Below are 95,696 nucleotides of genomic sequence, written 5' to 3'. Positions count from 1 at the left end.
CGCAACGCAAAGCAGGTCGAACGGGATGCCCGTCAGTTCGCGATCGGCGATTCGGTTGAGGATTCCGTCGCGGACGATGTGATCGGTGATCAGGATGTCCTTGTTGCAGCCGTGGTTCTCGACCTGAATGATGAGCTGCGTCGGTTCGGACGCGAGCGCGAGCAGCCGGTAGCTGCAGACGGCGATGCCGCCGTTGGCGGAGTAGACGAGATCCGTGTAGCGCGATACGTAGTCCATATTGAATGCTCCAATAGCGAAAAGCCAGCGAACTTGCTGGCTTTTTCAGGCTATCGAGGGGGAGATGAAGTCAAGTCTGGAGTGCCGTTTGAGGCTGGGTCGGGATCGTTGCCCGAATGCGGATCACAGTGCGCTGGCTCGTCAGGCCCAAGAGGTGCATGACGTCATTGTTGCTTCTGCCGGCGAGCAGCAGGCGCCTGGCGAACGTGTTCCGCAGCGTGCGCGGACTCATATCGGGGAGCCGAACGCCGATCGCGAGGAGTTCGTCTCGAACGATGCGGCCGAGCATCTCGTCGGTCATCGGTCCACCAGCACGGGGTGACGGGAACAGCAGTGAGCTGTCGGCGGCCGCAGACAGGTTGCGCCATCGCGTGAGCGCCGGTACCGCGAATTCGGCTACGTGGACCCGGCGTGCTTCGCGCGGGCCACGCTTCGAGATTTGGAGGTGTGGCCGCGCAGCCGACAGGTCGAGGTCGACGGCGGCCGCCTGTCGGATTTCCTGCGCGGTAATGCCGGTTGAGAGCAATAGTCCAACGATGGCGCGGTTCCGCAGCGCGCGATCGTCGAGTTCGTCGATTGCTCGGATCGATGCCTGCAGTCGATGATCATCGGCCTCGAGCAAGTACACCGGGACCGGTTCGTCCTCCGGCCACTTCTGCGTCAACGCATAGGCGGCCGCTGGATTGGTCTTGCGCACGCCGACGTCGACCAGGTGTCGGCCAAGCCTGTCGAGAAGCTTCTCGTAGCGCAGGCGCGTCGTGGTGCCGGGTTTGCACCGGCGATCGAGATCAGCGAAGAACGATTCGAGGTGGTCGGGCCCGAAGGTGGCCAGCGACCGATGAGCGGCGGCGAGGTGGCGCATGAAGCGTTCAAACATCGCTTCGTGCTGGACGATCGACCTCGGCGAGAACGCACGCCGATCAGCGCCGGCGGCTTCCGTGCGCTGCCACTGCTGATAGGCCTCGGTCGGTGCCGACAGCCAGAGAGTCGGTTCGTCCATTCGATCTTATATACTGATTATTGGATACCCCAAGCATAACGCGAATCTGCGATTCGCGTCCCTCGTCTCCAAGGGGAGGGGGGCGTCCGGCAGCAGTGCTGACCCGGCCGCCGGCGCGTCGTGAGAGCATTGCGGACGCATCGCCGGTGGCTCTGCGCCATGGCTACGGTCACGAGACCCGTGGCGGGCCATACCGATCTGTTGGGGCAACGTTCGCCTCACACTTCGTCGTCGCGTTGTGCCGCCGGACGCGCGGTCAACAGGTAGTCCCGGACACATTCGTAAGCGATCGGCAGCCACCGTGCGGACAGGCGCCAGTCGATCAGCCCGTTCAGATCGATGCCCGGCAGCGTAGTAGGCCCGATCCGGGGAAGCGCGGCGACGACTGCGGCTTCGTTGCGGCTTTGGAATGCAAGGTCCGAAAAGGCTTCCTCTTCAATCTCGAGCAGCGCAGGCCAGGTGATCGAGGGCACCAAACCTGAATTGAAATGGCGCTCCGTTATCGACATCACGATTCGGCGCAAGTCTTCCGTGACTCGTTCAAGCGCGTGTTCGAACAGCACCGGGTCCGTTTCCAGATCCATGATTGCGGGATTATCGGAGGGTTTCATGGGGAGTCGTTGAATGGTACGCGGCGGGCTGGATTGCGTATCCCCGCCGCGAGCGAGATAGGTTGAATGTATCGAGTGTCGCCGCGCTGTTCAAGCGTGCGTGGCCGGCGCCTCGATCCGGTACTGCGAGCGGTCCTTGCCGTCAATCCACTTCGGCGGCCGGCCGCGACCGCTCCACGTCGCGCCAGTCGCGGGATCGCGATACCGAGGCTGAACGGTCTGGCGCTTCCGAATCTTGCTCGTGCCGAAAATCTCCCGCGTCGAGAAGTCGAACTCGTCCACGAGTCGTTTGACTTCCTTCAGCGCATTCGAGCGCTCTCCTGCCTTGGCGGTCTGAATTTCCGTTTCAAGGGCAGCTCGCCGTGCGAGCAGTTCTTGGAAGGTCGACATCATTTCTCCAGTCGTGGTTAGGAAATCGATATCGACCAGCATACGGAGCGATCTGGTAAGTCAAGTTTCACAATTCACTCCGCTGGGCGGCCCATACGGCTCCGGCCAATTAAAATCAGCGAAACTCCCTCGCCGTCGTGGGCAGTGCCCCGAGAAGTTCGGTCCGGTCGACGAGCTTGCTCGCGATCAGATGCCGAACTTTACCTTCAGCCTGCCACACGCCGTACACGGCGAGCAGCGCGGCGCCGAGCGCTTCCTTCCGAAACTGCTCCAGCAGGCCGGGCCAGAGGATCACGTTGACCTGGCCCGTCTCGTCCTCCAGCGTCATGAACAGCACGCCGTTGGCCGTGCCCGGCCGCTGCCGCACCGTGACCAATCCGCACGCGCGCGCGAGCTGGCCGCTGCGCAACGTTGCCAGCTGCTCGGCCGACTGCAGGCGATCGAGCGCGAGGCGCTCACGCAGCAGCGCCAGCGGATGACGGCCGAGCGTAAAGCCCATCGCGCGATAGTCCGTCACGATCTCGTGGCCCTCCGATGCTTGAGGCAACGCCGGCACCGCGTCGTCGCGCTCGGTACCGCGCAGCAAATCGCGATCAGGGACTGCGGCGGCCGCCAACCAAAGCGCCGCGCGTCGATTGCCGCCGGCCAGTGAGCGAAGAGCGTTCGCACGCGCGAGCACCTGCAGGTCGTGCCGATCGAGCCGCGCGCGGCGCGCGAGATCCGCGACGTCGACGAATGGTCGCGCTGCGCGTGCGAGCTCGATGCGGCCGGCGACATCTTCGCGCATGCCGCGCAACAGCGAGAAGCCAAGCCGCACGGGCGCCGACGTCGTCGGCCCTTCGAGCGCTGAATCCCATGTGCTCACGTTGACGTCGACGGGCAGCACCTCAACGCCGCGGCGTCGCGCGTCCTGCAGTAGCTGCGACGGCGTATAGAAGCCCATCGGCTGGCTGTTGAGCAGCGCGGCCAGAAACACGGCCGGTTCGTGGCGACGCAACCATGCGCTCGAGTAGACGAGTAGCGCGAAGCTGGCCGCGTGGCTTTCCGGGAAGCCGTAGTCGCCGAAACCCTTGATCTGCGCGAAGATCGCCTCGGCGAACTCGTGATCGTAGCCGCGCGCGAGCATGCCGCTGACCAGGCGCTCGTGATACGGCTCCAAGCCGCCCTTGCGTTTCCAGGCCGCCATCGCGCGCCGGAGCTGGTCAGCCTCACCGGCGGAGAAGCCGGCCGCGAGCATCGCGACCTGCATGACTTGCTCCTGGAAGATCGGCACGCCGAGCGTGCGCTTCAGCGCCTTCTCGACGTCGGGCGAAGGATAGGTGACCGGTTCGAGCCCCTGACGCCGGCGCAGAAACGGATGGACCATGCCGCCCTGAACCGGGCCCGGCCGGACGATCGCCACTTCGATCACCAGGTCGTAGAAGCATTGCGGTCGCAGGCGCGGCAGCATCGACATCTGCGCGCGCGATTCCACCTGGAACACGCCCATGCTGTCGCCGTCGCACAGCATGTCGTAGGTCGGTTTGTCCTCTGCCGGGATGTCCTGCAACTCGAAAGTCTCGCCGCGCTTTTCCGAGATCATGTCGAGCGCGCGTCGCACCATCGACAGCATGCCGAGCGCCAGGACGTCGATCTTCAGGATGCCGAGCGCCTCGATGTCGTCCTTGTCCCACTGGATGATCGAGCGATCGTCCATCGCTGCGTTCTCGACCGGCACGAGCCGGGTGAGCTTGCTGCGGCTGATCACGAAGCCGCCCGAGTGCTGCGACAGGTGACGTGGATAGCCGAGCAACTGAGCGGCAAACGCGGCCCACTGCTGATTCAGCGGCGCTTCGGGATCGAGACCGGCCTCTGCAAACCGCTGCAGCAGATCGGCGCGCGAGTCGAACCAGTGATGCTGCTTCGCCACGCGTTCGACGATCGCCGGATCCACGCCGAGTGCTTTGCCGGCTTCGCGCAACGCGCTGCGCGGCCGGTATGTCGTGACGGCGGCCGTCAGCGCTGCGCGATCGCGGCCGTACTTGCCGTAGATGTACTGCATGACGATTTCCCTACGGTCATGTTCGAAGTCCACGTCGATATCTGGGGGGTCGGCCCTATTTGTTGAGACAAAACGCTCAAACAGCATGTTGGAGCGGGACGGGTCCACCTCGGTCACGCCAAGGCAATAGCACACCGCCGAATTCGCCGCCGATCCGCGCCCTTGGCACAAGATTCCCTGTCCCCGTGCGAATTGCACAATGTCGTAGACGGTCAGGAAGTACGGCTCATAGTGCAGCTCCGCTATCAGTTGCAGCTCGTGCTCGATCTGCGCCTGGACGTCAACCGGGATGCCGGCAGGGAAGCGCCGGCGTGCGCCGATGTAGGTCTGCTCGCGCAGGTACGTCGCCGGGTCGGTGCCGGCCGGTACCAGTTCATCCGGATACTCGTACTTCAGGTCGTCGAGCGAGAACGTGCAGCGTCGCGCGACACGCACGGTTTCCTCGAGCGCGCCGGCGGGATAGAGGTTGGCGAGCCGCAGGCGCGATCGCAGGTGACGCTCCGCATTCGGCGCGAGCTCGTACCCGCACTCCGTTACCGGTCGGCCGACGCGAATTCCCGTCAGCACGTCCTGCAGCGGCTTGCGCGACCGCACGTGCATCAGCGGCCAGCTGGTGGCCACCACCGGCACGCCGTGGCGCGCTGCGACGCGCTCGACCACGCCGCGGTGGATGTCGTCCATCGCGCGTGCGTGCAGCGTCAGCGCGACCCATGCGCGATCGCCGAACACGCGTGCGAACCATTCGACCTGCGCGTCGAGGCGCTGCTCGTTTGCCGGGAAGTCCGGCGACAGGATCGCGATGCAGTCGGGCAGGCTGCGGAGGTGGGTGTACGGCGCTTCCGGATGCTCTAGATCAAGCGGCGCTAGGCGGTACGTGCCTTTCTTGCTGCGCATCCGACCGAGCGAAATGAATTCGCAGAGGTTGCCGTAACCGTCGCGATTCATCGCGAGTGCGGTGAACGCGATCGCCAGCGCGCCGTCGGCGGCCGTCAGCCGGAAGTGCGAGCCGATGATCAGCGGCATGTTCGCCGCCTTCGCTTCGACGTGCGCGCGCACGACGCCGGCCAGCGAGCATTCGTCGGTGATCGCGATCGCGCTGTAGCCGAGCTGCGCCGCGCGGCCGACGTATTCCTCCGCGCGCGACGCGCCGTGCAGGAATGAAAAATCGGAGGCGACCTGCAGTTCCGCGTAGGCGGGCAGGGCGCCGAAACTGCCGGCGTCCATGAAGGATCAGCCGAACAGGCCGTGCAGGAAGAAGCGCGCTTCGCTCTCGTCGCTGGCTGTCGGCCGCTCCTTGTAGATCCAGTAGCAGACGCCGTGGTCGTCCTCGGCAACGAAGTAGTCGCGCGTCACGGTCTGCCCGTCCTGCCAGCCGCCTTCGATGCGCTCGCCGGGCGATACCATGCGCAGCGGTGTGCCGTAGAACGGTCGATGCTGGCGCGTGAGCAGCGGCACCGGCTTGGCAAGCAGCCAAGCCGGGCGTGGCAGATCCGCCGGCAGCGGCGCCGGCTTCGGCGCGTCGCGCATCGGCACCCATCGGGCGGCCGGCGCGGGACGGTAGTCGGCCATGGGAGCCGGGACGAGCACGTTCTCGGCGCCGAGCCGCGCAGTCAGCAGTTCGAGCAACCGCGCGTGATCCTGCGGCGTGCCGCCTGGCTCCGGGAACAGCGAGTCGCTCGGTGCGGCCGCTTCCTGCACGCGACGGGCGACGAGCCGCACGGCGATCACAGGGCCGGCGAGCTCGACATGGCCGAGTCGCTCTTTGACGAGCCGCGTGAGGTGTTCCTCGAAGCGGGTAGGGGCGCCCAACGCGATCTCGATCTCGGTCGGCGCGATCGCGTCCCGCCCGCGCTCGTGCTCGAGCAGCAGCGCGAACGCGGCGACGTCCAGCTGCTTCGCGGTGAGCCAGCCGGTCAGCTGCAGGATCAGCCGGCGCGCGACGAACAGCAGCGCCTCGGCGTGCTCGACGCGGTCCATCAGTTCGACGCGCGTGTCGAACGATGGCGGCATTTCGAGCCAGTCGTAGGCGGCCGGCGCGGTGCCGGCGACCTGGTCGAGCCAGTCGAGCAGTTGCGTGCCGCATCGCTTCTTCAATCCGGCGCGCGGCAGGCGCTGCAGGTCGGCCAGCGTTTCGCAGCCGAGATCCTCAAACCAGTTCGCGTAGCGCCGGGCGTCCGGCGCCACGACGAGCGGCACGCGCGCGAGAGCGCGGCGCAGCGACCGCGCGGACAGCGCGAGGCCACCGCGCAGGCCGCGAGCGACCATCCAGGCAGCCGGACCAGACGACCCGACGGATATCGCTGCGGTGACGCCGAACGACGCGACGACGGCACGCACGCGCTGGCGCAGCGCGCGGATGCCATGGAAGAGGCGCAGGCTCGCCGTCACGTCGAGCACCACCACGGCTTCTTCGGCGTCGACGACGCTCGGCGTGAACTGCAGGAGCGCATAGGCAACGCCGAGCACGAGCTCGCGCTCGCGCGCGGCGTCGCGCTCGCGGATCTGCGCGTCCGGCGCGAGCGACAGCACGCCACCGCGGCGCATGCCGGCGACCACACCAAGCGCACGTGCGGCGCGATCGAGCGCCACGACGCGGCCGCCCTCGAGCACGACGAACCCGCGCGCATCGTCAGGCGATGGCGCCGGCGATCGTGGCCGGAACACTTCGAGGTTGAGGTGCGGCAAATGCACGCCGATCCAGAGTTGCATGGCGGTTCAACAAAATCGGCGAGGGAGACAAGGGGACGAACAGCGGCGTGTCGCGCGCCGGCCCGCGGCGCTTCACGAACGTGACGTCGATGCCGTCACGCTTCGGCGCCAGCGCGAGCCGCAAGGGTGCTGGTGACGCGTCGCGCGCGGCGGCCGCCGGCCGGAAGAGATAGAACAGCGCCTGACCGCTCTGCGCGGCCAGGTTGAGCCGCCGTAACGCGTCCGCACGGACGTGCGACTGCCAGATCAGCACGGCAGCACACGTGCCGGCGCGCAGCGCCTGTTCGGCGGCCCACAGTGCGTCGGCCGTGCGCGGCGCCGGCAGCGTCACGAAGCCGAACGGGTCGATGCCCCAATACGCGAGCGCCAGCGGTTGCAGCGCGTGCGGCGGCTGGATCAGCATCACCGGCTTGCCGGCCGCGCGCGCGAGCACTGGCGCCAGCAGCCGAAGCTCGCCGATTCCAGGCTGCGGCGCAAGCAGTTCGATCAGCGCGCCGGCCGGCCAGCCGTCGCCGGGCAGCTCGGCGGTCAACGCCGGATGGCCAGTGTCGATACCACGCGTGCCCGAGCGGGGCAGTTGCGATGCCTTCCATAGACTCGGATGTATCGCTTCCGGATGGGCGAGGGCGGGATTCATGGGGGCGCTCACAAAATACTGTATGAATGTACAGTGCTAGTGTAGCGCGGATTTTGGGATATGCAGAAGTGCAATGACGATCATGGCTGCCGCGCCGGCGTCGTTCCGACCGACGAGCGTGGCGGAGGCCCGCGTGCGGCGTATGATCAATAGACGACTGGAAAAACGGGGCTCGAATGTGTACGAACTATGTTGCGACGCAGCGCAGCCGGTACGCGGCTCACTTCGCGATCGATCCTCCGGCAGCTGATTGGCCGCCGGAGATCTACCGCGACTACGCGGCTCCGTTCATCCGGCGCTCGGCCGACGGTGGCCGGGAATCGTTGATGGGCACGTTCGGAATCCGACCTCGCTCGAAGATCAAGGGCCACGATTTCGACACGATGAACGCCCGCAGCGAGACGGTTGGCGAGAAGGTGAATTTCAAGGATTCGTGGCTGAACTGCCGCTTGGCGCTCTTGCCGGCCGACGTCGTCTTCGAACCGCGCTATCCGACCTTGCCAGATCTCGACGTGCCAAACCGGCCGGACGTGATCAACGCCATCCTGAAACAAAAGTCGGAGCGGTGGGGCATTCGCGTGGCGTCCGGCGAGCCGTTCGCGGTCGCCGGCTTTTGGCGCCGCTGGCCAGAGCCGGATGAAGGTGAAACGTTCGGACTGTCCATGCTCACGGTCAACGCTGACGATCATCCCGTGCTACGCCAGTTTCACCGGCACCTGAACGACGACGGCACGTTCAAAGAAAAGCGCGGCGTCGTAATCCTGCGGCCGGATCAATACGACGACTGGCTGAACTGCGAGGATCCGGAGGTCGCGCGCACCTTTCTCACGCTGCTGCGCCCCGAGAGCTACACGGTAGCCTCAGCACCCAAAACCGTGAAAGCGAAAATGGCAAAGGAGAATGCTCCGCCGACCAGTGGCACGCTGTTTTGAGGGGGCACAGATAAAGAATATCTCATCGCTCGACTGAAAACCTTGTCGGCACGACACTCAACAAACCGCACGAGCGCACTCGTCGTGCCAATGAATCGCGCACCGTTACCGCCAGCTCCAGCTGTCACACCGAATACGTGACCGAACTACCTGGCGTCATCCTTCCTTTTCTGGCCACCAGGGCTTCGGCGCCCGATCGACCAGATAGTCATCGAGATTCTTGCCTTCGAGCCATTTCGGACGAGGCCCGAACCCTGACCATTCCTTACCCGATGACGGGTCGTAGTACTTCGCAGCTGCACGGCGCTTGCGCGGTTTCCGGAATCCTGCCGCCGTCAAAAGCTCGTCCTCCGAGATCCCGTGGAGCGCGACCTGCTCGCGGATCGCATCCAATGCGACGCGCTTTTCGTCTCTCTTTGCGTCGGCAAGCCGATCGTTCAATTCACGCAACTGCGTCTGAAGGGTTTCGATTTCGGTAGCCACTGTTGTCCGGAACTCCGTTGAAAAATGCGCAGGATATTAGCTCACAAAGCCAGCACGCTGAAGCACGCGTCGAAGTGACGGCCCGACCGAATGCGGCGCAAGACGCGATGATCGATGCCAACCCGCCTACCCGAGCCTCTCAAGTTGCAGTTGGGAATGCCGATACAAGAGCTGATGGGCAATCCGGTCCCTTGAGTTCGGCAAGAGCGCTCCGTCGCCACTACGAGAAGCAGGTTTTCGTTATCCCCGAAAGACAGCCGTTTTCATGCAGCTTTTGGGGAAGTTGACGCGCGTGAATGCACTACCATACCGCCAATCCAATCCGATTCCACACGCAGAGAGATCGCAAATGTCCGCCAGTTCCACAATGATCGGTAGAGTTCGCGAGTCCATGAACAGTGCTCGGGTCGGGGGCGCAACGCGTTTGATGGCACTCGGACTTCCGATCTCGACAATGATTCTGATGTTCTCGATCGGCTCCGGGCTGGGGCACCCGGTGCCGAAGAACGGTATCGCAGCCTTTCTGACGCTTACTGTAGCCTACCTCGTCGCGACGGTGTTCGTCGTAACCGTCTCGAACGAAAACGGTTCACTGAAGGAAGGCGATCGGTTCGTCTTGAAAGCCGGCGCGACCATCAGCGTGGCGCTCGGCCTCCTGGCCGCCGCCTACTTCTGGATCATCTAAGTTTTACCTCGATCCCATACCGACGTGGATGTCATCCAAGGAAGACGAAGGAAGGAGTAAATAATGGCAGAAGAGGCGCAGCCGTATATGTTCATCACTCACACGAGCGAAGTGAGCCATACCCTCGTGATTGGTCAAACAGGCAGCGGTAAGACTGTATACGCTGAATTCGAGAAGCTCAGGCAAGCCGAACATCCGGCCGGAAGTAGCGCGATCGCCCCGACCGACGACATCGAAGGCGAATGATTGGGCGGTCCGGAGAGCACCATTGAAGACGATGCGATGGATCCTCACAACCTATTTGCCGATGCCGTCAGAATTGGCAAAGGCGATCGAAAGCGGCTCGGTACGTACCTCCCCCAATGAGGACTGGGGTACCGTATATTTTATAGCGCCCGGCGTCGCGGAAAGGCACTCGATTCGCCGCGCCATTGCTCAACGGAAGCTGTGGGAACTGCTCGCGGTGAGTACTTTCGGCCTCGCCGTTGGAATGGCCCTCGCAGGTATCGTCGAATATCTCTCGATGTGACTAACAACCGTGACGATATGCGCGGCTATCACTAATCGTTCTCCAGATGCCCCTTCGCCGTTACTCGATGGCTCCGTCATACGAGACTCAATGTTGCACAATGCCGAAAGCGCGTTGCAGATCAGGTATGGGAATGATTCAGGCAGGCAAAGCAGGGATGCAAAATCTTCGCGCATGGGCGGCGAGAAAGAGCGACGATTTTCGGAACCACTTTTGGTTTATCTGCTTTCTCTTTGGACGCGAGAGTGCCTACAGCTTACACCTGCGCATCAAGCGTGAAGGCTACGATGCGTACATGCTGGGCGCCGCATTGGGCGAGAACCCATACCCGAACGAACGGGAGATTGATGTCCTTCCTCATGGATCGTGGAGAGAGGGGTGGCACGAAGGCGACGCTATACTCGCACAAGCGAGACAGCTCCACGCTCCGCAAGGTGAGATCACTCATTCCGCAAGTGTATAAGGTTGGACTAGACCAAGCAGACAGCGTCAGATCGTCTGACTCAGTTCGGCCATGATGCGTCGCTCGCCTTGGGCAGGATTTCGACATTTGGGTGTCGGCTGATGACTAGCTACCGGTCGTCCGTACCTGGATGGCACATCTAGCATCGTCGGCGATGGCAGTATTATTTGGTGGTACGTCTACAACAGGCCGCCCTCTGAAGTTCTTGCGACATGTCATGCGGGTGTGAGAACGGCATAAACAACGCCGACCGAGAGATTAAATGCTCATAGACCTAGACGAATTGGTATCGGAGTGCCCAGATCCTCGTTCGAGGAAATATATCCGCGAGGCGGTGCAATGCTATAAGGCGGGGGCCTATCGATCAGCAGTGGTTTCGTGCTGGATAGCCGTCGCCTTCGACCTAGTAGACAAGATTCGCGAGCTGGCTGCGTCCGGCGATGCGATGGCTCAAGAGGCGATATCGAAATTCGACCGTGCTCGACAGGATGGGGATGTAAGGGCAGCGCTTACTTTTGAGAAGGACCTATTGACGGTCGCCCGTGACAAGTTTGAATTCATTTCCCCCATCGAATATATCGACCTAGAGCGCCTCGTCGATGACCGCAACAGATGTGCGCACCCGTCACATGTCTCCGATATGGAAGTCTTCGCAGCCTCTCCCGAACTCGCCCGATTGCATATTGTCAACGCCACCCGTTACGTGCTTTCCCAACCTGCGGCGCAGGGAAAGCAGGCACTGGATCGTCTCCAGACGGAACTGGATTCGAATTTTTTTCCAGCCAAGCGCAAAGACATGGTCGTGTTTCTGCGTGCTGGACCACTGGCAAAACCGAGAGAGTCGCTGATTCGAAACTATCTGAGCATTTTGCTAAAACGCCTACTGAAAGAGGTTGACGCCAACTTTGAACGCCGATTACGGGCGACAAACGCACTTTTCGCGGTCGCGGAATTACATCCTGAGCCGTGGAAGCGTCTAGTACGCGAGCTATTGGGCAACGTGATAGCTACGCTTCAGGACAATGCACGACTCGCTAAGACAGTGAGCTTTCTTGGAGCAAAACGCGGTGCCGAGCTTTGGGCGTACGTCGGCGTGGCCGATCGCCTTCGTCTGATGACGTTCGTGGAAAATCTACCCACTAATTTTCTTGACGATATAGATGACCTCCTCAAGGAAGAGACGTTACCGCTATACGCTTCAGCATTGTCACGGGTGCGGCATGCGACGGCCGAGGAACTGTTAAACCAGATGTGGTTCGATACGCCGGCACCAGTGATCGATCGCTTAATCGTTCTTTATCGAACGGTCAATAGTTTTGCGGAAGCAAATGAATTCGCGAAGAGGATGAGGTATCCGCTTATGGACTCCGCGCAACCCGAAAAACATTTGAGCCAGATGATACAAGTTGCGGTCAAAAACAATCAGGTGAGACACAGCAATCAATATCCAGTCTTGCTGCAAGAGTTTGCCGATAATAAGTCCATAGAGCGTGAACGCGTTAAGCAGCTACTCCGCGACGCGGGGATCGAGGACATTGTTGACAGCTTTGAGCTGCGATAACACGCGCTTAAAGTCCGGATGCATGGCGGCAATCCCATCCTTCGAACCGTCACAAATGAAAGCTTGGCAAAGCGGCGGCGTCCATGCATGCTCTACGTCGGGCAATCGTAGCCAAGAACTGTTGCTGTACATTTGCCTCGCACGGACGACGCCCCGCATGTTAAATGTGCTGTGGCGCCGCCTACTTCCGTCTAGACTCGGCACACACGAATTGCTTTCGCAGCGTCCTCGACGGTTTCAGCGATCCCAATGGCGGATAAAAGCAATTGCGCTATCAATGCGAGGCCATCGGAAAGAAACCACGCTGTAAGCTGAGCAGCCATTTTCGCGCACGTCTTTACCCATTGAAACGGGTTCAGGTGCATTTCGCCTGCAATTTTCGTCACCAGAGTTTTGGCTCCGATAGCGTTATTAATCTGGGCCATGAAACCGACAACTTCCTTGACTCGATCGTAGAGTTTTTCTGCATTCGCAATGTCGTTGAGTTTCGACATTAATCCATTGAGGTTGCCTGCGTTCATTTCCTGTAGTAGTTTGCGGGTCGCGTTCTTCGAAACCGTTGTGCTGACCCCAAGAAGACCAAACACCAGCCCAACAACGTCACCGATGGTCGCGTAGACTGCCATCGCACACGGGCTTGTGGCTCCTTTGACTAGCTTCTGGAAATCGATGGTGATATCGGACGCTTCGTCACTAGCGAAGAGGGTTGAGGCAATTTCAGAGCCGTACACGTCAATTGGTGCATAGTTTTGTTCATTAATTTCAACTTGAATTTCTTTGATCACCTCATTGTAGTTGATCTTGGCGGCCTCGGCTGGGTCGATTTCGGCCAAAAATTCGTCATAAAACGGCTTAACGAATTCTGCGAGCGATTCCTCGGGTATGCCAGCGAGAATGTTGAAGTTGGTTCGCGTTGCGCACATTGCAATAATCTCCATTATTGGATGAAATGGTGTGGGATACGATATTAAAAATATCACGGAATTCTATGGAAGTCATCTCCGTATAAGAGCCGCTAACACAACCTAAACATGAGGCTGCGAACGTCATATCGTTGCGGCATGGCAAGACGCAAAATCAGTAACGAGTTATGGGTGGCGCTAGAACCGGTGATTCCGGAGTTCACGCCCTCGCCCAAGGGTGGACGGCGGCGCACGGTCGATGACCGAGCGGCACTGAACGGCATCTTGTATGTACTGCAAACCGGTATTCCGTGGTAAGACCTCCCCCAGGAGTTGGGCTTCGGCAGTGGCATGACGTGCTGGCGACGTCTACGAGACTGGCAGGACGCCGGCGTATGGGAGCGGCTGCACCTGGCGATGCTTCGTCGGCTGCGTGAGCACGACCAGATCGATTGGGAGCGGGCAAGCCTCGATGGAGCCAGTGTCTCCAGCCCCCGGGGGGCCAGGAAACCGGCCCGAACCTGACAGATCGAGGAAAGCTCGGATCGAAACGACACATCGTCGTAGACGCACGCGGCATCCCTCTGGCTGTCACGGTCACGGGTGCCAACCGGCACGATTCGATGGCGTTCGAGCCCACGCTTGATGCCATTCCGGCGGTACCGGGCCTGAATGGCCAGCCCGCGCAAACGTCCGGGCAAACTGCACGCGGACAAGGGATATGACTTTGCTCGTTGCCGGCGTTATCTGAGTCAGCGCGGCATCAAGGCCCGTATTGCCCGGCGCGGCGTGGAAAGCAGCGAGGGGCGCCTTTGATTTCCATGCGTTTTTCCGGTTAGGCGCCTTTAGGCCTGGCAAGGCCTTGCCTTGCGGCCCTAAATATTTATTCCGACAAAACAATGGGTTAGTGTCTACCCTTTGCTAACGAAGCAGAGGGCATCTCCAGACGTGATCGCATTGACGATGAGCGGTCCCTTGACCGGCGGTACCAGTACACCCCGTCGTTAGGCGCTCCGACTGGTTGACGAAATGGGGTTGTCGGCCGCGATGCTCGGCAAAATCCGCTTTGCATACAGCGACACGGGAAAATTGAAGGTTCCGCGCAAGTTGATGCCCTCGATATGAGTTGGGGCGATTCGCCGGAGTTGCTCGGTCGCGATCGGCTGCCCCCGGCTAGCTTCGATGTTCTCCAGGGCTCGTTGCATATGGGTGGTGTTCCAGGCCATCAAGATGTTCGAGAGCAGGGTCAACGCCGATGACACTGCCGCGAGCGATTCCTGGCGCCGAGCTAGCTCCACCGGAATGCGACCGATGTGAATTGCGCGTTGCACGGTATGCACCGCTTCTCCCCGATTTAGGGCATGTTGCAACTCCGACCGGAAAGAGGCATTGGTGAAGTAGTCGATCAAAAAAATGCTTCTGAATAAGCGGCCGATGTGAACGCCGCCATCGTACACAGCCTGCCCGCGAGCAGCAGATCCGAATCTCGCAATCGCTTCGACAGCCGTGCATTGGCCAGAGCGAATCGATGCGGCGATCCTCACGAATTCGTCCCACACGTCAACGATGAGGCCGAGTCGGACGTCCCGATCCGTGACCCCTGCGAGCCGCGCCGGCACAACCTGACTGCGAGGCACGTGAAGACGTCGGTCACGAAGGTGTGACAGGCGAGGGCATAAATCAAAGCCAAGTGCCCGGGACACGCTCATCGCGAAATCGGTGTAACCGTGGGTATCGACGGCGAGTTGAGCTATGTCCTTGGTGGCGCTTTGCCGGACGACGCCCTCGATTGCTGCGCCTGCTTGTCGCTCATTCAGGATGATTGGCTGGTCGTAGAAAATGCCCCAACGATCCAGCACATGCGTGTACATCCCGATGGATGCAGTCCGGCGACGTGGATCCGCACGCGCTCGCCAAATCGTCCGGGTTGTCTCCAGCGACATCATGTCGGACGATGCTAGATCGGCTCGCCCCCAGTGGGCGGCGATCGGGTGTTCGTGCATGAATTCAAGGACGGCGTCGGCCGCTGTACGCAGCATTCGTTCGTCCGCGAGACGCTTCATCATTTGACGAATCGCCTCAGTTGACACTTCCGGGACCATCCGAGAAATATCAGCAGCCGTCAGCGATGTGCCGTGAGCCAGGATCGCCGAATACACCATCAGTAACTCGGTGCGCGACCGCGGCTCGCGTCCAAGCAGGGTCCAACTGAAGCGTGTCGCACTATCGATCTCGAGGATGATCTCGGGAAATTGGCCTGGCGGATGAGCTTCGAAGATCTGACGGCGAAGTTGATCGGCTTGTGGGTCTGGATCCTGCGCAGCCATCGGGTCGAGGTGGACAGCAGTATCAACTCGGATCGAACCATTGACCACGGCATCATCGAGTAGTGCGAGGCGCTGTTCGAGCTGTTCAAGGATTGGTCCGAGAAATTCGTTCGGGTCTTGGGGCAGGCCGAGGTGTCCATAGTGATTGTTCCGCTTCGCCTTCCACTGCTCGGCCGAGATCAGCATATGCGACTGACTTCTGAACGAGAAGCTGTGGTCGATGAAAACCGAGCCGTTGCGCAGGGCGACACGGAGCGCAAAGAGGGTGGCCCACTCGAAAGCAACCATGGCCCGCAGCCGATCGTAACCATCGATCGCCTCGCGCCACGCGCGCCCAAGCCTGATATTGACCCCGTCGGGCAGGAGATAAGCGCGACGTCGATATAGCGCACGTAGTAACGAGAGAGCATCGACTACAGGATGAGCGCCCTCGGCCTCGAACGGCAGCTGCACGATCCGATTCAAAAGGTTACGGGCGTAGTACCGCTTTCGGACCAAGCACTGCCGTATCTGGCTCCGACGGCTGGTGGGATGCGGTTGCAAAACATCGTCTGCAAGCAGACAAAGCTTCTCCCCGAGCTGTTCGCGCGAGAGGGTTTCATCATTGGCAAGTGCTTTGACGGCAAGCGCGAACTCGCGGAGTTGATCCGCGGCCTTCATCCGCATCGCATCCACTTCACGTGACGTGTCGTTGACAACCTTCAGTGCCCATCGCCGGAGCATCTCGAGTACCTGATCAGTCGCAACACAGAGGGAATACCGCATGAAGCAGGCGGCTTCGATTCGTCGGCTTTGGGGTTCGATTCGCTTGCTGATCGATGGCGGGCGACTTGCACAACGGCGGGCGTAGTGGCGCACCATGGCATCGTTGCATTCAACCGGAAAACGCGTTGCCACCTCGTGCATCGTGAGCAAATTGACTTTGTCGAGGATCTCGCTCATCTGATGGGTCGAGTTGCGCAGCGGGACGGCCCACAGCCATCGCTGGAGACTTGAATGTTCTCCATGGGGCTGAGCCAGTACTCTCGCCCAACTCTCGAGTTTTTCCATACCGACGGCATGCTCGAGCGCGCCATGCAGTTGTCCCTCAATGTCGCGTACGGCCTGGACGACAAACTGCCTGAGCATGCGCTCCGGTGGTATCACGATGCGATGGTCGTAGAACCAACGTTTGAGATCGTTCGTCAACTGGCCGCGTTCGGGGCGGCCGGTGAGTTGTTCTTTGAGCCAACGGATGACATACCGACGTTGATGTTCCGCGACGGCTCGAAAATTGATGGCATCCCGAGCAAAGCGCTGGTGGTCGGATAAGGTCTTGAGGTTGCGATCGTAAAGGGAACGTAACGTGCCAAGGTCTGGCGGCTTCACATTCAGCTGTCGTCCAAGATGTCGCCAGAGAACCGTGGGAATCTGCTTGTACGAGCCGAGCGGCCGACCGGTCATGCGAAGAAAACCGATGTGCAATGCGACCGCGAGTCGAAAGAGATCGGTGCGTCTTGAATCAATGGCAACACGCTCCCGCTTGGAGAACGTGAAGAATGTGGCGAGCTCGAACTCGCTCAGCTCGCGCGGCACCTGCCGGATCCCGAGATAAGCCAATCGCCAGTGGTCCATCAGCGACTCCGCATCAATGACGAGAGCGGCCAAGCGTAGCGAGGCAAAAAATGAGGTGCTACGGGGAAAGTCGGGATGGCGGCTGCAGGTGTCGGTCGCCTAAGAATGGTGTCGGAACGAAAACGAGCCGCGGCGCTCACGTTGCGGTATTTCCTTGCGACCCCAAAAGATCGCTAGATATACTTATGTCAAATAAAGGATTGCAGCCTGCAAGATGCCTAGCCATGAATTTCACCATGGTCGCGCCCACCCGAGGTCTGCATAGATCGGCTCCGTTCGCCTGTTCGACGTGTTCTATCGCTCCGGCGCGCTCGTCTCGCAGAACCATTACTGATAATGCGCCAGGCTAGGCCATGCGGTCGAATTCGTCCGCCAGAAAGTCGACGCAAACCCGCACCTTCGCCGACGAAGCCAGCCGTGCCGGATACACCGCCCACACGTTCGCGTGCTGCACGACGCCGGGCAGCACCTGCACGAGTGCGCCGCTGTCGAGCAGTGCGCGCACGTCCCAAATCGAACGCAGCACGATGCCGCGCCCCGCCACGGCCCATTGCACCGCCACTTCGCCGTGATTGGTCGATAGCGGCCCGGTTACTTTCAAGGTCACGGTCTCGCCGCGCTCCGTCAGACGCCAGATGCCGAACGGGTGATCGCGTTCCTTGATCGCAAGGCATTGATGCATGCCCAGGTCCGCAAGCTGACGCGGAATGCCGTACGCCTTCAGGTAGGCGGGCGCTGCACACAACACACGGTGGTTCGACGCAAGACGCTTTGCGATCAGATGCGGCGCGATTTCATCGCCGATGCGGATGTCGAGATCGAAACCCTCGCCCGCCACATCAACGATGCGATCGAACAGGTCGAGCCGCGCGCTCAACTGCGGATGGCGCTCCGTCAGCCGTGCAAGCGCGGGCGCCACCACGTGCCGACCGAAACCGAAGCTGCTCGATACGCGCAACGTGCCACGCGGCACACGCCGGGTGGTCGACACGTCCTCGACGAGACGATCGACGTCGTCGAGAATCTTTTCCGCCCATGCATAGACGCGCTCGCCCGCTTCCGTGATCGCGACGCGGCGCGTCGAGCGATGGAAGAGGCGTGTATCCAGGTCGGCTTCGAGCACATTTACGCGCTTGCTCACATAGGCCGCCGATACCGAAAGTGTGTCGGCCGCTGCGCTGAAGCTGGCCTTGCGTGCAACAGTGCAGAACACGCGCAGATCATCGAGGTTCGGGAATTTATTCACAGTTCGTGCATAGTGGCTTAACCGTATTCAGGATTCCATGACGGTCAAGCGGGAATAGACTGGTGGCTATGCAGGACCGTCACGAACGGTCCTTTCCGAACCAACGCGACACTTTCCCGACGAGGACACGTAAATGGCCCGCACCTATCGCATCGCAACGATTCCTGGCGACGGCATTGGCAAGGAAGTGATGCCCGAGGCGATTCGCGTGCTCGACGTCGTCAAAAAGCGATATGGCATCGGCCTCGACTATCAGCATGTCGCGTGGGGGAGCTGCGACTACTACGCGCAGCACGGCAAGATGATGCCGGACGACTGGAAGGCGCAACTGTCGGGCATGGACGCGATCCTGTTCGGCGCGGTCGGCTGGCCCGCGACGGTGCCCGATCACATTTCGCTGTGGGGCTCGCTGCTGAAATTCCGCCGAGAGTTCGACCAGTACATCAACCTGCGGCCCGCACGCCTGTTCGACGGCGTGCCGTCGCCGCTCGCCGGCCGCCGCGCAGGCGACATCGACTTCATGATCGTGCGCGAGAACACCGAGGGCGAGTATTCGTCGGTCGGCGGCACGATGTTCGAAGGCACCGATCGCGAGATCGTGATGCAGCAGTCGATCTTTACGCGTCACGGCACCGAGCGCGTACTGAAATTCGCATTCGAACTCGCGCAGGGCCGCGCGAAGCGTCTCACCGTCGCGACGAAGAGCAACGGCATCGCGATCAGCATGCCGTGGTGGGACGCGTGCACGGTCGAGATGGCCGAACGCTATCCCGACATCGCCGTCGACAAGCAGCACATCGACATCCTGTGTGCGCGCTTCGTGCTGCAGCCGGACCGCTTCGACGTCGTGGTCGCGTCCAACCTGTTCGGCGACATCCTGTCGGATCTCGGGCCGGCCTGTACGGGCACGATCGGCATCGCGCCGTCGGCGAACCTGAACCCCGACCGCACGCTTCCGTCGCTGTTCGAACCCGTGCACGGCTCCGCGCCCGACATCGCAGGCAAGGGCATAGCCAATCCCATCGCAATGATCTGGTCCGCGGCGATGATGCTCGACTTTCTGGGCAACGGCCAGGGCGAGGAGCGGGAAGCACATGACGCGATCCTTTCCGCCATCGAAGCCGTGCTCGAGGACGGTCCGCGCACCGGCGACCTGGGCGGCACCGCGACCACGGCGGAAATGGGCGCCGCCATTGCGGATCGTCTCGCATGATTCGCGAACTGCCGACGCGTGTTCCGGTTTCATCAGGCAAGCGTTAACGGGGCACGACGAAGCGCGCAAGGCGATCGAATCGGCTGTTCGACGAGACGACGCCCGCGCCCCGATGCTCGTGGCGCATACATCGCACCTGCGAGCGCTGGTAACCGGCTACAGGCACGCGTTCACGACGATTGCCCGAAGTAATGCTGCGCCAGGGCGACCCAATACCTGACACCGGCCGGGATGATTTCGTCGTTGAAATCGTATTTCGGGTGATGCAGGGACGGTGCGGCCGCGCCCGGCGTAGCGTTACCGATCAGCACGTAAGCGCCGGGCCGCTCCTCCAGCATGAAGCCGAAATCCTCCGACGTCATGTTCGGCGGCACGTCGCGGTACAGGCGTTCATCACCGAACGTATCGCGAATCACCGCTTCGCACAACGCCGTCTCGGCCGGCGTGTTGACCGTCGCTGGGTAGTACTGAAAAAACTCGACGTCGACCTGCGCGCCATACGCGCGCGCTAGCCCCTCGCACGTAAGTTGCACGTCTGTCTGCAGTTTCTGCTGCAACGCGGACGACAGGGTGCGGATCGTCCCGCGCAGCTCGACGCTGTCCGGAATGACGTTGTCCGTCGTGCCCGCATGGATCATGCAGACGGAAATGACTGCGGGGTCCACGGGATCCTTGTGCCGCGCGGCGATGGTCTGAAACTGCAGCACCATCGAACACGCGAGCGGCACGGGATCGACACCCAGATGCGGCTGCGCCGCGTGCGCGCCCTTGCCGGTCACCTTGATCCTGAAGCGCGAGCCCGCGGCCATGATCGGGCCGGTACGCAATCCGAAATGCCCGGCAGGCAAGCCGGGCCAGTTGTGCATGCCGAACACCGCTTCGGTCGGGTATTGCTCGAACAACCCGTCGTCGATCATCTTGCGCGCGCCCGCGCCGCCCTCTTCGCCCGGTTGAAACACGAAATGAACGGCACCCGGCAATGGCGGCAGTTCCTTCAGGATGCGCGCGGCGCCGAGCAACATGACGGTATGGCCGTCATGCCCGCATGCGTGCATGATCCCGTGCGTGCCCGATGCGTGCGCGAAGTCGTTGGCTTCCTGGATCGGCAACGCATCCAGATCCGCCCGCAGCACGATGCCGCGCGCCGGGTCCGCACCGGGCAGGCTCGCGACGACACCCGTGCCGCCCAGCCCACGCGATACCGCATAGCCGAGCGCGTCAAGCTCGCGGGCGACGACGTCGGCGGTCCGGTGTTCTTCGAATCGCAGCTCGGGATGCGCATGCAGATCGCGCCGCAGCCTTGCCCAGTGCGCGTGATGCGCTTGCAGCGACGTGTCGGGAATGACTGGTTTTTCCAATTTCGGCACCTTCGAAAAGTATGCGGCTTCCAGTCCGTGCAGCCGCCGCGTTCGCACCCCGCGGCTGCGTCAGTCGTAAAAGCCGACGATCGACTTGATTTCCATGTACTCCTCCATCCCTTCGACCCCGTACTCGCGACCGTTACCCGACTGCTTGTAGCCGCCGAACGGCGCCTCTTGGAGGGGAACTTTTAACATCCTTTCCGGACAAGCTTACTCAGCCAGTTTGTATACGTCGGCAAGGTCGGACAAATCCCAGTTTCCGCCACTCAAAACCGCGCACACTTTTTCATCCGGCTTGACTTTGATGGAACCAGCCAGCAAAGCACCAATACCAATCGAGGCGGCTGGTTCAGCGATCAATTTCGCATCCCTGGCGAGTGCACGCATGCCCGCGATGATATGTTCGTCTTCAACGAGAACAATCTCATCCACATACTTTTCGATAATGGGATACGGGTTTTGGCCCGGAACACTGATTCGCACCCCATCCGCAATGGTATTTTTCAATGGAAGCGATGTGCGTTCCTTATTGATCCGGCTGTAATAATACTTCGGGGTCAAGGCGGGCTCTGCGCCGATAACACGCACCGACGGCTTCGTTTCCTTGATGGCGGTAGCGATGCCTGAAATCAGGCCGCCGCCGCCCAGGGGAACGATGATGGTGTCGACATCCTCCAGATCCGCCAGGATTTCGCACCCGATGGTTCCCTGGCCGGCCATGACCAGCGGGTCCTCGAAGCCGTGGATCGCCGCGTACTTGTTCTCTTCGGCGATCTCGCACACCTTTTTCCATCGGGCGGCCGTGTCGCCATCGAAAAGAACCACTTCCGCTCCCATGGCTTTGGTGTTCTCGATCTTGATTTTGGGTGTAGTCACCGGAACGACCAGGATCGCCTTGACCCCCAGCATCCTGGCGGCATAGGCGATCCCCTGGGCATGATTGCCCGAAGAAGTCGCAATGAGGCCGTTGGCGATTTCATCTCTCGTGAGTGACAGTGCCTTGTTCAGAGCGCCTCGAATCTTGAAGGCGCCCGTGATTTGCAGGGTTTCAGGTTTGAGATAGAGCTGGCAACCAACGGCGTCCTCGATTTTTTCCGCGCGCAATAACGGCGTATGCTTGATGTGGGGCTTCAGCCGTTCCTGGGCTTCGCGAATGTCCTGGATGGTAGGGTAGTTGCGCATTTGAAAAGTCCTTATTCAAAAAACTCGAAGAATGTTCCGACCTTGCTTTCAATGGCGTTCCGGTAGATTTTCGTCGACGTCGTGTTGTCCTGGATGGCCATCCCGGTGGAGTCGAAGATCGTGATTTCCTCATCACTCTCTCTACCAGGCTTTTTGCCCAGCAAGACCTCGCCGATCTCTGCATGGATGCTGTCTTTGGTAATGATGTTCTTGTTCAACGGATGCTGGATTTCTCCTTTTTCGCTGCACTGCATGATCGAGTCGACGACCACTTTGGCTTTCCTGAAGATTTCCGGATCGAACTCCTGCTTCCCATTTGCATCGGTTCCGATCGCAACGATGTGTGTCCCGGGCTTTACCCAGTCGGCTTCCACCAGGGATCCTTTCCCACGTGTCGTCGTAATCAGGATATCCGCCTGCTCAACTGCTTCTTTCTTGGAATTCGCGCTCACAACGGGAATCTCAAACTCACGTTCGATATCCACTTTGAACTTTGCCGCAGACTCCGCAGTGTGGTCCCATGCATGGATCTCTTCGATCTGCATGACCTCCTTGATTGCACGGATCTGCATCCGGGCCTGATTCCCGGTTCCGATCGATGTGATCTTTTTCGCGTTCTTCCTTGCCAGTGCTTTGACCGACACGGCTCCGCATGCCCCGGTTCTGAGGCCTGTGATCAAACTGCCATCCATCACGCAGATCAGCGCACAGGTCATGGCATCAAACAGGAGAATCGTCCCCATGCCGCTTGGCACGCCGTACTCTGTCGGGTTATTGGGGAAGCCGCCGGAAGACGCTTTCATGGAGATGATTTCGTTGCCCTTGTAGTAACCAAGCTTGAAATCGATATCCCCACGCGGCGGATGGAGATCTATCCCAATATAGTCGGGCTGCACCACCTGGTCACTGTTGAAGGCTTTGTATGCTTCCTCCACCGTACCGATGACTTCCTTCATGGATATCAGTTGGCTTACTTCCTTTTTTTTGAGCAACAATGTTTTCATTTGCATCACCTATCTATTTTTTGAGCATTGCTGGCGGTGAACCAGGCTCCAATGTTGATCAGCGTCCCATCGCAATCGAAGGGATGTAATTTCGGCCTTGAGCCGGTCGTCAATTTCCAAGCATCTCGGTCGATGGTCCAACCGCACGGTAGTCATGGTTCTGGCGATATTCCAGACGAAAAGTCCAGTTTCCTTTGTCATCGCGCTACAGAGCCGCGCAATGGGCGATGTCGTGATCGACCGTCCGATCTCAGTGTCCGGTGTACCGGCGGCTCAGCTTACGAAGCGGCGAATGTCGATTGACTCAGTCAGGGTTCTTGTGTTTCCCGTATAGATCAGCTCACTGCGCTCGTACTAGCGCGCACCGTTCTCCGTCGCGCGCCAAAATCCAGCAGTTCCGGCAGCCTCTCATCAAAGAGAAGCCCACGCGACTTTCTCCACCGAACTCCTACAGGCTCAACTGGCTCACGCTTGACTTACGCCGGCCCCTCCATCACGTTTCCTCCCGCTATGCGATATGGGAACAGGTTGAAGCGCTGGAACTCCATACCGACCTTGTAGGGAAGCCGATTAATATGGCGCGAGCGCTGCTCAACAACCTGATGCAGAAGTTTAATCTCGCCCGAATCGTAGGCCTCGAACGCATTGATGCACCGAAGCAGCGTCGACTTGCCGGAGCCCGACGCCGGACTCAAGCACACTGCCTCGCACTCGTTTACCTTCAACGTGATACCCCTAAGCACCGGCACGTCGCCGAAGCTTTTGTGCAGGTCGGTCATTTCGATCATTTGCAACCTCACTTCACCTTGTCTGCAGAGTCGCCGTTGAGGGCGGAACGCTCACGACGCACTACTGTTTCATTGAGCGTACTATTCCAAACGGTGCTGTTCCGCAGCCGAGTGGAACCGAAGACGTGAGTTGGTCTCACTGCGCGTTTGTCGAGTCAGCCCTTCCGGCGCCCGCGGTGTACCCACCTTGTTTGCCACGTTCCAAACCAGTTCAAATCTCGGCTGCCGCATCTCACGCATGGCCTCGTCAATCGTAGTAGCCCAGGACCGACTTGACCTCCATATACTCCTCCATCCCTTCGATCCCGTATTCGCGACCGTTGCCCGACTGCTTGTATCCGCCGAACGGCGCCTGAGGGTCCCATGCGGGGTAGTTCAGATGCACCTGGCCCGAGCGGATGCGGGCGGCCGCCGCGCGTACGCGCTCCATGTCGGTGCCCTGCACGTGTGCGCCGAGCCCATAGACCGTGTCGTTCGCGATGGCGACCGCTTCTTCCTCGGTGTCGTAAGGCAGGATCGCGAGCACCGGGCCGAAGATCTCCTGCTGCGCGATCGCCATGTCGGTGCGCACGTCGGAGAAAATCGTCGGCCGCGCATAGAAGCCCTTGTCGAGCCCCGCGGGCCGGCCGGGGCCGCCCGCGATCAGCTTCGCGCGTTCGTTGATGCCCACGTCGATCATCTGCGCGACCCGCCCGAACTGCGCGCGATTGGCCAGCGGCCCGTGCGTCGTGGCCTCGTCGAACGGATCGCCGACCACCAGTTTCTGCGCGGCCGCGAGAGCCAGCGCCTCGACCGTGCCGAGCAGGTTGCGCGGCACGATCATGCGGGTCGGCGCGCTGCACGACTGACCCATGTTCCGGAACGCGGCGGCCACGCCGGGCGCAATGGCCCGCTGCAGGTCCGCATCCGGCAAGACGATGTTCGGCGACTTGCCGCCCAGCTCCTGCGCGACGCGCTTGACGGTCGGCGCCGCCGCCTGCGCCACCAGCACGCCGGCACGCGTCGAGCCGGTGATCGACACCATGTCGACTTCCGGGTGCGAAGACAGCGCGGCGCCCACCACCGCGCCGTCGCCGCTCACCAGGTTGAATACGCCCGCGGGCACGCCCGCATCGGCGATCACTTCCGCGAACAGCAGCGCGCTGAGCGGCGACAGCTCGCTGGGTTTCAGCACGACCGTACAGCCGGCCGCGAGCGCCGGGCCGACCTTCGCCGTGATCTGGTAGATCGGCCAGTTCCACGGCGTGATCAGCGCGCACACGCCGATCGGCTCGCGCACGATCGCGGTCGTTCCGCGCCGCGAGACGAACGGATAACGCGCGAGATTGTCGCGCGCGACGCGGATATGCTCGGCCGCGAGCGGCACGTGCGCGGCGCGCGCATAGCTGATCGGCGCGCCCATTTCCGTGGCCAGCGCCGCGGCGAACAGCTCCGCGCGCTCCAGCATCAACGCATGCACGCGATCGAGCAGCGCGGCGCGCGCCTGCGGCGACGTGGCCGCCCACGGTTCGAAGGCCCTGCGCGCGGCGCTGACGGCCCGGTCGGCGTCGCGCGCGTTGCCGAGCGGGATCTCGCACAGTCCGTCTTCAGTGGACGGGCTAACGACCACGAACCGGTCGCCGCCGTCGGGCACGACCCAGTCGCCGTCGATGAAGAGGCGATCGAGCCTTCCGTTTTGCATCAGGTGAACAACAGGTGAATTCATTGCAGCGTGTCCTTGAGTCGATACCAGGCACCGACGAACGGCAGGAACCAGGGTTTGCCGAAGTGCCCGGGAATGGCCGGCCAGTCGAAGTCTTTCCAGGGGTTGAGATCCGCGCGCCCGTCCATGATCTCCGCCATCAGCGTGCCCATCAGCGTGGCCATGTGCGTGCCGTGGCCGCTATAGCCCATCGCGTAGTACACGCCGTCGCGCTCGCCCGCGCGCGGTAGTCGGTTGGCGGTCATGTCGACCATCCCGCCCCAACAGTAGTCGATGCGTACGCCGGCCAGTTCGGGAAACACGGCGGCCAGCTGCCGCCGCAGGATCGCCCCGCTCTTTTCGTCCGAACGCGGGTTCGACGCGGCGAACCGCGCGCGGCCGCCGAACAGCATCCGGTTGTCGGGCGTGACGCGAAAGAAATTGACGAATTTCTTCGTGTCGGTGACCATCCGGCGCGTCGGCAACAGCCGGTCGAGCAGGTCGTCCGGCAACGGCTCGGTGACGATGATGAACGCACCGACCGGCACGATCCTGCGGCGAATCCAGCCGAACGGGCCGACCTGCGAAATGCCGCTCGCGAGCAGCACCTGGCGCGCACGGATCTCGCCGAGCGGCGTACGCGCCGCGTAAGCGCCGCCCGCTTGCCGCTTCAGCCCGAGCACCGGCGCATGCTCGAGGACGTGCGCGCCGCGCGCTTGCGCGGCGCGTGCCAGGCCGCGCACGTAACGGCCGACGTGCATCCCGGCACTCTTGCCGAACAGCAGCCCGCCGTGATAACGGTCCGAGCCGATCTCGTCACGCAGCTCGGCTTTCGTCACCATGCGCGTGTCGGGGTCCACGCTCGCCGCGAGCAGTGCCTGACTTCGCGCGAGCTTGTCGTAATGCTCAGGTTTCGCCGCGAGCTTGAGCTTGCCGCGGCGCACGAAATCGCAATCGATCGACTCCTCCCTGACCAGCCGCTCGACCGTGTCGACGCCTGCGTCGAACGCGCGATAGAGCCGATTGGCCAGTTCCGTGCCGATGCGCTGCGACAGCGCCGCGTAATCCTGCGCGAAGCCGTTGTTGCACATACCGCCGTTGCGTCCCGATGCCGCCTGCCCGACGGTGCCCGCCTCGCAGACGATCACGCGCGCCCCTTTCCTGGCCAGCGCCAGTGCGGCCGCCGAGCCGGTGATCCCGCCGCCCACCACCAGCACGTCGCAACTGCCGTCGCGCAACGCCGGCGAGTTGCTCGCAAATGGCTCCGACGTATCGAGCCAGTAGGAACCGAAACGCATCCGTCACTCCCAGGTGGCCGCGCCGGACGGTCAGGCCGGCGAAGGTTCGCCGCGCCGGTCCGGCCGCTCGCGTGCGAGCGTCGCGGCCTTGCATCAGAAATCGGCGACCTTGCCCCATGCGGAATCGCTGAACCGGGCCGGCTGGTACGGCACCGGATCGACCAGCGGCGGCGCGCCCGTCGCAAGATCCGCGATCAGGTGCCCGGCGCCCGGCCCGATCCCGAAGCCGTGGCCGGAAAAGCCCGCCGCGAGGATCAGCCCCGGCACGCCCGGCACTTCGCCGATGCCCGGCACGCCGTCCGGCGTGCTGTCGACGAACCCGGCCCACGCGTGCGTGATCTTCGCGTCGCGAAGTTCGGGCATCAGTTCGACGGCGCGGCGATAGGTTTCGTGGACCGTCGACATGTCCGGCTTCGGATCCAGGATGCGGACCGCCTCCATCGGCGTCGGCGCATCGAGGCGCCAGCGCTTCAGCGTTTCATGGCCGCCGCGCAGCCCTTCGAGCCCGCCCGGCAGCAGATTGCGCCAGCGCTTCGCGAACATCGGCACGAATTGCGGCGCGAATCGCAGGAACTGCGGCGTCAGGTCCACCCGAGCGCGGCCGCTGATCGCCAGCGCGTAGCGTCCGTCGCTGCGGCGCGTCACGGACACGCCGGACGTGTACATCGCATCCGGCAGCGGATGCTCGACCGGCGACACGCTCAGGATCGACTGACGGATCGACGCCTGCGGAAAACGGATGCCGAGCTGGCGGCAGAACGACGACGCCCAGGCGCCGCCCGCGAGCACGACGGTCTTGGTCTTGATCACGCCGGACTCCGTGACGACGGCGCTCACGCGTCCGCCCTCGCGTTCGATGCCGCGCGCCGCGCAGTACTGGTGGACACTGCCGCCGAGCTTCATCAGCGCGGCGGCGACGGCCGGCGCGGCCTTTTCCGGGTCGGCCGTGCCGTCGGTCGGCGAAAACACGCCGCCTTTCCACGGCCGCCCGGTCGCGTGCCCGCGCTCGGTGGCCTGCTTGCCGTCGAGCATGTACGTCGCCACGCCCGCCGTCTTCGCGAACTCGCCCCAGCTGGCCCAACGGGCCAGCTCGGCCTCGTCATTGCTCAGGTACAACAGGCCGCAGCGATGAAAACCCGTGTCCTCGCCCGATTCGATCGCGAATCGTTCCCACAGGTCGATGCTCTTGCTTGCCATCGGCAACTCGCGCGCATCGCGGTTCTGCTGCCGGCACCAGCCCCAGTTGCGGCTCGACTGCTCTGCGCCGATGCGCCCCTTCTCGACGAGCGCGACCGATACGCCGCGCCGGGCCAGATAGTAGGCGGTGAAGACGCCGATGATGCCGCCGCCGATCACGACGACATCGGCCGAAGCCGGCAGCGTGGCCGGGGTTTCGATATGGCGTAGCGGAGGAGTCATGCTCAGGCTCGCTCGGTGGATGCGTTGACGTTCTGCACGACGTAGAACTTTGCCACGCGTTCGCTGCTTTCCCACCCGATCGGCGTGCCCTGCGGCACGAACAGCGCATCGCCGGCGCCGAGCGACAGCACGCTGCCGTCCGGCGCGGCGAACCGTACGTCGCCGTCCAGCAGGAACATGAATTCGTTCTCGCGATGCGGCCGGACGATCCGGTGATAGGGCGTCGAATCCCATGTGCCCGCGCAGTACGCGGCGCCGTCGTCGACGAACACGTTGTCGCTGCGGCACTGCGGCGCCGGGCCGAGCAGCACCTCCGCCGGCAGCGTGGCCGACGGCTTGAAGTCGGCATCGGCTCGCAGCGCGAACACGCCGCACCGGGTCGGTGCCGCGCACGCGGCGGCGCAGAACGTGAACAGCACGCGCGATGCCGCGGTCACGCGCAGCGCCGTGCCGCCGCCGATCACGGCCCCGTCTCCCGGGCCCAGCACCAGCGGCGCGGCGCCGGCCGCTTCGAGCGTCAGCTCGCCCTCGATGATCGCGATGGTTTCGATGTGCGGAAAGCTCGCCACGTCGAGTTCGCCGGTGAGCGCGACACGTCCGGCGGCCATCGCGTCGGGACCTTCCCACGCGATCTCCCGGGCTTGCGCGAAAGGATCGTTCGCGCCGAACGCCTGCTGGCGAAATACGGTTGACGAAGGCGCGCCATCGGCGCGGTGCAACACGAAAACTGCGGTCATATCTGCTCCTGTGCGGCGCGCGGCGGTGCGGTTGAACGCCGCCGCGCGATATCGGAAATCGTCGTTCGCCGGCTCTGCTGCCGGACCTCCCCGGCATGCGAACCGTGCGTGTGTGCGCCTACGCCGCGTGACACGACGCTTCGCGGCGCTCGGCATGCCTGCGCGTCGAAGACGTGCGCGCCGTCGCACCGCCTGCCCGCGCGACCACGTAATCGCGCGGCGTGATCCCGAGCACCCGCCGGAAATGCCGGCACAGATGGCTCTGATCGAAGAAACCGACGTCGGTCGCGACGACCGACGGCGCGAGACCGGCGCGCAACAGGTCCTGCGCACGGCGTACCCGCACCAGGCACAGATACCGGTGCGGCGACAAGCCGGTTTCGCTGCGAAAGCGCGCGGTGAAACGCGACACGCTCAATCCGGCCACCGCCGCGAGCGTGTCGAGGTTCAGCGGCTGCGCGAACGATGCATCGATCGCGCGCAGCACGTCGCCGATCGCCGGCGAGACGGGCCGCGCGACACGAGACGAGCCAACGAGTTGCACTGTCATGTCGTATCCTCCCGGGCGCTCGCTTCAGTGCAGGAAATCCTGCATCCGGTAATACGCGCCGACGAGCGGCAGGAACCACGCGTGCCCGAAATGACCCGGTATCGCCGGCCATTCGAGCTCGCGCCACGGGTTCGACGCGGCTGCGCCATACAGCACGTCGGCCATCACGCGGCCCATGTGCACCGACATCTGCACGCCGTGGCCGCTGTAGCCCATCGAGTAATAGAGCCCGTCGTGCTGGCCCGCGCGCGGCAGCCGGTCGGCGGTGATGTCGACGAGGCCGCCCCAGCAGTAGTCGAGCCGCACGTCGGCCAGTTCCGGAAAGTAGCCGGCCATGCCGGCGCGCAGGACGTCGCCGCTTTTCGTATCCGAGCGCGGGCTCGACATCGCGAAACGCGCGCGGCCGCCGAACAGCAGCCGGTTGTCGGGCGTCACGCGGAAGTAGTTGCCGATCTGGCGCGACGTCACGTACGCGCGGCGATGCGGGAACAGCCGGTTCAGTTGCGCGTCGGCCAGCGGCTCGGTGACGACGATGAAGCTGCCGACCGGCGCGATGCGCCGCCGGAACCACGCGAACGGGCCGTGCTGCGATGCGCCGGTCGCGACCAGCACGCGATCGGCGACGATCGTGCCGCGGGTGCTGGTGATCGAGTGACGCTCGCCGTCGAGCCGGTCGAGCTGCGTGACGGCTGCCTGCTCGTACACGCGTGCGCCGGCACGCACGGCCGCTTGCGCGAGGCCGACGCCGAACTTGCCCATGTGCATCTGCGCGCCGTTGCGCTGCAGGAGCCCGCCGTAGAAACCGTCGGATGCGATTTCATCGCGGATCCGCGACGGCTCGATCAGCTCGATATCCGGATCGACGTCGCGGCGCAACGCATCGAAGGTCTTTTCGAGCCCGGCGAAGTGCTGCGGCTTCGCGGCGAGCTTCAGCTTGCCCGCGCGCCGGAAATCGCAATCGATCGCCTGTTCGGTCACGATCGTCTCGACGCTCTTCACCGCGCTTTCGTACGCGAGATAAAACTGCTTCGCCTGCGTGGCGCCAATGCGCGCGGCCAGCGACGCGTAGTCCTGCGCGACGCCCGTATTGCACTGGCCGCCGTTGCGGCCGGACGCCTCGCCGGCCACATGCGCGGCTTCGAGCACGACCACCGACACGCCGCGCTGCGCGAGCGCGAGCGCCGCCGACAAGCCGGTGAAACCGCCGCCGATCACGACGACGTCGGCCCGCCCTTCGACGGGACCAACGCTTCCGGCGCGAAACGCGGGGCGGGTATCCAGCCAGTACGATTCCAGTTTCATTGGATCCTTCTTGTGCATGCCGGCAATGTCGATCGGCGAACGTTCAATGAGAATCATTTAAGCACCGTCAAAAACCGCAGTTGCCGCGTATTCGCGCGCGGCACGCGTGCAAATTGCCGTTTTGCGCGACCGCCGCAGCAGACTATGCGGCGGGCCGTCCACCGCACCGCGCGATGAACGGTTCGCGCGCCTCGCACTACAGCTGTACCGGCGCGACGCCAGCGGAAATCGGCTCCGCCTGGAAGCGTGCGAGATCTTCCTCGCTGCGATGGCACAGCACCTGCGCGCCGTTCCCGAGCGTGCGCAGCGACGGGGCCGTGCGGTTGCACACGCCGTCCACACGCATCGCGCAGCGCGACAGGAACGGACACAGCTCGGCCTCGTTCTCGCGCTCGCCGATCGGCACCAGCGGCCGGTGGCAACGCTCGGCCGCATCGTCGAGCCAGCCCGCGCGCAGCTCCGGCGCAGACGACACGAGCAGGTGCGAATACGGGTGGTAAGGCGGTGCGCACAGCGCGTCGCGGCTGCCGGTTTCGACGCGGCGGCCCGCGTACAGCACGACGATGTCGTCGCTGATCGCGCGCACTTTCGCGATGTCGTGCGTGATGAATATGTACGACACGCCGAGCTTCGCCTGCAGGTCGCGCAGCAGATCCATGATCGCGGCGCCGACCACCGTATCGAGCGCCGACGTGACTTCGTCGCACAGGATCAGGTCGGGCTCGGCCGCGAGCGCGCGCGCGAGGTTCACGCGCTGCTTCTGCCCGCCGGACAGCTCGCCGGTCCGCCGCCCGGCCACCGCCGGCGGCAACCGCACGAGTTCGAGCAGCTCCGCGACGCGCTGCCGTGCACGGGCACCCTTGATCCCGTGGTAGAACGCCAGCGGCCGCGCGAGCGTGCGCTCGACGGTATGCACCGGATTGAGCGCGGTATCGGCGTTCTGGAACACGATCTGCACGCGGCGGTGCTGCTCCTTGGTGCGCTTGCCGATATCGCGCGCGAGCGGCTCGCCGTCGAGCAGGATCTCGCCGCCCGTCGCCGGCACGAGGCCCGCGATCACCTTCGCGAGCGTCGTCTTGCCGGAGCCCGATTCGCCGATCACGCCGACCGTCTGCCCGCGCCCGATGCGCAGGTCCACTTCGTGCAGGATCACTTTCGCGGGCCAGCCGTTCGCCGCGCGGCCGCCGTAGCCGGCGATCGCGCCGCGCACGTCGAGCAGCGGCGCCGGTGCGGCAGGTTCCGGCTTCGCGTCGCGCTGGGCGTCGCTCGGCGTGACCGCCGCGATCAGGCTCTGCGTGTACGGATGTGCCGGCGCATGCAGGATCTGTTCGGTATCGCCCGCCTCGCGGATCACGCCGTCGCTCAGCACGACGATCCGGTCGGCCATCTGCGCGACCACCGCCAGATCGTGCGACACGTACACCGCGCTCATCCCGCACCGCCGGATCACGCTCTTGAAGGCCTGCAGCACGTCGATCTGCGTGGTGACGTCGAGCGCGGTGGTCGGCTCGTCGAGAATCACGAGCTCCGGATCGGTGATCAGCGCCATCGCGGCCATCAGGCGCTGCAACTGCCCGCCCGACACCTGGTGCGGATAGCGCTTGCCGATCGTCTCCGGCTCCGGCAGCGCGAGCGCGCGGAACAACTCGACGGCCTTCGCCTGCGCGTCGCGCTTCGTCATCGTCTTGTGGATCAGCGCGCTCTCGATCACCTGGTCGAGAATCGTGCGCGACGGGTTGAACGCGGCGGCGGCGCTCTGCGCGATATACGCGACCTTGCGGCCGCGCAGCGCGGTCAACGCGGGCGCGGACAGCGTGCAGACGTCGGTGCCGCCGAGCTTCACCGAGCCGCCGGCGATCCGACAACCGGCGCGCGCATGCCCCATCAGCGACAGCGCGATCGTCGTCTTGCCGGAGCCGGACTCGCCGATCAGCGCGAGCACTTCGCCGCGCCGGATATCGAAGTCGACGCCGTGGACGATCGTCGTTTCCTCGCCGCCCGGCCGGCCGCCGACCACGCGCAGCCCGCGCACCTCGACGAGCGGGTTCGATTCGTGTTGCATCAGTGTCCTCCGGCGGCGCCGGCGGCGCCCTTGCGGCGGCCGCGATGCGGCAGACCGTCGATCATCAGGTTGACGCCCACCGTCAGGATCGCGATGGCGACCGCGGGCATGATCGCGACGGCCGAGCCGTCGCCGAGGCTCGCGATGTTCTCGCGCACGAGCGAGCCGAGGTCCGCGTAAGGCGGCTGCACGCCCAGCCCGAGAAAGCTAAGGCCGCTCAGCAGCAGCACGACGAACGTGAACCGCAGGCCGGTATCCGCGAGCATCGGATGGATCATGTTCGGCAACATCTCGACGCACGCGATGTACAGCGCGCCTTCGCCGCGCGCCTTCGCTACCTGCACGAATTCGAGCGTGCTGATGTTGACCGCCAATGCGCGCGCGATCCGGTACGAGCCCGGCATGTAGCTGACCGCGGCGGTCAGGATCAGCAGCGGCAGCGACGAACCGAACGCGGCGACGAACATCAGCGCGAACATCTTCGACGGAATCGACGTGAGCGCGTCGAGCAGCCGGCTCATCGTCTCGTCGACCGCACGGCCCGACACGGTCGCGAGCAACCCGAGCGTCGTGCCGGTCAGCGCGGCGAGCAGCACCGCCGCGAGCGCGAGCAGCACGGTGAGCCGCGTGCCGTACAGGATCCGGCTCAGCATGTCGCGGCCGAGGAAATCGGAGCCGAACGGCAGCTTCGCCGTGAACGGCGCGAACACGTCCGGCGTGACGATTGCGCCGACGTCGTGCGGCGCAAGCAGCGGCGCGAACACCGCGATGAACAGCATCAGGCCGACCATCGACAGGCCGACACGGCCGCCGGTCGTCAGTTTCATGCGCGCGGCGCGGCGCTTGCGCGGCTGGTCGGGAGCGGGTGCGGCCGGCGGCGGCGCGCCGTCCCGCGATGGGCGCGGATCGCCGGACGGCGGCAGCGTGCTGATTCGTTGAACGGGTTCGGGATGCATGGGCGGTATCTCGGAAGAAGGACGAAACACTCAGGTGCGCAGTCGCGGGTTCGACACGATCGAGCATAGATCGGCGAACAGCACGAGCGACAGATACGCGACGCAGAAGATCAGCGTGCACGCCTGGACCAGCGGGAAGTCGCGATTGCCGACGGCATCGACCATCAGGCTCGCAAGGCCCGGATAGTTGAAGATCGTCTCGACGACGATCACACCGCCAAGCAGGTACGACAGGCTCAGCGCGATCGCGTTGGCGATCGGCCCGATCGCGTTCGGCAGCGCATGACGCAGCACGACCCGTGCGGGGCTCGCGCCCTTGAGCACGGCCATCTCGACATATGACGCGCTCAGTTGCTCGATCACCGCGGCACGCGTCATGCGCGCCATCTGCGCGATCACGACCGCGCACAGCGTCATCACCGGCATCGCATACGCGCGCAGAAAGTCGTGGAAGCTGTCGATCGGGCCGCTGTACGACAGCGCCGACAGCCAGTGCAGCTTGACGGCGAACACGAGCACGGCGACCGTCGCGATCAGGAATTCCGGCGTCGCGACGAGCGACAGCGTGCCGAGGCTGATCACGCGATCGACCACCGACTCGCGCTTGACCGCCGCGAGAATGCCGAGCAGCAGCGCGATCGGCACCGACACGGCGGTCGTGATCGCGGCGAGCGCCAGCGACTTCGGCAACCGCCCGCCGATCATCTCCGACACCGGCATGTCGCCGGACAGCGAGCGGCCGAAATCGCCGTGCAGCAAGCCGGCGAGCCAGTGCACGTAGCGCACGTGCGCCGGCATGTCGAGACCGAACTGCGCACGCAGCGCGGCGACCGTCTCCGGCGTCGCGGACTGGCCGAGCGCGGCCTGCGCGGCATCGCCCGGCAGCAGGTTCGTGATCGTGAAGATGATCGCGGACACGATCAGCAGCGTCAGCGCGGTGACCGCGATGCGCCGGCCGATCAGCCCGATGAGGATTCTGTTCATGAGGCGACACTCCCGAAAAGGCCAGGTACGGCCGGGGCGGTCGCCCGCACCCGGCGCGTGGCGGCAAGCGACAGCATCACGCGTTCCACCACACGTACTCTGCGAACATGCCCCCCATCATCGGACCGGTCGGGATCGACCCGAGGCCCGCGATCCGCTTGTCGTAGCCGTCGAGGAAGCTGATGAACGCCGGGATGCCGATCCTGCCCTGCTGTGAGACGATCACCTGCATCTCTCCATACATCTGCTTGCGCTTCGCATCGTCCGTCTCGGAGCGCGCGGCGAGCAGCAGTTGGTCGAACTTCGCGTTCTTCCAGCCGGACTCGTTCCACGGTGCATCCGACTTGAAGAACTGCGTGAACAGCACGTCGGCGCTCGAGCGCGGGTTGATGTTGCCGAACCCGAGCGGATGCTTCATCCAGTGGTTCGACCAGTAGCCGTCGGGCGACACGCGGTTCACCTGCAGGTTCAGCCCGATCTTCTGGCCGGCCTGCTGCAGCAGCACGGCCATCTCGATCGAGCCGTTCGCATCCGACGTCGCATAGATCGGTGGCAGCGCGGTGCCGAGCGCGCCGGCCTTCTTGAACAGGAACTTGGCCTTGTCCGGATCGTACGGCCGCTGCGGCAGCGACGCGTTGAAGTAGCGATGCCCAGGCGGGATTGGCTGGTCGTTGCCGATCACCGCGTAACCGCGGAACACCGCCGAGCGGATCTGCTCGCGATCGAATAGGTACTTCATCCCTTCGACGAAATCGGGGTTCGCGACGATCGGGTTGTCACTGCGCATGATCAGGTCGGTATAGAGCCCAGACTTGGTTTCCTTCAGCGCGTAGCCCGGCGTCGACGCGACGCGCTGCGTCGAGCGCGGATCGATCGCGTTGATCAGGTGCACGTCACCCGACAGCAGCGCGTTCAGGCGCGCAGCACTGTCGCTGATGCCGATCAGCTCGATCTGGTCGAGGTACGGCATGCCCGGCTTGAAGTAGCTGTCGTTGCGCACGCCGACGGTCGACACGCCCGGCTTGAACGATTGCAGCTTGTACGGGCCGCAGCCGATGCCGGTCGTGAAGTCGGTCGTGCCGTCCTTGACGATCACGAGCTGCGGCGTCGCGAGGATCACCGGCAGGTCCGCGTTCGCGCTGGCGAGCACGAGCGTGACTTCGTCCGGGCCGCTCGCCTTCGCATCGGCGAACTGGTCGGCGAGCGTCTTGACCTTCGACGCGGTGGCCGGGTTCCTGTGCCGCATCAGCGAGAACACGACGTCGGCCGGGCCGACGGGCTTGCCGTCGTGGAACGTGACGCCCTTGCGCAGCTTGATGATCCAGGTCTTCGCGTCGGTCGTGTGCAGCGACTCGGCGAGGTTCATCTGCGGCGTGAGGCTTTGATCCAGCTGCGTGAGGCCGCTGTAGAACATGAAGAAGCGGATGTAGTCGGCACCCGTCGAGCCCTTGGCCGGATCGAGCGTGTCGGCCGTCGAACTCGATTCGTTCGCGACCCTGATCTTGCCGCCGCGCTTAGGTGCCGGTGCTGCAAATGCGGATTGCATGCCGGTCAGCAGCCCGCCGCCGCCAACGGCCATCATGCCGCTCGCCGCCATGACCCGCATCATGTCGCGGCGCGTGATGCCGCCCTTGCCGCCGTTGTCGATATCGTCGCTCATCCGAACTGCTCCTGACTGTGGAAAGTGGGTCCTGGGGTCCAGCCTGGTTCGAGAAACCCGTCGCGCCCGCCTGCTGGTAGCGGGCGCGACGTCCTGCGTATTGAGTTCATTTAAGCACCGCCAAAATGCGGGTTATCGCGATTCGGGGTGGCCTCACGATACGATTCGACCGTTTTGGGCCGCCTGCGCAGCATGATTAGCTGCGCGCCCGCGCGAGTCGCCATTGGCGCGATGCGATGTCGCGGCGATCGACTGACAACGGCGCGACAAGGGAACTCGTAAAGCGGCGCCCGCCGCAGATTGCGCCGACAAAATTGCCCGTTCGGCAGCGCAAACGCGTTCGGCGCGCGCAAACCGTATGTTTGTGTCGAAATGGCGGGCGGGCGACTTCGCCGCTCCATCCCGCGCGCCCGCACGAACGTTCAGACGATTGCGGGCGCGTTCGACACCACCCTAAGCGACACCGGCGCGCGGCCCGCTCGCGTGCCGGGTCGCGGATCGCGATCCGGTCAGGGCACGTTCGATGCTGGTGTGTTCGATGGCACGCCGGCCATTGGCCGGGCACAACGTGAAGGGGGCAGAGACGACGCGGCGCGCCGCATCAGGAGCGGACAAATGACGCGTCGCTTCGCAGCGCATACCGGCGCATGCCGGCGAGGGGGATGAAGACGACAAGCGCGGCGCGCGTGCCGACAGGCAACGCGCGCACACGATCTTCCCGTGTTGCCGGCCAGCCGCGATGCCCGGGAAAAACCGCGCACTCGGCAGTCCGGCCGCAAACCGCGCGACGGGACGCCGCGCAACCGATGTGTGGCTTACAGGCCGAGCTGCGTCGCGAGGTGGCCGATATCCGACACTTCGTAATAGTTGTAGAACGGCGTGCCCGGCTCATGGCCGCGATTGACGAACGCCTTGTGCTTGATGCCCAGATCCTCGGCCGTCATCAGGTCGTAGCGCAGGCTCGACGACACGTGCAGCACGTCCTCGGGCTTGCAGCCGAGCTTGCCGAACATGTATTCGAAGCCCTGCATCCGCGGCTTGTACGACTGCGCCTGCTGCGCGGTGAACACCGCATGGAACGGCGCGCCGAGCTTGTCGACGTTGCTCATGATCTGCTCGTCCATCGCGTTCGACAGGATCACGAGCTTGTACTTCGTCGCGAGCCGCGACAGGCCCGCCGGCACGTCCGGATGCGGGCCCCACGTCGGCACCGCATGATAGAACCGCTCGGCCTCGGCTTCGTCGAACTTCACGCCGACTCGCGCGCAGGTGCGCCGGATCGCGTTGACGACGACGTCGCGGTACGGCTTCCATGCGCCGAGCACCTCGTCGAGCCGGTAAGCGGCGAACGCACGCACGAAATCCTCCATCGCGACCGGCGAGAGCCGGTCCGCGTAGATCTCGCGCGCCAGATCCGCCATCTGGAAGCGGGTCAGCGTGCCGTAGCAGTCAAACGTGATGTACTTCGGTTCAAATTGGATCATGGTGACGTCCTGTCGGTGTGAAGCCCCGGCAGGGCCGGGGACGGGCTGGATGGTATGAAATTGAATCAAGGCAAAAAACCCGGCGCACGTCGTTCGACGCTGCCCAAAACGCAGAATCGCCGCGTGTTGCGCGGCGCGGGCAGCACGATCTGCGGCGCCGGCAAGCGGCCGCGACACCGGTGTTTTCATCGTAGTGCCGTTCCCACAGCAGGCGCTGTCGGATTGACGGGCCGCGGTGGCACGATCCGCGCGTTCGCATGCGCCGATCGAGCCGGTTTGCGTCGATCTTGCACGGACGCCCGCCGTCGCCGGAAAACAGGCGAATCGTCCTATCCGTGCCGCGGTGTCGCTGGCAGAGTCGGTATGTCATTCCTACCCATCCGGAGTCCAGCGTGTCCGATCTCAACCCTTCCCGCACGCTTATTTATCGTCGGTTCGCGGAAACCGACCTGCCCGCCGCGCATCGTCTGTCGGAAGCAGTCAAGTGGTCGCACCGGCTCGACGACTGGCGCTTCGTGCTCCAGCTCGGCGACGGCTTCGTCGCCGAGGACGAAACCGGCATCGTCGGTACCGCGCTCGGCTGGCGCTTCGGCGAAGCACACGCGTCGCTCGGCATGGTCATCGTGTCGCCCGAGCAACAGGGCCGCGGCATCGGGCGCGAACTGTTCACCCGCGTGGTCGACAGCTTCGGCACGCGAACCATTTTTCTGCACGCGACGCCGGCCGGCGAGCCGCTGTACGCGAAATTCGGGTTCGAGGTGATCGATACGATCGATCAGCACCAGGGTGCCGCCTTCCAGCCGCCGCTGATATCGCTGCCGCCCGGCGAGCGCCTGCGGCCCATCGGCGCAAACGACGGCCCGCGCCTAGCGGCGCTCGCGTCGCGCGCGGCCGGCTACGGGCGCGACGAGGTGATCGAGGCGCTGCTCGGCGTCGCGAACGGCATCGCGCTCGATCGCGACGGCGAACTGCTCGGCTTCGCGCTGTTCCGCCGCTTCGGCCGCGGCCATGCGATCGGCCCGGTGGTCGCGCCGGACGCGCAGCGCGCGCAGGCGCTGATCAGCCACTGGCTCGCGCTGCACGAAGGGAAGTTCGTGCGGCTCGACGTGCCGGGCGACAGCGGGCTGTCCGACTGGCTGCAGGGGCTCGGGCTGCCGCGCGTCGATACCGTCGTCGCCATGGCGCGCGGCGCAACGCCCGCGCGCGACCCGGCGCTGCGCGCGTTCGCGATCGTGAACCAGGCCCTCGGTTGAGCGGTACCCACAATGAGCTTTCTCTACAAGGCCGACCCGGTGCGCGGTGCGCAATGGGCACAGCGCTTCGCCCAGCAGGCACCCGAGCTTCCGTTCCGGATCTGGCCGGACATCGGCGATCCTGAAGCCGTCCGTTATCTCGCCGCGTGGCAGCCGCCCGACGATCCGGCCACGCTGCTGCCGAACCTCGAGATCGTGTTTTCGGTGGGCGCCGGCATCGATCAGTTCGACCTGTCGCGCGTGCCCGCGCACATTCCGGTCGTGCGGATGATCGAGCCCGGCATCGTCGAAGGCATGGTCGAATATGTGACGCAGGCCGTGCTGACGATCCATCGCGACCTGTTCGACTATGCCGCGCAACAGCGCACGCAGGTGTGGCACGAGAAGCCGGTGCGCGCGGCCGCGTCGCGTCGCATCGGCGTGCTCGGGCTCGGCACGCTCGGCCAGGCCGTGCTCGATACGCTGCGCCGCTTCGGCTTTCCGTGCGCCGGCTGGAGCCGCACGCCGCGCACGCTCGACAGCGTCGACTGCTACGCGGGCGACGCGGCGCTCGATGCGTTCCTGGCCCGCACCGACATCCTGATCTGCCTGCTGCCGCTCACCGACAGCACGCGCGGGCTGCTCGGCGCGCGCGTGTTCGACGCGCTGCCGGCCGGCGCCTCGCTCGTGCAGGTCGGGCGCGGCCCGCAGCTCGATGCGCTTGCGCTGCTCGCCGCGCTCGACAGCGGCCGGCTCGACAGCGCGATCCTCGACGTGACGGACCCCGAACCGTTGCCGGCCGGCCACCCGTTCTGGGTGCATCCGCGCATTCGCATCACGCCGCACATCGCGAGCGCGACGCGGCCCGACACCGCGGTCGACGCCGTGCTCGAGAACCTCGCGCGCCATCGCGCGGGGCAGCCGATGATCGGCGTCGTCGATCGCGCGCGCGGCTACTGACGCGCCCGCCCGGCCCCGCGGGGCGCGCAGCAGAAAATGCCGAAGCGCCCCGTGCAAACGCCGCGGCCATACGTTTCAGGCGGCAAATTGAAGGCGCGCGCGGATTTCTCGCCCGTTAGCATGAACTCATCGCTGACACCCGACAGAGAGTCCCGCACTGCCATGAACCAAGCCGCGCTGATCGAAGCCGATCGTCAACACCTGATCCACCCCGTCGTCAACTACCGCGTGCACGAGGCGCGCGGCGTCACCCTGCTCGAATCCGCCGACGGCGTGTTCCTGCGCGACGCCAACGGCCATACGCTGCTCGATGCGTTCTCGGGCCTGTGGTGCGTCAACGTCGGCTACGGCCGCGACAGCATCGTGAAGGCCGCCGCCGAGCAGATGGCGAAGCTGCCCTACGCGACCGGCTATTTTCATTTCGGCTCGCAGCCCGCGATCGAGCTCGCCGAACGGCTCGCGACGCTCGCACCGCCGTCGCTGAACCACGTGTACTTCACGCTCGGCGGCTCGGACGCCGTCGACTCCGCGGTGCGCTTCATCACGCACTATTTCAACGCGACCGGCCGCCCGTCGAAGAAGCAGATGATCGCGCTCGAGCGCGGCTATCACGGCTCGTCGTCGATCGGCGCCGGGCTCACCGCGCTGCCCGCGTTCCACCGCCATTTCGACCTGCCGCGCGCGGACCAGCACCACATTCCGTCGCCCTACCCGTATCGCCATCCGCTCGGCGACGATCCGCAGGCGCTGATCGCCGCGTCGGTCGCCGCGCTCGAGGCGAAAGTCGCCGAGCTCGGCGCGGACAACGTCGCGGCGTTCTTCTGCGAGCCCGTGCAAGGCTCGGGCGGCGTGATCGTGCCGCCGGCCGGCTGGCTGAAGGCGATGCGCGACGCATGCCGGCGCCTGGGCATCCTGTTCGTCGCCGACGAGGTGATCACCGGCTTCGGCCGCACCGGCCCGCTGTTCGCGTGCGAGACCGAGCAGGTCGATCCGGACCTGATGACCCTCGCGAAGGGTTTGACCGCCGGCTATGCGCCGATGGGCGCGGTGCTGATGTCCGACGAAATCTACGAAGGGATCGCGGGCAGCCGCACCGAATCGGCCGCGGTCGGCCACGGCTATACGTATTCCGCGCATCCGGTGAGCGCGGCGATCGGCCTCGAGGTGCTGAAGCTCTATCACGAAGGCGGGCTGCTCGCGAACGGCCAGGCGCTGGCGCCGCGCTTCGCGGCCGGGCTCGACGCGCTGCGCGCGCATCCGCTCGTCGGCGACGCGCGCTCGGCCGGCCTGCTCGGCGCGCTCGAACTGGTTGCCGACAAGGCGCGCAAGACGCGCTTCGACGCGGCGCTGAACGTGCCCGACAAGATCGCGGCGGCCGCGTATGCGAACGGCGTGGTGTTCCGTGCATTCGGCGACGGCGTGCTCGGTTTCGCGCCGGCCCTGAGCTTCACCGCGGGCGAGTTCGACCTGATGTTCGAACGCGTGCGCAAGACGCTCGACGACGTGCTGGCCGATCCGGGCGTGCAGCGCGCCCTCGACGCCGCGCACGCGCAGCCGGCCTGACCGGCCAAGGGAAAGCCGGGCTTGTGGCGGCCATCGTTCGACTCTAAAGTAAGCGGACATTCCATTTTTCCCTCTCACGTGAACATGACGGACAGCAAGCTGGATCGCATCGATCTGCGCATCCTCTCCCAGTTGCAGAAGCGCGGCCGCATGACCAACGTCGAGTTGGCCGATGCGGTCGGGCTGTCGCCCAGCCCCTGCCTGATCCGCGTGAAGCGGCTCGAGAAAGCCGGCTACATCGGCGGCTACGGCGCGCACATCCAGCTCGAGAAAGTCGGCGACGTGCAGGTCGTGTTTACCGAGGTCACACTGGCCGACCACCGCCGTGAAGATTTCGACCGTTTCGTCGCGGCGATCCGCAACGTCGACGAGATCGTCGAGTGCCACCTCGCGAGTGGCGGCTACGACTATCTGCTGAAGTTCATCACGCGCAGCGTGAGCCATTACCAGACGATCGTCGAAGGGCTGCTCGAGCAGAACATCGGCATCGAGAAGTATTTCAGTTACGTGATCATCAAGTCGCCGTTCGTCAAACGGCACTACCCGCTCGAATCGCTGTTCGGCGAACGTCACTGACGGACAGCGCGCCACACCCGGCAACGCGGCAGCACGCTGGCCGCGCGGGGTCGTCGCGCGCCCGTGCCGCCGTCGTCGCCATCGCCGGACCGCATCATCCAAGGACCTGTCATGCCGCTTACGCTGTCCCGAACCGAACTCGTGCGCTCAGCCAACCTCATCGACGGCGCCTGGCGCGATGCGCTCGACGGCCGTCGCTTCGACGTCACCGATCCGGCGACGCTCGACACCGTTGCCCACGCCCCCGACAGCGGCCCCGCCGACGCGCGCGCCGCCACCGACGCGGCAGCGCGCGCGCTGCCCGCATGGCGCGCAACGCCCGCTCGCGAGCGCGCGGCGATCCTGCGCGCGTGGCACGCGGCGATCGTCGCGCACACCGACGATCTCGCGAAGCTGATGTCGCGCGAGCAGGGCAAGCCGCTCGCCGAAGCGCGCGGCGAAGTTGCATATGGCGCGTCGTACGTGCAGTGGTTCGCCGAGGAAGCGACGCGCACCTACGGCGACCTGATTCCGCAGCAGCAGCGCGGCAAGCGCCTGAGCGCCGTGAAGGAACCGATCGGCATCGTCGCCGCGATCACGCCGTGGAATTTCCCGCTCGCGATGATCGCGCGCAAGATCGCGCCCGCGCTCGCGGCCGGCTGCACGGTCGTCGCGAAGCCGGCGGAGGACACGCCACTGACCGCGCTCGCGCTGGCCTTCCTCGCGCAGGAAGCCGGCCTGCCGCCCGGCGTGCTGAACCTGATCGCCGCGTCGCGCGAACGCGGCATCGACGCGGTGGCCGACTGGCTCGCCGACGGCCGCGTGCGCAAGATCACGTTCACCGGCTCGACGCCCGTCGGCAAGCTGCTCGCGCGCGAGTCGGCCGCGACGCTGAAGAAGCTGTCGCTGGAGCTCGGCGGCAATGCGCCGTTCATCGTGTTCGACGACGCCGAGCTCGACGCCGCGGTCGACGGGCTGATGGCCGCGAAATTCCGCAACGGCGGCCAGACCTGCGTGTCGCCGAACCGCGTGTACGTGCAGGCCGGCGTCTACGACGCCTTCGCCGCGAAGCTCGCCGCGCGCGTCGCCGCGCTGAAGGTTGCGCCGGCAACCGATGCGGCCGCGCAGATCGGCCCGATGATCAACGCGCGCGCGGTCGACAAGATCGCGCGGCACGTGAGCGACGCGATCGAGCGCGGCGCGCGCGCGCTGACGGGCGGCAAGCGCCTGACCGAACTCGGGCCGCACTACTACGCGCCGACGGTGCTCGCCGACGCGACCGCCGACATGCAGCTGACCTGCGAGGAAACCTTCGGCCCGGTCGCCGCGCTGTTCCGGTTCGATAGCGAGGACGAAGCCGTCGACGCCGCGAACGACACGCCGTTCGGGCTCGCCGCGTATTTCTACACGCAGGACGTGCGGCGCATCGCGCGCGTGTCGGCGCGGCTCGAAACCGGCATCGTCGGGATCAACGAAGGCGCGCTCGCGAGCGAGGCCGCGCCGTTCGGCGGCGTCAAGGAATCGGGCTACGGCCGCGAAGGCTCGCGCTACGGCCTCGACGACTACCTGTCGATCAAGTACCTGTGCCAGGGCGTGCTCGACTGAATCGCGCCGCATCCGCGCGCGCCGTCGATGCGCGGCCCGGCGCCGCGAACGGCATTCGACGCGCGAGCGCGGCACTTGGCTGAGCATCGCGGTGCGCTCGACCAGGCCGTCGCACGCGCGGCGGCCACGGTGATCCGCGGCACGGTGCGCCGGGAACGCACGCGGATGCGCCGGATCACGCCCGCGGCCTGCGGCGTGAAATCTCCGCGCGTCCCCAGAGCCCCTCCTTGCGTGGCGGGCCCCAGGTCGCCCGTTCGCTATCCGCGCCTGACGCCAGGTACCGGTGCCTCGCGCAGAACCCGAGGATCGACCAGCGACCATCAAGCGAGGGGCAGACAGTATCGCTTTGATTTATATAGATATTTATTGGGGGCACTAGGCAAAGCCTTACTGGGCCTAAAGGTGGCTGACCGGAAAAATGCATGGAAATCAAGGCTCTCCCATCTATTCGGACATACCTCCTTTTTGCTCCATGTTGCTCTTTCGGTACGAGCAGCTTTCGCTCGTATCCCGCCTGTCGCTTTCTTCTCTCAGTGCCTCGACTGCAGGCGGTCTCGTAGCGAACCGGGTCGACCCGGTTCGCTACGTTTTTTATTCCGTGCGTCGCCACTCATCGCGTGCGATGCGCACCTTCTGCGTGGCAGTTGCTGCCACGATCGCCCTGCTCGCTGCTCCGCCTGCGACCGCGGACGTTTGCAAGGGCAATATCTTCAATGAGGCGGCAGCCCTCTATCACCTCGATCCCGATCTCCTGCGGGCGATAACCTGGGTCGAATCCCGTGGCGTGCCCGGCGCCATTGGGCCGCGCTTGCCGGACGGCCACAGGGCATGGGGAGCAGCGCAAATCAACGATGTGCATCTTCCCGAGCTCGTCAGCTACGGCGTCACCCAACGCGACCTCCTGAACCCCTGCGTGAACCTCAAGCTCAGCGCGTGGGTGCTCGCCAACTGCATACAGGCCAAGGGCGCGACCTGGGCCGCCGTCGGTTGCTACAACACAGGGCCCGGTTCCACGAACATCGCCGCCCAGGCTCGCTATGTCCGGCTGGTGCAGCGCGCATATGCGGGCTATCGCGCCCAGTCGGCGCTCGGCAAGGTCGCCGAAGGGGGCGCGCGATGATGCGCCTCGTCCCTCTTCTTGGCCTGATTGTCGGGACCCTTACGCAAGCCTGCTTTGCGTCTTCCCGTCTTCCGGACTACGACGTCACGCAGATCGGCGAACCCGGCTCCGGCCGCTACGTGTTCTGTTCGGGCGACACGTGCCCTGAACCGACGATCAAGCACCTCGCGGCGCCGGCGCCTGTCGTTCAAGAGAATCTATTGCTCCCTGTATCGGCCGCAGAAACCCGGCCCATTCAAGCGCCTTCCACGCCGATCGCCACGCGCCACCGATCCCTGCACCCGCGAATCCGACATGTCCACCGAGTCGCGAAGGTGGCGAATCGAACGCTTTGCACCGCGGGCGCCGCGGTCGGGACCGCGTCGAAGCACCTGGCGGGCCGTTAGTCCGCGCAGCTCACCGATTCACCACTCGACCAAGGAGGAAACAAGATAGTAAGTAATCCGTAATGAAGGTTCGATTGTTCGTTTAACTACTTTCCCCCTGAATCGTGCTCGCGCCGCATGTAGCGGCGCGAGCACAACCTCCGGCCCGCGCTGCTGGCTATCGGCACGACGGTCACGAGCTTGTCCACGAACACCGCTGCCGGGTTCGTGTCGCTGTCGACGTCGACCGCTCAAACGATCGGAAGTCTGTCGACGGGCACGGCCAGCGCGATTGCGACGTTGTCGACTACGACAAGCCGATCGATCTCGTCTCTTTCGACTGGCCTGGCGGGCGACGGCGCGACACTCTCGGCAATGCAGTCCGCTTTGGCTGCAGGGACCGTTGGTCTGGTTCAGCAAGCAGGCGGTACCGGCAGTGGCCCGATCATGGTCGGGGCCAACACCGGTGGTACGGCCCTCGACGTGGCCGGCACATCTGGACCGCGTCAGGTCAAGGGCGTTGCCGCGGGCATCGACGGCACCGATGCGGTCAACCTGCTGCAGCTGCAGAGCGTGGCAGGCCAGACGGGCGCAATCGGCGCGAGCGCAGTTAGCTATGACGACGCGTCGCATACCCGCGTCACGCTCGGTGCATCAGGTTCGCCCGTGAGCCTGACCAACCTCACGGACGCCTCGTTGAACGCGAGCAGCACCGACGCTGTGACGGGGCGGCAGCTCTATGCTGCCCAGCAGGCGACGAACGCAGGCGCGTCACACTGACTTCGAGCCGGAGCGCTTCATGAAGCAGCTGTTGATGGCGGAGACCGCCGAACGGCAGGTGCGCTCGATCGCCTACCAGATGACCGCCGCACGCTTCCCGGCTCATCGCGACCTGAAAGGCTTCGACTTCGCACAGGCGCAAGTTGATGAAGCGCTGGTTCGTGAACTCAGCGAACTGTCGTTCCTTGCGAGCGCACACAACGTTGTGTTCATCGGCGGCCCCGGCACCGGCAAGACGCACCTCGCTTCGGCAATCGGAATCGAGGCCGTACAGCGCCACGGCAAGCGTGTGCGTTACTTCTCGACCGTCGAGCTGACCAACGCTCTGGAACAGGAGAAATCCACCGGCAAACAAGGCCAGATCGCTCACAAGCTGATGTACGTCGACCTGGTGATTCTCGATGAACTGGGCTATTTGCCGTTCAGCCAGACCGGTGGCGCCTTACTGTTCCACCTGCTCTCAAAGCTGTACGAACATACGAGCGTCGCGATCACCACCAATCTCAGCTTCGGCGAGTGGGCGACCGTGTTCGGGGATGCAAAGATGACGACAGCACTGCTGGACCGGGTTACGCATCACTGCCACATCGTCGAGACCGGCAATGAATCGTGGCGCTTCAGGACCAGTTCTGCCAAGGCAAAGGCAACGAGAAAAAGAGCAGCAAAACCGGCTGGAAACGAAGAGTTATCCACACCGGAATAGATGTACTACGCTGTCCCTGGGTGGGTCAGATTTAGATGAAAACGGTGGGTTAAGACTGCGTGAAAATCAACATGCCAGGGGCAACTGCAGCGTTCGGGAGCGCAGCTCGTGCCAAAGCATCCTGCTCGCGATAGGAGAGCCACCGTCGAGCAATTGTTGACCTGCTTGGAGGCGATAGACCTGCAACGCTGCAGCGACGTTTCACCTCAAGTACAAGATCAGTTGCAGGATGCGCAAGGTGTCGCTGATCAGGGAGCCATTCGTGCACGGCCTCGTCGATGACGCATTCGACGGCGGCGTCCAGTCTGCCCCCGGTCGCCCTACCCGGCTGCCTTGGCTCTAATGTGCTGGCGACCGGATCTGCGAGGAAACGTCGACGCAGGCGATATACGGTGGTGCAGTGAACGCCTAATAGCTGTGCTGCTCGTTCAGCCTGCTGTCGGGAAAGCACGCCGTTGCCAAGCGGTCGAAGCACGGACGCAATCTTCGCTGCTCGAGCGGCCCGCTCTTCGATCGAAGCCATATGGATCCCTATCAATCCACGCGACACGTGCGCTAGCTGTGAAGCGTCAAGAGGTTGTTTCTCGACGCGGGAAGTCTGGCCATCGGCGCAACGCCGCCGATGGCGCTATGGGCACGATGCCAGTTGTAGTGGTGCTGCCAACTCGCCAAGGCTTCGATGCGATGGGCCGAGCTCTGGTATGTCCATGCGTAGGCCCATTCGCGTAACGCTGACTGGATGAAGCGTTCGGCCTTGCCGTTGGTCTGCGGACGATACGCCCGCGTAAATTTGTGCCGGATACCCAGTTCCTGACAGGCTCGCGCAAACTCGTGTGAGCGAAACGCCGAACCGTTGTCGGTTAGCAAGCGATGCACACGCACGCCGAGTCCGGCGTACCAAGCCACTGCATCGCGCAGGAACTGCACGGCACTGCGTTTCGTCTCGTCTGGATGCATTGCCGTGTAGGCAATCCGGGCGTGATCGTCCACTGCGACGAACAGGTACTCCCAGCCAACGCCGTCCACTGTATCGCGCCGATTGCCGGTGACACGATGGCCAGGACGCGCGATACGGCCAAGCTTCTTGATGTCGATGTGCAGCAAATCGCCCGGCGCCTTGTGCTCGTAGCGCTGAACCGGTTCACGCGGTTGCAGGTCGCTCAACCGAGACAGTCCGGCACGCACCAGCACCCGACTGACGGTCGAGGCCGACACTCCCACCTGTCGAGCGATCTGACGTTGCAGCAAGCGCTGCTGGCGCAATTCCACGATCAGTAAGGCAGTCGACGGGGCGATGGCGCGTGGAGAGCGAGCCGGTCGAGAAGAAGCGTCAGCCAGCGCAACCGCACCGCCGGCTAGGTAGCGTCCAAGCCATTTGCGCACAGTCGGTGCTGTCACGCCGTGATCGGCCGCCGCTCGCGACACGCTCGAACCGGATTCGGTGATCTCCTGAACCATCTCAAGTCGACGCGCGAAAGTGAGTCGGGCATTCTTATGGGTGTTCATCCGGCTGGGTTCCTGGAAGGTTGGGTGTTTGGCGACTTCCAGTCTCCCAGACTCAGTCCGGATGAACCATCGATACAACCTATTGAAGCTTCACAGCTAGCAGTATTAAAGAACACGTGCAACGTGCTAGCAACGTTAGTGAACATAGGCCAAGTTTCTGTTGCAGAAACGCAACGGCCAAGCAGCCGACAGAAAGCTCCAAAAAGTCCCTGTTCGCCGAGGCTTCTTTGAGAATTTCCGCTAGCAACGTTTCTGAACACGGCTAGCGCTAATAATGAACGCCTACACCCGCAGCGTACATGCTGGCCTGACGGCAGTGCCACCGATGTATCTAGGAATGCTTGGATGACGCCCGGTCCGCGGCGCGCCCCGAGCCACGGGAATGCGCTGCACCGGCTATCCTCTCTCTTGGGACGATGTTCGTTGTGTCCGGTGGAGGAGGCAAGTACGGCCACACTTACTCCAGCGTAGCCAATTCAACGGATTACTTCATCAGGCGGCCCGGCGCATCTGCGAAACGGCCCGCGCGCGCACCGCGAACGTCAGGATAACCGCACCGGCGAGCGCCGACGCGCCCGCAAGCACGAACGCACTTGCATACCCACCACCATACTGGACGAGCCAGCCGGTCAAGCTTGGCGACAGGATGCCTGCGAGATTCGCGAGCAGATGAACGAACCCGCCGGCCGAGCCGACGCGTTCGCGAGGCACGATTTCCTGCAGCAACGACCAGCAAGCCTGCGGTGCCATGAACGCGAAAAGGCTTGCGATCGCGATCAACGTGACGGCCGCGCCGAGCGAACTCACCCGTGACGCCAGCAGCACGCACGCCGCCGCCACCGCCAGCCCGACGACGATCACGATCTTGCGCGCGAACAGCACGTCGCCGGTGCGCCGGTAGATGCGGTCCGACACGGTGCCGCCGGCCACGAAACCGACGGTCGCGCCGAGCCAGGGCAGAATCCCGACGACGCTCATCTGCTTGATGTTTAGATGCTGGTAGTCGGTGAGATAGCTGGGCAACCATGACAGGAAGAAATAGAGCACGTAGTTGAAGCTGAAGAACGCGAGCGCGACGCCGAGCACCGGCCGCGACAGCAGATCGCGCAGCAGCGGACGCGCGGCGCGCTCGTCCGCATGCGCATCCAGTGAGACGCCGACCGTCCGGTCGGATGCGATCTCGCGAACCTCTTCCGGCGACACGCGCGAGTGGCTCGCCGGATCGTCGCTGAACAACGCCCACCACGCGGCCAGCCACACGAAGCCGAGCGTGGCGATCACGACGAACGAAACGCGCCAGCCAAACTGCAGCGCAACCAGGCCGACGATCGGCGCCGCGATCGCCGCACCGAGCGGCTGCCCGGCGTTGGTCCAGCCGACCGCGCGCCCCGCTTCGCGGCGCGGGAACCAGTTCGAGATCGCCTTGTTGGTGGTCGTCCCCATCGGCCCTTCGCCGATCCCGAACGCGACGCGCACGATCAGTAGGTGCGCGAACGACCCGGCGAGCGCTGTCGCGCCGCAGAACAGAGACCACACGCCCGCCGCGCACGCGAACACGCGACGCGGCCCGAACCGGTCCGCGGCCCAGCCGCCGACGAAGCAAAACACGCAGTAGCCGATGAAGAAGCTGCTGAACAGGATACCCATCTGCGCGTCGTCGATGCCGAGTTCGCGCTTGATGATCGGCGCGACGACGGACAGCGCCGCGCGATCGAGATAGTTCAGCATGCCGGCGCCGAACAGCAGCGCGCCGATCCACCAGCGGTAACGCGTTTTCATGTTGTCTCCTGTCGAGCCGGGCACGTGCCTGCGCATCCGCCCGGCTTCCTGATTTCCGATTGCGCCGCCACACCGGCAACGGCTTCGCGTGCGTGCGCCGAGCGCACCGTTCCTGCGTTCAACCGATCGTCGCGTGCGCGATCGTGTTGCGTGCCAGCACTGCTTCGTCCGGCAAGAAGCCAAGCCCGGGCACATCGGGCAAGCGCAGCCGCGCCCCGGGCCGCTGCCCGTCATGCAGCCGCTCGGGCCAGTCGAGATAGGGAATTTCGAGCGCTACATCGTCCGGTAGCGTCGCGACCACGTGCGCGGTCGCCAGCAGCCCCGCTCCGTAATAGAAACAGTGCGGCACAACCCGCACGCCGTGCTCCGCCGCAAGCGCGATCACTTCCGCGATGCCGGTCGGTCCACCGATCTTCGCGATGCTTGGCTGCGCGACGTCGAGCGCGCCGCGTTCAAACAGGTCGCGAAAGCCCGCGACGCCCGACGCGTTCTCGCCCGCCGCGATCGGCACGCCGGCGCCGCGCACACGCGCGATGCCGTCCGCGTCGTCGCAAGGCCACACCGGTTCCTCGATCCAGCCGAGCCGCAGGTCGGCCAGCTCGCTCACATGCCGCAGCGCGTCGCTCGCCGTCCACGGGCAGTTCACGTCGACCATCAGTTCGCTGCCGGCCGGCAGTGCCGCACGCGCGGCCGCGATGGCCGCACGTTGCGTCTCGTGCAGCTTGATGCGCCGAAACCCTTCGTCCGACGCCCGCCGCACGTGGCGCGCGACTTCGTCGGGGTCGTTGTCGTAGCTGACCAGGCTCGCATACACGTCGATCTCCCCGCGATGGCCGCCGAGCCAACGATATAGCGGCACACCGGCCGCCTGCGCGGCGAGGTCGTGCAGCGCCGTGTCGATCGCGGACAATGCGTACAGCACCGGTCCGGTGCGGCCGAACGAATGCAGCGCGCGATCGGCCGCGTCACGCAATGCGGCGATCCCGTGCCGCGTCGGCTCGAATTCGGCGCCCTTGAACCAACGGCCAACCGGGCCTTCGAGCGCGGCGAACGTGACGGGATTGATCAGATGACCGAATGCTTCGCCCCAGCTAACGCGCCCTGCGTCATCGGTGAGCCTGACCAGCAGCGACTCCATGCGACGCAGCGAGCGGTCTGCGGCGTTATACGTGTCGGCGACGGTCGGTTCAACAGCGGCGACGGGACGGCGGCCCGCATCGAATGCGAGCGAGATGCGAATGACTTCGATGGTGACGATTTTCACGAACAGATTCCCGGTGCGGCGGGTCGGTGGCATGGAAGCGGCCGACGGCAGAAAGTGCGATGCAATGGCAGCTTTGCGAGGTCGTTCGATTGCGTCACGTCGGCTCCCACAATAGTCTGTCATCGTACAACTGGCACTATCCGGCGGCAACCTATATATCCTGACCTCTTCCCCTCAAAGACGGGATGATTTATACATAGGTACATCATACGACATCTTATGACTATTACAGGCGGAAAAATGGAACCGCGGGCGCCGGGCCGATGGTGAACGGGACCCGGGTCGGCATCGCCTGCGTCGATGGCCAAGCCAGCCTGGATCGGTCAGCGATTCGATCCGTCGAAGTTCACCAGTTCGACCCAGTTCGCGCCCTTGCCGACCGGATATTGGCCGAGCGTGGCAAGCCCGCCCGTTTTCGCGTCGATGCGATAGAGGCTCAACGTCGGCGACAGCTGCCCCACCGCGAGCAGATACCGTCCCGACGGATCGATGTTGAAGCCGCGAGGCTGCTTTTCGGTCGCGTACGTGCCGATCCGCACCAGCTTGCCCGTGGCCGTATTCACGCGATAGGCGCCCAGCGTGCTCGAGGTTCGTTCGGAGATGAACAGGAAGCGGCTGTCCGGTGTGAGATGCAGATCGGCTCCCCACGGCTTGTCACCCTTGAAGTCGGGCGGCAAGATCGAAATCGTCTGGACCGGCCTGATGGTGTCGTTGGCCCGATTGAAGGCAAGCACGTGCAGCTTGCCGTCGAGCTCGTCGATCAGGTAGACGAAGCGATGATCAGCGGAAAACACGAAATGGCGCGGCCCCGAATCCTTCGGCAGGGAATACGCGGGCTGCGCGTCCTCGGTGAGCGTGCCGGTGCTGGCGTCGAACTTGAGACGCAACCACGCGTCGGCGCCCAGCACCGATGCGAACGCATAGCGGTTGTCCGCCGACACGCGGATGGCATGCGCCATCGGCCCGGTCTTGACGGTCTGCTGCACATTGGCCGCCACCCCGTTCGCGCCGATGCGGTTCACCGCCAGCAGATTGCCGCCGTACGACGCCGAAATCAGGTAGCGGCCGGTCATGTCGGTCGACAGGTATGCCATGCTTTCGGCGAGTGGCGCACGGCCCAGTTCGACGAGGTCGCCGTCGAGCGGATTGATGGCGAAACTCACGACGCTGTAGGGCTTGGAGCGCAGCCCCGCATACAGACGACGATGGTCGGGCGAGAGCGCCATCGGCATAACGGTACCGTTCACGGGCACGGTTTCGACCGCGGCGAGCGTGCCGGCCCGTGCGTCGAGGCGGAACACCGAGATGTCCTGGCTGTCGGCGTTCGAAACGTAGGCGTACGTCGCCGCGTGCACGGCGAAAGATGCGGCCAGGCCCGAGAGCGCCAGCGCCACGCGGCGCAACTTCATCGTCGTTTTCATTTCGTCCTTTTGTTGGTGAAAGCCGTCAAGCTTCGCCGAGACGGAATACCGCCACGGCGTCCTTCATCGATTGCGCCTGATGCTCCAGCGCATCCGCGGCGGCGGCGGCCTGCTCGACGAGCGCCGCATTCTGCTGCGTGACTTGATCCATCTGGCTCACGGCGACGCCCACCTGCTGTATGCCGGCGCTCTGCTCGCTCGTCGCCGACGACATTTCCACCAAGATGGTCGCCACGTTGCGCACGGCGCCCACGATCTCCTCCATCGCCGCGCCCGCTTCGGCCGCGAGCGCGTTGCCGTTTCGCACCTCGTTCATCGAGGCGCCGATCAGTTCCTTGATCTCGCGCGCCGCGCTGGCGCTGCGCTGCGCGAGCGTTCGCACCTCGCCCGCGACGACCGCGAAGCCACGCCCCTGTTCGCCCGCGCGCGCCGATTCGACGGCCGCATTCAGCGCGAGAATGTTGGTCTGGAACGCAATGCTGTCGATCATGTTCGTTATCTCGGCGATCTTGAGCGCGCTTGCACTGATATCCTGCATTGTCCGGACCACGCGGCCGACCACGTCACCGCCCCGGCGCGCGAGGTCCGCCGTGCCGCTCGCGAGCGTGCTCGCCTCGGTGGCGTTCGCCGCGTTCTGCCTGACCGTCGAGGTCAGTTCCTCCATGCTCGCGGCGGTTTCCTCGAGCGACGCCGACTGCTGCTCCGTGCGGCTCGACAGGTCGAGATTGCCGGCGGCGATCTCGCGTGCAGCCGTGTGGATCGCGTCGCAGCTGTCTCGCACGCCGCTCACGGTGCGCGAGAGTCCGTCGCGCATCCGCCGCATGGCCGCAAAAAGCAGGCCGATTTCGTTGCGGCCCGCCTCGGGCACGCGCACAGTCAGATCGTTCGACGCGATGCGGTCGAGCACCGCCACCGCTTCGCCGAGCGGGCGCGTCACGATGCGCGTGAGCGCGACGTGCGTGACGACCATCAGCGCAAGCGCCAGCCCGACGCCCACCACCACGAAGCCCAGGATCCACCGGTAGCGCGCGTTGCCGTCGTTGAGCGCCTGTTCGGTCAGGGTGTTCGCGAGTGTCTGCAGCTTCTCGACGTTTTCCGAGTACACCATGCCCGCGCGGGTGACATCGCGGTCGTTGATGGTCACGTAGCCGGCAGTGTCGTTATTGCGCAGCGCGTCGGCCGCGCGCGCGATAAGGGCCGCAAGCCGGTCCGACGACGCCACGAGCTGTCGTTTGAGCTCCGAATCCATGCCGTCGAACGCACTTGCGTCGCGATATGCGCTGGTTTCGCTCGCGGAGCGTTCGAAGGTGCGATTCGCGCTCTGCAAGGCCGAATCGCGCGCCGCCGTGTCGTTGCGCTCTTTCAGCGCGCTATAGGCGCGCACCAGCGCCGAACGCGTGCGGGTGCTGTCCTTGTATGCGTCGTTGACGAGGATGGTTTGGCGCGAAATCTCATGCAGGCGCTGCGCGTTCGCATCGGCCATTTGCAGCGACACGATGCCGGCGATGCCGCCAATCACGATCACCACCCCAAACATCGTCAGTGCCGCGAGCAGGCTGGCTCGCACCGTCATGTTGCGCATCTTGGTTCCTGTCTCTGCTTGGTCATCAGCCGCGGTGACGGCACGTGGGCCGTCCCGGGCATCAGCCACGCACGTTCTGGCATTGTTGGGTGGATTGCGGGGTGCGTTACGTGGTGACCCGCGTATGGGTCGCGAAATTTGATATGTGACATCGTACTTCTTATACACGATTTTCGAGCTGTGCCACAGGAAACCTCTCCCCCTTTTGAGGTTGACCGAAATCCGCCTAAACCCCGGTGAACCTCATATGCCGCATGGAAGGCAATAATAACGCGCAATCTGACGGCTTGTTCTTAGGGTAGACACGGACGGGAGCGTTGGTGCATTCAGCGATAATATCATCGTGTCATCGTATGACAACGGCCCTGGCGACGGTATCACCTCATCGACAAGATCACAAGAAAAGGACGGAGACAGCAGTGACCGACAACGACTTCGATACACAACCCGGCGGCACCGTTCGGCATCCCTCCATACCCGGGATCACTCGACGCCATTTCCTCGGCTACGGCGGTGCCCTGATGGGCAGCGCCCTGCTCGGCGCTTGCGGTGGTACCGACAACACTCCGCCCCCCGCCAGCGTGCCTGCGGCGGATCCGATCTGGGGGCCGAGTGGCCTGGCGACCAACATCATCGCCTCGCTGAATGGCATCGCGCAGTCGTCGTTCCCTGCCCTAGATTTCCAGGTTGAGGCCTACGGCGCCCAGCCGTGTTCGGTCGTTGCGCAAACCAGCCCGTATACAGACGCCGCCAAATCGCCGCTCAGCCCCGGCGCCGGCGCCACCCCAGGTGCTGGAGCGGTGGATTCGCGTCCAGCCTTCCTGGCTGCGATCGCAGCCTGCTCGGCAGCGGGCGGCGGACGCGTGGTGGTGCCGGCCGGCGCTTGGTACTGCGCGGGGCCGATCGTGCTGCAGAGCAACGTCAACTTTCACCTGAGCGCGAACTGCACGATCTTCTTCAGCCAAAACCCGGCCGACTACGCCAAGGACGGCCCCGTCGACTGCGGCGCCAACGGCAAGCTGTTCTACAGCCGCTGGCAGGCCAACGACTGCCTGAACTTCGGCGCGCTAGTGTACGCACGCAACGCCAGCCATATCGCGCTTACCGGCGAAGGCACCACCTCGATCCTAAACGGGCAGGCGATGACGCCGTTCGCCGGCTCGGGCAACACTGCCACCTGCTGGTGGACCTACAAAGGCAACACGGGTGTCTACGGTTGCGCTGGCTCCTCCACGCCGTCGCAGGCCTATACGAACCCGAACAACGTTGACCTGAAAACGGCCGCGCCCGGTATTCCGGACGCTTTGTATTCGCTGCTGACCAATCCGGCCACGCCGTGGCAGCAGGATCAGAACTACCTGCCCGCGCTGTCCGAGGCCGGTGTGCCGGTAGCGCAGTGCATCTTCGGGCTGGGCCATTACCTGCGGCCCTGCATGGTGGAATTCATCGGGTGCACCGACGTCCTAATGGAGAACTATCACACCCAGAACACGCCGTTCTGGCAGCACCATCCGACCGACTGCACAAACGTGGTGATTCGCGGCGTGATGGCCGACAGCATCGGCCCGAACAACGACGGCTTCGATCCCGATGCCTGCACTAACGTGCTGTGCGACGGTATGATCTTCAACACAGGTGACGATTGCATCGCGATCAAGTCGGGCAAGGATCTCGATACGCAATACGGCGCGGCACGGAACCACGTGGTGCAAAACTGCACCATGAACAGCGGCCACGGCGGCATCACACTCGGCAGCGAGATGGGCGGCGGCATCGAGAACGTTTACGCGCGCAACCTGACGATGCTGAACCAGCACTGGGCGACCAATTCGCTGAACATTGCTATCCGCATCAAGACCAACATGAATCGCGGCGGTTTCGTGCGCAACTTCTATGTGAACGGCGTGACACTGCCGAACGGCGTGAGCCTGACGGGCGGCGGCTACGGCAGCAAGATGCTGGCCGGCAGCCCGATCAACAGCACCGTGCCGCTCGGCGTGGCAACCTTGGCGTCGGGCAATCCGTCGGCATCGCAGGGCGGCCTGATCACGTTCGATTGCGACTACCAACCCGCCGGCGATGCGATCCGGACGCGCCCGGCGCTCGTGCAGAACGTCAACATCACTAACGTGAAGGCCACCAACGTCACGCTCGGCAGCGCGACCGGCTCGTGTTTCCAGGCGATCGTCGCGCAAGGCCCGGTGGCGTTCGACTACAACGGTCCGGCGCCGACCCCGACGATTCCCGCCATCACCGGCGTGACCATCTCGAACTGCGACTTCGGCTCGCCCACCGCAACGGGGCCGGCCAGCACCACCACGCCGGGGCCGATCTATGCGTGGAACGTGAACGGCATTAGCCTGCAGAACGTGTCGATCGCGGGGCAACTCTACAACACCACGATCACCGACCTTCGCTGATCCCCACGGAACCGCGCACGTGGATCTCACGCGGAAGTACCCGGGGGCCGGGCCGGCCCCCGGACGACGTTCAGCAGGCAGCCTTCCAACGATTCGCCGGTCGCCTGTTGCCGCGCGCCACCAGTCAATCGGCCATGCCTGCAATGACTCAACGCGACCAAAAGTTGGACGACGAGCCCTGAGGCCAGACGCTGACGCAACCCTACGCGCTGCTGCATGACATGCTGTACGTGAAAACGAGGCAGGGTCACGGTGACTTGCTCGACTGCTTCGATCTTGAACTCATCCGTGTACCGCTTGCCGCTCATATCGACCTCCTCGGTTGCCATAAATTATGGCTCGAAGATGTCTACGAAAGGCTGGCCGGTCCAGGCGCGAGTCGCCTGTCCATATCTCATTGGTTTTTATCGGCCGGTGCGTTGGCGGCGATGTCCAACTACAGCGCAGCGAGCGGCGATCAGGTCACCGGCGCAGGATTGAAGAGAACCAGAGCGTTATGGAGCTTCAGTTTTTCAGCGCACGTCTGTTTGCGTCCGCTCGCGACGTCGAGCAGCAGCTTGAACAACTCCCAGCCCACATCTTCGATCGTTGCAGTACCGGTCGCGATCGTGCCTGCGTTCACGTCCATCAGGTCGTGCCAGCGACGTGCCAGGTCCGAACGGGTTGCGACCTTCACGACGGGCACCTCGGCGAGGCTATACGGCGTACCCCGGCCTGTTGTGAAAACGTGCAGATTGATCCCGGCTGCCACCTGCAACGTGCCGCAAATAAAATCGCTCGCGGGTGTCGCAGCGTAGATCAGCCCTTTTTGCCTGACCTTTTCGCCCGGCGCGAGTACGCCAGATATCTGCGAATTGCCGGACTTGATGATCGAGCCCATCGCCTTTTCGACAATGTTCGACAGCCCGCCCTTCTTGTTCCCCGGCGTCGTGTTGGCGCTACGATCCGCTCCGCCGCGCTTCAGATAGTTGTCGTACCAGTCCATCTCCCGAATGATCGCAGCGGCAACTTCGGGATTAGCGGCGCGCCCTGTGAGCTGACCGACACCATCGCGCACCTCGGTCACCTCCGAGAACATGACCGTGGCACCCGCGCGCACGAGAAGATCGGTGGCGAAACCAACTGCCGGGTTTGCGGTCAGGCCAGAAAAAGCATCGCTGCCACCGCACTGAACGCCCAATACCAGGTCTGAAGCCGGACAGGTTTCCCGGCGCCGGCTATTCAGCCGGATCAGGTGACCTTCAGCCATCCGAATGATCGATTCGATCATTGATTCAAAACCGACATGGGCGTCGTCCTGCAGCACCACGACGTCACCATTCACGTCCGAAGGCAGGTCACCGACGTCCGCGACGTCATCCGCTTCCGTAACAGTCGCAATAGGAATCGTCCCGGGAGGCATCAGACGCTCGGGCTGCAGTTTCTCGCAACCAAGGCTCACCATCATGACTTCGCCGCCGAAGTTCGGATTGAGCGCGATGTTGCGTACTGTACGGATCGGCACCACTGCATCGGGAGCGTCAATCGCAACCCCGCATCCATACGTGTGCCCGAGGCTGACCACGTCATCGACGTTCGGATATTTCGGCAACAGCTCGCTCTTGATCCGGGTCACGGCGTGCTGAACGACGTCTGCAACACACTGAACAGTCGTAGTAATCGCAAGAATGTTGCGTGTACCGACCGAACCGTCGCTATTGCGGTAGCCCTCGAACGTGTAACCCTCCAGAGGCGGCATAACCGGCGCCTTGATGGTCGCGATCGGAAGATCGTCGAGGCCGGGAGGGGTTGGAATCCGGATGACGTGCTCGTTCACCCAGCTTCCCTTGGGCAGCGCCTGGCTCGCATACCCGATCACAACGTTGTACCGGACGACCTCATCGCCCTCAGCGAAATCCTTCAGCGCGACCTTGTGGCCTTGCGGCACCCGTTCGCGAAGTGCCAGACCATCTGGGAAAGTCGCTCCCTCCCCCAGTCCCCCGTCATTGACAACGATCGCGACGTTGTCATTGGGGTGCACGCGAATATAAAGCGGTGTCTGTTCCATTTGCATCTTCCTCTGAGCGGCGGGGTTCGCCCAATGACCCTGCTTAGTTTTACGTCATCATACAACGTACAACCTCTTTTTGGATACCTATTTACCCTGGGAAATCTCTGAAAACCGCCATTTCCAGTTGCTCAGCCGAAAGCCCAGTTGTACGATGACATATAAGCAGAAACCGAAATCGAACCGAATTTCTTGGAACGCTCCATCATGACCACTCCGCAAGAACTCAAGCAAATCGTCTCCGACGGCCTCCTCTCCTTCCCGGTCACGGACTTTGACCAACAGGGCAATTTCCGCGCCGATACGTACGCAAGCCGCCTCGACTGGCTCGCGCCTTACGGCGCAACGGCACTGTTCGTAGCGGGCGGCACGGGCGAATTCTTCTCACTTACGCGTGATGACTACACAGCCGTCGTCCGTACGGCGACCGAAGTCTGCAAGGGCAAGGTGCCAATCCTCGCAGGGGCGGGTGGTCCGACGCGCGTTGCCATCGAGTACGCGAAAGAAGCGGAGCGCAATGGCGCGCAGGGCATCCTCCTGATGCCGCATTACCTGACGGAGGCCTCGCTCGACGGGATCGCAGCGCATGCCGAGGAAGTGTGCAAGGCAGTGCCCAATCTGGGCGTGATCATCTATAACCGGGCCAATTCGAAGCTGAACGCTGACATGCTCGAGCGCCTCGCCGATCGCTGTCCGAATCTGATCGGGTTTAAGGACGGTGTCGGCGACATCGAAAACATGGTGACGATCCGTCGCCGCCTGGGTGAGCGGTTTTCCTATCTCGGCGGCCTGCCGACGGCTGAAGTTTATGCAGCCGCGTATAAGGCCCTCGGCGTTCCGGTCTACTCGTCCGCCGTCTTCAACTTTATTCCGAAGACCGCCATGGACTTCTATCGTGCAATCGCATCGGACGATCACGCAACGATTGGAAAGCTGATTGACGACTTCTTCCTTCCTTACCTCGCAATCCGTAATCGCCGTGCGGGTTACGCAGTCAGCATCGTCAAGGCGGGCGCAAAGCTCGTTGGCCACGATGCCGGCCCGGTTCGCGCTCCGCTCACGGACCTCAACGACGAAGAACTGAGCCAGCTTGACGCTTTGATCAAAAAGCTCGGCGCGCAGTAAGCACGCCACGAGGAGACAGGCGGGGCTAGCCGCGCAGTTATGCCCAACAGCGACACAGGCACCCCGCTCGCTTTAAACAGAGGAAGATCGTCATGGAAATGAGCCGCACGGCAAATCCCGCGGACGCACTCAAGCGTACGAAGGTCCGCCACGTCATTCTGGCCCTTATTTTTGTCATCACGACATTGAACTACGCAGATCGCGCGACCTTGTCGGTCACCGGATCTGCAATGCGGGGAGAGTTCGGCTTCGATGCGGTCAAGATGGGATACATCTTTTCCGCATTTAGCTGGGCCTATGTTCTCTGTCAGATTCCAGCCGGCTGGCTGCTCGATCGCTTCGGAGCACGCCGAGTGTATGCCGCGAGCATCTTCCTCTGGTCTCTCTTTACATTGCTTCAAAGCTCGATCGGCCTGGCAGGGAGCGCCGCATCAGCGGTAACCACGCTATTCATGTTGCGCTTTGTCATGGGGGCCGCTGAGGCGCCGGCGTTCCCTGCAAATGCCAAGGTCGTAGCGAGCTGGTTTCCTACAAAGGAACGCGGTACTGCCTCCGCTATCTTCAATTCGGCGCAATATTTCGCAGCTGTCGTGTTTACTCCGCTGATGGCGTGGATTACCCACGCCTTCGGCTGGCATTACGTCTACGTCGTCATGGGCTTTGCCGGACTGCTGCTAGCAATAACGTGGCTCAAGGTCATGAAAAACCCGGTGAACCATCCGGGCGTCAATAAACCGGAGCTCGAGTATATTGACCAGGGCGGTGGCCTCATTCACGGCCGAAAACTAGCCGACGCCGGTTCGCGCAGTCATCGCGGTGGCTGGGGCGTTGTGCGGCAACTGCTGGGCAATCGCATGCTGCTCGGCGTGTATCTCGCACAATTCTGCATTAACGTGCTTACCTATTTCTTCCTGACGTGGTTTCCGATCTACCTCGTTCAGGCCCGGCACATGACTATCCTCCAGGCAGGGCTCATCGCTTCCCTGCCGGCCATCTGCGGGTTCGGTGGCGGCGTTCTCGGTGGCGTGTTGTCGGACACACTTATACGACATGGTCGCTCGCTCACCGTCGCACGAAAGACGCCGATCGTTGGCGGCATGCTGCTGTCGTGCTGCATCGTCGGATGCAACTACGTCAATACCGATTGGGTCGTCGTTGCCCTTATGTCGCTTGCCTTCTTCGGGAAGGGTCTGGGCGCACTTGGATGGGCTGTGGTCGCAGACACCTCACCCAAGGAAGCGATTGGCCTGTCTGGATCGATCTTCAACATGTTTGGCAACGTTGCCGGTATCGTCACCCCCATTGTGATCGGGTATCTCGTCGCACGGTCTGGTGGCTCGTTTAACGGCGCCCTGGCTTTTGTAGGTGCCAATGCGCTGATTACAGTGTTCTGTTATCTCGTCATCGTTAAAGAGATCAAGCGCGTAGAGCTTAGTCACGACTAGTCCAAAGTTACTGGAGCAGGAGAAGTCCATCGGCAAACAAGGCGAGATCGCCCATAAGCTAATGTACGTCGACCTGGTGATCCTCGACGAACTGGGCTACCTGCCGTTCAGCCAAACCGGTGGCGCATTGCTGTTCCACTTGCTCTCGAAGCTGTATGAACACACGAGTGTCGCGATCACCACCAACCTCAGCTTCGGTGAGTGGGCGACCGTGTTCGGGGACGCAAAGATGACGACGGCGCTGCGGGACCGCGTCACCCATCACTGCCACATCGTCGAAACAGGCAATGAATCATGGCGCTTCAAGTCCAGTTCTGCCAAGGCGAAGGCAACCAGAAAGAGAGCAGCAAAAGCAGCAGGCAGTGAGGAGTTATCCACACCGGAATAGATGTACTACGCTGTCTCGGGGTGGGTCAAGATTCAGTGGAAATCAACACGCCAGCGTCGCGGCGTTGATGGCTTCGGCCGTCATCGGACCGTTGCCGAACTGCTCGAGCAACTCGGCCGGAATCGCCGGCAGAGCCGCGGCTGGGCTTTCGGTTTGCGAGGCATAAACTCTCCTTGGGAGCATGTTATGCCTTAAACACAAAATTCCTGACAGGCCCGAGCGGCGGCATGGTTTGGCGCATCACGCGAGACCTAGGCGGAAGCCCTATCGCAACTCGACATTAGGGCATCCGTCGTCACTCCCCTGGACCTAATAAAAGCGACCCTGCTGCATGCGACCGCCTATTCGGGTATTCCGCATCGTCTCAGCGCGTTCAATGCCGCGCATGAGGTGCTGGTGGCGGAGGGGGTGTTGAAGTAACGACGCGGTTGAAGCCGGGGGTTCCGTCATCGGACACCCCGGCATGGGCAAGCGCTCGCGCCCGCCGTCATCACAGCGCGTTCGGCGCCCCCTTCCCGTCAAGCACCGCCGCGACGTTGTCGAGCGCGGTAAACCCCATCTGGTCGCGCGTCTCGACGGTCGCGCTCGCCATGTGCGGCGACAGAAACACATTGTCGAGCGCGGCAATGCGCGGATCGATGTTGGGTTCGTTCCGGTAAACGTCGAGCCCTGCGGCGAACAGCCGATGCGACGTCAACGCATCGTAAAGCGCATCCTCGTCGACGAGACTGCCGCGTGCCGCATTCACGAATACCGCACCGGCGCACAGCAAGCCGAATTCGCGGCGGGTCATCAACGGCGTGCCGCCGCCGGGCACGTGCAGCGTGAGGATGTCGCACTGCGGGAGCAGCGTGTCGAGATCCGCGCAATAGCGTGCACCGGCCTCGATCTCGGGCGGCGCGGGACGCCGGTCGGTATAGACGATCTTCATCCCGAAGCCGCGAGCGCGCTGCGCGACCGCACGGCCGATCCGCCCGAAACCGACGATTCCGAGCGTCTTGCCGTTCACGCGCGTGCCGAGCATGTCGGTCATGCCGAACGACTTTCCCCACCCCGCGCGCACGATACGCTCGTACTCCGATGCACGCCGGCACGCGGCCAGCACCAGCAGCATCGTGAAATCGGCCGTGCAGTCGGTCAGCGCATCGGGGGCGTTGCTGACCGCAATTCCGCGTGCGCGTGCGGCAGCGACATCCATGTGGTCGTACCCGGCGCTCGCGTTCGCGATGATCTTCACGCTCGGCGGCAATGCTGCGATGTGCTCGGCCTGCAGCCCCGATTTCTTGCCGATCAGCACCGCCGGCGTCTCGTAGCGGTTGCAGAACTCGACGACGGACGGCGCGTCCATGTCGGCGTCGGTTACATAGGCGTTGAATTCGGCCGCCGCACGCGCGGCCACCGCGGCGGGAACGCGTCGCGCAACCAGCAGCTGGGTGCGATTGTTGTCAGGCATGGTCTCGTCCTTGGTTCGGATAACGGAACACAGCCTACGAAGCGCAGTCGGCGCAGGTCAATATTGATTGGTTCGATCAACATGTCCGCGCGGCATTGAGCGACCGGATGATCGACCGATTCCGATCATGTCCTCTGCCATGCGCGATGCCGTGCCGGCGCGCGAACAGCGCAGCCGCGAACTCAGGAAAACCCTGACGCCAGCCTGTCTGGACGGGGCGGTTGATATTGATTGAAAGAATCAAGATTGCTGCGAAATCGTCGCCGCGCAATGCTTTTTGCATGTTCAACGGACTGAAGACGAGGGCGTGAAAATGCAGGCAGAGAAAAAAATCGCGGCGGTGACGGGTGCCGGCACCGGCATCGGACAGGCCGCTGCGGTAGCGCTCGCGCAAGCCGGCTTCAGCGTCGCGCTGCTCGGCCGGCGCATCGATCCGCTACTCGCGACGCAAGAGATCATCGAGCTGGCCGGGGGCGTCGCAGCGGCGATTCCAACCGACGTGTCCGACGAAACGTCGGTCGATGCGAGCTTCACGCGGATTGCGCATGACTTCGGCCGCCTCGACGTGCTGTTCAACAACGCGGGCCGCAACGCAGGCGCCGTGCCGCTCGACGATTATTCGCTTGAGTTCTGGAACGACGTGGTCGCCACCAACCTGACCGGCGTGTTCCTGTGCGCCCGCGCCGCGTGGCGCCAGATGAAGCGCCAGACGCCGCAAGGCGGCCGCATCATCAACAACGGTTCGATCTCCGCGCACACGCCGCGCCCGCACACGATCGCGTACACGGCCACGAAGCACGCGGTCCTCGGCATCACGCGTTCGCTTGCCCTCGACGGTCGACCGTTTAACATCGCCTGCGGCCAGATCGATATCGGCAACGCCGCGACCTCGCTCACGGAGCGCATGGACAGCGGCGTGCTGCAGGCCGACGGCCGCATCGCGCCCGAGCCGCGCGTCGACGTCGTGCATGTCGCGAGCGCGATCGTGCAGATGGCGAGCCTGCCGCTCGAAGCGAACATTCTGAACATGACGATCATGGCAAGCGCGATGCCCTTCGTCGGACGCGGCTGACCGGACGCGCGCCGGCACACGCGGCAGGTGCACCAGCACAACCATCACAAAACAGGAGACGACATTGAAAACCGCTGAAGAACAGGTTTCGGTCATGCGCGGGTTCGACGCGCACGCAGGCGCCGCCAGGCGATCGCGGGTGCGCTACGGCGTGCTGTCGATGCTGCTGGTGGCCACCGTCCTCAACTACGTCGATCGCTCGGCGCTCGGCATCGTCGCTCCGGCGTTGTCGAAGGATCTCGCGCTTACCCGCGTGCAGATGGGCGAGCTGTTCGCGGTGTTCGGCCTCGCATACTCTATCGCGCTGCTGCCGGCAGGCGTGCTCGCCGATATGCTGGGCTCGCGCGTCGCGTATGCGCTATCGCTCGTCGGTTGGTCGCTGGCCACGCTGACGCAAGGGCTCGCGCATGGCTACCACATGCTGCTCGGCTCTCGGCTAGCGATGGGCGCGCTCGAAGCGCCCGCGTTTCCGTCGAACGCGCACGCGGTGACGATGTGGTTCCCGGTCCAGGAGCGCGGCTTCGCGACGAGCATGTACGTGATGGGTCAGTACATCGGCACGCCGCTCTTCACCGGGTTATTGCTGTGGATCTCGTCGGCATTCGGCTGGCGCGCCGTGTTCTTCGCGACCGGCGCGTTCGGCATTCTGTTCAGCGTCGTCTGGTACCGGCTCTATCGCGATCCGTCGCGCCATCCACGCGTCAACGCGGCCGAGCTGCAGTACATCACCGAAGGGCAGCCGGTAGTGACGGCGCGCGACCGGTTCGACTGGCGCATGGCGCTGCGCCTGCTGGGCTATCGGCAGATCCTCGCGATCTGTCTCGGCAAGTTCTGCAACAACACGCTGCTGGTGTTCTTCACGACCTGGTTCATGACCTACCTTGTCGAGGAACGGCACATGTCGATGATCAAGGTCGGTTTCTTCCAGGCGATGCCGTTCATCGGCGCGACGCTCGGTATCCTTATCGCGGGCTATTTGTCCGATCTCTGCATCCGGCGCGGCGTATCAATGTCGTCGTCGCGCAAGGCGCCCCTCGTGATCGGTACCTTCCTCGGCGCATCGATCGTGCTCGTCAATTTCGTGCAGTCGAACGCGCTGGTGATCGCGATCCTAACCGTCGCGTTCTTCGCACAGGGAATCGGCTCGATGTCGTGGGCGGCGGTGTCCGAGATCGCGCCGAAACGCTATGTCGGGCTCACCAGCAGCATCACGAGCCTCGCCGCGAATATCGCAGCCGTCACCACGCCGCTGATGATCGGCTACGTGACGCAGCACACCGGCAACTTTTTCTGGGCGCTGAACCTGATGGGTGCGATCTGCCTCCTCGGCACGCTGTCGTACTCGGTGCTGCTCGGCAAGCTGTCGCGTATCGAGCTCTGACCCGGTTCGCCCCCTTTTACGCTCCACTGCACGTACCGCACACGACCATGATCGAATTCAAATGGGATCACCTGCAACTCTGCTCGGCTGATGCCGAGGCCACCGCCGCGTGGTTCGCGCGCTGCCTGAACGCCGAAATCGTGCGGCGCCCCGGCCGCGTCGACCTGCGGATCGGGGCGATCAACCTCTTCATCACGGCGCTGCCGGACGCGTGTCCGGCGATCGTGCCGGACGGCGCGCGCATGCAAGGGATCGACCACTTGGGCGTGCTGGTCGAGGATCTGGATGCGGCTTACGCGCATCTGGTCGACAACGGCGCGGAGATCGTCCAGCCCGTCACGCGGATCCGCGCCGGCGTGCGCGGCTGTTTCGTGCGCGCGCCCGGCGACATCCTCGTCGAGGTGCTCGAGCGGCGCCCGGCCGAGATGACATTCAACTGAACCCGGTCTATAGTCGGCGCAAGCGGCCGCGCACCGGCCGCATCCTCATCACGACTCCCCATGCAGAACTGGATCACCCTGACGGAAGCAGCGCGGCGGCTCGGCGTGCGGGCGCAGACCGTCTACGCGTACGCCAGCCGCGGCAGCATTGCCGTGATGCAGGATCCCGACGATCCGCGCAAGAGCCTGTATCGGGCCGAGGATGTGGTCGCGCTGTGCCGCAAGAAGCAGGTCGGCCGCAAGCGAGCGGCGCTCGCGGCCAGCACGATCTTTGGCGCCGAGCCGTGCATTTACAGCGGCATCACCACGTTCTCGAAGGGTCGCGCATGGTATCGCGGCCGCGACAGCATTGAACTCGCAGATACCGCGACGCTCGAGGAAACGGCTTCGCTGCTCTGGCAGGCCACCGCGCCGGTGTCGTTCGACGCGCCGGTGATCGTGCTGCCGCCCGGCGAGCGTGACCGGCAATGTGCGTTCACGATGCTCGCGACGCTGGCCGCGTTTGGCCATTCGACGCTCGGCCGGCTCGACAGCGCGCTGCACATCGAGGCCGGGCAGCTCGTTGCGATCGTGTCGCGCGCGTTCGGCGCGCAAGACGACGCCGGCGCAAGCCCGCTTCACACCCATCAGCGGCTCGCGGCCGGCTGGGGCCTCGACAGCCATGGCGCAGACCTGCTGCGCCGCGCGATGGTGCTGGTCGCCGATCATGAGATCACGAGTTCGGCATTCGCCGCGCGCATCACCGCATCGACCGGCGCGTCGCTCGCGGGCTGCCTGCTGACGGGGCTCGCGACGTTGTCGGGACCGCTGCACGGCGACGCGTCGGGACGCGTGCGCGCAGTGTTCGACGATGTGCAACGATTGAGTGCCGAGCGCGTCGTCGATCATCACCTGAAGTCCGCAATCCCGATTCCCGGTTTCGGCCATCATCTTTACCCCGACGGCGATCCGCGCGCGGCCGCGCTGCTTGCGCGGCTCGATCCGCCGACGGAACTCGCGCACTTCGTCGACAAGGTCACGATGCTCACCGGCCAGCGGCCGACCATCGATGTCGCGATGGCGATGCTGTCGGTGCAGCTTCAGTTGCCGCGCGATGCGGCGTTCGGGCTGTTCTCGATCGCGCGCAGCGTCGGACTGCTCGCACACTGCATCGAACAGCTGCGCGTCGGCAAGGTGATCCGGCCGCGCAGCCGCTATACGGGGCCGACGCTCGACGATCGGCATCTGCGGCCCGCTGCTGACGACGACGGCAAACAGACGAAAGTCGGCATGATCAACAAGAACCGCCTTTTCAAGGTGGTGGAGTAACTCGCGTGACAATCGTAGACCGAATTGAACGCGCCACCGTTTGCAATGAAAAGTTTTCATCGGCCGCGACTCACGAAGACCGGCGTCAACTCCCCTGCGACGCCGGCAGTGGCAGTCATGCGTTGTGCGAAATCTGAGTTTTGAGCAGGCAATCGCAGCATAGTGATAATGGTTCCGTATCTTGCTGTCGCGTCGATCCCGACGCCGCGAACTGCACGCGACAGTGAATGGCGGTTCTGCAACGATGCGATCGACTCTGAACGACGGCGGATTCAACCGGTCGGCACTCATACAAAGCAGGCATTCGGACGCGGGTTTGGTGACCGCCTCGCGGGCAATGCCATCCGGCTTGACGACGATGCCCAAGCGCCTGGACAACGTAACCAACACACCGCCAGACGCATTCGCCTGCACATCGTCCGCGGTTGCGGGACCAGACACGACCAGCAGCGCGCTGATCTCTTCAGTCGCATGGCCTCTCTGGTCATCTGAGTCGATGAAATCAGCTTGTGTGGCGAAAACGTCGTCCCCGCGCTCTACTCTCCAACCATGTTGGATTTGTGTCGCAATCGAATCGGACGACCGTGCATGTTGAACACGTCGCAACCGAATGGATATGGCAATACAATCACGAGCGCCCTAACATGGGCCTGGCCGCCATGGCGCCGAAACAGGGGCTCGTGGCCACAACAGAAACGCGACCTTCGACTCGCGTCAAAAGCGAAGGATTACCGTTTACTAGACGCACCTGAAATTCTATTTCCGGCCTATTGCAGCCCCAATGATCGGTTAGAATTTCCGAGCAATTTTCAGTCTCTCGGATGTGTCATTGGATTAGCCTATCGGTAGGACTCTACGCAGCAGGGGCGTCACTGTGTATATCGCAGAAATTCGAATCGAGAACTTCCGGCTGTTTGGTGCCGGTAACAAAGCGCCCGTGCTAGCACTGTCCCCGGGACTTACCGCATTGGTCGGCGAGAATGATGCCGGCAAGACAGCGGTCATCGACGCGCTACGTTTGGTGGTCGGCACGCGTGACCAGGACCTGCTGCGGGTGGATCCACTTGATTTTCATCAGCCCACCGCCGGTGGTCCAAGTGCCGACGAAATTATCATCCGTCTGACTTTTAGAGGACTCACCACGGCGGATCGAGGTGCGTTTGCCGAGTTCCTCACGTATGAGACGGTAGCCGGGGCGATCAATACCGCGCTGATCGTGACCTGGGTTGCGAAACGCAACACCAAGGAAGGCAGCTCGCGCCGCGTTCTTCCGCCTGAGTGGCGCACGGGTGCCAAGGGAGACGGCCCATTGCTCGATCTGGGGGCACGATCGCTGCTGACGGCGACGTATCTGCGGCCGTTGCGCGACGCCGAGCGGGCCATGAGCTCTGGGCGAGGATCGCGACTATCGCAGATTCTCCAGCACACCACTGAAATCCGCGACACAGGAAACCCTTTCGACAAACTTGCCGATCCGCCACCCGACCCGACGACGTTGAGTGTGTTGGGCCTCGGCGACTATGCTACACATCTGCTTGGGGAGAGCGAAGGCATTACGCAGGCTCGAAAGCGACTCAATGACGAGTACTTGAAGCCCCTCTCGTTCGCTAACGATATGCTGAATGCGCGGATCGGCGTAGCAGGAGCGCAGGAGGACAGCCTCAGATTGCGGCAGCTACTTGAGAAGCTTGAGCTCGTACTGACCGCGTCGTCTGACGCCGAAAGTGCGCACAGTCGTGGACTCGGCTCAAACAACCTGCTGTTCATGGCGTGCGAGCTCCTGCTTCTCGCCACTGAAAGCGACGGGTTCCCGTTGCTGCTGATCGAAGAGCCCGAGGCGCATCTCCATCCGCAGCGGCAGTTGCAACTTATGTCGTTCCTGCAGGCACAGGCAAAGAAGTCGCGTGCCGATGGACAGCGCATCCAGATCATCGTTACAACGCACAGTGCCAATCTCGCTTCGGACCTACAACTCGACAAGCTCGTATTGATTGAAGGCGGACGGGCTTTCCCTCTGTGTGAGGGTAAGACCAAGCTCAGCGCATCAGACTATCGATTTCTCGAGCGCTTCCTCGACGTCACCAAGGCAAACTTGTTCTTCGCGCGCGCAGTGATGATCGTCGAGGGGGATGCCGAGAACATCCTCCTGCCCGTCATAGCGAGGTTACTTGACCGCGATTTCCACCATCACGGTGTCTCCGTGGTTAATGTCGGCGGTGTTGGGCTCGGCCGATACGCACGCATTTTCATGCGCGAAGACGTCGAGAAGGATGGGGTCATTAACATTCCCGTCGCCTGCATCACCGACATGGACGTGATGCCCAACAATGCGCCTTGGATCGTCGGCAAGCTGGAGGACGGGCAACCGATCCCTCCAAGACCTCCCTCAAAGCGGCAATGGCGGATTAAGGACGATTTTCCGGGCGAACACCTTGAACAGCGGCGAGCCGACCGCAGGGAGAAGGCCTCAGGCCAAAAGGTCGAGACGTTCGTCGCTAACGAATGGACGCTTGAATTTGACCTCGCATTCCACGGTCTCGGCAAGCACGTCTACCGCGCTGGGACACTGGCGTTAGCCAATGACCGCCTCTCTGCCGGCACTGCCGAGCAGGCCGTCATCCTCGCCGCCGCCGATGCAGCCTATCAAGCGCTGATCGATGCGGGTCATGACCCATCGACGCTCGCCTCACATGTCTATGCGCTGTTTGAGGCTGATGGGGCCTCAAAGGCGATCGGCGCGCAATATCTTGCCGAACTGCTGGAAAAGGAGGCCGCCTACAATAACCTAGATGCCCATAGCTTGCGCGCATTGCTGCCGCCCTACATCGTTGCTGCTATCGAGCATGTCACCGGGCCGTTCGCACCGCCGCTCGCAGGTGGCGCAGCCGGAGAGCCCGGCGCGGTAGTGATGGCGCGGGCACCGGGGGCCTGAGTGATGTACGACGATCTAGTCCGCGAGGAAGACGTTACCTGGGCAGCGGTATTGATGGGGCTTGGCCCCGCCGGATTTGCGGCTGTCGAGGGTGATGACAGCCGACTCCGAGCAATGCTGCGACTCGACACAATCGACTTCGAGGCATGCCCGGGAAGTGGCAAGACGACTTTGTTGGTCGCAAAACTCGCAGTTCTAGCGATGCGCTGGCCAAGCCGTCAGCAGGGCATCTGCGTGCTGTCACATACCAATGCCGCGCGCAACGAAATCAGCGCGAAGCTCAGCAGCTCGGCGTTGGGTGTCTCCTTGACACGCTACCCGCACTTCGTCGGCACGATCCACGCGTTTGTGAATGAGTATCTCGCGCTGCCTTGGCTTCGGTCGAAAGGAGTCGAAGTGCGCTGCATCGATACCAGGATTGCACTTGCGAAGCGGTGGAACCTGTTACCCGCGAATCGGCGCTGGGCTTTGCAGCAGGCAAATCTGAGCGAGACCTGCCTGATTTACGACCAGACTGACTATGGCGGGGGCAAGACAGGCCGTTTCGGACCGCAGACGCCGACATATCAAGCGATGATCGATGCGCGTCGCCAGTCGAGCGAACAGGGATATTTTTGCTTCGACGAAATGTTCGTATGGGCCTGCGAATTGCTTGATCGGCATCCTGAGACGATTCCAATGCTACGTCGGCGCTTTCCGCTGGTATTCATCGACGAGGCGCAGGACAACAGTGAGGCACAATCGGCGCTGCTGCACCGCATCTTTTGCAGCGGCGACGCGCCGTCGCGCCGTCAGCGTTTCGGCGACTCCAACCAAGCCATCTACGAAAGCGCCAGCCAGAGCGGCGCCACGACGGATCAGTTTCCAGGCGCTGTTGTACATCCAATGCCACGCAGCTACCGTTTTGGTCAGAATCTTGCGGACCAAGTAAAGGGATTGGGGGTTACGCCGCATGCGCTAATCGGCGCCGGTCCACCGGATCACCTCAGCGCCGATCCTAAGGCGTCGGCAATCTTCCTTTTCGATGACGGGTCGGTCCAGAGAGTGCTGGAGCGCTATGGCCAGCATCTGCTGGATAGCTTCGATGCGGCTGTACTGGAAAACGGAGTGTTCACTGCAGTGGCTGGGGTTCACGAACCCGGAGACGACGATCGCATCCCGCGAGCGATGGGACACTATGTGCCCAGTTACGACCCGGCATGCGTTCGGAAGGAGTCTACGCCGAGCAGCTTCGCCCAATACCTTGCGCGGGCTCGTTTTGAGATGGCTGGCAGCAGAAACACGGGCAAACTTATCAACGCCGTGGCGGCGGCGCTCCTCGCCGCAAGCGAGCTTGCCGGCGTCCCGTATGGGGCGAGCGCACGAAAATCGCCTCATCGCCGGGTGGTCGAGATTCTTGGCGACAGCGACGCGAGATGCGAATATCTCGCATTGCAAGAAATCATCTTGACACACCAAGGGGATATCACCCCTGCGCTCTGCGCCGCGGCAGCACAAGCCCATATTGAGGCGGTGATCCGGCAACTGAGCGGTGCAGAGGTGCTCGGCGAGGATGTTGCCACCTTCTTAGCGCTGCCGCAGGCTCAGCCCGTAGCTGAGGGCGAAGCCGCAATTGCCGCGTGCGCAGACAATTTGTTTGCTTATCCGCCCGACGCCCCGCAGGTACACATTCGGCTGAGCTCGATCCATGCGGTGAAGGGCGAAACGCACACGGCGACGCTCGTCCTCGACAGTTTCTACCACGCGCATCATCTAAGCGAACTGAAGCCATGGTTGCTGGGCACGAAGTCAGGCGGCTTTTCGACAAACGCCAGGGGCCGGCAAGTCCCTGAAGGCCCGAGAACGCTCGGGCGGCTCAAGTTACATTACGTCGCGATGACTCGCCCGACCCATCTGCTGTGCTTGGCGATGCGAAAGGATGCGTTTGGGCCTGGGGAACTCGACACGCTGATGGGTCGAGGTTGGACTGTCATTGATTGCTGCTCAGATGCGCACGTACAAGTCTAGGCGTACAGCGATGGATTTTTTGCGGACTTGAGACATTCTCGTCGTGACGTGCAAGCCGAATGGCATCGAGCCCAATGGAGCGGCCCCACGTATCTGAGGACACGAGGACTCTCTTAAAATAACGGATAGTCTTGCGCCTATCGGTAAGCTTAGTCGTTACGTGGAAAGCATCGAAATTCTGACCGAGCCGGAGCGCCGTCGTCGGCGCACGGCGCAAGAAAAAATCGCCATCGTTCAGGAAACATTGGAGCCGGGAGCGTCGGTGTCGGCCGTTGCACGTCGGCACGGCGTCAACGCCAACCAAGTGTTCGGCTGGCGCAAGCAATCCCAGGAAGGCAGTCTGGTAGCGGTGAAGGCAGGCGAAACCGTTGTGCCGGCATCTGAGCTGGCCGCCGCCATCAAGGAAATCAAGGAACTGCAACGGCTACTAGGGAAGAAGACACTCGAGGTCGAAATCCTGAAAGAAGCCGTGGAATGGGGCCGTTCAAAAAACCTGATTGCGTGCTCGCCCTTGCTGCCGGGGGACGACCGATGAAGACGGTCTGCGAAGTTCTCGGCGTGGCGCGCTCTGCCGTGGCGGTGAAGCGAGCTCGCTCGTCTGACTGGCGCGATGGTCGCCGTGCCCGCATGACCAATGATGCCGGGCTGGTCGAGGAAATTCAGGCCCATGTGGCGCATCTGCCGACCTACGGCTACCGGCGTGTCTGGGCGCTGCTGCGCCGCAGTCGGGAGCAGACCGGTGCGCCGTGCATCAACGCCAAGCGCGTGTATCGGGTCATGCGGGAGCAACAGTTGCTGCTGCGCCGCCCTGGCGTGCGGCGAGATAAGCGGCGACATGACGGTCGCGTTGCGGTGGACCGCAGCAACACCCGCTTGGAGGCGATAGACCTGCAACGCTGCAGCGACGTTTCACCTCAAGTACAAGATCAGTTGCAGGATGCGCAAGGTGTCGCTGATCAGGGAGCCATTCGTGCACGGCCTCGTCGATGACGCATTCGACGGCGGCGTCCAGTCTGCCCCCGGTCGCCCTACCCGGCTGCCTTGGCTCTAATGTGCTGGCGACCGGATCTGCGAGGAAACGTCGACGCAGGCGATATACGGTGGTGCAGTGAACGCCTAATAGCTGTGCTGCTCGTTCAGCCTGCTGTCGGGAAAGCACGCCGTTGCCAAGCGGTCGAAGCACGGACGCAATCTTCGCTGCTCGAGCGGCCCGCTCTTCGATCGAAGCCATATGGATCCCTATCAATCCACGCGACACGTGCGCTAGCAGTATTAAAGAACACGTGCAACGTGCTAGCAACGTTAGTGAACATAGGCCAAGTTTCTGTTGCAGAAACGCAACGGCCAAGCAGCCGCCAGAAAACTTCAAAAAGCCCCTGTTCGCCAAGGCTTCTTTGAGAATTTCCGCTAGCAACGTTTCTGAACACGGCTAGCGCTAATAACGAACGCCTACACAGGCCGGCAACGCTGCCAGTGTGAAAGGCCTGGTCTATCTGTCCGCGCTGGTACCGGACGACGGCGAGTCCGTCGCCGACCTGCTGCAACGCCTCCACGCGCCGATGACCGGCCTCGCATCTGACGCCCATGGGCTAATCTGGCTCGACGATGCGCGAGCGTTTCAGCACGTCATGGCAGCGGACATTCCGCTCGAACAGGCTCGCGTCCTGGCATCGGTTCAACAGCCTGTCGCAGCGGCCTGCTTCACTGGGAAAATCCAGCACGCGGCCTGGCACGACAAGCCTGTCTGGTATCTGCGAACCACCAACGACAATGCGCTGAAGCCCGCCGTGCAGCAAGCCATTGCGCAGCACATCGGGGCAACGGTCACGTCGATTCGCTCCAGCCACATGTCGATGCTATCTCACCCGGACGAGGTCGCGAGGCTGATCGATCTGGCCGCCCGGAAGGCATCGCAATGAATTCCAGCGCGTTTCGACGCGCTTCACTCCTCCCCTGTCAGCGAGGCTTCAATGAATATCCTTCATCTCGATTCGAGCATGCTCGGCAACAGTTCCATCACGCGAGAGCTGTCCGCAGCCGTGGTAGCTGGTCTGCGGGCGCAGCATCCGTCGGCGCATGTGACGTACCGCGATCTCGTCCACGACGAAATCCGGCATCTCACCGGCCCGATCGCAGCAGGATTTCGGCAGATCGGCGTCGGTGCTCTCGACGACGCCACCGCGCGCGAACATGAGCTCTCCGAAGCACTCGTCAAGGAGTTTCTAGCGAGCGACGTCATTGTCATCGGTGCGCCGATGTACAACTTTTCGGTGCCGAGTCAGTTGAAAGCATGGCTCGATCGTGTAGCCCAGGCCGGGCGCACGTTCCGGTATACCGAAAACGGCCCGGTCGGCCTGGCAGGCGGCAAGCAGGTGATCGTAGCCTCTGCGCGCGGCGGATTTTACGCGGACGCACCGCTCTCACACATGGACTTCCAGGAAAGCTACCTGAAGGCGTTCTTCGGTTTCCTGGGCATCACCGACGTCCGCTTCGTGCGGGCCGAAGGAGCGTCGAAGGGTCAAGCCGTCCGGGACGAGAGCATCGCGCTTGCCAGGGCGACCCTGACCGACGTACTCGTCGACATACGCACGTCCGGTGCGCAAACCATCCAGTAACAGGAGTCGCTTATGCTGTTCGCCATCAAGCTCGACTACGTCCGTCCCTTCGAAGAAATCCAGGCGCATCTCGATGCTCACAAGGCGTGGCTCATCAAATACGCGCAAGCGGGAAATATCCTTGCCGCGGGCCCGCTGCATGGAGAAAGCGGCGGTTTCGTGCTCGCGTATGCGGGCCAACCACGGGATATAGAGACAATGATTGCCGAAGACCCGTTCCATATCCACGGATTGGCAAAGTTCGATGTTGTCTGCTGCGAACCTGCGATATGTGTGGCGGGTTTTCCTACGCACTGGGCAGCAGGTGCCAGGACGATCTGAACAGTTTCATTGACGACGCGTGCTGACGCTGCATCCCGATCAGCGCTCTAGGATATTATCCCAACGCTCATCAACACATCGCCACAGCGCCACGATAACCGCCAGGAGCGCGACATCGACCGTGCGCTCGCGGCACATTTTGCGTTTCCTTGTGGAGTTGGGTGCCCGGTTCGCGTTCGTCGGGCGTCAGTATTGGCTAGAGGGACGCGGCGACGAGTTTTTCATCGATCTGCTCTTCTGCTATCTCAGGCTTCGGTGCCATGTCGTCGTCGAACTTAAATCGATGCTGTTCAAGCCCGAATACGGGGCAACTGCACTTCTACCTTTCCGCGCCCGACGCGCAAGTCAAGGCACCGGAAGGCCAGCCAACTATCGGCCTGCTTCAGTGCAAGCAGAAAACTCGGCTGGCGGCGGACTATGCGCTGCGCGGCCCGACGAAACCGATCCGAGTTACGCCCCGATCTTGTGTCCGGGACTACAGGGGTCAACTCCAATTACCGCGCAATCATCGAGATCGTGTGCCGTCATCCTGTTCGGCATCGCGGTCATCACGGGTGCGACGCGCGCCCGAAATCGCGACCGGTCGTAGCGCGACGCGGCGCGCGTGCCGGCGCTCGCCAGATAGTAGGCAACGCGCGCGTTCTTTGCATGGGCGGCGACAGGTGCGCTACGCTCAACTCGGCCCTGTCTCGCGGGTCGAAATTTAAGCGCTTAAACACACTGGAACCGACCCCGCGTCCGACGGGGTCCATGACATGGAGGATGACGATGAACAGACGATCGATGCTGCGCTGGAGCATGTCGAGCGCGGCGCTTGCCTGCCTCGACCTGGCCGGTCCGCTGGCCGCCTTCGCACGACCCGCGCCGCACAGTGCGGCGGCGGCCGAGTTCGCGATGGGCGCCGACATCTCGACGTTGCCGGAACTCGAAGCGCATGGCGCCGCCTTCTTCGACCGCGGCGGCGCGCCACGCGACTGCCTGAAGATTCTCCGCGCGCACGGCGTCGATTCGATCCGGATCAAGGTCTGGAACGATCCCGGCAACCCGGATTTCTTCCCAGCGAACCAGAGCGATGCGGCGGGCTACAACAATGCCGCGCACGTCGTCGTGCTCGCGCAGCGCGCGGCCGCGCTCGGGATGCGCATCCTGATCGACTTCCACTACAGCGACTGGTGGGCCGACCCCGGCAAGCAATATCCTCCGCATGCATGGGCCGGCAAGAGCCTGGCCGAAACCTGCGCGCTGCTGTCGGCGTACACGACCGACGTGCTGCGCCGGCTGCAGCGCGCCGGCGTGAGCCCCGAGTGGGTGCAGATCGGCAACGAGATCACGGGCGGCATGCTGTGGCCGCTCGGCCGCTACGACCAGTGGGACAATCTCGCGCAGTTGCTGAAAACCGGCCACGACGCGGTGAAGGCCGTCGATCCGCGCATCAAGGTGATGCTGCACGTCGACAGCGGTGGCGACAACGGCAAGAGCCGCTGGTGGTTCGACAGCGCGACGCAGCGCGGCGTCGCATTCGATGTGATCGGCCTGTCGTATTACCCGCAATGGCAAGGCTCGCTCGACGATCTGCGCAACAACGCGAACGACCTAGCGGTGCGCTACGACAAGGAGCTGATCGTCGTCGAAACCGCGTATCCGTGGACCACCAGCGATGGCGATTCCGAGCCGAACGCGATGACCAACACCGGATCGACGACCTTTCCGCCGTCGCCGGCCGGCCAGGCCCAATTCCTCGCAGCGGTCGTCGATATCGTGAAGGGCGTGCCGGGCAATCGCGGCAAGGGCGTGTTCTGGTGGGAACCGGAATGGATCCCGACGCGCGGTGTCGGCTGGAAGCTCGGCGCGGGCGACCAGTGGGACAACAACACGCTGTTCGATTTCCACGGTCACGCGTTGCCGTCGCTCGACGCGTTCCGGCAGCGCTGACGCGTCGCGGCGTCGCGACTTCACCGCACCGGCGCATGCCGCGTCAGTGCGGTGAACCGAAGCCGCGGCGCGCACCGCGCGTGCCGTTCCCGCCGCCTGCGTCGCCCCGCCCGCCGTACGCATCCACGGCGAGCAGCACGCACGCCAGGAGCGCGAGCCCGCAGCATCCGGCGAACGTCGCGCGATAGCCGAACAGGTCGACGCACGCGCCCGACAACACACCCGATGCGATCGAACCGACCCGCGCGGTACTGAAGAACATCGCGGTCGCGGTGCCCGGGCGCGTCGGCATCAGGTCGCATACGTGCGTCATTCCGAGGCACGACGTGATCGCGACCACGCATGCGCTCAGCAGTTGCAGCGGCAGGATCAGGTTCACGCGCGTCACCGCCGCAAGGCCGATGAAATACGCCGCATGCACGAGCGCGCATGCGGTCAGCCAGCGCGCCTTGTCGAGGTGTGTCGAGCGGATGCCGAGCCACAGCATCATCGGAATCTCGAGCAGCGCGGCCAGCCCGAGCGCGGCCGATACGTTCGCCGGCGTGCCGCCGAGCGCACGCACGATAAAGAGCGGCAGCACGATCATCGTCGCGTTCGCCACGAGGCCGATCAGCGTCAGCGCGACGAGGGTGCGCAACACGCTGGCGCGCGACGCGACGACGATCGCCGCACGCGCATCGTCAAGCGGCGGCGCAACGCGGGTCACGGCCGGCAGGTGAACGGTCGCGGGCCGGCGCGCCGGCTCCGGGATCCGCGCGACGATCGCCGCGCATGCGACGAAGCCCGCGGAAGCCGAAAGAAAGAGCCCGGTAAAGCCGGTCTGCGCGAGAATCAGCGCACCGAGCGCGGGACCGAACACCCATGCGATCGACAGCATCGTGCGTAGCGCGGCCGACGCGAGTTCGCGCTGCGCATCGTCGGCGACGGGCAGCACCGCGCGCGCGAACGAGAAGATCTGCGACAGCGACACGGCGCCCGCGCCGAGCAGGATCGTGCCGGCGGCGATCACCGGCCCATGCGCGCGCAGCACGCACAGGAGCGCGAAGCCGAGCGCGGCAGCCGCGAGCGACAACACGAGCAGCGGCCGGTGCCGCTCGCGTCGATCCGACCAGCGCCCGGCCCACGTGCTCGCGACGACGCCGCTCGCCGCGATCGACGTCATGAAGACGCCGGCGAGAAACGGCGACATCCCCGCCGCTTCCACACCGAACAGCGACAGGTACGGCGCGGTAAACGACATCGCGATGCCGAGCATCAGTGCCGCCGCTGACAGCGGCACGAAGTACGCGATCCCGGCCAGGCGCGCGAAATGCAGCCGCAGCGGACGCAACGATTGCACCGCGTCAGTCCGGCTCGACCCAGGCGGCAACGTCCACCGCGCCGAGTTCCCGGCCGCCGAGCACAAAGCGCGCACCGTCCGGCGCGGGCAGCAGGCAGGGTGCGTCGCCGTAGTTGAACGCGAACGTGACGCGCCCGCGTCGACGCAACCGCACACCGTCCGGGAGCGCCCGTACCTGCAACCCGGCATCTCGCGCGCAGCGGGAGACGATCGCGCGCAACAGCGCGCGGTCGAAACAGGCGGTCGCCATCGTCACGTGAGCGCGCCGCACGAGTGCCGGCACGCCGTCGTCGCACGCGGCGAGCACGTCGACGCCCGGTGCCGCTTCCCTGTCGATGTGATCGCGCCATTTCAGCGCATGGCCGTCGACGCCATCGAACGAGACACGCGGCGCGAGCGATGGCCGCAGCGACTCGACCTGGCCGATCCTCACCGGCAGCACGTCGCGCAGCTTGCCCGGTGCGAGACCCGGCGCGATCGCGAATGCCGCGGTGCGTGAACCCGTGCGCGGCCCGAACAGCCAGTGGGCGAATCCGCCCGCAACCTGCTCGACGATGCGATCCGTGACGACCGGCAGCGTCGGCGCGACGACGAGCGCATAACGCGACAGGTCGGCGCCGGCCGCGACGATGTCGACGTCGAGGCCCAGCTCGCGCAGCGCGCGATACCAGTCGAACGCGTGCTGCTGATAGTCGAAGTCGGCGCCGTGCGGCTGGATCCGGATCATCCAGTCGGCCTCGTAGTCGAACAGCAGCGCGACGCGGGCCGTCTCACGCGAACCGCCGACGAACGCGGGATCCAGCGCGGCCAGTTCGCACGCCACACGCGCCACTTCACGACCGCCCGGCGACAGCCGGTCGTCCGGTGCGTTGAGCCCCGAATGCAGTTGCTCCTGCGCATGCGGATACTGCCGCCAGCGGAAATACGACACGAGCTCCGCGCCATGCGCGAACGCTTCCCACGTCCACAGCCGCACCGCGCCTGCGTGCGGCACCGGGTTGTACGGCCCCCAGTTCACCGGCCCGGCCTGTTGCTCCATCACCCACATCCGCCCGTTGCCGATGCCGCGATACAGGTCGTGCGAGAACGCCGAAACGTCCGGGTGGCCGGTACGAGCCCAGCGCCGCTTGTCCGCTTCGTCGAGCGGCAGTACTTCGGTACGCGGGACCGGATAGCTGTCCCACGCAGCGACGTCGAGCCCGCCGCGCGCAAACGCATGGTGATCGAACTCGGTAAAAAAGCCCATGAAGTTGTGCAGCACATCGCGGCCCGGCGCGTGCGGACGGATCGCATCGACCTGCACGGCGTGGAACCGCGCGACCTCGTCCGACTGATAGCGGCGGAAGTCGAGCAGATGGGCGGGATTCGCATCGGTCGGCGTATGGCGCGGCAATTCGATCTCGTCGAAACCGCGATACTCCATGCTCCAGAACACGTTGCCCCATGCACGATTCAGCGCATCGATGTCGCCATAGCGCACGGCGAGCCACGCGCGAAACCCTTCGAGCGCCGCACGCGTATAGCTCGGCAGCGTGTTGTGACAGCCGAGCTCGTTGTCGGTCTGCCATGCGATGACTGCCGGATGCGTGCCGTAGCGTCGCGCCATCGCGTCCACGATGCGCACGCAGTGCTCGCGATACACGGGGCTCGCGATGTCGTAATGGCGGCGCGAGCCGAACTGCCACACCGCGCCGTCGGCGGCCACCGGCAGCATCTCCGGATGACGATCGACGAGCCATTTCGGCGGCGCGGCGGTCGGTGTGCCGAGCACGATCTTCAACTGCTGACGCGCGAGCGTGTCGATCGCTTCGTCGAGCCATGCCCAGTCGTAGCGGCCGGGCGCCGGCTCCATCCGGCTCCACGCGAATTCGGCGATCCGCACGCGCGTCAGGCCCAGTTCGGCCATGCGCAGCGCATCGCGCTCCCATTGTTCGCGCGGCCAGTGTTCGGGGTAATAGCAAACGCCGAGGTGCATCGTGGATTCCTTGCTGAAGAAAGAGGACGGGACGGATCAGCCCTTCGTCGCGCCGAAAGTGAGCCCCGCGACGAAATGCTTCTGCATCGCGAAGAACATCGCGACCGACGGCAGCGCGGCGAGTACCGAGCCGGCCGACACGATGTTCCAGGCGGTCGTCCACTGCCCCTTGAGCGCGGCGACGCCGACGGTGATCGGCGCCGCGTCGTCGCCTTGCGTGAGGCACAGTGCCCAGAAGTAGTCGTTCCACACGAACGTGAACACGAGGATCGCGAGCGCGGCGAGCGCCGGCCGCACGAGCGGCAGCACGACGCGCCAGTAGATCGCCCACTCGGACGCGCCTTCGACGCGCGCGGCCTCGATCAGCTCGAACGGCAGCTCGCGGATGAAGTTGCGCAGGAACAGCGTGCAGAAGCCGGTCTGGAACGCGGTATGGAACAGCACGAGCGCCCACACGGTGTTGTAGAGACCGACGCCGAGCATGATCTGCCGCACCGGGATCATCAGAATCTGGATCGGCACGAAGTTGCCGGCGACGAACAGCCCGAGCAGCACGAGGTTGCCGCGGAACCGGAAGTTCGCGAGCGCGTGCCCGGCGAGCGACGCGAGCAGGATCGATGCGGCGACGGACGGCACCGTGATCAGAACGCTGTTCGCGAAGTAATGCAGCATCGGCGTCTGCGCGAGCGCGGCGCCGTAGTTGTCCAGCAGCGCAAACTGTTTCGGCCAGTCCCAGTAATGACCGGCGATGATCTCGTCGGTCGAGCGGATCGACGTGACGAGCACCGCGAGCAGCGGCACGAGCCACAGCGCGAGCGCGCACGGCAGCGACAGCCGGTACAACCAACGGGCGGGACGTCCCCAGCGGGACACGGGCATCGGATACATTTTCGCGATCCTTATGATTCGACGCGCACCAGCTTGCGCAGCTGCCACACGATGTAGACGAGCATGATCGCGAACAGCACGACCGCGATCGCGGCGGAATAGCCTTCGCGGTAGTACTTGATCGACTGGTCGACCATGAAGTAAGCGAGCACGGTCGAGCTGTCGAACGGGCCGCCGCCCGTCATCACGGAGATCAGGTCGAAGCTGCGCAGCGCGCCGATCACGGTCAGCACGACCGCCATGAAGGTCGCGGGCCGCAACTGCGGCAGGATCACGTGCCACAGCAGCGTGAAGCCGCGCGCGCCTTCCATCCGCGCCGCCTCGACGATCTCGCCGTTGATGCCGGTGAGCCCGGTCAGGTAGAGGATCATGCAGAACGGAATCTGCGGCCACAGCGCGGCGGCGATCACGCCGTAGGTCGCATAACGCGGATCGCCGAGCACCGGGATGCCGTGCCCGACAATCAGCTTCAGCAGCCCGAACGTCGGATCGTAGAACCACGAGAACACCAGGCCGACGACGACGCCCGGCAACACGAACGGCGCGAAGAACAGCGACTTCAAGAGCCGGATCCCGAACACGTTCTGGTTCAGGTATAGCGCGAGTGCGAGGCCGAGCGGCGGTGCGGCGAGGAACAGCACGAGCCACAGCACGTTGTTCTTCAGCGCGACGTAGAACGTATCGGACTGCAGCAGCTCGCGATAGTTGTCGAGCCCGGCGAACATCATCGGCGTCATCCCGTCCCAGTGATGGAAGCTCAGCCAGATGCTGCTGACGATCGGGTACAGCACGAACACGGTGAAGAGCGCGAAACCCGGCAGCACGAACCACAGGGCCGCGCGGTTGCGCCGCCGCGCGAGCGACGCGCGCGCAGGCCGCTGAGGGCCGGCATCGCGGCGCGCGGCGCTTTCGGACAGGCTGGTTGACATGAGATGGCCTTCGATGAAACGAACGTGACGGTGACGAGGTGACGATGAAGCACCGGGCCGACATCCTCGCCGGCCCGGCCGCGCGGCGCATTACTTGCGGTAAATGCGCTTGCGGGTCTGCTCGAGGCGCTGCAGGATCGCATCGAGCTGCGCCGGATCGGACAGGAACTGCTGCATCGCCTTCATCCCCTCGTCGGCCATTTCCTTCGTCATGTCGCGGTCGTAGAACTGCGCGATCCCGCCCGGCGTCGTCGCGAGCGTATGGAAGCCGATCTTCGAGATCGGGTCCTGCGGCTCGGGCGCCTTGTTGTTCGACGGCAGTTGCCCCATCCCCTTCGCGAACTCGCCGCTGACCGCCGGCTGCCCCATGAACGCGAGGAAGCGTCGCGCATCGGTCTTGTTGTGCGCCTTCGCGGGGACGATCAGCACGTTGACCGGGCCGTCCTCGGCAAGCGGCACCGACGCGTCGATCACCGGGAACCGGAAGAAGCTGATCGGGTTGCGCGTCGCGCTCAGCAATCCGGCCGAATACCACGTGCCCATCAGCGTCATCGCGGCCTGGCCGTTGACGATCAGCGGGCTCAGCGAATCGACGTCGTAGGACAATGCGTTGTCGATGAAATACTTGTCGTCGATCAGCTTCTTCCATGCTGCGTACACGGCCCGCACGCGCGGATCGGTATAGGCGACGTCGCCGGCCATCAGCTTCTGGTGGAACGCATAGCCGTTGATCCGCAGGTCGAGGTAGTCGAACCACGCGGCGAGCGTCCATGCATCGCGCGCGGCCACCGCGATCGGCGCGATGCCGGCCGCCTTCAGCTTGCGGCACGCGTCGAGAAACTGCGGCCAGTCGGCCGGCTCGCCGTGAATGCCGGCCTTCTCGAACAGGTCCTTGCGATAGAACAGCCCGTACGCGTCATAGCCGAGCGGCAAACTGTAGAGCTTGCCGCCGTAGGTCGACGACTGCTTGACGGACGCATACGTATCGCTCCAGCCGTTCTTCTGCCAGTCCGCGCTCAGGTCCTCGATCAGCCCGCGCTTCGCGAAATACGCGAGCCTTTCGCCGTTGTTCCAGCTCAGCACGTCGGGCGGATCGGTCGCGAGCCAGCCGGACATCTGCACCTTGTATGCCTCCTCGCCGACGTAGCTGACCTTCAGGTCGATGTCCGGATTGGCCTTGTGGAACTGGTCGAACGTCGCCTGCCACGTCGCGCGCTGGTTGCCGCGCGCGGCGACGTTAACTTTCAACGTGCCCGCGTCGGCCGTCCCCGCGGCGCAGACCGCCGCAGTCGTCAGGGCAAGCAGCAGTCGGCTCGCACGAAGTCTCATCGTTGTCTCCTGGTATTGGTGTGTTGAATGCCGCGTCGCGCGCGGCGGGGCGGCCCTACGCCACTACGCGAACGCCGCTTCGGCGTGAATGGCCGGCAACGCGATGCCGGCTTCGTCGAACAGGTGGCACCGCGACGGCGGCACGTGGAATGCGTGGCGCTCGCCGCGCCGCAACGTGGCCTGACCCGGCAGTTTCGCGAGCAGCGGGACGCCGTCGGGCTGGTCGAGATGCACGTACGCGGCTTCGCCGAGTTGCTCGACGAGCGCGATGTCGCGGACGATCGACGGCAAGCCGGCATCGCCGGACGCCGCGATCGTGAGGTGCTCGGGACGGATCCCGAGCAGCACGCGCGCGCCGCAGCCGACGTGGCGCGGCAGCGGGCGCTCGCGCAGCGTCAGCGTTTCGCCCGTACGGTCCAGCGTCAGCCGGCAGCCGTGCGCATCGCACGCGTCGACGATGGCCGGCAGAAAGTTCATCCGCGGCGAGCCGATGAAGCCGGCGACGAAGCGGTTGGCCGGCCGGTGATACAGCTCGAGCGGCGCACCGGCCTGCGCGATGCTGCCGAAGCGCGCGACGTCGTCGCCAGCATGCAGCAGCACGATCCGGTCGGCCAGCGTCATCGCCTCGATCTGGTCATGCGTGACGTAGACCGAACTCGATTGCGTGAAGCGCGCGTGCAGCCGCGCGATTTCGACACGCGTCTGGCCGCGCAGCGTCGCGTCGAGATTCGACAACGGCTCGTCGAACAGGAACACGCGCGGCTCACGCACGATCGCGCGGCCGATCGCCACGCGCTGCCGCTGCCCGCCGGACAAAGCCTTCGGCTTGCGATCGAGCAGTGCTTCAAGCTGCAGCACGCGCGCGGCCTCGGTCACGCGGCGGCGGATCTCGTCCTTCGGCGTGCCGGCGATCCGAAGCCCGAAACCGATGTTGTCGAACACGGTCATGTGCGGAAACAGCGCGTAGCTCTGGAACACCATCGCGACGCCGCGCTCCGCGGGCGGTGTGTCGTTAATTCGTGCGCCGCCGATCCGCAGCTCGCCCTCGGTCACGTCCTCGAGACCGGCGATCATCCGCAACAGCGTGGATTTTCCGCAGCCCGACGGACCGAGAAACACGCAGAATTCGTGCGACGCGATCTCAAGGTTCACGTCACGCAGCACCGGCGCATGGTCGCCGTAGCGCTTCGAGACGTCCTTCAATGAAATGGCGGTCATCGCGCTCTCCTCCAGCCCGTCATACGCATCGGATCGGAAAATTTAATCGCTTAAATTTCAGTGGCGCAAATTGCCCGGTTCGCCGTACCATGTCGTCTCCTTCCTCTGATGTGTCGAGAAATTAGCGTATCGGCTGTCCCTGTGCAACTTGTGGGACAGACTCCCAGAATATGAGCAGACACTCTCCCGCTTCACTTCCGCTGCACCATGCCGACAGGCCGACCGGAGGCCGCGCTTGGTGACGCTCGCGCAAGTCGCACAGCGCGCGAACGTCACGGCGGCGACCGTCTCGAACGTGCTGCGCAATCCGCAGAAGGTGAAGCCAGCGACCGTCGAACGCGTGATGGCGGCGATCCGCGAACTCGGCTATCGGCCGAACCTGACTGCGCGCGCGCTCGCAGAGGGCCGCACGTCGACGCTCGCGCTAATGCTGTCGAACATCACGAACCCGTTCTACCCGGAGTTCGTGCTGGCCGCCGAACGCGAGGCGCGCAAGCGCGGCCATTACCTGCTCGTGTCCAATACCGACGACGATCCGGCGATCACGCGCAACTACCTCGAGCGGATCGCGGGGACGCTCGCGGCCGGCGCGATCGTGATGAACACCGATCTCGCCGAAGCGGAGCTCGCCGACATCGCGCGTCACGGCGCATCGATCGTGCTGTGCATGTGGGAACGCGTGCATGCGTCGCGCACGTTGCCGTGCGTGACCGTCGATTTCGCGGCGGCGGGCGCGCTGGCGGCCGCGCATCTGTCCGGGCTGCGGCATCGTGCGTTCGGCGCGCTCGTCGGCAAGGGGTCGGGCGGTCCGCAGTCGGTGAGGCTGCGCGGTTTCGCCGACGAACTCGCGGCGCGCGGCCATCCGGCCGACGCGCTGACGGCCGTGTCGGCGCACGATTCGATCGAAGGCGGCTACGAAGCGGCCGCCGCGCTGCTGCGCGAGAAGCCCGGCCTCACCGCGCTGTTCGCGACCAACGACCTAATGGCGATCGGCGCGATGCAGGCGGCCGCCGATCTCGGCCTGCGCGTGCCGGCCGAGCTGTCGGTGGTCGGCATGACCGATATCCAGCTCGCGCACCAGTTCCGCCCGGCGCTCACGACCGTGCGGTTCCCTACGTCGCAGATCGCCGCGCGGGCGATCGCGCTGACGCTCGACATGATCGACGGGATCGAGCCGGGTGCGGCCGTGCATACGATCGGAGCACCCGAACTCGTCGTGCGCGAATCGACCGGGACGGCGCCGGACTGACGGCTCGACACGCACCGTGTGCGCGTGCGGTGTCTGCGCCGGGAACGAACGGCGTGGCGTCGGTCGCACAGGTTCCGTTGTCGCGAATCCGAAAACCAGCCATCACCGAACCTGACCTGCGGCGGAATTTTGTAGCCAGTCAGACAGTGAGTCTCGTGTCGATATTGTTGGAATCCAGCCTGGCTCGACGGACCGTGGCGGGAGGTTGATAGCGATGCGCGCTATGGGGCTGTTGATGGCGGTGTAAAACCGCGCTTAAATGGCGGTGCAATGCTGAGTGATTCGCTCAAGTACGAAGGGGCCCTCGGGCCCCTTTGACGTGATGCGGCGGTGGCGCTGTTCAGAACGGCGGGTCGAGCTTTCGCGTTCGGATACCCGGTCGTGACGTGCGCTGCTCACGCAGCTGTTCGTGGAGTTGGGCGCCGTAGAAGTCGGTGATCACGGCGAGCAGATCCTCGAGCAGTTCATACGCAGCCAGCGCCTGTTCGGGCGTCCAGTCGTCGGGCACGACGAACGGCAGGCCACGCCGGCGCCCGGAGGGCAGCAACGGTGCGCGGCTCATGACGTCGGCCCCTTCTTTGCGGCAGGTTTGCGCGTCTTGCGCTGCCGGGCCCGCGCTTCGTTGCGCTCGCGGGCCTCTTTGAGCCGATACGATTCGCCTTCGATCGAGATCACCTCGGCGCGATGCACGAGACGGTCGACCAGCGACACTACGCAGGCGGCGTTCGGGAACACCTCCGACCATTCCGCGAACGGCTTGTTGGTCGTCACGATGGTCGATCGGGCCTCATATCGACGGCTGACGAGTTCGAACAGCAAGTCGGCGTGGCGGTTCGAGTACGAGAGATAGCCGACCTCGTCGATCACGAGGATGTCCGGCGTGGCATAGTGATGCAAGCGGCGGCGCAGCGCCGAATCGCTGTCCAGTGCCGCGAGTTCGCCGAGCATCTCGCTAGCCGACTTGAACAGCACCGTGCGGCCCTGGATCAGCGCATGGTGCGCGACGTTCTGCGCCAGCGTCGATTTGCCCACGCCGTTCGGGCCGATGAACACGATGTTGGTCGCGTCGTCGAGGAACGAGAGCGACATCAGGTCCTCGACCGCCGCGCGGTCGATCCGCTTGGGCCAGTCCCAGTCGAAGTCGGTCAGCGTCTTGAACTTGCTCAGCTTCGCGGCGCGAATGCGCCGTTGCAGTGATCGATGGGCCCGTTCGTCTTCCTCCCACTGCAGCAACGGCGCAAGCCAGGTGGAGCCGTCGACTTCGGACCAATGCTCGACGAGGCCGTTCAGGCGTAACGCCCTGGCGCGCGAACGCAGCATCTCATTGTTGTTCGGGGTCGACGTCATCCTTTTTCTCCGCAGTCAGTTGATCGTAGGTATCGAGCCGGTGCGGCTGGACGGGCGCATCCTTGCGCCGTACGTGCTCCGGCAGATTCATGGCAACGGGAGGCGGTGCGCCGCGCGCGGCGCGGCGGCGCTCCAGCGCGGCCCGTACGGTATTGGTATGCGCCGATCCCGCACGCAACGCGTCTTCGACGGCGGCCTGCAATTCGGCAGCGCCGTAGCGGTCGAGCAGGCGTAGCAGCGAGCTCGTCAGCCCGCCGACGCTTGCGCCACGTTCGGCCGCACGGATCAGCAGGAGCTCGCAGGCCGGTACCGCTCGGGTCAGGCTGTTGACGCCGCGGTGCTGCCGGGCTTCGCGTTTGAACTGCTCGAGCGTTTTAAGGTGCTGTGGGTCTTCGATCTGTTCGGCCCGGTCGTAGCAACGTCGATGGCTGGCGATCATCTCGGCACCGTCGAACACCCGCACCTGGTTGAGGTCGGCCCGGACGGTCAACGTGCGACGCACGTGGGTATGCGGGATCGTGTAATCGTTCAGGTCGAAGCGCACGTACGGCGTCTTGCCCACCTTCACGGCCAGTTGCTCTTCGACGGGGTATGGATTGTCGGGCAACGTCAACAACAACGGCTGCTCGCGAGCGAACGCTTCGCGCACGGTCATCGTGCGATCCTCAGGGCATGGCCGGTCGGCCGCCTGGGTACGGCACCATTGCTCGGCTTGCGCGTTCAGATCATCGAGATCGGTGTACTTGCGCGCGGCGAAGAAGGCTTCTCGAACATGGCGGATCGCGCGTTCCACGCGTCCCTTCTCGTTGCCGCGCGCAACGGCGACAGGCCGAGGCTCGAAGCGGTAGTGGCCGGCGAACGCGAGCAGCGTCGGATGGAAGCGGATCGCATCACCAACGCGCTCGAGCACGGCCGATTTCAGGTTGTCGTACAGCAGGACTCTTGGTAGTCCACACCATGTGTTAAACGCGCCGATGTGGCCGCGCAGGAAGTTCTCCATTCGCGCATCAAGGAAGAAGCGCAGGTAGATATCGCGCGAGTATGAGAGCACCATCACGAACGCCATCAGTGGCCGAAGTGCCCCCAATCGACCTGGGCCTGCTCGCCGGGGAGCGTGCGCAGACGCAGGAAGGCCTCCGCAGGTTTCCGGGGGCGGTGCAGTGAGATCAGATGCCGGAAGTGGTCCGGCGCCCCTTTGTAGCCGCGCTCGCGAACCATCACATAGAGGCGGCTGGCCGTCAGCGTTGGGTATTTCGTCAGTGTCTGCCGGATGAACGGCAGGTACGGTTCGATCATCGAGGGTTTCGGCTGCGGCCCAATCCGGGGCAGCCCGGCATGGGCAATCACGCGCTGCGCCGTCTCACGATGCACGCGCAACTGCTTGGCAATGGTGCCGCACGGCCATTTCTCGGCGTAATACAGGCGCAGGATCTGCGCTTCGAGTTCAACCGGAATCGTCATCGGGGTCTCCGCGATCAGGGCACCGCCCGAAGGAGGCCCCTTCGGAGCGAACACGACGGGGACCGCGACGGCGCACGAAGCCGGTTCGCACCAGTGGCAGCAACAAGCCGCCGCAGCAATGGCAACGCAACGGCTGCGCCGCCGCCGGATGGGCGGCGGCGTTGGCGAGTGCAATGGCGGCGTCACGGTCCGGTTGCAGTACACCATCGGCGGGCACGTCAGGTGAACCCTGATGCGTCACTTTATTGCGCCGAGCCCGATAGCGCTTGGCTCGAGCCGCGTGAGCAACGCGCCCACGGCGCGTGCGCTGATAGCGTCGTCCAGCCTCGCGCACACGGTCACGGCGTACGTCGGCGGCGCAATTCCGGCAATATCGATTGCCGCGATCGCACCGGCGGCAGATGAAGACCTGCGCCCGGCAACGGGCGCACAGGTACAGGCGGCCCGTGGGCGGCTGCATTGGCGGTTCCTCGAGAACGCCAAAGACGAGGAGTCGACTGAGGTCGACGGGCCGCGCGAGCAATGCGATACTGATCGCTCACACGGCTCTCCGGCCGGCCGACGGGCCTGCCATCTGGATCCTATGTGGAGGTGCGGCACCGTACTGGACTTGGCGGTTGAGGCCGGTGCCGCGCCTGTTGTTCTTCTTCGGCAAACGCCTTTCTACCATGCGCATCGCCCAATGCGACGCGGGGCGCGTCTCCAGTCACCCTACGGGCTCCTTACGTCGCGCCCCGCATCAACATCCCGCTTCCGACAGGTTGGTCGCGTCCAAAACGCCGACTTTTACATTTGTGTCATGCCGCCGCGACGTGACGCCGCCGGAAAAGCGCGGATTTTGACCGCCATCGACAGCGCTCTATGCGAAGCGGATCCTGCCGAGTACCGCGTCCGACAACGCCGTCCTGTCAACCAGTCAACGAGCCTAACAAGAAGGCCTTTCGGGCCTGCTTGCACAGCCGGCGACGGTGGGGTTTCGAGCCGACCAGACCTTCTGACAACGACCAACGATCTTCAAGCGAGGGGTAGACAGTATCATATTGATTTGTATAGATATTTATTGAGGGTCGCATGGCAAAGCCTTACTGGGCTTAAAGGCGGCTAACCGGAAAAATGCATGGAAATCAAGAGCACCCCAAGAAGCCTTCGCACGCCGCGTTATGGGGCGAGCAGCCCTTGCACGACATTGAACGGATCAGATTGGCCTCCCGTATCCGGGTAAGCCAGCCTGGCCAACGATAGTGACGCGCCGGGTTGCAAGCATGCTTCGACCAGGCGGCGTTTCCCATCTGGATCGAACGACCGTTTGCCGTGCGGCGAAACGTGCATCACCTTCAGGGGCAGGTAAACGAGGTCAATCGTGTCAGCTGTCATCGTGGTTGCGTCCGCAAGTGTGAGTTGCGGACGCAATCGTGGATCGATTCAGCAGTGCCGGCTAGGTGCGGAGGATTTCGCGCTTACGCATCAGGCGTTTTGATCCTAATTTGGCCCCTACCGAAGACGTGTCCCCATGTCGCTCAAATCTGCGCAGGGATCGTGATGCTGCTCGGGCAGGACAGCGTCGCGCCGGTATCCGGAATCCCCACTACTTGTCCGTTCGAACCGGTCGAGGTCGTCGCGCTGCTGTGGCTGCCCAGTTGCAATTCGCCGTCGGTCACGGAGAAGGCCTTACCGCCACTGATCTGGCTATTGGTGATGCTGATTCCCGTGTCGCCCGATTTTGGCACGCCCATCAGGCTGTTCGAGAGCCCGATTATGGCGCCTTGCTGCTTGGTGGCGGTGGCGATCACATTGTCGATGGTGACGTTGGCGATGATCGGCAGGGCGCCGCCGGTGCCCGAGGCGTAGGCGTAGGTGAACAGGAAGGGCTGCTGGACGTTGCGCATGCAGGTGTTCCGGTAGGTCACGCCGGTGGTGGCACCGCTGTCCTTGGCGGTCTGGTCGGTCTTGATCCGGTAGCCGTAGTCGGTGCCGCTGAACTGCATCGTGTCGACCGTCACCTGCGAGACGCCGGGCTTGGCGAGCGTGGTGCCGGCCGCCTCCTGGCCGCCGATCGAGATGCCATGACCACCGCCCACCACGCAATGGCTGACGTTGACGCTCGAGGTGGCCGCCCCGCCCGCGTTTGACTTGATGGCGATATCGTCGTCGCCGGTGTCGAGCAGACAGTTCTTGATGGTCGCCGTCTGGGTGCCGATGATGTCGATCGCGTCGGTGTTCGGCGCGAGATCGTCACCGCTGGCATTGCGGTTCGGATTCGCGTAGATCCACACGCCGTCGATCGTGACGTTCTTCGAGCCCGATTCAATCACCAGTTGCTCCTTCGGCGAGTTGCGGATGATCAGTGCGCTGCCGGTAGCATTGGACGAACTCGGGAAGGCCACGATCGACTGCGATTTGCCGGCATCGGTGAAGTTCGAGCCAATCTGCAGGTTTGAGCCGGTGATGGCGATCAGTTTGGGCCGGGCCGTATTGTTCTGCCCGACTGCGGCAGGCCAGTAGTCCTGTCCGTCGCCGTCGATCGCGCCGGTGCCGGTAATGGTCAGGTTGCTCAGATTGCTGCCGGTCAGCATCGCGCCGCTCGAGGGCTGCGCGGGCGAGCCCTTCAGCGTGAAGCCCTTCTCCAACTTCAGCACGATATTGTTGGCGAGATTCACGCTGGTGATGACCGCCGTCGAGATGCCGTTGTTGCTGGCCAGGTCGACCAGGCCCGGACTGCTGCTGGTGCCGCTGGCAGCGCACTGTTGGATGGCGTTCTGCAGATTCGTGGTGTTGGTGCTGGCCGAACTGCTCCACTGCGGCGTGCAGGTGGCCGCTTGCGCGGACGCTTGCACGGCGAGCGCGGCCAAGGTGGAGAGCCTTAGGACGAGGCGCGTGCTGCTTTTGCCTTTCATTGGTTTTCCTTGTATTTAAAATAAGAGAGCGAAATAGGTGCAGCCGGCAAGCAGTGGGGGGGGTAACCTATGAGTCGCAATTCGCCGCCGGACGAACCTCGGCCGGGACACAACACGTATCCCAGGATACTGCTCAGGGCCTCGGATTTTTCTCGAATCCCTGCGCACTAACACGGATCGGTGACCATAATGATCCTCAGTTGAGAACGTTGGCAAAGTGATGGCACTGACGGGAGTGCGAGCAGCAATCACAATGGCGCCGCTGTTTATGCGATAACCGGGCGTCAAACAAGTTGCATCTCCCGGCGGCCCCTCATGTACAAAGCAATTTATGAAATATGGCTTTCAAATTCACTTAATTATACGCGGCATAGTCATTGACGTGCATCCAGCAACTGCAGATTTTTGATCAAACAATAAATAAAAGATGCAATAGCTCTAGATCAAATATCGACTCTCCAGCGCGCCCTCATTCTCGCCGCACTAGCAAAATTCCGGAGTTCTTTTTGAAATTCATCGATCAAATTCTTACGCGAATATTAATATTCGTCGTTTTTGTAATTATTTTGAAAATTTAGGTCTCTCTTCTGTATGCACTAGTAATAACTGCATAGACATACGATCGGTTATGTCGTCAGCCCCAGACTCTCCCGGTACTCAATCTCACTGAGTGCGCCATGCGAGAACTTGACCGAACCAAGGTGATGCTGATCGCCGAGATGGGTTGGAAACCCGGGCGTGCAGCGTAACGGATCGGTCTGAGCGTTCGCCAAGTCAACCCGCTGATGCGGCGCTATCAGGAAGTCGATGACGGAGGCTGGCTCGTGAATTCGCCGCCGACGTCGTCGGCCGAAGGTCTGCCAGCCGCGAGCGCGTCGGGCACGTCCGGCCTCGGGGTAAAGACGCATTGTCAATGATTTATGGTGTGCGCACTGTCGGCACTGGTCTTCGTCCATCGCCCAACCTGCCATGCCGTACACCCCGTTGCCGCCCGCGACAACCGGCGACTCTTCGACGGACGGGATGCCGTTCATCCGGCGCTTCACCTGCAATGACGTCGACAGCCTCGCCGAATGCACGCACGGCTGGTCGATCCACCTCGATCAGCTCTCGCCTGGGCCTTTCCAGGGTACCGTCCATGCGATCCGCCTCGACGAGATGCAGCTCCTGAGGGAACGCGTGAATCGCTCGCTGCTGAAACGTGGCGACCAGTGCGCCGGTAGCACGTCGTTCAGCATCCCGCTGGAAACCTCAGGCACCGGATACTGCGGCGGCTCACCGCTGCGCGACAAAGCGCTGCTTGTCTCCAGCGGCACATCGCTGCCGGAGTTGCGCACCCCGGACCACCAGGACGTCGTATTGCTGACTGTCCCAACCGATACGCTTCGCAGGCTGGTATGGCTCGGCGATAACGATGGCGAAGCCGGCGGAACGCCGTCCAGCGAAACCAGCATCGCGCGCGTGCCGGTGGCCCGCTACGAAGCGTTGAAATCCTTGCTGGTAGCGGGTTTCAGCGCTGCAGACACGTCGGAGCAGCGCCTTGCGCGTCTGCAGACGCGCAAGGCGCTGCGCGACACTATTCTGATCGAACTCGTCGACGCGCTTGAAGCGGCCGGCCGGCCCGTTCGGCTCGATCCATCCGCGCGGCGTCGCATCGTCGACCGCGTGCGCGAGCTCGTGATCTCGCAGCCCGGCGTTCCACTGACCGTGCTCGACGTATGCCGTGCGGTGGGCGCGAGCCGGCGCAAGCTGCAGTACTGCTTCGAGGAAATCCTCGGCACGCATCCTGCGTGGTACTTGCGTGTGGTACGGCTCAACGCGGTGCGTCGCGAACTGCGCGAACATTCCCCGGCGAGCGCTTCGGTCAGCGACGTCGCGTGCCGCTGGGGCTTCTGGCACCTGAGCCGATTCGCGTCGCACTACCGGGAACTGTTCGGCGAACTGCCGTCCGATACGCTCAAACGCCCCCCACGATAATTACCAAAAGCGGATAACGCGCCGGATTTTGACGTTCCTAGACTCCGTACACATTTCAACTGTACGGGAAACGGCACGATGAAAGTCCTAAGACGCCCGCATGGCGTGCGGCACTGTCGCACACGCACCACCGTCGTCGCGATCGGCACATTGGCGGCAACGCTCGCATGTCAGAGCGCTGGCGCGCTTGAAAACGACGGCCCGATCACGCCGTTCGGCGTGTTCGATTTCGGCGCGGGGATGACGCCGCCACCCACGCCCAACGGCACGCTCGCCACACGCTTCGCGTACTACTCGACGCACACGATGCGCAACGGCGGCAATGCCGACTTCTCATTAACAGCCGCGTCGTGGAGCCTCGCATACATCAGAATGACAAACGCGAGGCTGTTCGGCGCGAACGTCGGCTTCGGTGCGATCGTGCCGTTCCTGAATCTGAACGGGCACGTGAACGTACCGACGCCCGCGGGAACGCTCGCAATGTCGGCCGATCCGACCAATATCGGCGATGCGGATTTCCAGCCGCTGATTCTCGCGTGGACTTTGCCTAATCTGTTCGTCAACGTCGCACTCCAAGTGCAGGCGCCAACGGGAGCCTATCGGTCCACTCGACTTTTCAATCCTGGCGTCAACCACTGGACCTTCTCGCCGATCATCGGCGCAACGTACATCACCGACAGCGGATTCGAAATCTCGACCAGCATCGAGGTCGATCAGAACACGACGAACCGTGCAACGAACTATCGAAGCGGCACCGGGTTCCGCCAGGAATTCGCGCTCGGACAGCACATCGGCCCGTTCACCGCCGGCCTCGGCGGCTACATCGAGCGGCAACTGAGCAACGACCACGGCCCGAATGTCGACGGCAACCGCGCGCACGTGAACGCGGTGGGCCCCGCGATCAGCTATGTCGAACAGGGAAAGCCGGCGGTATGGCTGCACGTTTACAAGGAATTCGGTGCGCAAAACCACGCGCAGGGGTACCAAATCGCGCTGCGTGCCGCGCTGTCGTTCTGATGTTCTGATTCGGGAGCAGTCGATGAATCCGCTTTCTTCCGCGCATACCGCGCCATATTCACGTGCCGCTAGGCAAGCCGGCGCCAGCCAGGGTGCTGTGCTGCTGCTCGGCAGCAGTCTCACCGTAATGGGCGCAGTCATGATCGCGCCGATCCTGCCGAAACTCGCGGCGGACTTCGTGCCAGCCAACCCGCGCCTCGCCGCACTCGTGCCGCTCGTCGCGACGGGCCCCGCCCTTGCGATCGCGCTGTGCGCGCCGCTCGCCGGCTGGCTTGCCGATCGCGTCGGACGCAAGATGCTGCTTTTGCTAGCAACGCTCGTGTACGGGCTGGTCGGCGCTGCGCCGGCATGGCTCGACAGTTTCACCGCGATCCTCGTCTGCCGGTTCGCGCTCGGCGCCGCGGAAGCGTGCGTGATGACGTGCTGCACGACGTTAATCGGCGACTACTGGCACGGTGAACAACGGGTGCGCTACGTGAACCGGCAGGTCGTCACGATCGGTGTCGTCGGCACGATTTTTTTCGTGCTCGGCGGCGCGGCCGGCGAGCACGCATGGCGCTATCCGTTCTATCTTTACCTGCTGCCGATCCTGCTCATACCTGCGATTGCCGCCCTGCTGTGGGAGCCGCTGCGTCATGGTCGGCCCGCCGAGCCGGGCGACGGCGGCACGCCGCTGTCCGGCGGCAAGCTCGCGTCGACGCTCG

74 protein-coding genes and 10 pseudogenes (1 of these 84 running past the window's edge) are annotated in these 95,696 nt (G+C 63.8%); 37 read left to right on the top strand and 47 right to left on the bottom strand.

The window, feature by feature from the left end:
- The 7 genes and pseudogenes from APZ15_RS38405 to imuA form a co-directional block, all read right to left on the bottom strand.
- Positions 1 to 237, bottom strand: a pseudogene (locus tag APZ15_RS38405) (hypothetical protein); the annotation flags it as partial.
- Between the two features lie 70 nt (positions 238 to 307).
- A complete protein-coding gene (locus APZ15_RS38400) occupies positions 308 to 1,237 on the bottom strand; it encodes a tyrosine-type recombinase/integrase (protein ID WP_027792000.1) in 930 nt (309 codons plus the stop codon).
- A gap of 218 nt (positions 1,238 to 1,455) precedes the next feature.
- Positions 1,456 to 1,848: a DUF2471 family protein gene (locus tag APZ15_RS38395; RefSeq protein ID WP_027792001.1), complete on the bottom strand. Its 393-nt coding sequence runs from the start codon at positions 1,846 to 1,848 to the stop codon at positions 1,456 to 1,458.
- Positions 1,849 to 1,938: 90 nt separating this feature from the next.
- Positions 1,939 to 2,238 carry an H-NS histone family protein gene (locus APZ15_RS38390; protein ID WP_027792002.1) on the bottom strand — a complete coding sequence of 100 codons (300 nt, stop codon included), beginning with the start codon at positions 2,236 to 2,238 and terminating at the stop codon, positions 1,939 to 1,941.
- A 115-nt stretch (positions 2,239 to 2,353) separates the two neighbouring features.
- Positions 2,354 to 5,503 carry an error-prone DNA polymerase gene (locus APZ15_RS38385; protein WP_027792003.1) on the bottom strand — a complete coding sequence of 1,050 codons (3,150 nt, stop codon included), beginning with the start codon at positions 5,501 to 5,503 and terminating at the stop codon, positions 2,354 to 2,356.
- Positions 5,504 to 5,509: 6 nt separating this feature from the next.
- Positions 5,510 to 6,988 carry a Y-family DNA polymerase gene (locus tag APZ15_RS38380; protein WP_027792004.1) on the bottom strand — a complete coding sequence of 493 codons (1,479 nt, stop codon included), beginning with the start codon at positions 6,986 to 6,988 and terminating at the stop codon, positions 5,510 to 5,512.
- Positions 6,909 to 7,625 carry a translesion DNA synthesis-associated protein ImuA gene (gene imuA, locus APZ15_RS38375; RefSeq protein WP_027792005.1) on the bottom strand — a complete coding sequence of 239 codons (717 nt, stop codon included), beginning with the start codon at positions 7,623 to 7,625 and terminating at the stop codon, positions 6,909 to 6,911. The genes APZ15_RS38380 and imuA overlap by 80 nt, the downstream gene beginning before the upstream one ends.
- Before the next feature lie 176 nt (positions 7,626 to 7,801).
- Here imuA and APZ15_RS38370 point away from each other — a divergent pair, with 176 nt between their 5' ends.
- Positions 7,802 to 8,557, top strand: a complete 756-nt coding sequence (locus tag APZ15_RS38370; RefSeq protein ID WP_049098334.1) for an SOS response-associated peptidase family protein — start codon at positions 7,802 to 7,804, stop codon at positions 8,555 to 8,557.
- Between the two features lie 156 nt (positions 8,558 to 8,713).
- On the opposite strand, the gene APZ15_RS38365 is transcribed toward APZ15_RS38370, so the two are convergent.
- Complete coding sequence (locus APZ15_RS38365; RefSeq protein WP_027792006.1) at positions 8,714 to 9,040, bottom strand: H-NS histone family protein; 327 nt, start codon at positions 9,038 to 9,040, stop codon at positions 8,714 to 8,716.
- Between the two features lie 454 nt (positions 9,041 to 9,494).
- On the opposite strand from APZ15_RS38365, the gene APZ15_RS38360 reads away from it, so the two are divergent.
- From APZ15_RS38360 to APZ15_RS38345, 5 genes are all read left to right on the top strand, one after another.
- Positions 9,495 to 9,725, top strand: a complete 231-nt coding sequence (locus tag APZ15_RS38360) for a hypothetical protein (protein WP_027792007.1) — start codon at positions 9,495 to 9,497, stop codon at positions 9,723 to 9,725.
- Positions 9,726 to 9,788: 63 nt separating this feature from the next.
- Positions 9,789 to 9,971: a hypothetical protein gene (locus APZ15_RS38355; protein WP_027792008.1), complete on the top strand. Its 183-nt coding sequence runs from the start codon at positions 9,789 to 9,791 to the stop codon at positions 9,969 to 9,971.
- A 22-nt stretch (positions 9,972 to 9,993) separates the two neighbouring features.
- On the top strand, positions 9,994 to 10,254 hold the full coding sequence (locus APZ15_RS38350; protein WP_027792009.1) for a hypothetical protein: 261 nt from the start codon (positions 9,994 to 9,996) through the stop codon (positions 10,252 to 10,254).
- A 127-nt stretch (positions 10,255 to 10,381) separates the two neighbouring features.
- Positions 10,382 to 10,717, top strand: a complete 336-nt coding sequence (locus APZ15_RS41635; RefSeq protein ID WP_138143326.1) for a hypothetical protein — start codon at positions 10,382 to 10,384, stop codon at positions 10,715 to 10,717.
- A gap of 262 nt (positions 10,718 to 10,979) precedes the next feature.
- Entirely contained in the window at positions 10,980 to 12,278 is a 1,299-nt protein-coding gene (locus APZ15_RS38345) for a hypothetical protein (RefSeq protein ID WP_138143327.1), read from the top strand.
- Between the two features lie 191 nt (positions 12,279 to 12,469).
- Here APZ15_RS38345 and APZ15_RS38340 read toward each other — a convergent pair whose 3' ends face one another.
- Positions 12,470 to 13,201: a hypothetical protein gene (locus tag APZ15_RS38340; RefSeq protein WP_138143328.1), complete on the bottom strand. Its 732-nt coding sequence runs from the start codon at positions 13,199 to 13,201 to the stop codon at positions 12,470 to 12,472.
- A gap of 138 nt (positions 13,202 to 13,339) precedes the next feature.
- Between APZ15_RS38340 and APZ15_RS41630 the strand changes: the two are divergent.
- A pseudogene (locus tag APZ15_RS41630) lies at positions 13,340 to 13,984 on the top strand (IS5 family transposase); the annotation flags it as partial.
- 200 nt (positions 13,985 to 14,184) lie between these two features.
- Here APZ15_RS41630 and APZ15_RS38335 read toward each other — a convergent pair.
- Both APZ15_RS38335 and APZ15_RS38330 read right to left on the bottom strand, forming a co-directional pair.
- The gene (locus tag APZ15_RS38335; RefSeq protein ID WP_027792676.1) at positions 14,185 to 17,121 is read right to left on the bottom strand and encodes a Tn3 family transposase; all 2,937 of its coding nucleotides are present in this window, start codon (positions 17,119 to 17,121) and stop codon (positions 14,185 to 14,187) included.
- 346 nt (positions 17,122 to 17,467) lie between these two features.
- Entirely contained in the window at positions 17,468 to 18,367 is a 900-nt protein-coding gene (locus APZ15_RS38330) for a LysR substrate-binding domain-containing protein (RefSeq protein WP_027791931.1), read from the bottom strand.
- 133 nt (positions 18,368 to 18,500) lie between these two features.
- Between APZ15_RS38330 and APZ15_RS38325 the strand changes: the two genes are divergently transcribed.
- Positions 18,501 to 19,580: a tartrate dehydrogenase gene (locus APZ15_RS38325; RefSeq protein ID WP_027791932.1), complete on the top strand. Its 1,080-nt coding sequence runs from the start codon at positions 18,501 to 18,503 to the stop codon at positions 19,578 to 19,580.
- Between the two features lie 170 nt (positions 19,581 to 19,750).
- On the opposite strand, the gene APZ15_RS38320 is transcribed toward APZ15_RS38325, so the two are convergent.
- From APZ15_RS38320 to APZ15_RS38250, 16 genes and pseudogenes are all read right to left on the bottom strand, one after another.
- On the bottom strand, positions 19,751 to 20,938 hold the full coding sequence (locus APZ15_RS38320) for a M20 aminoacylase family protein (RefSeq protein ID WP_027791933.1): 1,188 nt from the start codon (positions 20,936 to 20,938) through the stop codon (positions 19,751 to 19,753).
- A 69-nt stretch (positions 20,939 to 21,007) separates the two neighbouring features.
- Positions 21,008 to 21,115: pseudogene (locus APZ15_RS41625) on the bottom strand (aldehyde dehydrogenase family protein); the annotation flags it as partial.
- A gap of 36 nt (positions 21,116 to 21,151) precedes the next feature.
- Positions 21,152 to 22,123: a threonine/serine dehydratase gene (locus tag APZ15_RS38315; RefSeq protein ID WP_027791934.1), complete on the bottom strand. Its 972-nt coding sequence runs from the start codon at positions 22,121 to 22,123 to the stop codon at positions 21,152 to 21,154.
- 11 nt (positions 22,124 to 22,134) lie between these two features.
- Positions 22,135 to 23,127: an ornithine cyclodeaminase family protein gene (locus APZ15_RS38310; RefSeq protein ID WP_027791935.1), complete on the bottom strand. Its 993-nt coding sequence runs from the start codon at positions 23,125 to 23,127 to the stop codon at positions 22,135 to 22,137.
- A gap of 476 nt (positions 23,128 to 23,603) precedes the next feature.
- A complete protein-coding gene (locus tag APZ15_RS38305) occupies positions 23,604 to 23,915 on the bottom strand; it encodes an ATP-binding cassette domain-containing protein (protein WP_034196183.1) in 312 nt (103 codons plus the stop codon).
- A gap of 247 nt (positions 23,916 to 24,162) precedes the next feature.
- Positions 24,163 to 25,620: an aldehyde dehydrogenase family protein gene (locus tag APZ15_RS38300; RefSeq protein ID WP_027791936.1), complete on the bottom strand. Its 1,458-nt coding sequence runs from the start codon at positions 25,618 to 25,620 to the stop codon at positions 24,163 to 24,165.
- Positions 25,617 to 26,894 carry an NAD(P)/FAD-dependent oxidoreductase gene (locus APZ15_RS38295; RefSeq protein ID WP_027791937.1) on the bottom strand — a complete coding sequence of 426 codons (1,278 nt, stop codon included), beginning with the start codon at positions 26,892 to 26,894 and terminating at the stop codon, positions 25,617 to 25,619. Before APZ15_RS38295 ends, APZ15_RS38300 begins: the two co-directional genes overlap by 4 nt.
- A gap of 93 nt (positions 26,895 to 26,987) precedes the next feature.
- Positions 26,988 to 28,313: an NAD(P)/FAD-dependent oxidoreductase gene (locus tag APZ15_RS38290; RefSeq protein WP_027791938.1), complete on the bottom strand. Its 1,326-nt coding sequence runs from the start codon at positions 28,311 to 28,313 to the stop codon at positions 26,988 to 26,990.
- Between the two features lie 2 nt (positions 28,314 to 28,315).
- Positions 28,316 to 29,050, bottom strand: a complete 735-nt coding sequence (locus tag APZ15_RS38285) for a cupin domain-containing protein (RefSeq protein WP_027791939.1) — start codon at positions 29,048 to 29,050, stop codon at positions 28,316 to 28,318.
- Between the two features lie 118 nt (positions 29,051 to 29,168).
- Positions 29,169 to 29,600 carry a helix-turn-helix domain-containing protein gene (locus tag APZ15_RS38280; protein ID WP_027791940.1) on the bottom strand — a complete coding sequence of 144 codons (432 nt, stop codon included), beginning with the start codon at positions 29,598 to 29,600 and terminating at the stop codon, positions 29,169 to 29,171.
- A 24-nt stretch (positions 29,601 to 29,624) separates the two neighbouring features.
- Positions 29,625 to 30,902: an NAD(P)/FAD-dependent oxidoreductase gene (locus tag APZ15_RS38275; RefSeq protein ID WP_027791941.1), complete on the bottom strand. Its 1,278-nt coding sequence runs from the start codon at positions 30,900 to 30,902 to the stop codon at positions 29,625 to 29,627.
- Positions 30,903 to 31,098: 196 nt separating this feature from the next.
- Positions 31,099 to 32,964, bottom strand: a complete 1,866-nt coding sequence (locus APZ15_RS38270; RefSeq protein WP_027791942.1) for an ABC transporter ATP-binding protein — start codon at positions 32,962 to 32,964, stop codon at positions 31,099 to 31,101.
- A complete protein-coding gene (locus APZ15_RS38265) occupies positions 32,964 to 33,920 on the bottom strand; it encodes an ABC transporter permease (RefSeq protein ID WP_027791943.1) in 957 nt (318 codons plus the stop codon). Before APZ15_RS38265 ends, APZ15_RS38270 begins: the two co-directional genes overlap by 1 nt.
- 30 nt (positions 33,921 to 33,950) lie before the next feature.
- Positions 33,951 to 34,904, bottom strand: coding sequence for an ABC transporter permease (locus tag APZ15_RS38260; RefSeq protein ID WP_027791944.1), 954 nt, complete (start codon positions 34,902 to 34,904; stop codon positions 33,951 to 33,953).
- 76 nt (positions 34,905 to 34,980) lie between these two features.
- Positions 34,981 to 36,564 (bottom strand): ABC transporter substrate-binding protein, encoded by a 1,584-nt coding sequence (locus tag APZ15_RS38255; protein WP_027791945.1) that lies wholly within the window; start codon positions 36,562 to 36,564, stop codon positions 34,981 to 34,983.
- 815 nt (positions 36,565 to 37,379) lie between these two features.
- Positions 37,380 to 38,048, bottom strand: a complete 669-nt coding sequence (locus APZ15_RS38250; protein ID WP_021156521.1) for a haloacid dehalogenase type II — start codon at positions 38,046 to 38,048, stop codon at positions 37,380 to 37,382.
- 392 nt (positions 38,049 to 38,440) lie between these two features.
- On the opposite strand from APZ15_RS38250, the gene APZ15_RS38245 reads away from it, so the two are divergent.
- The 8 genes from APZ15_RS38245 to istB (APZ15_RS38210) all read left to right on the top strand — a co-directional run bounded on the left by APZ15_RS38245 (position 38,441) and on the right by istB (APZ15_RS38210) (position 46,931).
- On the top strand, positions 38,441 to 39,301 hold the full coding sequence (locus APZ15_RS38245; RefSeq protein WP_027791946.1) for a GNAT family N-acetyltransferase: 861 nt from the start codon (positions 38,441 to 38,443) through the stop codon (positions 39,299 to 39,301).
- Positions 39,302 to 39,313: 12 nt separating this feature from the next.
- Positions 39,314 to 40,240: a 2-hydroxyacid dehydrogenase gene (locus tag APZ15_RS38240; protein WP_027791947.1), complete on the top strand. Its 927-nt coding sequence runs from the start codon at positions 39,314 to 39,316 to the stop codon at positions 40,238 to 40,240.
- Between the two features lie 162 nt (positions 40,241 to 40,402).
- Positions 40,403 to 41,803, top strand: coding sequence for an aspartate aminotransferase family protein (locus APZ15_RS38235; RefSeq protein ID WP_027791948.1), 1,401 nt, complete (start codon positions 40,403 to 40,405; stop codon positions 41,801 to 41,803).
- An 84-nt stretch (positions 41,804 to 41,887) separates the two neighbouring features.
- Complete coding sequence (locus tag APZ15_RS38230; RefSeq protein WP_027791949.1) at positions 41,888 to 42,379, top strand: Lrp/AsnC family transcriptional regulator; 492 nt, start codon at positions 41,888 to 41,890, stop codon at positions 42,377 to 42,379.
- Positions 42,380 to 42,490: 111 nt separating this feature from the next.
- Positions 42,491 to 43,963, top strand: a complete 1,473-nt coding sequence (locus APZ15_RS38225) for an NAD-dependent succinate-semialdehyde dehydrogenase (protein WP_027791950.1) — start codon at positions 42,491 to 42,493, stop codon at positions 43,961 to 43,963.
- Between the two features lie 418 nt (positions 43,964 to 44,381).
- Entirely contained in the window at positions 44,382 to 45,083 is a 702-nt protein-coding gene (locus APZ15_RS38220) for a lytic transglycosylase domain-containing protein (protein WP_226113885.1), read from the top strand.
- A gap of 566 nt (positions 45,084 to 45,649) precedes the next feature.
- Positions 45,650 to 46,228, top strand: a complete 579-nt coding sequence (locus APZ15_RS40590; RefSeq protein ID WP_060078926.1) for a hypothetical protein — start codon at positions 45,650 to 45,652, stop codon at positions 46,226 to 46,228.
- On the top strand, positions 46,188 to 46,931 hold the full coding sequence (gene istB, locus APZ15_RS38210; protein ID WP_034196178.1) for an IS21-like element helper ATPase IstB: 744 nt from the start codon (positions 46,188 to 46,190) through the stop codon (positions 46,929 to 46,931). The genes APZ15_RS40590 and istB (APZ15_RS38210) overlap by 41 nt, the downstream gene beginning before the upstream one ends.
- Positions 46,932 to 47,486: 555 nt before the next feature.
- Here istB (APZ15_RS38210) and APZ15_RS38205 read toward each other — a convergent pair.
- The 5 genes from APZ15_RS38205 to APZ15_RS38185 all read right to left on the bottom strand — a co-directional run bounded on the left by APZ15_RS38205 (position 47,487) and on the right by APZ15_RS38185 (position 54,483).
- Entirely contained in the window at positions 47,487 to 48,437 is a 951-nt protein-coding gene (locus APZ15_RS38205; protein ID WP_049098620.1) for an IS481-like element ISBcen26 family transposase, read from the bottom strand.
- Positions 48,438 to 48,929: 492 nt separating this feature from the next.
- Positions 48,930 to 50,216 carry an MFS transporter gene (locus tag APZ15_RS38200; RefSeq protein WP_027791969.1) on the bottom strand — a complete coding sequence of 429 codons (1,287 nt, stop codon included), beginning with the start codon at positions 50,214 to 50,216 and terminating at the stop codon, positions 48,930 to 48,932.
- Between the two features lie 118 nt (positions 50,217 to 50,334).
- A complete protein-coding gene (locus APZ15_RS38195; protein ID WP_057056503.1) occupies positions 50,335 to 51,480 on the bottom strand; it encodes a mandelate racemase/muconate lactonizing enzyme family protein in 1,146 nt (381 codons plus the stop codon).
- A gap of 323 nt (positions 51,481 to 51,803) precedes the next feature.
- Positions 51,804 to 52,901 (bottom strand): lactonase family protein, encoded by a 1,098-nt coding sequence (locus APZ15_RS38190; protein ID WP_027791953.1) that lies wholly within the window; start codon positions 52,899 to 52,901, stop codon positions 51,804 to 51,806.
- Positions 52,902 to 52,926: 25 nt separating this feature from the next.
- Positions 52,927 to 54,483 carry a methyl-accepting chemotaxis protein gene (locus tag APZ15_RS38185; protein ID WP_027791954.1) on the bottom strand — a complete coding sequence of 519 codons (1,557 nt, stop codon included), beginning with the start codon at positions 54,481 to 54,483 and terminating at the stop codon, positions 52,927 to 52,929.
- A gap of 521 nt (positions 54,484 to 55,004) precedes the next feature.
- On the opposite strand from APZ15_RS38185, the gene APZ15_RS38180 reads away from it, so the two are divergent.
- Complete coding sequence (locus tag APZ15_RS38180) at positions 55,005 to 56,903, top strand: glycoside hydrolase family 28 protein (RefSeq protein ID WP_226129765.1); 1,899 nt, start codon at positions 55,005 to 55,007, stop codon at positions 56,901 to 56,903.
- A 26-nt stretch (positions 56,904 to 56,929) separates the two neighbouring features.
- Here APZ15_RS38180 and APZ15_RS38175 read toward each other — a convergent pair whose 3' ends face one another.
- Positions 56,930 to 57,232: a hypothetical protein gene (locus tag APZ15_RS38175; RefSeq protein WP_051363319.1), complete on the bottom strand. Its 303-nt coding sequence runs from the start codon at positions 57,230 to 57,232 to the stop codon at positions 56,930 to 56,932.
- 128 nt (positions 57,233 to 57,360) lie between these two features.
- Positions 57,361 to 58,950, bottom strand: a complete 1,590-nt coding sequence (garD, locus tag APZ15_RS38170) for a galactarate dehydratase (protein WP_027791956.1) — start codon at positions 58,948 to 58,950, stop codon at positions 57,361 to 57,363.
- Positions 58,951 to 59,157: 207 nt separating this feature from the next.
- On the opposite strand from garD, the gene kdgD reads away from it, so the two are divergent.
- From kdgD to APZ15_RS42480, 4 genes and pseudogenes are all read left to right on the top strand, one after another.
- Positions 59,158 to 60,075, top strand: coding sequence for a 5-dehydro-4-deoxyglucarate dehydratase (gene kdgD, locus APZ15_RS38165; RefSeq protein WP_027791957.1), 918 nt, complete (start codon positions 59,158 to 59,160; stop codon positions 60,073 to 60,075).
- A gap of 92 nt (positions 60,076 to 60,167) precedes the next feature.
- The gene (locus APZ15_RS38160) at positions 60,168 to 61,520 is read left to right on the top strand and encodes an MFS transporter (RefSeq protein ID WP_027791958.1); all 1,353 of its coding nucleotides are present in this window, start codon (positions 60,168 to 60,170) and stop codon (positions 61,518 to 61,520) included.
- Between the two features lie 10 nt (positions 61,521 to 61,530).
- Positions 61,531 to 61,908, top strand: a pseudogene (locus APZ15_RS38155) (ATP-binding protein); the annotation flags it as partial.
- 312 nt (positions 61,909 to 62,220) lie between these two features.
- Positions 62,221 to 62,328, top strand: a pseudogene (locus APZ15_RS42480) (carboxymuconolactone decarboxylase family protein); the annotation flags it as partial.
- Between the two features lie 70 nt (positions 62,329 to 62,398).
- On the opposite strand, the gene APZ15_RS38150 reads toward APZ15_RS42480, so the two are convergent.
- Complete coding sequence (locus APZ15_RS38150; protein WP_011548567.1) at positions 62,399 to 63,361, bottom strand: 2-hydroxyacid dehydrogenase; 963 nt, start codon at positions 63,359 to 63,361, stop codon at positions 62,399 to 62,401.
- Positions 63,362 to 63,674: 313 nt separating this feature from the next.
- Between APZ15_RS38150 and APZ15_RS38145 the strand changes: the two genes are divergently transcribed.
- From APZ15_RS38145 to APZ15_RS38095, 12 genes and pseudogenes are all read left to right on the top strand, one after another.
- On the top strand, positions 63,675 to 64,433 hold the full coding sequence (locus APZ15_RS38145) for an SDR family oxidoreductase (RefSeq protein WP_011548568.1): 759 nt from the start codon (positions 63,675 to 63,677) through the stop codon (positions 64,431 to 64,433).
- A gap of 94 nt (positions 64,434 to 64,527) precedes the next feature.
- Positions 64,528 to 65,814, top strand: a complete 1,287-nt coding sequence (locus APZ15_RS38140) for an MFS transporter (RefSeq protein ID WP_027791959.1) — start codon at positions 64,528 to 64,530, stop codon at positions 65,812 to 65,814.
- A 47-nt stretch (positions 65,815 to 65,861) separates the two neighbouring features.
- Positions 65,862 to 66,254, top strand: a complete 393-nt coding sequence (locus APZ15_RS38135; RefSeq protein WP_011548570.1) for a VOC family protein — start codon at positions 65,862 to 65,864, stop codon at positions 66,252 to 66,254.
- Positions 66,255 to 66,314: 60 nt separating this feature from the next.
- Positions 66,315 to 67,562, top strand: a complete 1,248-nt coding sequence (locus tag APZ15_RS38130) for a citrate synthase family protein (RefSeq protein WP_027791960.1) — start codon at positions 66,315 to 66,317, stop codon at positions 67,560 to 67,562.
- Between the two features lie 874 nt (positions 67,563 to 68,436).
- The gene (locus tag APZ15_RS38125; RefSeq protein ID WP_051363320.1) at positions 68,437 to 70,494 is read left to right on the top strand and encodes an ATP-dependent nuclease; all 2,058 of its coding nucleotides are present in this window, start codon (positions 68,437 to 68,439) and stop codon (positions 70,492 to 70,494) included.
- 3 nt (positions 70,495 to 70,497) lie between these two features.
- Positions 70,498 to 72,501, top strand: coding sequence for a UvrD-helicase domain-containing protein (locus APZ15_RS38120; RefSeq protein ID WP_027791961.1), 2,004 nt, complete (start codon positions 70,498 to 70,500; stop codon positions 72,499 to 72,501).
- A gap of 169 nt (positions 72,502 to 72,670) precedes the next feature.
- Positions 72,671 to 73,374: pseudogene (locus APZ15_RS40575) on the top strand (transposase); the annotation flags it as partial.
- Between the two features lie 578 nt (positions 73,375 to 73,952).
- Positions 73,953 to 74,420 (top strand): annotated as a pseudogene (locus tag APZ15_RS38110) (alpha/beta fold hydrolase); the annotation flags it as partial.
- Between the two features lie 51 nt (positions 74,421 to 74,471).
- Complete coding sequence (locus APZ15_RS38105; RefSeq protein ID WP_011548495.1) at positions 74,472 to 75,116, top strand: FMN-dependent NADH-azoreductase; 645 nt, start codon at positions 74,472 to 74,474, stop codon at positions 75,114 to 75,116.
- 12 nt (positions 75,117 to 75,128) lie between these two features.
- The gene (locus APZ15_RS38100; RefSeq protein WP_011548496.1) at positions 75,129 to 75,437 is read left to right on the top strand and encodes a YciI family protein; all 309 of its coding nucleotides are present in this window, start codon (positions 75,129 to 75,131) and stop codon (positions 75,435 to 75,437) included.
- A 93-nt stretch (positions 75,438 to 75,530) separates the two neighbouring features.
- Positions 75,531 to 75,913 (top strand): annotated as a pseudogene (locus APZ15_RS41975) (PDDEXK nuclease domain-containing protein); the annotation flags it as partial.
- 292 nt (positions 75,914 to 76,205) lie between these two features.
- The gene (locus APZ15_RS38095) at positions 76,206 to 77,369 is read left to right on the top strand and encodes a glycoside hydrolase family 53 protein (RefSeq protein ID WP_011548497.1); all 1,164 of its coding nucleotides are present in this window, start codon (positions 76,206 to 76,208) and stop codon (positions 77,367 to 77,369) included.
- Between the two features lie 43 nt (positions 77,370 to 77,412).
- Here the strand turns inward: APZ15_RS38095 and APZ15_RS38090 are convergent, their stop codons facing one another.
- From APZ15_RS38090 to APZ15_RS38065, 6 genes are all read right to left on the bottom strand, one after another.
- Positions 77,413 to 78,708 carry a sugar efflux transporter gene (locus tag APZ15_RS38090; RefSeq protein WP_011548498.1) on the bottom strand — a complete coding sequence of 432 codons (1,296 nt, stop codon included), beginning with the start codon at positions 78,706 to 78,708 and terminating at the stop codon, positions 77,413 to 77,415.
- A 4-nt stretch (positions 78,709 to 78,712) separates the two neighbouring features.
- Positions 78,713 to 80,683, bottom strand: coding sequence for a beta-galactosidase (locus tag APZ15_RS38085; RefSeq protein WP_027791963.1), 1,971 nt, complete (start codon positions 80,681 to 80,683; stop codon positions 78,713 to 78,715).
- Positions 80,684 to 80,719: 36 nt separating this feature from the next.
- Positions 80,720 to 81,571, bottom strand: a complete 852-nt coding sequence (locus APZ15_RS38080; RefSeq protein ID WP_011548500.1) for a carbohydrate ABC transporter permease — start codon at positions 81,569 to 81,571, stop codon at positions 80,720 to 80,722.
- A gap of 11 nt (positions 81,572 to 81,582) precedes the next feature.
- Positions 81,583 to 82,500 carry a carbohydrate ABC transporter permease gene (locus tag APZ15_RS38075; protein WP_011548501.1) on the bottom strand — a complete coding sequence of 306 codons (918 nt, stop codon included), beginning with the start codon at positions 82,498 to 82,500 and terminating at the stop codon, positions 81,583 to 81,585.
- 90 nt (positions 82,501 to 82,590) lie between these two features.
- Complete coding sequence (locus APZ15_RS38070) at positions 82,591 to 83,829, bottom strand: ABC transporter substrate-binding protein (RefSeq protein ID WP_011548502.1); 1,239 nt, start codon at positions 83,827 to 83,829, stop codon at positions 82,591 to 82,593.
- Positions 83,830 to 83,892: 63 nt separating this feature from the next.
- Positions 83,893 to 85,047, bottom strand: coding sequence for an ABC transporter ATP-binding protein (locus tag APZ15_RS38065; protein ID WP_011548503.1), 1,155 nt, complete (start codon positions 85,045 to 85,047; stop codon positions 83,893 to 83,895).
- 235 nt (positions 85,048 to 85,282) lie between these two features.
- On the opposite strand from APZ15_RS38065, the gene APZ15_RS38060 reads away from it, so the two are divergent.
- On the top strand, positions 85,283 to 86,296 hold the full coding sequence (locus tag APZ15_RS38060; protein WP_011548504.1) for a LacI family DNA-binding transcriptional regulator: 1,014 nt from the start codon (positions 85,283 to 85,285) through the stop codon (positions 86,294 to 86,296).
- 340 nt (positions 86,297 to 86,636) lie between these two features.
- On the opposite strand, the gene APZ15_RS38055 is transcribed toward APZ15_RS38060, so the two are convergent.
- From APZ15_RS38055 to APZ15_RS40555, 6 genes and pseudogenes are all read right to left on the bottom strand, one after another.
- Positions 86,637 to 86,858: a hypothetical protein gene (locus APZ15_RS38055; RefSeq protein WP_011548505.1), complete on the bottom strand. Its 222-nt coding sequence runs from the start codon at positions 86,856 to 86,858 to the stop codon at positions 86,637 to 86,639.
- Positions 86,855 to 87,643: an IS21-like element helper ATPase IstB gene (istB, locus tag APZ15_RS38050; protein WP_011694462.1), complete on the bottom strand. Its 789-nt coding sequence runs from the start codon at positions 87,641 to 87,643 to the stop codon at positions 86,855 to 86,857. Before istB (APZ15_RS38050) ends, APZ15_RS38055 begins: the two co-directional genes overlap by 4 nt.
- A pseudogene (gene istA / locus APZ15_RS38045) lies at positions 87,618 to 89,104 on the bottom strand (IS21 family transposase). Before istA ends, istB (APZ15_RS38050) begins: the two are co-directional and overlap by 26 nt.
- Before the next feature lie 1,236 nt (positions 89,105 to 90,340).
- Positions 90,341 to 90,478, bottom strand: a pseudogene (locus APZ15_RS42475) (IS66-like element accessory protein TnpA); the annotation flags it as partial.
- Between the two features lie 143 nt (positions 90,479 to 90,621).
- Complete coding sequence (locus APZ15_RS38035) at positions 90,622 to 91,998, bottom strand: glycoside hydrolase family 28 protein (protein WP_011548508.1); 1,377 nt, start codon at positions 91,996 to 91,998, stop codon at positions 90,622 to 90,624.
- A gap of 626 nt (positions 91,999 to 92,624) precedes the next feature.
- Positions 92,625 to 93,032, bottom strand: coding sequence for a hypothetical protein (locus tag APZ15_RS40555; RefSeq protein WP_226113972.1), 408 nt, complete (start codon positions 93,030 to 93,032; stop codon positions 92,625 to 92,627).
- On the opposite strand from APZ15_RS40555, the gene APZ15_RS38030 reads away from it, so the two are divergent.
- The 3 genes from APZ15_RS38030 to APZ15_RS38020 form a co-directional block, all read left to right on the top strand.
- Positions 93,022 to 93,975 carry a helix-turn-helix domain-containing protein gene (locus APZ15_RS38030; RefSeq protein ID WP_226113973.1) on the top strand — a complete coding sequence of 318 codons (954 nt, stop codon included), beginning with the start codon at positions 93,022 to 93,024 and terminating at the stop codon, positions 93,973 to 93,975. The two genes, APZ15_RS40555 and APZ15_RS38030, sit on opposite strands and share 11 nt — an antisense overlap.
- A gap of 78 nt (positions 93,976 to 94,053) precedes the next feature.
- Entirely contained in the window at positions 94,054 to 94,992 is a 939-nt protein-coding gene (locus tag APZ15_RS38025) for a SphA family protein (RefSeq protein ID WP_011548511.1), read from the top strand.
- A 22-nt stretch (positions 94,993 to 95,014) separates the two neighbouring features.
- Positions 95,015 to 95,696, top strand: the 5' portion of a protein-coding gene (locus tag APZ15_RS38020) for an MFS transporter (RefSeq protein WP_011548512.1). It continues 548 nt past the right edge of the window; only the first 682 of its 1,230 coding nucleotides appear in the window; its start codon is at positions 95,015 to 95,017; its stop codon lies beyond the right edge, outside the window.

Origin of the sequence: Burkholderia cepacia ATCC 25416, from assembly GCF_001411495.1 — a bacterium.
Lineage (GTDB): Bacteria > Pseudomonadota > Gammaproteobacteria > Burkholderiales > Burkholderiaceae > Burkholderia > Burkholderia cepacia.
The sequence above is the reverse complement of the archived record's forward strand: the minus strand, read 5'-3'. Positions and strand labels throughout refer to the sequence as shown.

Coding starts and splice junctions, on each gene's coding strand:
- APZ15_RS38310 (WP_027791935.1), bottom strand. CDS start 23,127: ATGAAAACATTGTTGCTCAAAAAAAAGGAAGTAAGCCAACTGATATCC.
- APZ15_RS40555 (WP_226113972.1), bottom strand. CDS start 93,032: ATGAACGGCATCCCGTCCGTCGAAGAGTCGCCGGTTGTCGCGGGCGGC.
- APZ15_RS38355 (WP_027792008.1), top strand. CDS start 9,789: ATGGCAGAAGAGGCGCAGCCGTATATGTTCATCACTCACACGAGCGAA.
- kdgD (WP_027791957.1), top strand. CDS start 59,158: ATGACCACTCCGCAAGAACTCAAGCAAATCGTCTCCGACGGCCTCCTC.
- APZ15_RS38105 (WP_011548495.1), top strand. CDS start 74,472: ATGAATATCCTTCATCTCGATTCGAGCATGCTCGGCAACAGTTCCATC.
- APZ15_RS38075 (WP_011548501.1), bottom strand. CDS start 82,500: ATGTCAACCAGCCTGTCCGAAAGCGCCGCGCGCCGCGATGCCGGCCCT.
- APZ15_RS38190 (WP_027791953.1), bottom strand. CDS start 52,901: ATGAAAACGACGATGAAGTTGCGCCGCGTGGCGCTGGCGCTCTCGGGC.
- APZ15_RS38395 (WP_027792001.1), bottom strand. CDS start 1,848: ATGAAACCCTCCGATAATCCCGCAATCATGGATCTGGAAACGGACCCG.
- APZ15_RS38095 (WP_011548497.1), top strand. CDS start 76,206: ATGAACAGACGATCGATGCTGCGCTGGAGCATGTCGAGCGCGGCGCTT.
- APZ15_RS38265 (WP_027791943.1), bottom strand. CDS start 33,920: ATGCATCCCGAACCCGTTCAACGAATCAGCACGCTGCCGCCGTCCGGC.
- APZ15_RS38235 (WP_027791948.1), top strand. CDS start 40,403: ATGAACCAAGCCGCGCTGATCGAAGCCGATCGTCAACACCTGATCCAC.
- APZ15_RS38200 (WP_027791969.1), bottom strand. CDS start 50,216: ATGAAAACGCGTTACCGCTGGTGGATCGGCGCGCTGCTGTTCGGCGCC.
- APZ15_RS38380 (WP_027792004.1), bottom strand. CDS start 6,988: ATGCAACTCTGGATCGGCGTGCATTTGCCGCACCTCAACCTCGAAGTG.
- APZ15_RS38065 (WP_011548503.1), bottom strand. CDS start 85,047: ATGACCGCCATTTCATTGAAGGACGTCTCGAAGCGCTACGGCGACCAT.
- APZ15_RS38335 (WP_027792676.1), bottom strand. CDS start 17,121: ATGGACCACTGGCGATTGGCTTATCTCGGGATCCGGCAGGTGCCGCGC.
- imuA (WP_027792005.1), bottom strand. CDS start 7,625: ATGAATCCCGCCCTCGCCCATCCGGAAGCGATACATCCGAGTCTATGG.
- APZ15_RS38360 (WP_027792007.1), top strand. CDS start 9,495: ATGATTCTGATGTTCTCGATCGGCTCCGGGCTGGGGCACCCGGTGCCG.
- APZ15_RS38305 (WP_034196183.1), bottom strand. CDS start 23,915: ATGATCGAAATGACCGACCTGCACAAAAGCTTCGGCGACGTGCCGGTG.
- istB (WP_011694462.1), bottom strand. CDS start 87,643: ATGACGTCGACCCCGAACAACAATGAGATGCTGCGTTCGCGCGCCAGG.
- APZ15_RS38260 (WP_027791944.1), bottom strand. CDS start 34,904: ATGAACAGAATCCTCATCGGGCTGATCGGCCGGCGCATCGCGGTCACC.
- APZ15_RS38250 (WP_021156521.1), bottom strand. CDS start 38,048: ATGATCCAATTTGAACCGAAGTACATCACGTTTGACTGCTACGGCACG.
- APZ15_RS38325 (WP_027791932.1), top strand. CDS start 18,501: ATGGCCCGCACCTATCGCATCGCAACGATTCCTGGCGACGGCATTGGC.
- APZ15_RS38230 (WP_027791949.1), top strand. CDS start 41,888: ATGACGGACAGCAAGCTGGATCGCATCGATCTGCGCATCCTCTCCCAG.
- APZ15_RS38400 (WP_027792000.1), bottom strand. CDS start 1,237: ATGGACGAACCGACTCTCTGGCTGTCGGCACCGACCGAGGCCTATCAG.
- APZ15_RS38205 (WP_049098620.1), bottom strand. CDS start 48,437: ATGAACACCCATAAGAATGCCCGACTCACTTTCGCGCGTCGACTTGAG.
- garD (WP_027791956.1), bottom strand. CDS start 58,950: ATGGAACAGACACCGCTTTATATTCGCGTGCACCCCAATGACAACGTC.
- APZ15_RS41635 (WP_138143326.1), top strand. CDS start 10,382: ATGGGAATGATTCAGGCAGGCAAAGCAGGGATGCAAAATCTTCGCGCA.
- APZ15_RS38315 (WP_027791934.1), bottom strand. CDS start 22,123: ATGCGCAACTACCCTACCATCCAGGACATTCGCGAAGCCCAGGAACGG.
- APZ15_RS38275 (WP_027791941.1), bottom strand. CDS start 30,902: ATGAAACTGGAATCGTACTGGCTGGATACCCGCCCCGCGTTTCGCGCC.
- APZ15_RS38300 (WP_027791936.1), bottom strand. CDS start 25,620: ATGAATTCACCTGTTGTTCACCTGATGCAAAACGGAAGGCTCGATCGC.
- APZ15_RS38175 (WP_051363319.1), bottom strand. CDS start 57,232: ATGGCAACCGAGGAGGTCGATATGAGCGGCAAGCGGTACACGGATGAG.
- APZ15_RS38030 (WP_226113973.1), top strand. CDS start 93,022: ATGCCGTTCATCCGGCGCTTCACCTGCAATGACGTCGACAGCCTCGCC.
- APZ15_RS38280 (WP_027791940.1), bottom strand. CDS start 29,600: ATGACAGTGCAACTCGTTGGCTCGTCTCGTGTCGCGCGGCCCGTCTCG.
- APZ15_RS38220 (WP_226113885.1), top strand. CDS start 44,382: ATGCATGGAAATCAAGGCTCTCCCATCTATTCGGACATACCTCCTTTT.
- APZ15_RS38240 (WP_027791947.1), top strand. CDS start 39,314: ATGAGCTTTCTCTACAAGGCCGACCCGGTGCGCGGTGCGCAATGGGCA.
- APZ15_RS38135 (WP_011548570.1), top strand. CDS start 65,862: ATGATCGAATTCAAATGGGATCACCTGCAACTCTGCTCGGCTGATGCC.
- APZ15_RS38070 (WP_011548502.1), bottom strand. CDS start 83,829: ATGAGACTTCGTGCGAGCCGACTGCTGCTTGCCCTGACGACTGCGGCG.
- APZ15_RS38390 (WP_027792002.1), bottom strand. CDS start 2,238: ATGTCGACCTTCCAAGAACTGCTCGCACGGCGAGCTGCCCTTGAAACG.
- APZ15_RS38385 (WP_027792003.1), bottom strand. CDS start 5,503: ATGGACGCCGGCAGTTTCGGCGCCCTGCCCGCCTACGCGGAACTGCAG.
- istB (WP_034196178.1), top strand. CDS start 46,188: ATGCTGCCCAGCAGGCGACGAACGCAGGCGCGTCACACTGACTTCGAG.
- APZ15_RS38055 (WP_011548505.1), bottom strand. CDS start 86,858: ATGAGCCGCGCACCGTTGCTGCCCTCCGGGCGCCGGCGTGGCCTGCCG.
- APZ15_RS38120 (WP_027791961.1), top strand. CDS start 70,498: ATGTACGACGATCTAGTCCGCGAGGAAGACGTTACCTGGGCAGCGGTA.
- APZ15_RS38255 (WP_027791945.1), bottom strand. CDS start 36,564: ATGAGCGACGATATCGACAACGGCGGCAAGGGCGGCATCACGCGCCGC.
- APZ15_RS38150 (WP_011548567.1), bottom strand. CDS start 63,361: ATGCCTGACAACAATCGCACCCAGCTGCTGGTTGCGCGACGCGTTCCC.
- APZ15_RS38035 (WP_011548508.1), bottom strand. CDS start 91,998: ATGAAAGGCAAAAGCAGCACGCGCCTCGTCCTAAGGCTCTCCACCTTG.
- APZ15_RS38025 (WP_011548511.1), top strand. CDS start 94,054: ATGAAAGTCCTAAGACGCCCGCATGGCGTGCGGCACTGTCGCACACGC.
- APZ15_RS38145 (WP_011548568.1), top strand. CDS start 63,675: ATGCAGGCAGAGAAAAAAATCGCGGCGGTGACGGGTGCCGGCACCGGC.
- APZ15_RS38225 (WP_027791950.1), top strand. CDS start 42,491: ATGCCGCTTACGCTGTCCCGAACCGAACTCGTGCGCTCAGCCAACCTC.
- APZ15_RS38085 (WP_027791963.1), bottom strand. CDS start 80,683: ATGCACCTCGGCGTTTGCTATTACCCCGAACACTGGCCGCGCGAACAA.
- APZ15_RS38290 (WP_027791938.1), bottom strand. CDS start 28,313: ATGACTCCTCCGCTACGCCATATCGAAACCCCGGCCACGCTGCCGGCT.
- APZ15_RS38295 (WP_027791937.1), bottom strand. CDS start 26,894: ATGCGTTTCGGTTCCTACTGGCTCGATACGTCGGAGCCATTTGCGAGC.
- APZ15_RS38180 (WP_226129765.1), top strand. CDS start 55,005: ATGGGCAGCGCCCTGCTCGGCGCTTGCGGTGGTACCGACAACACTCCG.
- APZ15_RS38185 (WP_027791954.1), bottom strand. CDS start 54,483: ATGCGCAACATGACGGTGCGAGCCAGCCTGCTCGCGGCACTGACGATG.
- APZ15_RS38285 (WP_027791939.1), bottom strand. CDS start 29,050: ATGACCGCAGTTTTCGTGTTGCACCGCGCCGATGGCGCGCCTTCGTCA.
- APZ15_RS38100 (WP_011548496.1), top strand. CDS start 75,129: ATGCTGTTCGCCATCAAGCTCGACTACGTCCGTCCCTTCGAAGAAATC.
- APZ15_RS38370 (WP_049098334.1), top strand. CDS start 7,802: ATGTGTACGAACTATGTTGCGACGCAGCGCAGCCGGTACGCGGCTCAC.
- APZ15_RS38140 (WP_027791959.1), top strand. CDS start 64,528: ATGCGCGGGTTCGACGCGCACGCAGGCGCCGCCAGGCGATCGCGGGTG.
- APZ15_RS38130 (WP_027791960.1), top strand. CDS start 66,315: ATGCAGAACTGGATCACCCTGACGGAAGCAGCGCGGCGGCTCGGCGTG.
- APZ15_RS38340 (WP_138143328.1), bottom strand. CDS start 13,201: ATGTGCGCAACGCGAACCAACTTCAACATTCTCGCTGGCATACCCGAG.
- APZ15_RS38160 (WP_027791958.1), top strand. CDS start 60,168: ATGGAAATGAGCCGCACGGCAAATCCCGCGGACGCACTCAAGCGTACG.
- APZ15_RS38345 (WP_138143327.1), top strand. CDS start 10,980: ATGCTCATAGACCTAGACGAATTGGTATCGGAGTGCCCAGATCCTCGT.
- APZ15_RS38270 (WP_027791942.1), bottom strand. CDS start 32,964: ATGCAACACGAATCGAACCCGCTCGTCGAGGTGCGCGGGCTGCGCGTG.
- APZ15_RS38080 (WP_011548500.1), bottom strand. CDS start 81,571: ATGTATCCGATGCCCGTGTCCCGCTGGGGACGTCCCGCCCGTTGGTTG.